Genomic DNA, 112,741 nt, shown 5'->3' with positions numbered 1-112,741 from the left:
ACCGACATCAAGATCCAGGCCGAGCAGATGCTCTACGTCAAGAAGCAGATGGCGCGGCTCATCGCCGAGCACACCGGCCAGACCATCGACCAGATCGAGAAGGACTCCGACCGCGACCGCTGGTTCAGCGCGGAGGAGGCCAAGGAGTACGGCTTCGTCGACCACGTCTTCAGCCGCTCCGACCAGGCGGTCGAGGGCAAGGGTGTCGGCCAGGCCGACGCCAAGGCCGAGAACTGACCGCGGTCTGACCAGGACTTGGAGACACACATGAACATCGAACCCACCAACCGCCTCGCGGTCGCCCAGCCCTCGAGCCGCTACATCCTGCCGCAGTTCGAGGAGCGCACCTCCTACGGCATGAAGCGGTCCGACCCCTACAACAAGCTCTTCGAGGACCGCATCATCTTCCTCGGCGTGCAGGTCGACGACGCGTCGGCCGACGACATCATCGCCCAGCTGCTCGTGCTGGAGTCGCTCGACCCCGACCGCGACATCCTCATGTACATCAACAGCCCGGGTGGCTCGTTCACGGCCATGACGGCGATCTACGACACGATGCAGTTCGTCCGTCCCGACATCCAGACGTTCGTCATCGGCCAGGCGGCCTCGGCCGCCGCGGTGCTCCTCGGCGCCGGTGCGCCGGGCAAGCGCTTCGCGCTGCCGAACGCCCGCATCCTCATCCACCAGCCGGCGCTCTCGGGCGGCGACTACGGCCAGGCGTCGGACATCGAGATCCAGGCCAACGAGGTGCTGCGCATGCGCACGTGGCTCGAGGACACCCTCGCGCACCACACGGGCCGCACGTCCGAGCAGGTCCGCAGCGACATCGAGCGCGACAAGATCCTGTCGTCCGAGGACGCCAAGACCTACGGTCTCATCGACGAGGTCCTCGCCTCGCGCAAGGCCTCGCTCGAGGACTGACCTCCCGCTCGTCACGAGCACGTATGCCGTGGGGCCGGGTTCCGCTGGGACCCGGCCCTCGGCGTACCTGCTTGGATGTCAGGTGAACCTGGTGTCGAGCATGGAGGTCCGGTCATGGCGAGTGCGGAGTTCGAGCAGGCGGTCGAGGCCGTCAAGGCCCTGACGACCGACCCCGGCAACGAGGTGAAGCTTCGGCTCTACGGGCTGTTCAAGCAGGCGACGGCCGGTGACGCGACCGGCTCGCGTCCGGGCTTCACCAACCCCGTCGGGCGTGCCAAGTACGACGCGTGGGCCAAGCTCTCGGGCACGGCTCCCGAGGCGGCCCAGGAGCAGTACGTCGCGATCGTCCGCGACCTCACCTCCGCCTGACGGCCGGACCACGTGGCGGCCGGCCGTGGGCCGTACGCTGCTGGCATGAGGACGTATGCCGGCCTGCTCAGGAGCGCGGCCCCGGACCTCGGTGACGGGATGTCGCTGACGACGATGCTCGTCATCGCCCTCGTCGGGCTGCTCGTCGTCACGTTCGGCGGGCTCGCCCTCGCGGTGGGCCTCGGGTTCCTCACAACCCGCCGACGCGGCGGGGGCGGTGGCCGCGACGGGGGCACTGGGGTCGACGACGGTGACGGCAGCGACGGTGGGACACAGCCCGATTCGGCTGGAACTCCGTTCAAGTGACAGCGTCGTCGTTTGTCCGCCATCAGCGGACAAACGGCGTTGCGCGAGCGAGGGTGGCCCCCTCCGTCGTCTAATAGGAGTCGGCCCCTAGGTTGGGGCCTGCCGGGTGCACCCCAGCGTTCGGCGCCGACGGACCAGGAGCGAATCGGTGGCACGCATCGGAGAAGGCGGAGACCTCCTCAAGTGCTCTTTCTGCGGGAAGAGCCAGAAGCAGGTCAAGAAGCTCATCGCCGGTCCCGGTGTGTACATCTGCGACGAGTGCATCGACCTCTGCAACGAGATCATCGAGGAGGAGCTCGCCGAGAGCAGCGAGCTGGGCCTCGACCACCTGCCGAAGCCGCGCGAGATCTTCGACTTCCTCGAGAACTACGTCATCGGCCAGGACGTCGCCAAGAAGTCGCTCGCCGTCGCCGTCTACAACCACTACAAGCGCATCCAGGCCGGGGAGGGCGTCAAGCGCGACGACGACCACATCGACATCGCGAAGTCCAACATCCTGCTCATCGGCCCCACCGGCTCGGGCAAGACGTACCTCGCGCAGACGCTCGCCAAGATGCTCAACGTCCCCTTCGCCATCGCCGACGCGACGGCCCTGACCGAGGCCGGCTACGTCGGCGAGGACGTCGAGAACATCCTCCTCAAGCTCATCCAGGCCGCCGACTACGACGTCAAGAAGGCCGAGACGGGCATCATCTACATCGACGAGGTCGACAAGATCGCCCGCAAGAGCGAGAACCCGTCGATCACGCGCGACGTGTCCGGCGAGGGCGTGCAGCAGGCGCTGCTCAAGATCCTCGAGGGCACGACGGCGTCGGTGCCTCCGCAGGGTGGCCGCAAGCACCCCCACCAGGAGTTCATCCAGATCGACACGACCAACGTGCTCTTCATCGTCGGCGGCGCGTTCGCCGGCCTCGAGAAGATCATCGAGTCGCGCTCGGGTCGCAAGGGTCTCGGCTTCGGCCAGCCGCTGCACAACCCGAAGGACCTCGGCGACAGCTTCCAGGACGTCATGCCCGAGGACCTGCTGAAGTTCGGCCTCATCCCCGAGTTCATCGGCCGCCTGCCCGTCCTGACGACGCTCGCGCCGCTCGACCAGCAGGCGCTCGTCAACATCCTCACGGTGCCGCGCAACGCGCTCGTCAAGCAGTACCAGAAGATGTTCGAGATCGACGGTGTCGACCTCGAGTTCACCGAGGACGCCATCGCCGCCGTCGCCGACCAGGCGCTGCTGCGCGGCACCGGTGCCCGCGGCCTGCGCGCGATCATGGAGGAGGTCCTCCTCCCCGTCATGTTCGACGTGCCGAGCGACGACGAGATCGCCAAGGTCGTCGTGACCCGCGAGGTCGTCCTCGACAACGTCAACCCGACGATCGTGCGCCGTGAGGCCGAGCCGCGGGCCAAGCGTCCCCGCAAGGAATCCGCCTGACCTTCTTGGTCGCCCGCGCGTCGTCCGCGTGAACGGAGGCTGACCCGTGGCCGCTCCCTTCCGGCTCGTGGCCGGTGACCACGCGCCCGTCCAGCAGACCAGCACGACGTGCGGCTCGGCGTCGTTGACCATCGCCCGCATGCTCGCCAACCCCGCCTTCGCGCAGTGGATCCGGGACGGCATACGCAAGGACGCCCGCGACGGGGACGTGCCCGACGCCGGCACCGAGGCGCAGCGCTTCGCCGCCTACGAGCAGGTCGTCGCGTCGCGCACCAACGCGCTCGTCGGCGCGGGCCGGCACCTGCAGCTGCCGTGGCCCCGTGCCCTCGGCACCCCGCCCTGGGGCGCCATGAACGAGCTCGAGTACGGCGCCACCGACCCCCAGGCCGACTACGACGTCACGTGGTTCCGTCACCGCGGGCGGGTCGGCCTCGAGCACACGTATGCCGCCCTCCGCGCCCGGGTGCGGCCCGGCCGTCCCGCACTGCTCTACGTCGGCAACGCCTGGGCTCCGCGCCACGTCGTGCTCGTCATGCCGCCGACGGGGGAGCAGGAGCTCGACGTCTACGAGCCGTCGGTGGGGCGCGTCGTCGACCTGCCGCAGCACGCGTTCGTCGAGCGCCGCCTGGCCGTCGCCGGCTGGGACGTCCCGTGGGCAGCCGTATGGGCCGACCCCCACCCCTGACACGGCGAGAGACCACCGTTCATGACGAACGGTGGCCTCTCGAGGTGCGGAGCCGGGGGAGCGCTCAGCCCATGTGCGCCGGAGCAGCGCCGTCGGTCGCGAGCTCCTGGTGGCGCACGTGCAGCGCGACCAGCGTGACGATGCCGGCGACCGCGATCATGATCGCCGCGACGAGGTAGGCCCGGCTCGCGCCGTAGGTGAACGCCTCGTCGGCGATCATCTTCTGCGCTGCTGCGACCTGCTCCTGCGTCGGGGCCGGACCGCCCTGCGGCAGCTTCGCCGTCAGCTCGGCGACCTTGTCACCCATGTTGTTGACGAAGATCGTGCTCAGCGTCGCGAGGCCGAGCGTGCCACCGACCTGCTGCATGGTGTTGAGCACGGCCGAGGCGACCGAGGAGTCCTCGTGGGCGACGCCGTGGACGGCCGTGAGCGTGAGCGGGACGAAGATCAGGCCGAGGCCGAAGGCGAGGACGACGATCCACGGCAGCAGGTCCGCGGAGTACGTGCTCTGCGGCGTCAGGTGGGTGAAGCCCCACATGCCGAGCGCCGCGAAGCCAGCGCCGGCGCCGGCGATCCAGCGCGGGTCGACCTTGGCGATGAGGAACGACGCGATCTGGGCGGCGACCACGATGCCGACCGAGAAGGGCAGGAACGCGAGGCCCGTCTTGAGGGGCGAGTAGCCGAGGATCGTCTGGATGTAGATGCCGAGGAAGTAGAACATCGCGAACATGGCGGCGCCGACGATGAGCATCACGAAGTAGGACGTGCCGCGGGTGCGGTCGCCCGGGATGCGCATCGGCAGGAGCGGGTGGGCGACACGCGTCTCGATGACGACGAAGGCCACGAGCAGGACGACGCCGATGGCGAGGTAGGTCACCGTGGTGGCGTCGCTCCAGGAGGTGCTCGCCGCGTGGGTCAGGCCGTAGACGAGCGAGGAGAGGCCGGCGATCGAGGTGATGGCACCGGGGATGTCGAGTGAGCCCCGGCCGTCCTCGGACTCGGTGAGGATGCGCCGGGCGAGGATCGCGACGACGATGCCGATCGGCAGGTTGATGAAGAAGTTCCAGCGCCAGTCGATCTCGGTCAGCGCACCGCCGAGGATGAGGCCGATGGCGGCGCCGGCGCCGGACATGGCCGCGAAGACGCCCATGGCGCGGTTGCGCTCCTTGCCGGCCGGGAAGGTCGTCGTGATGAGCGCGAGCGCGTTGGGGGCGGCGAGAGCGCCACCGAGGCCCTGGACGGCGCGGGCGGCGAGCATCATCGCCTCGTTCTGGGCGATGCCGGCCACGAGCGAGGCGATGGTGAACAGCACGATGCCCCAGAAGAACAGACGGCGCCGGCCGTAGAGGTCACCGAGGCGACCGCCGAGGAGCAGCACGCCACCGAAGGCGAGCGTGTAGATGGTGATGACCCACTGGAGGTTCGCCTGGCTGAAGCCGAGGTCGGCCTCGATGTGGGGGAGCGCGATGGTCACGATGGTGCCGTCGAGCACGATCATGAGCTGGGCGGCGCAGATGACGAAGAGCGCCAGGCCGAGGCGTTTCGGCGGGGTGTCGTGGGAGGTGAACTCGCCCTGGGGCTCGTCCACCTCCAGGGCCGTGTTCGAAGACATGGGTGTTCCTCTCGAAGACATGCAGGTGTGGTGGTGGGGTCGCCCCGACGCGGGCCGGCTCAGCGAGGGCTGGGCGCGGGCGCGAGGGTGGCGGCGCAGGCCGGGAGGACGACGCTGTCCACGAACTCGGCGATGCGGTCCGGCCCGGGTCGACGTCCGGAGAGCAGTGCCTCGTGGATCGACAGGGACGGGAGGATCATCAGCAGGGTGTCGAGGTCGGCGTCGGCGCCGACCTCACCGCGCTCTCTGGCGTGCTCGAAGATGGTGCGGGTGGCCTCGATCTTCGGGGCCAGGAACCGCTCGTGGATCCCGCGGGCCAGCTCCGGCTCGCGGTGGATGACGGGGAGCAGGGCCCCCCACGTGCCGATGACGACCTCGTCGTCGAGGCCCCCGTCGGCGCAGGCCTGGGCGAGCAGGTCGCCGCGCAGGGTCCCGGTGTCGGGATCCTGCTCGGCCGGGCAGTCGATGAAGAGCCCGACGGCGTCGATGACGAGGTCCCGCTTGTGCGGCCAGCGCCGGTAGAGCGTCGCCTTGGACGCCCGCGCGGCCGTGGCGACGGCGTCGAACGTGAGCCGGTCGTAGCCGGACTCGCGCAGGACGTCGATCGCGGCCTCGAGGATCTCGACCTCGCGGTCACCGGCGACGCGCGGACGGCTCGCGTGTGCCGCGTCCGTCGTGCTCGCGCTGGTCGTGCTCATGCTCACCCCGGTCCCACCCCGATGAAACGAAACTGTTTCGTTTCATGAAAGCGTAGGTCGCCCCGACGCGATTCGCAAACGCGGTGTCGACCCTCGACCCCGGCCGGGTCGTCTCGCATCGCGCCGGACGTCTCACACCCGCTCGGCGGGCGGGCTCGTGCGCACGAGCCACAGGCCCCCGGCGACCCCACCGAGCCCGACGACGTATGCCGCCGGGACGAGTCCCAGCGAGCGCCCGGCGAGCAGCCCGGCGAGGACCGCGACGGGCACGGCGGCCCCCAACGCCAGGGCCGTGTGGCGCACCCAGCGCCGGGCGGTGTGCGCGGTGAACGAGCCGGCCGGGGGCGACGACGCGGAGAGCGCCGCCGCCGCGTGCCCGACGACGCACCCCGCGGCAGCCGGGAGCGACCACCAGGAGAAGCTCCCCGCCGGGGTCAGCGTGAACCAGCCGTAGAGCAGCAGGGTCCAGTAGGCGAGCGGTGCCGCCGAGCCGGCCCACGCGATGGTGACGAGCGGCAGCAGGACGAGCGCCCACCAGAGGGCGTCGAAGCCGCCGGCGGCCAGGGAGAGGCTCGCGAGGTAGACGGCGGCGCCGCCCACGGCGGCACCGGTCGCACCCAGCTGGCTCAGCGACCACTCCGGGCCGGCGCCGAACCGGACCGTCCGGCGCAGCCGCACGCGTCGGGCGACCCAGGAGGTCCCGTCGGACGTCAGAGGGCCGTCAGCTGGTCGGGGCACGATCATCGCCTCGCCATCCGGGGCGCCGACGCCCGACGGGCGATGTCGCGGAGCACCTGGTCGAGCGAGCCGGCCCCACGCCAGGGCACGACGGGGACGCCGCGCAGCCGCAGGTTGTGCACCTCGGCGTCGCGCGACAGCAACCGGATCCGCCACGCCAGGGCCTGGTAGACGCTCGACGGGTCGGCGACGAGGTGGTCGGGGAAGGTGTCGACGACGACCACGGTCATGCCGCGCGCCGCGAGGGTGTGGGCCAGGGTCACCATGGTCGGGTCGATGAGCGGTGACAGCACGAGGCACAGGGCGTTGGGGTCGACGCCACGGATCGCGTGCTCCCCGGTGTCGCGGCGCTCGGTGGCCGGCGAGATGGCCGCGAGGGTGTCGAGCACACGCCGCAGGTGGTTGGTGCCCGACCCGACACCGAGCGTCGGGACCTCGGCCGCTCCGACGGTGCGCAGGGTGAGCCGGTCGTTGCTCCGGAGGAAGTGCTCGCTGATCGCGCCGGCGGCCCGCACCGTGACGTCGAGGCTCGTCGGACGTCCGTCGATGCCCTCTCGCGGGCCGAGGTCGCTGAAGCAGTCGACGAGCAGGAAGACATGGGCGTCCTCGTCGGTGAAGGTCGACGTGACGTGCAGGGCCCCGGTGCGCATCGAGACGGGCCAGTGGATCCGCCGCAGGCGGTCGCCGGGGTGGAAGCGGCGGATCGTGTTGAACTCCGACCCGGAGCCGGGCCGGTTCGAGCGGTTCAGCCCGACGATGCCGCGGGGGTGCGGGGTCGGGGCGCTGGCGTCGAACGAGGCAGGCACGGGCAGGGTCGCGGAGTCGAGGTCGGGCAGGTCGACCGGGCCGGCGCGGAACGCTCCCCACGTGCTGACGAGCGCGACGCTGACCGTGCCGACCCGGCGGCGGCCCCAACGCGTCGATCGAAGTCCCAGCGTGGCAGCACCGTCGCGGAGCTCCGCGATCCCGCTCGACGGCTTGCGCTCGACCCATGGCGCCTGCGCCACCGTGACGATGCCGTGGACGTCGGGCAGCGCCGGCTCGGTCGTCACGTAGAGCCCGGTCACCGACCCCTCACGCAGCGTCGTGTCTCCGAGGCGCGCCGTGCCGGTCACCTCGGTGCGCGGGCGCACGAGGTGGCCCCACAGGGCGGCGACGATGAGCGGCGCGACGATGACGAGCAGGTCCGCGCGCCGGCCGACGACCGCGACGATCGCGCCCCCGGCCGCGAGCAGGATCGCCCGCTGGTGGGCAGCGGTCGGCTCCCACCCGCCGAGTCGACGGGTGGCGGTCCGGTGGGGGCGCCAGGGCTGCACGGCCGGTCAGCCGTCCGCCGAGGGGCTGGGGGCCAGGTGCTCGCGCGCCGACGGGGTGGGCACCGTGCGCAGCAGGCTCTCGACGATGCTGCGCCCGGAGGCGTTGCTCATCCACAGCTCGGGCTTGACCGTGATGCGGTGGGCGAGGACCGGCACGGCCACGGCCTTGACGTCCTCGGGGGTCACGTAGTCACGACCGTCGACGACGGCATACGCCCGGGCGCACAGGAGCAGACCGAGGGCGCCACGAGGGGAGGCGCCCATGAGCACGTCGCCGTGGACGCGGCTGGCCGCCGTCAGGGCGACGCAGTAGCGCCCGACCGACTCGTCGACGCCCGTCGCCTCGATGGCAGCCTGCATCGCGAGCAGCTGCTCGGCGTCGACGATGCCGCGCAGCTCCTGCTCCTCGCGCTGGCGCGCCATGCGGTTCGACAGGATCTCCCACTCCTCGTCGAGGGTCGGGTAGCCGAACGAGATCCGCATGAGGAAGCGGTCGAGCTGCGCCTCGGGGAGGGGGTAGGTGCCTTCGTACTCAACGGGATTCGCGGTCGCGAGGACGTGGAAGGGACGCGGCAGCTGGAACGTGCGGCCCTCGACGGTCACCTGCTTCTCCTGCATCGCCTCGAGGAGTGCGGCCTGCGTCTTCGGGGGCGTGCGGTTGATCTCGTCGGCGAGGAGCAGGCCCGCGAAGAGCGGCCCGGCGCGGAACTCGAACTCGCCCGCCCGCTGGTCGTAGATGAACGAGCCGGTGATGTCGCCGGGCAGCAGGTCCGGCGTGAACTGCGCCCGCTTGAAGTCGAGCCCGAGGGTCTGGGCGAAGCTGCGCGCCGCGAGCGTCTTGCCGAGTCCCGGGAAGTCCTCCATGAGGACGTGCCCGCCGGCGAGGATGCCGGAGAGGACGAGGCGCAGAGCCTCGCGCTTGCCGACGACCGCGCGGTCCACCTCGTCGAGGACGGCGCTGCTCAGCTGACTGACCCGGGTCAGGTTCATCTCGGTCATGCGTTACCACTGCTCGATTCGTCGGAGGATGGGGTCGAGGCGCTGGGGACGGTAGAGATCGGGCGGCGGCAGCCCGACGAGCAGGTCCCACAGCTCCGGAGGGGTGACGCCCTGGGCCCACTTCGGCTCCTCCTCGGCGACGATGCCGTGCCGGGCGTAGAGCCGTTCGCGGATGAGCACCTGCAGCTGCAGGTGGAGGTCGTGCACGACGCTCTCGCGTCCTTCCCGGCGGGTGTTGGCCGCCTCGAGCCGGCCGGCGAGGTTGGTGACCCGGAAGTCGTTGCCGCGCGAGTGGCCACGGAGGTCGCCGTCGACGAGCGGCCACACCGTGAGGTGCTGCGGCGCGGTGTGGTCGATGAGGTGCCACACGAGCAGCGCCACGGCGAGGAGGATCGCGAGGAGCACCGGCACGTCGGGCGCGAGACCGAGGCCCGCGGTGAGCGCCGCCAGGGCCACCCAGGTGAGGAACAGGCCGATGAGGCGTCGTCGCCACGGGCGCAGGGCCACCGCGAGCACGCGGGTCCGGGACGGCTCGCGCCGGACCGCGCCGCGGGGGAGAGGGCGGCGCGCCGCCGCCACCGCTGCTGCACGGTCGCGCGCCTCGCGCCGCGTCCGGGGAGGCGTGCCGTCCGGCTGGCTGCTCACGACGCCTCCTCCGGCGCGGCCACCGACGCGCCCCGCTCGGCGGCCTGGCGTCGGGCCACGTGCTCGAGATCGGCGATGAGGACCCGGAGGTCGGTGATCGCCCGGTCGCGGTGGCTCTCGCCGAGGTCGTGCACGGAGAAGCGGGCCTCGCGGTAGAGGGCGGCGAGGTCGCCGAGCCGCGCCGAGTCGACGGGCCAGACACCGATGACGCGCTCGGTGTACTCCGTCGACGTCTCGGCGGGCAGGCGCGGCAGGCCGGTCGCGGCGGCCGACGTCTCGAGACCGAGCCAGGCCGCGACGATGGCGTTGCGGGGCTCGCCGGTCTCGAGGTCCCGCAGCCGGTCCCGGGCCGCCTCGAGCAGCTCGGTCGGCACGAGCGGGATCGCGAAGTCCGGCTCCTCGTGCAGCTCGAGGTGCGGGCGTCGGCGCAGCAGCGACCGGACGAGCTGCGCGAGGACGACGAGGACCACGAGGGCGGCCAGGACGAGGACGATCTGGACGAGGGTGACGAGCACGGGTGAGGGGTCGAAGGGCAGGGCCGTGGCCGTCGACGAGGGCCGCGGCGTCGAGCTCGACGGGGGGAGGGACGTGATGGTCGGCAGCGGCGTGAACGTCTGCGGGTCGACCGGGCGGGAGAGCAGCGGCACGGGTTGGCCCAGCGCGGCCACGACCAGAGCGGCCATGACGACGGCGCCACCCACGATGGTGACCTGAGCCCCCCGCCTCGACATGCGAGTGACCCTATGCCAGCGCGGTCGCCGACAGTCGTGGAGCAGGCCGATCGTTGCCGTCCCGATAGGTCCCGACGGCAACGACCGGGCGTACCCGCGGGGATCAGCCCAGGGCGGGCGGCTTCTCGACGGGGACGAGCTCGGCGTCACGCACCTCGACGACCTCGCCGTCGGCATACGCGAGCTCGCTGATGCGGCCGCTGGCCCGCAGGTCGGACTCGGCCGCCTGCACGTGGGCGACCGACGCGGCGGGGGCGACGAGCGTCATCGTGCGCACCTCGGCGCGCATGCCGACCTTGGCCTCGGACTTGACCTTGCGCACGCCGGCGAGGGCAGCGCCGACCGACGCGAGGAGCGCGGGCTCCCCACCGGACGGCATCTCGTCGCGGGTGGGCCACGACTGGCGGTGCACCGAGCCCTCGCCGAACCACGACCACACCTCGGCCGTGGCGTAGGGGATGAACGGCGCGAGCAGGCGCAGCAGCGTCTCGAGCGCGAGGCGCAGCGCGGCACGGGCGCTCGCGGCCGCCTCGTCGCCCTGACCGCCGTAGGCGCGGTCCTTGACGAGCTCGAGGTAGTCGTCGCAGAACGTCCAGAAGAACGTCTCGGTGGCCTCGAGCGAGCGCGTGTAGTCCCAGCCCTCGAAGCCCTGCGTGGCCTTGTCGACCACGTCGGCGAGGGCCGCGAGCATCGACAGGTCGAGGGGGTGCGTGACGGCGGCACGCAGGTCGCCGTCGACGTCACCGAAGCCGAGGGCGAACTTGCTCGCGTTGAGCACCTTGATCGCGAGCCGGCGCCCGACCTTCATCTGGCCGGTGTCGTAGGCGGCGTCGGTGCCGAGGCGACCGGAGGCCGCCCAGTAGCGCACCGCGTCGGCGCCGTTGGCCTTGACGACGTCCTCGGGCGTCTCGGCGTTGCCCTTGGACTTGCTCATCTTCTTGCGGTCGGGGTCGAGGATCCAGCCGCTGATCGCGGCGTGCTTCCAGGGAGCCACGCCGTGCTCGAAGTACGAGCGCGTCACCGTGGCGAAGAGCCAGGTGCGGATGATGTCGTGCCCCTGCGGGCGCAGGTCGTAGGGGAAGATGCTCGCGAAGAGCGCCTCGTCCGAGCCGAGCCGGTCGCCGTCGGCAGCCCCCTCGCGCACCGGCCAGCCGGCGGCGATCTGCGGCGTCAGCGACGACGTGGCCCACGTGTCCATGATGTCGGGGTCGGCGACGAAGCCACCCGCCCGGCCGCGCTGCGACTCCTCGTAGCCCTCGGGGACGTCGATCTGCGGGTCGACCGGGAGCGCGGAGGCGGGCGGCGTCAGGGGACGCTCGTGGTCGACCTCGCCCTCGGCGTCGACGGGGTACCAGACCGGGAAGGGCACGCCGAAGAAGCGCTGGCGCGAGATGAGCCAGTCGCCGTTGAGTCCCTCGACCCAGTTCTTGTAGCGCGAGCGCATGAAGGCCGGGTGGAAGTCGACCACGTCGCCCATGCCGACGAGCTTGGAGCGCAGCGCCGCCTCGCGGCCGCCGTTGCGGATGTACCACTGGCGCGAGGTGACGATCTCGAGGGGCTTGTCGCCCTTCTCGTAGAAGTTGGCCTTGCGCTGGGTCTTCTGCGGCTCGCCGTCGAGGTCGCCGGACTCGCGCAGCGCGGCCACGACAGCCTCGCGCGCGCTGAAGGTCGTCTTCGTCGCGAGCGACTCGGCGTAGAGCGCCTCGCCGGGACCACCGGCGAGCCACTCGGGCGTCTCGGCCTGGAGGCGGCCGTTGCGGGTGATGAGGGAGCGGATCGGCAGCTGCAGCTCGCGCCACCACATGACGTCGGTGAGGTCGCCGAAGGTGCAGCACATGGCGATGCCGGCACCCTTGTCCATCTCGGCCGCGCGGTGCGCGAGCACCGGCACCTCGACGCCGAAGAGGGGCGAGGTGACCGTCGTGCCGAAGAGCGACTGGTAGCGCTCGTCGTCGGGGTGCGCGATGAGCGCGACGACGGACGGGATGAGCTCGGGGCGCGTCGTCTCGATGAAGATCGGCTCGCCGCCGTGCCCGTGGAAGGCGACCCGGTGGTAGGCGCCGGGGTAGTCGCGCGCCTCGAGCTCGGCCTGCGCCACGGCGGTCTGGAACGTCACGTCCCAGAGGCCGGGGGCCTCGCTCTGGTAGGCCTCGCCGCGCTCGAGGTTGTGCAGGAACGCCTGCTGCGCCACGGCGCGCGAGCGCTCGTCGATGGTGCGGTAGGAGATGTCCCAGTCGAGGCTGAAGCCGAGGCGACGGAAGAGCGACTCGAAGGTCACCTCGTCCTTGACGGTGAGGACGTCGCACAGCTCGATGAAGTTCTTGCGGCTGACCGGACGCTGGTCGGCGGCCTTGATCGCCTTGCCGTTCGCGTCGACGCCCTCCTCGAAGGGGGGCGTGAAGCCCTCCTCGTAGGGCAGGCTCGCGTCGCCGCGCACGCCGTAGTAGTTCTGCACGCGGCGCTCGGTCGGCAGGCCGTTGTCGTCCCAGCCGATGGGGTAGAAGACCTCTAGGCCCTGCATGCGCTTGTAGCGGGCCATGCAGTCGGTGTGCGTGTAGCTGAAGACGTGGCCGACGTGCAGGCTCCCGCTCGCCGTCGGGGGCGGGGTGTCGATGGCGAACACCTGGTCACGGGGCAGCGACAGGGCCTTCTCGCGGTCGAAGGCGTAGGTGCCCTCGTCGGCCCATACCTGCATCCACTTCTCCTCGAGGCCGTCGAGCGTGGGTCGCTCGGGGATCCGCGAGGTCGTGGTGGCAGGCGTGTCAGTCATGCGCCCAATCCTTCCATGCGCGCCGGGGTGCCCTCGACCGGCTTTCCTCCCGCGGCCGGTCCGTGGTCGTATGCCGTCCGGCCCCGGGCCGCGGGCCGTGAGGGCCACGTCCGGCGTGGCGTGCGTCACTGCTGTGCTCGTGCTCGCGGTCAGCCCGTGTTCGTCGGCACGGTCCATCGGCCCATCGGCGTGCCGAAGCGTCGTGCCGCAGGGCAGAGTGTCCCCATGGAGCCCGTCTACTCGTCCGTCATCGGTTTCGCCCGCGGGGTGTTCGCGATGCAGGGGCTGAAGTTCACCGTCCTCGGCGACGACAACGTCCCGCGCACCGGGGGAGCGGTGATGACGATCAACCACACCGGCTACATGGACTTCGCCTACGCCGGGCTCGCAGCCCGGAAGTCCGACCGGCTCGTGCGGTTCATGGCCAAGGACGGCGTCTTCTCGCACGCCGTCAGCGGCCCGCTCATGCGCGGGATGCACCACATCCCCGTCGACCGCACCGCGGGTGCGGCGTCGTACGCCGCAGCGGTCGACGTGCTCCGGGCCGGAGAGATCGTCGGCGTCTTCCCCGAGGCCACGATCTCGCGCTCGTTCGAGCTCAAGGAGTTCAAGACCGGTGCCGCGCGGATGGCCAAGGAGGCCGGCGTGCCGATCCTGCCGGTCGTCATCTGGGGCTCCCAGCGCGTGTGGACCAAGGGCCACCCCAAGCGGCTCGGCCGCACCAACGTGCCGATCCTCATCAACGTGGGTGAGCCGATCGCGGTGGCGCCCGACGCCGACCCCGAGGCCGTCACCCTGCAGTACAAGGCGGTCATGGCCGACCTGCTCGCCGTCGCCCGGGCCGCCTACGAACCCCTCACCGGACCCGACCTCAAGTTCCTGCCGGCGAGCATGGGCGGCACCGCGCCGACGCTGGCCGAGGCGACCCGCCTCGACGAGGCCGAGGCCGTGGAGCGGCGGCGCCGGGCCGACGAGCAGCGCGGCTTCCCCACCGACTGAGCACCGGACCGGACGGTTCGGGGGAGCGCCCCGCCGCCGGTAGCCTTCCGGGCATGGCTCGTCAGGCACGTCAGCGCGTCCCCGAGGGTCCGGCACCGGACCCCGCGGTCCAGAAGCTCCGGATCCGCTACACGAAGCGGGGGCGGCTGCGGTTCACCTCGAGCCGAGACTTCCAGCGCGCTCTCGAGCGGGCCCTGCGCCGCGCCGACGTGCCGATGGCCTTCTCGGCCGGCTTCCACCCGCACCCGAAGATCAGCTACGCCAACGCGGCGGCCACGGGCACGGGCAGCGAGGCGGAGTACTTCGAGATCTCGGTGACGCAGCGGGTCGAGCCCGAGTCGGTCCGGGTCGCGCTCGACGAGGCACTGCCCGAGGGGATCGACATCCTCCAGGTCGTCGAGGCCGCTCCCGGGGCGCTCGCCGACCGTCTCGAGGCGAGCGACTGGCTGCTCGAGTTCGCCGGGGTGCCGGTCGAGCGCCTCGACGCGGCCGTGACCGCCCTCCTGGAGCGCGACATGGCCGAGGTGACCCGCCTGACGAAGGCGGGTCCACGCACCTTCGACGTGCGTGGCGCGATCGTCGCCGCACGCGTGCTGACCCCCGCCGACGCGCTCGACGACACGGTCACGACTCACGTAGTAGGGACCGACTGTGCGATACTGCGCATGGTCGTACGGCACACCACACCTGCTGTACGCCCCGACGACATTCTGACCGCGCTGCGTGAGATCGCCGACCTGCAGCCTCCGCGCCCCCCACTGGTGACGCGACTGGCGCAGGGACCGCTCGACACCGCAAACGTGCGGGTGACCGACCCGCTGGAATGACCTGCCAGGTCATGACGACGAAATGGTTGCCGACCAGGACGCCGACGGCATTCGATCACGGGGCCGCGCCCAGCGCGAACCGTTTTCAGATGTAGCGAGACGACTTCCGTCCCGTCGCAGACGCGGCGCGACGACTGCAACCGCACTCGTGCGGTGTCGACGGCCCCGGCCGCGTGTGGGTCGCACCGCACCTGACGGGAGGCTGCCTGATGGCACCCAACGACACCACCACCGGCGACGACGCCACGCTGTTCCCCTCCGAGCAGGGCGGCCAGCAGGGCAACGAGACCTCGCAGGCCGACGCCACCCCGGCTGCTGAGGCTCCGGCACCGCGTCGCCGCGCCTCGCGCCGCACGACGAAGAAGGCCACGACGATCGTGCCGTCGGCCGAGATCCCGACCGAGGTCCCGACCGAGGCGCCGGCGAGCACGTCCGACGTCGCGGCACCCGAGGCCCTCGCCACAGGCGAGACCACGACCGGCGACGCCACGGACCCCGCCCCGGCCACCGAGGCCAAGCGCCCGGCCCGCAAGCGCGCCACGCGCAAGAAGGCGCAGCCCGCCGAGTCCACCGAGACCGTGACCGAGGCCCCCGAGACCGCGGCCGCGCCCGCCGAGGCCCCCGAGGCGCCTCAGGCCCGGAAGGCTCCGAGGGCCGCCCGGGCCACGAAGCGCGGGTCGCGCGCCAAGGCCGACCGGGCCAGTGCCGCCGTGGAGGAGCTCGTCGCCGGTGCGCTCACTGACACGGACACCGACACCGCTGCACCGGCAGCGTCCGAGGCCGCCGCACCGGCCGACGCCTCGGTGATCGACCTCTCCGCCCTCATCGACGTCGAGGCCCTCGACGAGACCGAGGACACCGGCGAGGCCCCGGCGGCCGGCGACGGTGACGCCGACGACGCTCGCCCGGGCGTCGTCGTCCCCAGCTTCAGCGTGCTCTTCCAGGCGCCCGACGCCAGCCAGGCCGTGCCGACCCGCCGTCGCCGCGGGACCCCGCCGCCCGAGGCCGAGGAGCCGACCCCCGACGTCGAGGACGACGAGGCCCGCGTGGCTGCCGAGGACCAGACCGACGTGGACGAGCAGTCGGACGAGCAGCCCGACGAGGAGAGCAGCCCCCGTCGGTCGCGCCGCCGCCGCGGAGGCAAGGGCCGTCGTGGCCGGGCCACCGACGACGACGACACGCAGGACCAGCCGGCCGACGCCGACGACTCCCGCGAGTCGCGTGGCTCGGGTGACGCCCGCGGTGGGTCCGCCGAGGGTGCGGACGACGCCGGCGACGACACCGAGGTCGACTCCGAGGGCGACTCCGACGACGAGGGCGGCTCGAGCCGTCGTCGCCGTCGTCGCCGTCGTGCGGGCTCCGCCCCGGACTCCGGTGACGACACCCCCAACGTCTCGACCCGGGTGCGCCAGCCACGCACCCAGAGCGACGAGCCGGTGGCCGTCAAGGGCTCGACCCGCCTCGAGGCGAAGAAGCAGCGCCGTCGCGAGGGCCGCGAGGCCGGGCGACGCCGCACGATCATCACGGAGGCCGAGTTCCTCGCCCGCCGTGAGGCCGTCGACCGCGTCATGGTCGTGCGCAACAAGGAGGGGCGCACCCAGATGGGCGTGCTCGAGGACGGCGTCCTCGTCGAGCACTACATCGACCAGGCCACGAACGTGTCCATGGCCGGCAACATCTACCTCGGCCGCGTCCAGAACGTCCTGCCCTCGATGGAGGCCGCCTTCGTCGACATCGGCAAGGGGCGCAACGCCGTGCTCTACGCCGGCGAGGTCAACTGGGACGCCGCCGGCCTCGAGGCCAACCAGCCCAAGCGCATCGAGAACGCCCTCGGCTCCGGCCAGACGGTGCTCGTCCAGGTCACCAAGGACCCCATCGGCCACAAGGGCGCGCGTCTCACCTCGCAGATCTCGCTGCCGGGCCGCTACCTCGTCTACGTCCCCAACAGCTCGATGACCGGGATCAGCCGCAAGCTGCCCGACACCGAGCGCGCCCGCCTCAAGAAGATCCTGCGCGACGTCGTGCCGGACTCCGCCGGCGTCATCGTCCGCACCGCGGCCGAGGGCGCGAGCGAGGAGGAGCTGCGCGCCGACGTCGAGCGCCTGACGCGCACGTGGGAGGACATCCAGGCCAAGGCCGAGGCGGCGTCCATCCCCCGCGCGGGCAAGAGCAAGGGCAAGAAGAAGAACGGCGCGGTCGGCTCCGCGACCGGCGGCCAGGCGCCGATGCTCCTGCACGGCGAGCCGGACCTCACGGTCCGCGTCATCCGCGACGTCTTCAACGAGGACTTCAAGCAGCTCGTCGTCGCCGGCGACCAGGCGTGGAACGAGATCCACCCCTACATCTCCTCGGTCGCGCCCGACCTCGCCGACCGCGTCACGAAGTGGACGGCCGAAGAGGACCTCTTCACCCACCACCGCGTCGACGAGCAGCTCTCGAAGGCCATGGACCGCAAGGTCTGGCTGCCGAGCGGTGGCTCCCTCGTCATCGACCGCACCGAGGCGATGACCGTCGTCGACGTCAACACCGGCAAGTTCGTCGGCTCCGGTGGCAACCTCGAGGAGACCGTCACCAAGAACAACATCGAGGCGGCCGAGGAGATCGTGCGCCAGCTCCGGCTGCGCGACATCGGCGGCATCATCGTCATCGACTTCATCGACATGGTCCTCGAGAGCAACCGCGACCTCGTCGTGCGGCGCCTGCTCGAGTGCCTCGGTCGTGACCGCACCAAGCACCAGGTGGCCGAGGTCACCTCGCTCGGCCTGGTCCAGATGACCCGCAAGCGCGTCGGGTCGGGCCTCATCGAGGTCTTCTCCGAGACGTGCGACCACTGCAACGGCCGCGGCTTCATCATCCACACCGACCCCGTCGACAAGGGTGCCCACCAGCACGAGCAGAGCCAGGGCGAGAGCGGCGGCAGCGGCAGCAGCAACAGCCGCCGTCGCGGCCGCGGCCAGGGCACGAGCCAGGGCGGCACACAGGGCAACGGCAACGGTGGGCAGCAGTCCGGTCAGCAGGCCCAGCAGGCCCAGCAGGCGTCGCCCGCCGAGTCCAAGGGCAACGGCCCCACCGCCGCGCAGATCGCGGCAGCGGCCCACGCGGCCGCGCTCAAGAGCGCGTCCGGTCAGCCCGTGGGCGAGGCGGCGGCCGAGGCGGTCGCGGAGGTCAGCGCCGCTCACGGCTTCCCCGAGGACGAGGGCCCGTGGTCGGGTGACGACGCCCACGACGTCGGTCCCGGCGACGAGCAGGCGACCCAGGGCGGCGCCCACGTCGAGCTGGAGTCCGACGTCACCGACGAGACCGGCAGCGGCCGAGGCGCTGGTGACGCAGGAACCGCCGAGGCGGCACCCACCCCGCCCGAGGTCAGCGCCGAGACCAGCGGCCCCGCCCCGGTCGAGGCGGCCGTCGAGGTGCAGCCCGCCGCCCGTGGCCGGCGTCGTCGCGGCCGCGTCGTCGCTCCGGCGGGCCCGCCCCGGTCGGGCACCACCGGCGAGGCCTGACCTCGGTTTGGATCTGGGCCCTCCCAGCCGGTAATCTTTGTCCTTGGTGCGCCCACCGGGCCCGTGTTGACGGGCCGGTGCCGAAAGCGGCGATACCAACCCTTGATGAGAGAGTGAGTTTCACTGTGTACGCGATTGTTCGCGCTGGCGGTCGCCAGGAGAAGGTGTCGGTGGGCGATGTCCTGCTCGTCGACAAGGTGACGGGTCAGCCCGGCGATGCCATCGAGCTCACGCCGCTGCTCCTCGTGGACGGGACCACGGTCACGTCCGACGCCGACAAGCTGTCCAAGGTGTCGGTGAAGGCCGAGGTCGTCAAGGCCGCCAAGGGCCCCAAGATCGTCATCATGAAGTACAAGAACAAGACCGGCTACCGCAAGCGTCAGGGCCACCGTCAGCCGCTGACCCAGGTCAAGATCACCGCCATCAACGCGTGATCCACCCGGAACCCAGAGACTCACGAGAGAAGGACTGACATGGCACACAAGAAGGGTGCGTCCTCGACCCGCAACGGTCGCGACTCGAACGCACAGTTCCTCGGCGTCAAGCGTTTCGGTGGCCAGAAGGTCAACGCGGGCGAGATCCTCGTCCGTCAGCGCGGCACGCACTTCCACCCGGGCGAGGGTGTCGGTCGCGGTGGCGACGACACGCTGTTCGCCCTCGTCGCCGGAGCCGTGAAGTTCGGCTCCAAGCGCGGCCGCAAGACGGTCAACATCGAGCAGGTCGAGACCGCAGCTGCCGAGTGATCACAGCTGATCACCACTGAGTTTGTACCGGAAGGGCGGGCCCGCGTGGCCCGCCCTTCCGCCTTTCCCGGGCACCCGGCATTCCGGAATGAGGTGGCAGTCGCTCGCACGCTCGCGAGTGCCACCTCCCCAGCTCCAGCCACCTGTGTATGCCGTCCGCCCACCCTGATCTGGAAGAGTGACCCCCATGGCAGTGACCTTCGTCGACCGCGTCGTGCTGCACCTCAGCGCCGGCGCCGGCGGGCACGGCGTCGCCTCCGTCAAGCGCGAGAAGTTCAAGCCGCTCGGCGGGCCTGACGGCGGCAACGGCGGCCACGGCGGCTCCGTCATCCTGCGGGTCGACCCCCAGGCGACGACGCTGCTCGACTACCACCGCCACCCGCACCGCAAGGCGGTCAACGGGCTGCCCGGTGCCGGCGACGAGAAGAACGGCGCCGACGGCGACGACCTCGTCTTGGCGGTGCCCGAGGGCACGGTCGTCAAGGACGCCGACGGCCGGATCGTCATGGACCTCGTCGGCATGGGCACCGAGCACGTCATCGCGCGCGGAGGCCGCGGCGGCCTCGGCAACAAGGCGCTGTCGTCGGCCCGGCGCAAGGCCCCCGGCTTCGCGCTCCTCGGCGAGCCCGGCGAGGAGGTCGACGTCGTGCTCGAGCTCAAGACGCTCGCCGACGTCGCGCTCATCGGCTTCCCGAGCGCCGGCAAGTCCTCGCTCGTCTCGGTGCTGTCGGCGGCCAGGCCGAAGATCGCCGACTACCCCTTCACGACCCTCGTGCCCAACCTCGGCGTCGTCACCGCGGGCTCGGCCCGCTTCACGGTCGCCGACGTGCCCGGGCTCATCCCGGGCGCCCACGAGGGCAAGGGCCTCGGCCTCGAGTTCCTGCGTCACGTCGAGCGATGCTCGGTGCTCGTCCACGTCATCGACTGCGCGACCCTCGAGCCGGGCCGTGACCCGATGAGCGACCTCGACGTCATCGAGAACGAGCTGTCCCTCTACGTGCCCGACGCCGACCTCGGGGGCAAGCCGCTCTCCGAGCGCACCCGCATCGTCGTGCTCAACAAGGCCGACGTGCCTGAGGCGCGCGAGCTCGCCGAGATGGTCAAGCCCGACCTCGAGGCGCGCGGCATCGAGGTCTTCATCGTCTCGGCCGTGGCTCACCAGGGCCTGCGCGAGCTCAGCTTCGCGATGGCCCGGCACGTCGACGCGGCCCGCGCCGAGATCGAGGCCGAGGCCGCCGTCCCGAAGCGCGTCGTGCTGCGCCCCAAGTCGGTCGACGACAAGGGCTTCACGATCGTCAAGGAGAACGGCCCCGACGGGCCGATCTTCCGCGTGGCCGGCGAGCGCCCGTACCGCTGGGTGCGCCAGACCGACTTCTCCAACGACGAGGCCGTCGGCTACCTCGCCGACCGCCTCGGTCGCCTCGGTGTCGAGGAGGAGCTCTACAAGGTCGGCGCCGTCGCCGGCGACACGGTCGTCATCGGCACCGCCGAGGACGCGGTCGTCTTCGACTGGGAGCCGACCCTGCAGGCCGGCGCCGAGCTGCTCGGCTCGCGCGGGACCGACCTTCGCCTGGCGGAGTCCTCGCGACCGACGCGTGACGAGAAGCGCGAGGCGCAGAAGGACCGCTACGCGGCTCGCGCGGCCACGCAGGACGAGCTCGAGGCCGAGCGCCGTTCCGGGCTGTGGCACGTCGCCGCCGACGAGGACGACGACGACTGAGTCGTCCGTACCCCTCCTGCGGCAACACACCGAAGGCAACACACCGAAGGCAACACACCGAAGGCAACACACCGAATAGGTCACAACGCAACGGAATCCGATCTCGGTGAGTTGCGACCTGCACGGTGTGTTGTGCCGGGGGGCTGGGGTTGGTCCCGAGGTCCACGAGGACCGCGCCCCCCGCGAGGGGTGACCGCCTACAGTGTCGGCATGAGCTCGTGGGGCGCGCTGCTGCGTCGCGGTCACCTCGGCACCGAGGCCGACCGCGCGACGTACCGCACCCTGCACACGGCGCTGCTCGCGTCGCCGCCGCTGCGGATGGGCCTGACACCCGCGGCCGCCGAGCGCTCGCTCAGGCACCTGCGCTCGCTCCTCGGGGCGCCGGCCGTGGCGATGACAGACACGAGCGGCCTGCTCGCGTGGGAGGGCGGTCGCTCGCACCATGCCCACCAGCCCGCCGTCATCTCGGCCGGCACGCTCGGCCACGGACGCACGACCGTCGTCGACGGCGCGGACGTCGCGTGCGCCGAGCCCTCGTGCATCGTGCGCCAGGCCATCGTCGCCCCGCTCGACGTCGACGAGAAGGTCGTCGGGACGCTCCAGGTGTTCACCGGCCGCGCCTCAGCGGGACTCGTCCGCGCGACGAACGAGGTGGCGCGCTGGGTCTCCGGCCAGCTCGAGCTGGCCGAGCTGGACGCCTCACGCACGCGCCTCATGGAGGCCGAGGTGCGGGCCCTGCGTGCGCAGATCAGCCCGCACTTCATCTACAACTCGCTGACAGCCATCGCGTCGTTCACGCGCACCGACCCCGAGCGCGCCCGAGAGCTGCTCGTCGACCTCGCCGAGTTCACCCGCTACTCCTTCCGTCGGCACGGCGAGTTCACGACGCTCGCCGAGGAGCTGCGGTCCATCGAGGCCTACCTCGTCATCGAGAAGGCCCGCTTCGGCGACCGCCTCACGGTGACGGTCCGTGTCGCGCCCGAAGTGCTGCCCGTCGTCGTGCCTTTCCTGTGCCTCCAGCCCCTCGTCGAGAACGCCGTGCAGCACGGCATCGAGGGTCGAGAGGGCAGCGGGGAGATCAGCATCCTGGCCCAGGACGCCGACCACGAGTGCGTCGTGACGATCGAGGACAACGGTGTCGGCGAGGACCCCGAACGGGTGCGCCGGGTGCTCGCCGGCGACCCGGGCAGCGACTCCGTGGGTCTGGCCAACGTCGACGAGCGCCTGCGCACCGCCTTCGGCGACGACTACGGCCTCGTCGTCGAGACTGCGCCGGGCGCCGGCACGAAGGTCGTCGTGCGGCTGCCGAAGTTCCGGCCGGGGGTGCACGTGTGACCGGCACACCGGGCACCGAGTCCGCGCCGCTCCTGCGTGTCCTGGCCGTCGACGACGAGGCGCCCGCCCTCGACGAGCTCACCTGGATGCTCGGACGGCACGAGTGCGTGCGGCAGGTCGTCCCGGCCGGTTCGGGGGAGGCGGCGCTGCGCGTGCTCCACGAGGAGCAGGTCGACGCGATCTTCATGGACGTGCAGATGCCGGGACTCAGCGGGCTCGACCTCGCACGCGTGCTCTCGCGCTTCTCGACCCAGACACCCATCGTCTTCGTCACCGCCCACGAGCAGCACGCCGTCGACGCCTTCGAGCTCAACGTCGTCGACTACGTCCTCAAGCCGGTGCGTGACGAGCGGCTCGACCAGGCCGTGCGCCGTGTCGTCCGACAGATCCACGGGCGCGAGCCGGTCACGTCCTCGGCCGACGAGACCATCGTCGTCGAGCTCGCGGGGGTGAGCCGGCTCGTGCCGCGCTCCGACGTGCTCTACGTCGAGGCCCAGGGCGACTACGCCCGGCTCCACACGGCGAGCGAGAGCCACCTCGTGCGCGTCCCCCTGACGACCCTGGCCGACCAGTGGCGTGAGGCGGGGTTCGTGCGGATCCACCGGTCCTCGCTCGTCGCGCTCGGCCACATCACCGAGTGGCGCACCGAGGGTGGCCGGACGACGGTCGTCGTCGGAGGGCACGAGCTCGTCGTGAGCCGCCGCCACACCCGGGCGCTGCGCGACCTGCTCGTCCGACGTGCCCAGCCCCTCGGACGCGCCGGGTCATGACGCCGCCCACGCCCCCGACTCCACCGGCGAGCCCCGAGCCGGCTCGCTCCCGGGTGCGGGTCACGAGCCCCCGGACCTCCGCCGCGCGGACCCGGAACGTCTCGATCGCCTCCGAGATCGACGAGCAGACCCGGCTCGGCGAGGTCTACATCACCTCGCTCATGCGCAGCCAGCTGCGACTGGCGCTCGGCGTGCTCCTCGTGCTCGCATCGACGCTGGGGCTCCTGCCGCTGCTCTTCACGGCCGTGCCGGGCATCTCGGACGTCCACGTGCTCGGGGCGCCCCTGCCGTGGATGCTGCTCACGGTCGTCGCGTTCGCCGAGATCATCGGCCTCGGTTGGTTCTACGTGCGGCGGTCCGAGCGCAACGAGGACACCTTCAGCGACCTGCTCGACGGTCGATGAGCCGGGTGGGCCGCCGGTGAACAACTCCGCGAGCATCGTCGCCGTCATCCTCGTGTCGATCGCGTCGCTCGTCGTCGGCGCCTTCGGGCTGCGCCTCTCGCGGACCATGAGCGACTTCTACGTCGCCTCGCGCGGGGTCAGCCCGGTGCTCAACGCGTCGGCCATCAGCGGCGAGTACCTCTCTGCCGCATCGTTCCTCGGGGTCGCGGGACTCATCCTGGCTCGCGGTGTCGACATGCTGTGGCTGCCGATCGGCTGGACCGCGGGCTACCTCCTGCTGCTCGTCTTCGTCGCGGCGCCGCTGCGTCGGTCGGGGGCCTACACGCTGCCCGACTTCGCCCAGCTGCGCCTCGAGTCCGTCGTGGCCCGCCGCGTGTCGAGCCTGCTCGTCGTCGCGATCGGCCTGCTCTACCTCATCCCTCAGTTCCAGGGCGCGGGCCTGACGCTGCGCACCCTGACCGGTGCACCGTCCTGGGTGGGGCAGCTCGCCGTCGCGGTCGTCGTCTGCCTCAACGTGCTCCCCGGAGGCATGCGGAGCGTCACGCTCGTGCAGGCCTTCCACTACTGGCTCAAGCTGCTCGCCCTGCTGACGCCGCTCTTCCTCCTCCTCGGCGCCGTCGGCGATCGCACCGGCGACCCAGACGTCGGCGCGGTGTTCGTGCGGGACTGGGTCGAGCCGCTGCAGGGTGACCACGCGCTCTACCTGACCTACTCCCTCGTCCTGGCCACCTTCTTCGGGACCATGGGACTGCCCCACGTCGTGGTCCGCTTCTACACCAACCCCGACGGTCGGGCCGCGCGCCGGACGACGCTCTCGGTCCTCGTGCTGCTCTCCGCCTTCTACCTGCTGCCCGTCGTCTACGGCGTCATCGGGCGCTACGTCGCCTCCGACCTCGTCGCCGCCGGGCGGGCGGACTCGGTCGTTCTCGAGCTGCCGAGCCGGCTCTTCGACGGCCCGGTCGCCGAGGGACTCACCGCCGTGCTCGCGGCAGGTGCCTTCGCGGCGTTCCTGTCGACCTCGACCGGCCTCGTCGTGTCGGTCGCCGGGGTCGTCAGCCAGGACCTCGTGCGATGGGGCGCCGGTCACCGTCAGGGCATTCGCACCTTCCGCCTGACGACGGTCGCCGTCGTGGCCGGTGCGCTCCTGCTCACGGTCGTCTCGGCAGGCGTACCCGTGGCGCACGCGGTCGAGCTGACCTTCGCCGTCGCAGCCTCGACGTTCTGCCCGATGCTGCTCCTCGGGATCTGGTGGCGTGGGCTGACGTCGCGTGGGGCGATCGCCGGCATGGTCGTCGGCGGTGGGCTGTCGATGGGGGCCGTCGTCACGACGATCTTCGGCATCGCCGCGGGCGGCTGGTTCGGCGTCGTCCTGACGCAGCCGGCCGCCGTGAGCGTGCCGCTCGCGTTCGCGACGATGGTGCTCGTGTCGCTCGCCACCCGGTCGCGTGCCCCCGAGCACGTCGCGCAGACGATGGTCCGGCTGCACGCCCCCGAGCACATCGACCTCAACCGTGGCTCGTTCCACCCCGAGCGCTGGTACCGCCGCCCGCCGTCCGCGGAGGTCACGGCCGACGGGACGCAGCACCCGGCATACGACCGCGCGGGGGAGACCGCTCGTCGCCCCGGGACGACCGCTCGTCGCGGCTGATCCCACGCACGGCGAGCCGTCGGCGCCACTGGGCGATGCCGGCCTCGCTACGCCTGCCGGAGCGTCACGTGGGCTCCTACCTTGGCAGTCGCCGGCCATGTGCCGGCAGTGCGGAGCGACAGGGGCGTCGACTCACCCACGGAACCGTCCGGGGAGCGTCGGCGGCAGCAGGACCGCGCTGACCGCCAGGACCCCAGGCACGACCCAACCGCCCCGGAGGTGGCCCCAGTGAGCAAAGAGGCTCCAGAGCGCGTGGTGGACGATCCCAACGTCACCATGCAGAACTCACCCGAGTTCGCCCAGCTGCGCAGCAAGTTCCGCAAGTTCGTGTTCCCGCTGACCGCGCTGTTCCTCGCGTGGTACTTCCTCTTCGTCCTGCTGTCCGTCTTCGCGAAGGACTTCATGGGGACGCGGGTGCTCGGCAACATCACGTGGGGCCTGATCCTCGGCCTCCTCCAGTTCGTCTCCACCTTCACGATCACGATGGTCTACGCCCGCTGGGCCGACCGCGTCTTCGACCCCGAGGCCGAAGCCCTCGCCCAGAAGATGGGAGTGAAGCAGTGAGCGCGCTCCTCACCTCGGCCCCGTCCCTCGTCCCCGCGGCGACCACGGTCGGCAACCCGGCGATCAACATCGGCATCTTCGCGCTGTTCGTCGTCGTCACCCTCGCGATCGTCATCCGGGCGTCGCGCAACAACCGCAGCGCTGCCGAGTACTACGCCGGAGGCCGGGCGTTCACCGGCCGCCAGAACGGCATCGCCATCGCCGGTGACTACCTGTCGGCGGCCTCGTTCCTCGGCATCGCCGGCGCCATCGCCATCAACGGCTACGACGGCTTCCTCTACTCCATCGGCTTCCTCGTGGCCTGGCTCGTGGCCCTGCTGCTCGTCGCCGAGCTGCTGCGCAACGTCGGCAAGTACACGATGGCCGACGTGCTCAGTTTCCGGCTGCGCCAGCGTCCCGTCCGCATCGCCGCGGCCATCTCGACGCTCGTCGTGTCGTTCTTCTACCTGCTCGCCCAGATGGCGGGAGCCGGTGGCCTCGTGGCCCTCCTGCTCGGCATCGAAGGGGCGGTCGGTCAGCGGCTCGTCATCGTGGTCGTCGGCATCCTCATGATCTTCTACGTCATCTTCGGCGGCATGAAGGGCACGACCTGGGTGCAGATCATCAAGGCCGTGCTGCTCATCATCGGCGCGGCGATCATGACCTTCTGGGTCCTGGCCAAGTTCGGCCTCAGCCTGTCGAACCTGCTCGGCGAGGCGACGGCCACGTCGCAGGCGGCCGGGGGCAAGGACCTGCTCCAGCCGGGTCTGCAGTACAAGAACCCCGTCGACTTCATCTCCCTGTCGATGGCGCTCGTCCTCGGCACGGCCGGCCTGCCGCACGTCCTCATGCGCTTCTACACGGTGCCGACCTCACGCGAGGCCCGTCGCTCCGTCGTCTGGGCCATCTGGCTCATCGGCATCTTCTACATCTTCACCCTCATCCTCGGGTTCGGCGCAGCCGACCTCGTCGGTGCCGCTGCCATCAAGGCCGCGCCGGGCGGCGTCAACTCCGCGGCCCCGCTGCTCGCCTTCGAGCTCGGCGGCGAGGTCCTGCTCGGCATCATCTCGGCGGTCGCCTTCGCGACGATCCTCGCGGTCGTCGCCGGTCTGACGATCACCGCGAGCGCCTCCCTCTCGCACGACATCTACAACACGGTCGTCAAGAAGGGGAAGGCGACGCCGGAGGAGGAGGTCAAGGTCGCCCGCATCGCGGCACTGGTCCTCGGCGCCATCGCCATCATCGGTGGCATCTTCGCCCTGGGCCAGAACATCGCGTTCCTCGTGGCGCTGGCCTTCGCCATCGCGGCGAGCGCCAACCTGCCGACGATCCTCTACTCGCTCTTCTGGAAGCGGTTCAACACCCGCGGCGCGCTGTGGAGCATCTACGGCGGCCTGATCAGTGCGATCACGCTGATCATCTTCAGCCCGGTGGTCTCGGGCAAGCCGGTCGACCCCGTCACGGGCAAGAGCCCGTCGATGCTCCAGGGAGTCGACTTCCACTGGTTCCCGCTCGACAACCCCGGCATCATCTCGATCCCGCTCGGCTTCGTGCTCGGCTACATCGGCACGGTCACGAGCCGCGAGTACAACGCCGCGAAGTACGCCGAGATGGAGGTGCGCTCGCTCACCGGTCACGGCGCCGAGGTGGCGACCCACCACTGAGGCACCCAAGCCACGTGAGCTGACGTGGACGGCGAGTGGCCGCGCACCCCAGGGGTCTGCGCGGCCACCCGCACGTCCGGGCGCGGGCCGGCACCGTCGGTGGACGGGTGGTCGGAGGTATGCCGTCAGCCGCTCCCTCGCCGGGGGCTGCTGAACCGGCCGCCGGCGGACGAGGTGTCGTTCAGAGGACGACGAGGTCGTCGCGGTGGATGACCTCGCGCTCGTACTCCGGGCCGAGGTCCTGGGCCAGCTCTCTCGTCGAGCGGCCGAGCAGGCTCGGCAGCTCGGCGGAGCTGTAGTTGACGAGGCCACGGGCTATAGCGGTGCCGTCGGGGGAGCACACGTCGACGGGGTCGCCGTCGTGGAAGGTGCCCTCGACGGCCGTGATGCCGGCAGGGAGCAGCGACTTCTTGCGATGGACGAGCGCGGTGACGGCGCCGTCGTCGATGATGAGCCGACCCCGGGCCGTCGTCGCGTGCTCGAGCCACAGGCGTCGCGACCGGCCGCGGACCCCGATGGGGAGGAACACCGTGCCGACGTCCTCGCCGGCGAGCACCTGGACGACACGGTCCGCGGCCGTCACCGTGGTGACGACGCCGGCGGCGGTCGCGATGCGGGCCGCCTCGATCTTCGTCGTCATGCCGCCCGTCCCGACCTTCGAGCCGGTGCCGCCGATCTCGACGTCGACGAGGTCCTGGGGGCCCCGGACGACGGGGATCCGCTGCGCCCCGGGCCGGCTCGGCGGTCCGTCGTAGAGGGCGTCGACGTCGGAGAGGAGCACGAGGGCGTCGGCGTCGATGAGGTGGGCCACGAGGGCGGCGAGCCGGTCGTTGTCGCCGAACCGGATCTCGCTCGTGGCGACGGTGTCGTTCTCGTTGACGATGGGCAGCACGCCGAGGTCGAGCAGCCGCTCGAGGGTGCGGCGGGCGTTCGCGTAGTGCGTGCGCCGGGTGACATCGTCGGCGGTGAGCAGCACCTGACCGACGGTGATGTCGTGCCCGGCGAACGCCTGGGTGTAGGCGGCGAGCAGGGCGCCCTGGCCGACCGAGGCCGCCGCCTGCTGGGTCGCGAGGTCGCGGGGGCGGGCGGCCAGCCCGAGCGGGTGGATGCCGGCCGCGATGGCGCCGGAGCTGACGAGGACGATCTGGGTGCCGTCGAGGTGCTTGCGCGCCAGGGCGTTGGCCAGCGCGACGAGGCGACCGCGGTCGATGCCGCCGTCGACGCCCGTCAGCGAGCTCGAGCCGACCTTGACGACGAGCCGTCGGGCGGTGCTGATGACGGAGTGGGGCGACACACGTCGAACTCTAGTGACGGGCCACTGCGCCCGCAGAGCCGTCCGAGTCGCTGCCCCCGACCGGTCGTGGCGGTCGCACGGTCCAGCCCCCGGGAACCGTCGGCCGGGCGCGGGCAGGACGACCTACGCTGGAGGCATGTCCCACGAGATCGACCCCGCCGTCGTCGAGCACGTCACGGCACTGGCCCAGCGCGCGCGCACCGCGTCGCGTCGGCTCGCCCTGATGTCGCGAGCCGAGAAGGACGCAGCCCTGCTGCTGCTCGCCGACGCCGTGGACGCGGCCTCGCCGACGGTCATCGAGGCGAACGCCGACGACATCGAGCGCGGTCGCGCGAGCGGCATGAGCGAGAGCCTGCAGGACCGGCTCCGCCTCGACGCGGCACGGGTGGCGGCCGTCGCCCAGGCTCTGCGCGACGTCGCGTCCCTGCCCGACCCCGTCGGTGAGATCGTGCGCGGCTCGACCCTCGCCAACGGCCTGCAGATCCGGCAGGTGCGGGTGCCGATGGGTGTCATCGGGATGATCTACGAGGCGCGGCCCAACGTCACCGTCGACGCCGCGGGCCTCGCCCTCAAGTCCGGCAACGCCGTGCTCCTGCGCGGCGGGTCGGCGGCCGCGAGCAGCAACCACGCGCTCGTCGAGGCGATGCGTGGCTCCCTGGCCGCGCAGGGCCTCCCGGTGGACGCCATCACGCTGCTCGAGGAGGGTGGGCGCGACGCCGCCCGGGCCCTCATGACCGCCCGCGGCCACGTCGACCTCGTCATCCCGCGCGGTGGAGCCGACCTCATCCAGACCGTCGTCCGCGAGTCGACCGTCCCCGTCATCGAGACCGGCGTCGGGGTCTGCCACGTCTACGTCGACCGCGCCGCCGACCTCGACAAGGCCCAGGCCATCACCCTCAACGCCAAGACGCACCGGCCCAGCGTCTGCAACGCCGCCGAGTCGCTGCTCGTCCACCGCGACGTCGCCGCCGACTTCCTGCCCAAGGCGCTCACCGACCTCGCGGGCGCCGGTGTGCGACTGCACGTGGCTCCGGAGGTCACCGGGTACGCCGAGGCGGCCGGGGCGGCATACGACCTCGCGAGCGAGGCGGACTTCGGGACGGAGTGGCACGGACTCGAGATGAGCGTGGCCGTCGTCGACGACCTCGACGAGGCCATGGACCGGATCCGGCGCTTCGGCACCGGGCACACCGAGGCGATCGTCACCGAGGACCGAGCAGCAGCCCGTCGCTTCACCGCTGAGGTCGACGCGGCTGCCGTCATGGTCAACGCGAGTACCCGTTTCACCGACGGTGGCGAGTTCGGCTTCGGCGCCGAGATCGGCATCTCGACCCAGAAGCTGCACGCGCGCGGGCCGATGGCCCTGCCCGAGCTCACGACGACGAAGTGGATCGTCGAGGGCGACGGCCACACCCGCTGACGGGCGCTGACGCACCCGGGCACCCCGGGTGGCATGATGTCCGACCATGGAAGGCACCGAGGTCCGCAAGCTTGCTGAGCTGGAGGACGACCACTGGTGGTACCGCGAGCGGCGTCACCTCCTGGGCAAGGCCATCGCGGGTCTGGTGCCCGGCCGTGCCCTCGACATCGGCGCTGCGGGCGGAGGCAACACCCGTGTCCTGCGCGAGCACGGATGGGATGCCGTCGCGCTCGAGTACGGCTCGGACGGTGCCGAGGTCGCGCACGGACGCGGGCTCGCGACGCTGCGCGGCGACGCGACCCGGCTGCCCTTCGCCGACGGCTCGCTCGACCTCGTCATGGCCTTCGACCTGCTCGAGCACCTCGAGGACGACGACGCGGCGGTCGCCGAGGTGCATCGCGTGCTCAAGCCGACCGGCACCTACCTCGTGGCCGTGCCGGCCGACCCGAGGCTGTGGTCCGAGCACGACGAAGCCGTCGACCACGTGCGCCGCTACACCCGTGAGGGACTGCTCGAGCTGCTCGACCGTGGCGGCTTCGACGTGACCGACGTGCGCTCCTGGAACGTGCTCCTGCGGCCGGTCGTGGCGATGCGACGTCGGACGAGCTCGGGCTCGGACCTCGAGAACCTCCACCCGGTCGTCAACTTCGGGCTGCGCACGATCATCACGGCCGAGCGCTACCTGCCCGTGGGCGGCCTGCCCGGCGTCAGCCTGCTCGTGCGGGCTCAGCCACGCAGCTGACTGCTCTCCGGCCGGGCGTCGGCCACCGGGGCGCCATCGGCCGCGGGGCCCGGTGACGTCCCGTCGAGCCCGTCGAGCCCCTCCGGCCCGTTCGGGACCCCAGCGGCCTCCGGCAGGTCGGTCTCCTCGGGCGTCGTGACGATGTTCGCCTCGCTCGGCTGGGCCGGCAGCGGCGTGTCGGTCGGGCCGTGCGTCCCGGTGTCGGTGGTCATGGAGTCGTAGGCGATGAAGTAGGTCGGGCGCCCCTGCATGTGGCCGTACATCCGGCCGATGTACTCGCCGAGGATGCCGACGCAGACGAGCTGCACGGCCCCGACGCCCGCGACGATCGCGACGGTCGAGGTCCAGCCCGCCACGGTGTGGCCCTGCGACCGGGAGATGAGCGTGTAGAGCACGAGGAGCACCGCGAGCACCGCGCCGCCGAACCCGGCGAACGTCGCGAGCCGCAGCGGCGCCGTCGAGAAGCCCGTCAGCGAGTCGAGCGAGAGCTTGATCATCTTGAGCAGCGGGTACTTCGAGTCGCCGGCGGCCCGCTCCTCGCGTTTGTACTCGACCGTGTCGGAGGGGAAGTTGAGGGCCGGCACGATGAACCGCAGGACGCGGTTGTGCTCGGGGAGGCTGTTGATGGCATCGACGGTGGCCCGTGACATGAGGCGGTAGTCGCCGGCGTCGGCGTGCGCCGAGGTCTGCGACATCAGGCCGATGAGCTTGTAGAACGCCTGCGCCGAGGCGCGCTTGAACCACGTGTCGGTGGAGCGGTCGCTGCGCACGCCGTAGACGACGTCGACGCCGTCGTCTTTCGCGGCCGCGAGCATCTGGGGGATGATCTCGGGCGGGTCCTGCAGGTCGGCGTCGATCGTGACGACGTAGTCGCCGAGGGCGCTGACGAGGCCGGCGGAGATCGCGGCCTGGTGGCCGGCGTTGGCGCGCAGGCGCACGACGCGCAGCTGCGTCCACTCGCGGTGGTAGCGCTGGAGCAGGGCGGCCGTCAGGTCCTTGCTGCCGTCGTCGACGGCGACGACCTCGTAGGTGGTGCCCATGCCGTCGAGGAGCGGTCGGAGCCGCTCCACGAGAAGGGGGAGCACCTCCTCCTCGTTGTACATCGGAATGACCACGGACAACTCGGGAACCATGGGTTCTAGGGTACGGCCGCCGATGGGCTGCGCCTGTCACCTCGCTGTGGGCGTGCTGTACCCGGCACGTCCGCCGCACCGCCGGTAGCGTGCCGTCGTGACCTCCGACGCCGACGACCACCCGCCCCGCCGAGGTATGCCGCCGGGTGGCCTCGCGCCGGGCACGCCGGTCGCGGGTCGCTTCACCAAGTGGGGCGGGGGCCGCCACTGGGAGTGGGACGGGCGCTACCTCGGGTCCGACGAGCACGGTCACTGGTGGTACGCGCCGGTCGGCACGCGGTGCGCCCGCCCCGGCGTCGAGTTCGTCGAGGCCAGCGGCTGGGTCTCGCTCGTGCCGCACGAGGGGGCGTATGCCGTGGGCTTCTACCCGGCCCACCGCGAGATCAGCATCTACGTCGACATGACGACCGAGCCGGTCTGGCAGCGGCGCGACACCGGCGACGGGGGCCCCGAATGGGAGGTCACGATGGTCGACCTCGACCTCGACGTCGTGCTGACCCGCGACGGACACCTCTACGTCGACGACGAGGACGAGTTCGCCGAGCACCGGGTGCAGCTCGGCTACCCGGCCGAGGTGGTCGCGCTCGCGGAGCGCTGGCGCGACCTCGTCCTCGCGGACGTGGCCGGCGGCGACGAGCCGTTCGCGACCGTGGGCCACGCGTGGCTGCGGCGCGCCGAAGCGGAGGAGCCGGCGCCCGACGGCGCCGAGGGAGCCGTCGGGCGGTGACCCCGCTCGACGGCATACGCCATCGGGCGGGCACGCGCTGCGTCGGCCGGGACGTGCGGGCGCTAGGCTGGGCGCATGTCTGATCGTGTCCTCGCACTCGTCACCGAGGGGGAGGAAGCCGCACGCGAGCTTCCCATGCCGGTGATCGCCTACTTCTTCATCACCTTCGCGCTCTTCCTCGTGGCGCTCGGCATCACGTGGAGCTTCCGCAACACCGCCTACAAGGTGCAGCCGCGGCGGCGCGGCGAGGGCACGCACGGCAGCACGAGCGGATCCGACGGGGCCCACCACTGACCATGCGCCTCGGCGTCATGGGCGGGACGTTCGACCCGATCCACCACGGCCACCTCGTGGCGGCCAGTGAGGTCCAGTCGCGGTTCGACCTCGACGAGGTCGTCTTCGTCCCGACGGGCCAGCCGTGGCAGAAGGCGGACCGGCACGTCTCGCCGGCCGAGGACCGCTACCTCATGACCGTCATCGCGACGGCCTCCAACCCGCGCTTCACCGTCAGCAGGGTCGACATCGACCGGCCCGGGCCGACGTTCACGATCGACACGTTGCGCGACATCAGGACCGAGCGGCCCGACGACGAGCTGTTCTTCATCACCGGCGCCGACGCCCTGGCCGAGATCCTGTCCTGGAAGGACGCCGACCACCTCTTCGAGCTGGCGCACTTCATCGGCGTCACCCGCCCGGGCCACGAGCTGTCGGACAAGGGCCTGCCCGAGCACCGCGTCACGCTGCAGGAGGTGCCGGCCATGGCGATCAGCTCGACCGACTGCCGGGCGCGGGTCGCCGACGGCCAACCGGTCTGGTACCTCGTGCCCGACGGGGTCGTCCAGTACATCAACAAGTACCACCTGTATGCCGCCGACCTGGCGAGCGCAGGCACCGTGCCGACGCACCTGTCGCCGGCACCGCCCCGAGGAGATTCGTGACCGCAGCAGACCATTCCATCCAGCTCGCGAAGGTGGCCGCCCTGGCCTCCGAGGAGAAGCTCGCCGAGAAGGTGATGGCCATCGACGTGAGCGAGCAGATGCCGCTCACCGACGTGTTCGTCATCGCCTCGGCCCCGTCCGAGCGGCAGGTCGGTGCCATCGTCGACGAGGTCGAGGACCGGCTGCGGGAGCTGGGCAGCAAGCCCATCCGGCGCGAGGGTGAGCGCGAGGGTCGCTGGGTCCTCATCGACTTCGGCGACATCATCGTCCACGTCCAGCACGAGGAGGAGCGCGAGTACTACGCGCTCGAGCGCCTCTGGAAGGACTGCCCCGAGATCGACCTCGAGGCCGTGCAGGCCCCGGCCCGCCCGGGTGCCGACGCCGCGGACGCCGGCGACGAGGCCGTCGAGGTCGACGAGGCGTGACCGCCGCGGGGTCCGTGGCGCCCGTCGGGCCGCGCCGCATCGTCATCGTCCGGCACGCCGAGACCATCGACAACGCCGCCCGGGTCTGGCAGGGACACAAGGACACCGAGCTGTCGGACCGTGGCCACGAGCAGGTCGAGGCCGCGGCCCCGCACCTCGCCGCCTACGCTCCGGCGCTCATCGTCTCGAGCGACCTCCGGCGCGCGGCCTCGACGGCCGACGCCATCTCGGGCCTCACCGGCATCGGGGTGCGCCTCGACCCGCGGCTGCGTGAGGTGCACGTGGGGGAGTGGCAGGGCCTGCACGCCGACGAGGTGCGCGAGCGCTACCCGGAGGTCATCGCGGCCCTCGACCGCGGCGAGGACACGCCGCGCGGGGTCACCGGGGAGACCCGGGCGCAGGTGGCCGAGCGCGCCGGCGCCGCCCTGCGCGACGTCGCGGGCGAGCTGGAGCCCGGCCAGACGGCCGTCGTCGTCGCGCACGGGGTCTCCGCGCGGGTCGCGGCGAGCGCCCTCGTGGGGCTCGACCAGGACGTGTCGGACGCCGTGTTCCGTGGGCTCGACAACTGCCACTGGATCGAGCTCGTCGAGGCCGGCAAGAGCTTCTCCGAGGTGACCCGGTGGCGCATCAGCGGCTGGAACCTCGGGCCCTGGAACGTCTGACCCGAAAGGCCGCCCCCGATTTTGGCTCTCGGCCGGAGACCCGCTATGGTTACGCAGTCGCTTCGACGAGGTGACACCCGCACGGGGCTGTGGCGCAGCTGGTAGCGCACCTGCATGGCATGCAGGGGGTCAGGGGTTCGAGTCCCCTCAGCTCCACCCGACGAAGAAGGACCGGACACCGTGGTGTCTGGTCCTTCTTCGCGTCTGCCGACGGGTGTGGACTCCGTCGCTGCTCAGGCTCGCGGCCGGGACGTGACGACGAAGACGGAGTCGGTGCGCCAGTCGGCCACCGCGGCAGCCGCGACGCTCGGGCCGAGACGCCGGGTCCGGGTGCCCCCGAGCACCCGTTCGAGGTTGGATCGCAGGGCCGGTGGGTCGGCGCTCCTCGTCGTCCCGACCGAAGGGGCAGCGCTCACGTCGAGCTCCTCCTGCTCGAGCGAGCGCGGGTCGAACTCGAGGGTGCTCGTGACGACCATGAGCTGGTCGCGCAACGACACGGTCCCGGCCTCCCACAGCGCGTCGTCGACCTGGCCGACGAGGTCGACGCTCGTCGCCTCGCCGGGTCCCAGCGCGACCGAACCCGCAGGGAACGCGTCGGTGAAGATGCCGTAGGTCTCGGTGAGGTCGAGCAGGGCGGCCCAGAGGGGGGTGGACGAGGCGTTCTCGAGACGGACGGTGAACCGCGGAGGGTCCGTGCCGGCATACGCGATCGGGAGGGTGCCCCCGGCGCCCACGGGGCCCGCGCCCGCGTCGACCTCGACCCGGACGGCACCGTCGGGCAGGTGGGTGGCGGGGTTGGTCAGGGCGGACAGGCGCAGCCAGCGCGCCACGCGCTCGAGGGCGAGGATGGTGCGCTCCTCGCGCCCCTCGCCCGCGACGACGGGCACGAGAGGGCGCGTGACTCCCGGGCGGGTGATGACGAAGCCGTCCGGGGTGGCCTCGACGAGGAGGTCCGCGCCGGCCGGTTCGTCACCCTCGACGAGGTCGACGAGCGTCTCGTCGGCGTTGTCGGCGGCCGTGCGCAGGGCGGCCGTGCCGGTGGCGTCGCCGACGACGCCCACGAGCAGCGGCTTGAGCGGGATGGACGTGACGACGGCGCGGTAGACGTACGCCTCGTCGAGCGGGGGGGTCAGGCGGACCAGACTGCGGTCGGGCAGGACCTTCGTGACGAGCGCCGTCGCGAGCGGGGACCCCGACGTCTCGCCCGTCAAGGGGTAGACGGCCAGCTCGGTCGTGTCGTCACCGATGGGCTCGGGCACGCCGTGCACGGCGCCCGAGTCGATGGACCAGCCGTCCGGCAGCCGGCTCAGGGTGAGGGGGCGCGGGGTGGCCGGGATCGCGCCCCCGAGGAACGGCCGGTCGAGCTCGGTCGCATCCGCGGTCTCGACCTGCGGGTGCTGGTCGGCGACCCGGCTCGTCACGTCGGCCGTCACCATCCGCAGCACGTCCCGGTAGGTGGGCCGTCCGTCGCTGCCGGCCAGAGCGGCCTCGAGCGCCGCCGACAGGGCGCCGCGCTGGCGGCCCAGGACGGTGACCTCCTTCGCCTTCTCCGACGACCGGCACGCGGCGAGCAGGACGTGTCGCCCTGCCGGGGTCCACCGTGCGCTGCGGGTGGTGCCGGTCGTCGTGCCCTCCAGCCCGACGAACGTCGACGCGGGTCGGGGGCGCAGGTCCGGAGGCGCGAGCCGCACCACCTCGTCGGCGTCACGCGTGCCGTCACCCGAGTGGCAGCAGTCGAGCACGACGAGTGTGTGGCAACCCGACGCCGAGATCGTGTCGAGCAGGCCCGCCAGCTCCTTGTCGGCGAGGTCCCAGCTGCCGGGGGATCGGCTGTCGACGCACACGAGGGTCTCGTTGCGGTGGTCCGGCTCGACCGACCAGAGCTCCTCGGGCGTGCTCTGCTGCGAGCCGTGCCCGCTGTAGTAGAAGAGCGCGACGTCCTGGGCGCCGGCCCGGCCGAGGTGCTCGGTGAGGTGGCTCGTCACGGCGGTCCGCGTGGCCTGGGCATCGGTGAGCACGACGAGGTCGAGCGCGTCCTCGCCGACGCGGCCACGGAGGACCTCGGCGAACTCCGTGACGTCGTTGACGCAGCCCGACAGCGGCGGGATCGGCGTCGGGTAGGCGTCGATCCCGACGAGGAGGGCGACGAGGCGTCCGGCCATGTCAGGAGGCCTCGTCGGCGAGGGTGATGGTCTGCCAGCCGTGCGGGAAGCCCTGCGTCTCCGCGGTGCGGGCGGCGTTCGTGCTCTTCATGGTGCGCAGTCTCCACGCGGCCGGGGAGCTCGTCGCATCGCTGAGGTTGACGTTCATCGAGAAGACCGTGCCGCGGGCGGGTGCCTTCTTCAGCTGCAGGGACGACCACGGCACCCGGGCCTCGAGGTCGTAGCCGGTCAGGTTGTCGGCGCGTCCGACGGTGATCTCCGGGTGGCGCGTGCCCGTGGTGAAGGTGCCGCGCCCGGCCGGGTTGATCGAGGCGACGCCGGAGGTGGGGGCGTCGCGTGACAGCCCCACCATGACGTGGACGTCCTGCCCGCGCCGGGTCGTGGCCGCCGGGGCGAGGCTCCGCGCGTCCGGGCCGAACTCGAAGGAGAAGCCGTCCCCGTTGAACCAGGCTGCGGGGGTGGCGAGGTTGACGCTGCGCACGTCCGGGTCGACGACGTGCACCCGCAGGTAGAGCGCACTGCTGTCCCAGACGACCTGCCAGTCGCCCCCGAACTCGCGCTGCGGCGTACCCTGCTGGGCGATGACGTGGGGGATCGAGTGCGAGGGCACGCCGTCCCAGTCGGCGAAGTCCCCGTCGATGGCCGGAGTCGTCGTGGCGCAGCCTGCGACGAACGTCGTCGCCGCGCTGCTCGCGGCCGCGGCCGCCGGCCCGCAGGCGCTCGCGACGTCCGCCGTGGCCCCCTTGAACCACCTCGGCACCTGGGTCATGCCGAGCCAGAAGAGCCCGAAGAGGACGACGAGCCCGATGAGGCTGCGCACGAAGCCGTTGCCCTTGCGGCGCGGGTGCGGGTCGGGCGGCGGGGGCGGGGGAGTGCGGTCGCGCCGGGTGTCCGGCTCGGGCTCGGGGTGTGCTTCCTGTCGGGTCTCCGGTCGGGTCTCCAGCCGGGCCTCCGGCTGGGCCTCGGGCTGGGGGAGCGGCTGGGTGAGCGTCAGCTCGGGCCGTGACCTCGGCGTCGGGCCGTCGTCGCTGGGCGCCGCCTCCGGCCGCACGCGTTCGAGGAGCTGGGTGACGTCCTGGTAGTCGGGGTGCTCGGCCGCGATCTGCTCGAGCATCGGCAGCGCCGTCGCCGGCGCCCGGGCCAGCAGGGCGCCCTTCGCGGCGTCGTAGAGGGACTCGAGCCGGCTCTCGGGCCGCTCGGCCTCGGCGGTCGAGCTCGCGGTGAACGAGAACGGCTGGTCGGCGCCCGACCGCAGCAGCACCGCGGTGCCCCACTCCGAGGCCTCGTCGGAGACGGCCATCGCCTTGCGCACCTCGCAGATTGCGGCGTCGATGCCGAGCCCGCGGGTCAGGAAGTAGTAGAACTCGTGGCTGAAGACGAGCGCCGCCCGGTCGGAGATCTCCGTCTGCATGGCGACGACCGCGGGCAGCCCCTGGCGCACGAGGGCCTGCCCGACCCCCGAGAAGGCGTCGCGCCCTGACGTCCGCGCACCCTCGCACGCGTTGAGCACGGCGAGCTGCATCGTTCGGGCGTCGTGCAGCAGTGTCCCGAGCCGCTCGCCCGAGACCCGGTGCGCCGTGCCGTCGTCGCGCTCGAGGACGAGGACCCCCTCCTGCGCCTGCTGGTCGAAGCCGCCGTGGCCGATGAAGTGGAAGACGTGGAAGTCGTCGAGCAGGGCCCGTTGCAGCGCCGTGAGGGTCGCGTCCTCGAGGACCGTGACCGTGAGCCGGCCGCTCGCGACGAGGTCGCCGGTCGTCGCCGTGAGCAGCTGCCGCTCGCGGTCGACGGCGAGCTCTGGCATGTCGCTCGGGCTCGAGATCATGACGAGGACGCGCAGCGGCGCGTCGACGTGGACGACCGGGGGCCGCTCGAGCGAGTCGAGCAGCCGCACGATCGGGGTCTCCTGCGAGAGCGTGAGGAAGCGGCCGAGCCTCGAGTCGTAGAGGTACTCCCACGGAACCGGGTCGAGGTCGGGCACGGCGTCGAGCCGCAGCCGCAGCCGCAGGTCCTTGCCCTGGCCGGTGGCCGTGGTGAGGCTCTCGCGGAAGGCCCGTCCGACGTCGCCCGACAGCAGCGCGTCGCCGAGCCGGCGGCCGTACTCCTTGACGTCGACGACCCGCGCCTCGGCCGGCACGAGCCGCCTCGAGGACACGCGCGGCGGTCCCACGGCGATCATGAACTGGGCGAGGTCCGTCGCCGCGAAGGGGAGCGTGAAGGGAGCCGACGCCTCGCCCGCGGGCGAGGCGAGGACGTGAGCGGCATACCCCTGGCCCTCACGGGTGACTGCGACGTCGAAGTCGAGATAGTCACGGCTCATGGCGATCCTCTGTTCGCGGGAGCGCGCCTGCACTCGACAGTACGCCGGGGGCGTGCTCCTGATACGCCGTTTCGACCGGGACGCGCCGCTTCGGTAGAATCGTCGCTGAGCGCGCGAGCCGCGCTCGCGGACGAGGGAGCCGTACCCGCACTGCGACAAGACGGCCAGATCGGAACGCCGTGCACTGGCTCGTCCTCATCCTCTCCGGCGCGCTTGAGGCCGTCTGGGCCACCGCGCTCGCCGCGTCCGACGGTTTCCGCCGTCCGCGACCGACCCTCCTCTTCGGCGTCTCGCTCGTGCTGAGCATGGTCGGCCTCGCGTGGGCGATGACCGCCCTCCCCACCGGCACGGCGTATGCCGTGTGGGTCGGGATCGGCGCCGTCGGGACCGTCCTGCTCGCGGTCGCCCGTGGGCAGGAGCGCCTCGGCGCCGCCCGCGCCGCCCTGCTGCTCGTGCTCGTGACCTGCGTCGCCGGGCTCAAGGCGGTGGCGTGATGCCGTGGGTCGTCCTGCTCGCGAGCGCCGTGCTCGAAGCGGTGTGGGCCTCGGCCCTCGCCGCGTCCGAGGGGCTGTCGCGCCCCGTCCCCGCCGCGGTCTTCCTCGTCGCCGGCGCACTCAGCATGGTCGGGCTCGCCCACGCCGTGCGCACCATCCCCATCGGGACGGCGTATGCCGTGTGGACCGGTCTCGGGGCCGCGCTGACCGTGACGTGGGCCATGACGACCGGCGGCGAGGCGTTGTCCGTCGTCAAGGTCGTCCTGCTCACGGGGATCGTCGCTGCCGTCGTGGGCCTCAAGGTCGTCGGGCACGAGCCGGCGAGGACCTCCGTCGCGGACGACCCTCCCGCGGGCTGAGACGCGACGCACGGCTCGCCCGGACATGGGGCGTTTCGGGAGTCGATGTCGCCCCCACTCCCGGTTCGAGGCGGCATCGCCGCGAGCCGGAAGGCCGTGGGCGCTAGGGTCGCGGCCATGGGTACCTGGTGGCTCGAGGCCGTCGGCTGGATCGGATCGGCGATCCTCGTGTGGTCGCTGCTGCAGACGCAGCTGCGGCGGCTCCGGATCATCAACCTCGTCGGCTGCGTCGTCCTCATCGTCTACAACTCGCTCAACCACGTCTGGCCGATGGTCGGGCTCAACGTCGTGCTCGCCGGCATCAACGTCTACTACCTCGCGCAGATGTCCCGTGAGAAGCACGACGCGCGCGTCTACGAGGTGCTCGAGGTCGCCGGCGACGACACGTACCTCCGGCACGTGCTGCGCGTCCACGAGGGCGACATCCGCCGCTACAACCCGCAGTTCGTCCACGACCCGTTCGCCGGCGACCCGTCCTACCTCGTGCTCCGGGGCGACGAGGCCGTCGGCGTCGTCCTCATGCGCGACGCGGGCAAGGACACCGCCCAGCTGCTGCTCGACTGGGTGACCCCGCGCCACCGCGACGTGATGCCGGGCGAGTTCGTCTTCGGTCCGGAGGGGCCGTTCCGCCGGCGTGGGTTCCGACGGGTGCTGACGCCGCCCGGCATGGTGGAGCCCTACTACGAGAGCCTCGGCTTCCACCGCGACGGCGACGCCTACGTGCTGTGACCGCCCGCGGACCGCGGCTGCCACGGGTGCTGTCGTGACGTCCGGCACGCTTCCCGGTCGGCCGCCTGCGGTCGGCCTAGGCTGGAGTCAGGAGCCGCGCAGAGCTCCTGCGCGGCGGCCCGCGAAGGAGCGGTGACCACCATGACCGCGAACCAGCTTCCGGTCGAACCCCACCACGACGTGCCCGACCCGACGGTCGACCGCGCCGTCATCGAGGTGGATCTGCGCGGCAGAGCACTCGGCAGTCTCAAGAAGAAGGCCGACTTCCGCGTCCACCTGCTCATCTACGTGCTCGTCAACGGGATGCTCGTCCTGATCTGGGCCATGACGGGAGCGGGCTTCTTCTGGCCCGTCTTCCCCATCGCCGGCTGGGGCATCGGCGTCGTGGCCAACGCCGTGGATGCCTACGCGGTCGATGAGCCGACCGAGGATCAGATCGAGGACGAGATGGAGCGCCTGAGGCGACGGTGACGGCCGGCCGCGGCAGGGCCCCGGGTCAGGGACGCGGTGACACGGGCTGCGGCGCCGGTGCGGTCGGCGCGCCATCGCTCGGGGCCTGCCCGCCGGCCCGGGGAGCGAGGTCGGCGTGCGTGGGTTCGGCACAACCCGCCAGCGTGATGCAGCCGCCGAGCGTGGCGACGAAGGCCGCTGCCGCCAGCGGACCACGCCCGGGCACGACCTGGTCGCCGAGCAGGAGCGCCCCCACCAGGGCGGGGACGACCGTCTCGGTGGCGAAGGTCAGGGCCGCGACCGTCGTCACCCGGCCTCGGGCCAGGGCCAGGCCGTAGGCGACGGTGGCCAGGACGGCGTGCGCGACGAGGGCCCACGCGACGCCGTCCGTCGCGAGCTGCCAGAACGGTGACGGGATCTCGAGCAGTCGGGCGGCCACCCCGACCCCTCCGAAGCCCAGGCCGGCGGCGACACTGAGCACGACGGCGCCGCGGCGACGGTCATGGTCGATCGTCCCGACCACCAGCAGCAGCGCGACGGCCGCCGCTGCGGCGAGCAGCCACCAGGTCGCTCCCGGCCCTGGCCGCACCGCCGGTCCGGCCGCTGCGGTCAGGGCGATGCCGGTCAGTCCGGCGACGACGACCATGAGGGCGACGACCTCGGCCGTCCCGAGCCGGACCCCGAGCAGGACGACCGACAGGACCGCGGTGACAGCGACCGACGAGGCCACCGCTGACTCGACGAGGAAGAGCGGCAGCGTGCGCAACGCAGCCACGGACGCGAGGAAACCGAGCGCGTCGAGGGCGAGCCCCACGGCATACGGCCATCCCGTCCGCGCCCGGTCGCGCAGCGCGGTGCCGGGCGGCAGTGCCGCGACACGGCGTACGCCCACGGCCTGGAGCACGGTCGCTGCGCCGTAGGCGAGCGCCGCGAGCAGCGCACCGAGAAGTCCGAGCGTCACGCGGCCATGGTCGCAACCGCGGCTGGGAGGTGGCTGCGGGTCAGAGCACCCGCTGGCACTTGCTCATGAAGCGGTCCGGGTCGACGACCGCCCGGTGGAACTCACCCTTGGCGATCTCCTCGCCGTCGGAGTCCTTGACGGTCACGTGGCACACGAGGCGACGTCCGTCGTTGATCGGCTCGGCGCACAGGACCGTGATCTCGGAGCCGACCGCGCTGCCCTTGACGTGCTCGAGCTTGACCATCGTGCCGACCGTCGTGTGGTCGGTGTCGATGTTCGGCTTGCAGACCTGGAAGGCGGCGCTCTCGCACCACGTGATCAGACGCGGTGTCGCGAGGACCTCGAGGTCACCGCTGCCGACCTGCGCGGCCGTGTCATCGGCGGTGACGGTGTGCTTGAACTTGCGCATGGGCATTGGACGAGTCTGGCAGAGAACTGGGCGTACGCCGATTCGTCTCGACAGGTGGGTGGGCGCCTGCCGCGTGTCTGCACGGCCAACCTGAGCCGCGGCTGGGAATCTGGGCTCGTGACCACCCATCTGTGGGTTATCAGCGTGGCGCTCGGGGTGACGGCGCTCATCAACTGGGGCTCCGTCCTGCGCGGCGACCGCGTCGTCGAACGGATCACCAAGCCCCTCGTCGTGCTGCTCCTCATGGGGCTCGCCTGGTCGCTGTACTGGGAGGGCCGGGTGCCGGGCTCACCATCCCTGCTGCCCGTCCTCGTGGCGCTCGCCTTCTGCCTCGTCGGCGACGTCGCGCTGCTGCACGCCACCGAGACGCGCTTCCTCGTCGGGCTCGGCGCCTTCCTCGTCGGCCACGTCGCCTACGTCTGGGCGATCCTCGAGACCGCGGGGGTCGACGGCTTCCCGTGGCCGCTGCTCGTCGCCGTCCCCGCCCTGGTGCTGCTGTACGCGAGGGTCGGGCGGGACATCGTGCGTCACTCGGGGCCGCAGAAGGGGCCGGTGTTCGTCTACCAGCTGGTGCTGTTCGCCCTCGTGCTCACCGCCGCCTGGAAGGGCGACTGGCTGCTGCTGCTCGGGTGCGCGGTCTTCGTGGCCTCCGACACCGTGCTGGGGCACGACCGCTTCGTCCACGAGCGCCGCTGGGCTCCGCTCACGGTCATCGTGACCTACCACGTGGCCCAGACCCTCATCGTCGTCGCCCTCTTCCGCTGAGCCGCGGTGGGGACCCGGTCCTCAGGGGTTCGCGTACCCCAGCATCCACGTGTAGATGTCGTCACCCCGGCTCCCGCTGTACGCCTGGTCCCAACCGTCGTGGTACAGGTCGGGGTAGACGGTGAGCCGAGCTGCTTGCGGGTCGACTCCCGGGCACGCCTGCACGTTCTCCATCGTCACGGTGCTGCCGAGCGGGTTGACGAGATCGTCCAGGCCCCCGTGGAAGGCCCAGAGCGGGACGTCGCCGAGGGCGCACCCGACGGAGGCCCACGCGTACCTGCCGTCCGCCGCGATCGGCACGGCCGCTGCGACCTGGCTGTCGCCGTATGCGGCGAGGTACTCCCACGCACCGAAGCCGCCGCAGGAGAGTCCGGTGAGGTAGACCCGGCTGGGGTCCACGTTGTAGTGCGCCACGGCATACGCGATGAAGTCGTGGATCTCGGCCGGGGTGGTGCAGGCGGCGGGAGAGGCGTGGCCGCGGTCGTGCTGCAGCTGCATCGCACACGACCCACCCCACGGATCGACACCGTCGCAGGGGGAGAAGTCGAACCCGGGCGGGTCCTCCACGTGCTGGGTCGAGAGCACCACGAGGGGTCGGTCGGTGGGCCATCCGCCGACGTCGATGAACCTCGGGACGCCGGTGAAGAGCAGGTTGCTCAGCTGTTCGGCGGAGCCGTCGCCGTTCTCGCCATAGCCGTTGGTGACGACGAGCAGCGGGCTGCCGTCACCGTCGGGGGAGTACGACGGCGGGAGGTACTCGAAGTAGCCCATTGCGGCGTCGGTCGAGCCGAGGGGGCGTGCCGTCTGGTGGTCCGCGGAGGCGGTGCCGAGCAGCGGCGCCACGACCTTGCACGTGTCCTGGTCGAAGAGTGGGTGCGGCCCCGACACGGTGAGCTCGAAGCCGACCTCCTCGCCGGTCGCGACGTCGACGGTGGCCTCGAACCGCAGCACCCCGCTGTCACGGCTGACGACCTTTCCCGACGAGTCACGGATGGTGAACGGCTGGCCGGCCTGCAGGAAGGTGAACGTCCACGTCGACGCGCCCACGCGCCGCGCCGGCACGTTCTTGGAGACGCCGCTGCCGGTGGCGGTGACGGACGCGCCGGCCTCGTTCGTGTACGTCTCCGAGAAGACGTACTGGTCCATGAACAGGAGCTCGCCCTCGAGCCGCGGGTCCTGACGGAGCGTGAACACGTGGGTCAGCACCCCGCTCACCTCGAGGGGGTAGCCGCAGCCCCAGTTCACGAAGTCGTAGGGCTGGCGAACGGTCTGTTCACGCTCAACCGGAGCACCTGTTGCCGGAGCGCCGCTTGCCGGGGCCCCGGCAACGAGGAGACCGACGGCGACGGCGCCGCACACCGCGACGACCCTCACCCACCATGATCGAGCTCGCTTGAACATGCGCACCTCCCGCGTGCAGGTCCCCGAGAGTCACCGTCCATCCTGTCCCTCCCCGAGGCGCTTCGGGTGGCTTTGCGAATGGTCGCCGCCGGGCCTGTCCCGTTTTCGGGCGGCCGCGAGCGCTGTGGGCTCTGCGCTAACCTTGGGCGCATGGCTGGCCTGCTGCTCCTTCCGCAGCCGCGTTGACGAAGGTCGGGACTCCCGACATCAACGCGGCTCCCCTCCTGTGCGAGGGGTTTTCTTTTGCCCAGACCCGAGCAGCGACGAAAGAGAAGACATGAGCGAGCAGAGCAACGACACCCCGTTCCGCTACACCGCGGCGATGGCGCAGCAGATCGAGACCTCCTGGCAGGACCGCTGGGAGGAGGAGGGCACGTTCAATGCGCCCAACCCCGCCGGGCCCTGGGCCGAGCCCGAGAAGGTCGCGGCGCGCGGCGAGAAGCTCATCGTCCTCGACATGTTCCCCTACCCCTCGGGCGTGGGCCTGCACGTCGGGCACCCCCTCGGCTACATCGCGACCGACGTCTACAGCCGCTTCCACCGGATGCTCGGCAAGAACGTCCTGCACGCCCTCGGCTACGACGCGTTCGGCCTGCCCGCGGAGCAGTACGCCGTCCAGACCGGGCAGCACCCTCGGAAGACCACCGAGGAGAACATGACGAACATGAAGCGCCAGCTGCGCCGCCTCGGGCTGGGCTTCGACAACCGCCGCACCTTCGCGACGATCGACGACGAGTACTACCGCTGGACGCAGTGGATCTTCCTGCAGATCTGGGACGCGTGGTACGACGTCGACGCCGTGCGCGAGGACGGCGGCCGCGGGAAGGCCCGCCCCATCAGCGAGCTCGTCGAGGAGTTCGAGTCCGGCCGTCGCGCCGTCGTCGACGCCGAGGGCCGCGGCTGGGGCGACCTGTCCGCGACCGAGCGCGCGAGGGTCCTCGAGGGCCACCGCCTCGCCTACACCTCCGAGGCGCCCGTCAACTGGTGCCCCGGACTCGGCACGGTGCTCTCCAACGAGGAGGTCACCAACGAGGGTCGCTCCGAGCGGGGCAACTACCCCGTCTTCCGTCGCAACCTCAGCCAGTGGAAGATGCGGATCACGGCCTACGCGGACCGCCTGGCCGACGACCTCGACGGTGTCGACTGGCCCGAGAAGGTCAAGCTCATGCAGCGCAACTGGATCGGTCGGTCCAAGGGCGCCCGCGTCACCTTCCCCGTCGTCACCGGCACCGGTGAGGACGACGGCCTCGACGTCTTCACGACGCGCCCCGACACGATCTTCGGCGCGACCTTCATGGTCATCGCGCCCGAGCACCCGCTCGTCGACGCGCTCGTCCCGGCCGGTGCGTGGCCCGAGGGCACCAAGGACGTCTGGAAGGGGGCGGACGCCGACGCGACCGCGACCCCCAAGGAGGCCGTGACGGCATACCAGCTCGCGGCGTCGCGCAAGGGTGACGTCGAGCGACAGACGGAGGGCAAGGACAAGACCGGTGTGTTCACCGGCTCGTGGGCCACGAATCCGTTGACGGGAGAGCGCATCCCGGTCTTCGTCGCCGACTACGTCCTGATGGGCTACGGCACGGGTGCCATCATGGCCGTGCCCGGCCAGGACACCCGCGACTGGGAGTTCGCCGAGAGGTTCGACATCCCGATCATCCGCACGGTCCAGCCCACGGAGGGCCACCCGGACGACGAGCCGTTCCTCGGCGACGGGGTCGCCATCAACTCCGCCAACGACCGCGTCTCGCTCGACGGCCTGCACGTCGCCGAGGCCAAGGCGCGCATCATCGAGCTCCTCGAGGCCGAGGGGCTCGGCGAGGGCACCATCAGCTACCGCATCCGCGACTGGCTCTTCAGCCGCCAGCGCTACTGGGGCGAGCCGTTCCCCATCATGTTCGACGAGGACGGGGTGGCGTATGCCGTCCCGGACGACGAGCTGCCCCTGACCCTCCCGGACGTGCCGGACTACAGCCCCAAGACGTTCGACCCGGACGACTCCCAGAGCAGCCCCGAGCCGCCGCTGTCCCGCGTGCCCGAGTGGGTCGAGGTGGAGCAGGACCTCGGCGACGGCCGCGGCCTGCGGAAGTTCCGCCGCGAGACGAACACCATGCCCAACTGGGCGGGCTCGTGCTGGTACTACCTGCGCTACCTCGACCCGGCCAACCACGACGCGTTCGTCGACCCGGCCAACGAGGCGTACTGGCTGGGCCGCCACGACACGCCGGTCGCGGGCGCCCCGGCGGGCACGCGCGACCCGGGCGGCGTCGACCTCTACGTCGGCGGCGTCGAGCACGCGGTGCTGCACCTGCTCTACGCCCGCTTCTGGCACAAGGCACTCTTCGACCTCGGCCACGTGCGCAGCGAGGAGCCGTTCCGGAAGTACTTCTCGCAGGGCTACATCCAGGCCTACGCCTTCACCGACAGCCGCGGTCAGTACGTCACGGCGTCGGAGGTCGAGGAGCACCCGGGCAGCCACGGCGCCGAGCCGACCTTCACGTGGCAGGGGCAGCCCGTCAACCGGGAGTACGGCAAGATCGGCAAGTCGCTGAAGAACTCCGTGAGTCCCGACGAGATGTACGACGCGTACGGCGCCGACACCTTCCGCGTCTACGAGATGTCGATGGGCCCGCTCGAGCTCTCCAAGCCGTGGGAGATCCGTGCGGTCGTCGGCAGCCAGCGCTTCCTGCAGCGGCTGTGGCGCAACGTGATCGACGAGTCGACCGGTCAGGTGCGGGTCGTCGACGCCCCCCTCGAGCAGGCGCTGACGACGCAGCTGCACCAGACGATCGCCGGCGTCCGGGACGACTTCGAGGCCCTGCGCTTCAACACGGCGATCGCCAAGCTCATCGAGCTCAACAACGCCGTGACGAAGCTCGACGCACCCCCGCGCGAGGTCGTCGAGGCGATGGTGCTCATGCTCGCCCCCGTCGCGCCGCACATCGCGGAGGAGATGTGGCAGCGGCTCGGTCACGAGGGAGGGGTGGCCTACGCCGCCTTCCCCCTCAGCGACCCCGCGAAGATCGTGGAGGAGCAGGTCACCTGCGTCATCCAGATCAAGGGCAAGGTGCGCGACCGCGTCGACGTCAGCCCTGACATCTCCGAGGACGACCTCCGCGAGCTGGTGCTCGGTCGTGACAAGGTGAGGGCGGCGACCGAGGGCGGCATCCGCACCGTCATCGTGAGGGCGCCGAAGCTCGTCAACGTCGTCCCGATGTGACCGGCTGCTGACCGACGACGGAAGGAGAGGGACGTGACCACGAGGATCGTCACCGACTCGACGGCCTACCTCCCGGGAGAGGTCGTCGAGCGGCACGGGATCGAGGTCGTCCCGCTCCACGTCGTCGTCGGGGGCCGGGACCACGTCGAGGGCCAGGACATCTCGGCCGAGCAGGTCGCGGCCGCCCTGCGCGAGTACACGATCGTGACCACCTCGCGCCCCACCCCTCAGGTCTTCGCCGAGACCTACCAGCGCCTGGCCGACGAGGGCGCCACGGCGATCGTGTCGATCCACCTGTCGGCGCAGATGTCCGGCACCGTCGAGGCGGCCCGCCTGGCGGCGGCCGAGGCCCCGGTCCCGGTGGAGGTCGTCGACAGCGAGACCATCGGGATGGCCATGGGGTTCGCCGTCGTCACCGCCGCCGAGTCGGCCGCCGGCGGCGCCGACGTGCAGGCGGTGCTCGACGCCGTGCACTCGCGGCTCGGCCCCTCCGGCGTCCTCTTCTACGTCGACACCCTCGAGCACCTGCGGCGGGGCGGCCGCATCGGGGCGGCCTCGGCGCTGCTCGGGTCGGCGCTCGCCATCAAGCCCATCCTCGCCGTCCGAGGCGGTCGCATCGTGCCGGTCGAGAAGGTGCGCACGTCGGCGCGCGCCGTGGCCCGCATCGAGGCGATGGTCGTCGAGCAGGTCGAGAAGGGCGGTCACGTCGTCGACATCGCCGTGCACCACCTCGACGCGCCGGCGCGGGCGGAGCAGATCGCGGCCGAGCTGCGGTCCCTCGTCCCTGGCTCCCCGAGGGTCTTCGTCGTCGAGCTCGGGGCCGTCGTCGGTGCCCACGTCGGGCCCGGCACCGTCGCCATCGCGGTGTCACCGCACCCCTGCGAGCCGTTGCCCGAGACCACGGCGCCCGGCGAGGTCTCCGGGTCGTGAGCGCCGGCACGCTGCTCGCCTGGGCAGGAGGGGTGGTCGCCGCCTTCCTCGTCGGCTCGCTCAACCCGGCCACCATGATCGCCCGCCTCCTCGGCAAGGACCTCGCCTCCTCCGGATCGGGCAACCCCGGCGCGACGAACGCCGGCCGCGTGCTCGGACGCAAGTGGGGCGTCGTCGTCGGCGTCCTCGACGTCCTCAAGGGACTCGTCCCCACGGTCGTCGCGGGTCACCTCTTCGGGGCGCACGCGGCATACGCCGTCGGCATCGCCGCGGTGCTCGGTCACATCTGGTCGCCCTTCCTCAAGGGGCGCGGCGGCAAGGGGGTGGCGACGACGCTCGGCGCCATCCTCGGGGTGCACCCGTGGGTGGCCCTGGTCGTCGTCGTGGTCTTCGGCGTCGCCGTCGCCCTCACCCGGTGGGTCGCGGCCGGCTCGATTTTCGGCGCGCTCGCGATGCTCGTCATCGCGGTCCTCATCTGGACCGGTCACGCGCCCGGTGATGCGTGGACTGGCCTGTGGCTCATGGCGATCGGGCTGCTCGTCCTCGCCCGTCACAAGAACAACGTCGTCGGCTGGTGGCGCCAGCGGCACCTGCCCTGAGCGGCTTGTCCCACTTCGACCGCTGCGTCCCACGAGTCTGTCGCGAGTCTGGCCTGAACGGCGTACCGCGCCCACTCGACGGGTCTACGTTCGAAGACGTCCACTCGGGGGTCACCATGGCGACCCCCGAAGGGTCGTCGGGCTAGGAGCTGAGATGACCAGGATGATGCGTCATGCACGGCTGTGGGTGGCAGCAGGGATCGCAGGGACCCTGTTGGTCGGGGGACAGGCAGCAGCCGCTCCAGGGGGAAACGGATGGAACTCGGCCGGCGGGGACCGGCAGAACACGCGGTACGCCGCGAGCGAGACGAAGATCTCACCGGCGACGGTGGCCGGGCTCACCAAGAAGTGGGAGGTCACGACGGGCGGCGACGTCTCGGCCACGCCGGCTGTCGACGGCCAGCAGGTGTACGTCCCTGACTGGATGGGCAACCTCTACGCCGTCAACCGGACGACGGGCGCCATCGTGTGGCAGAAGAAGGTCTCCGACCTGACCGGGGTCCCGGGAGACCTGGCGCGCGCGACGCCCGCCTTCAGCGACACCGCGCTCGTGATCGGTGACCAGGGACCGTTCTTCGGTGGTGGCGGCTGGGTCGTCGCGGTCGACAAGGCCACCGGAAACCTTCTGTGGCGTACCCAGATCGAGACACATCCGGCTGCCGTCATCACGCAGTCGGCGACGATCTTCGACGGCGTCGTCTACGTCGGCACGTCCTCGCAGGAGGAGGCTCGAGCGGCGTTCGGCCTCCCGTGCTGCACGTTCCGCGGCAGTGTCGTGGCGCTGGACCTCGCGTCCGGGGCGGTCCTGTGGAAGACCTACATGACCCCGGGCACGAACTACCCCGGCAACGCGGTCTGGGGCAGCTCGCCTGCGGTCGACACCAAGCGCGGGTCGCTGTACGTCGCGACGGGCAACAACTACGACGCGCCTGCCGACGTCCTGCAGTGCATCACGGACCACCCGGGCGATCCGATCGGTCAGCAGGCGTGCCTCCCGGCTGACGACTACTTCGATGCGATCGTCTCGCTCGACCTGCGTACCGGTGCGGTGAAGTGGGCCACCAGGGCCATGCCGTTCGACACGTGGACGGTGGCCTGCATCTTCGGGCTGCCGAGCTGCCCATCGCCCGCGGGCCCGGACTTCGACTTCGGGCAGGCCCCGGCGCTCTACTCGGTCAAGGTCGAGGGCAAGACGCGTGACCTCCTCGGCGCCGGCCAGAAGAGCGGCACCTACTGGGCGCTCGACCCGAGCACGGGCGGCGTCGTGTGGAAGACCGAGACCGGTCCCGGCGGCACGGCGGGCGGGCTCCAGTGGGGCTCGGCGGTCGACGGCAAGCGCGTCTACACCGCCAACGCCAACAGCAACCTCGTGCCCTACCTGGGCTCGACTGACGGCATCTGGTCGGCCCTCGACGCGACGACCGGCAGGATCATCTGGCAGACCCGTCCGACGTACGGTGGCGGGACCTCCGGCCCGGCCACGACGGCGAACGGCGTCGTGTTCGGGTGCTCCCTCGACGCTCTGGGGCACATGTACGCCCTCAACGCGGCAACCGGCGCGGTCCTCTGGAGCTTCGCGAGCGGCGGCTCGTGCCTCTCCGGTGCGGCCATCTCGAACGGCACCGTCTACTGGGGCTCCGGCTACAGCAACTTCGGCTTCGGCACGCCGAACAACAAGCTGTACGCCTTCGGTCTCTGAGCGCGCAGGCTCGTCCCGCTGTGGTGCCCCCACCACGGCGGGCCGAGCCGCGCCGCAGACCGTTTCCGGGGCAGCCAGCGACTTCGGAGACGGCTCAGGAGTCCTCGGCCACGCCCGTGAGGGCGGCGAGGGCCGCTCGCGTCGTCTCGGCCCGAGGCTCGTCGAGCTCCTCGCGGATCGCGAGGCACGCCTCGAAGCACGCGACAGCCTCGTCGGTGCGCCCTGCGTCGACGAGGAACCGGCCCACGTGGTGCAGCGTGTAGTGCTCGAGGACCCGGTCGCCCGACGTGCGCGCGTGGTCGAGCGCCTCGCGGAAGTGCGCCTCGGCAGCGACGGGCTCGTCCGCGTAGTGCTCGGCGGTCGCGAGCACGAGGAGCGCCCAGCGCAGGGTCTCGCCCCGGCCGGTGTCCCTGGCGACGTCGACCGCCGGACGCGCAAGCGCGATGGCCTCCTGCTCCCGTCCTGCGACGGTGAGTGCCTCGGCGACGTCGACGGCCGCGTCGAGCACCGCTCCGCCGGCACCGTCGTCGGGCGGGGCCTCGACGGCGGAGGCAAGCTCGGTGCGAGCGGCATCGAGGGCGGCATCGTTCTCTTCCGGCGTCCTCGTGAACCGTCCGAAGTGCGGCTCCCCGACGACGAATCTCGACCCACTCATGGCAGCACGCTACCGACCGGGCGGGCCCCGTCCGCGGTCCGGCGCCGCGCGCAGCGGTGGGCGGTCAGCGTGCCCCGCCACACGGCATACGCACGCTGTGGTGAAGGCTCAGAAGACGATGGTGCGACGCCCCGAGAGGAAGACGCGGGACTCGGCGTGGTCGCGGACCGCGCGGGAGAGGACCCGTCGCTCGACGTCGCGCCCGATGGCGACGAGCCGCTCCGGCGACTCGGCGTGGGTGACGCGGACGACGTCCTGCTCGATGATCGGCCCCTCGTCGAGGTCGGCCGTGACGTAGTGCGCCGAGGCCCCGATGAGCTTGACACCGCGGTCGTGCGCCTGGTGGTAGGGCTTGGCGCCCTTGAAGCCCGGCAGGAACGAGTGGTGGATGTTGATGGCCCGGCCCTCGAGGGCGCGGCACAGGTCGTCGCTGAGGATCTGCATGTAGCGGGCGAGGACGACGAGGCCGACATCCTCCGCCTCGACGAGACGGAGCAGCTCGGCCTCGGCGTCGGCCTTGGTGTCCTTCGTGACGGGGACGACCGTGAAGGGCAGGCCGTAGTACTCGACCAGCCCGCGGCAGTCCTCGTGGTTGCTGACGACCCCGACGATGTCGATGGGCAGGTCGCCGGACTTCCAGCGGTAGAGCAGGTCGAGGAGGCAGTGGTCGAACTTGCTGACGAGGATGACCGTGCGGCAGTGCTCGGCGTCGGGCCGGGCCGCGAGGTGGTGGTGCGCGATGGCGGGGCTCTCGCGGATCGCGGCCAGGACCTGCTCGACCTCGTGCGCCTCGGCGTCGAAGACGGTGCGCATGAAGAAGAGGTCGGTGTCCTCGTCGGAGTACTGCTGGTTCTCCACGATGTTCGCGTCGACGGCGAGCAGTGCCGCGGACACCGCGGCGACGATGCCGGGCCGGTCGTCGCAGGTGAGGGTCATGATGTGCCGAGCCATTGGAGCAGTCTGGACCAGCCGGGCGCGGCGGCGTGAATCGACGCGCGGGCCGTCTCGGGGCGTGGCCGTCCACACCCCCCTGCGGCGGGAGCGGGTTGTCCCCAGCGGGTGCTCGGGCACGGGCGGGTGGACGACCGGCTCCTAGCGTCGGGGTATGCCGTTCCGACCCGCCCAGAGACCGCCGGACCTCGAGCGTGTGGCCCGGGTCCTGGCGTCGGGGTCGAGCAGGTCGGTCGGCGGCGAGGACGCGGACCCGGCTCCTCGGCCGGCTGAGGGGGCCGGTGGCTGGGTGCCGCTCGCTCCCGGTGCGGGTTCTGCGGGTGGTCCGGTCGGGTCGGCCGTGCGCAGGCTGACGCAGCGGGCCACCGAGGACGACGAGGTGGCTCGCCTCGATGCCGACCTGCGCCGGGCCCGTCGGCCTGGCGTGCTCACGGTCCCGGACGAGCTGCGCAGCGGGCGGCGCGGCGTGAGCAGCGCGGCGGTCGTGTCGTTGCTGGCCCTCGTCGTGGCCGTCGGCTGTGTCTTCGTCCTGCGCGTGCTGTGGGCCGAACGGTCGGCGTCGGCGCCGGACGTCGCTCCCGGACCGTCGAGATCGGTCCAGCTCGTCGGCGGGACGGCGGCTGCGGCGGCGACGGTCCCGGGGCTGGGCGCGGGGACGGGCACGGGCGCGACGGCCGGCCCGGGGGCCTCCGGTTCGCCGGGGTCACCCGCCCCGACCGCCGGCGCCGAGCTGGTCGTGCACGTCGTCGGGCAGGTCGTGCGGCCGGGCCTCGTGCGGCTCCGGCCGGGGGCGCGCGTCGCCGATGCGATCAGCGCAGCCGGTGGCACGCGGGACGGTGCGGACGTCGCAGCCCTCAACCTCGCGCGGCTCGTCGTCGACGGCGAGCAGATCCGGGTGCCCAGGCCGGGGGAGTCGCCTGCCGCGGTCGGCGGAGGGGGGCCCGGCGGCCCGGGCACAGGGAGTAGCGGTGGAGGTTCTGGCTCGTCCGGTGGCTCGGGTGCCCCGGTCAGCCTCAACACGGCGGACGTCGCGGCCCTCGACACCCTGCCCGGTGTCGGCCCGGTGCTCGCGCAACGGATCATCGACTGGCGCACCGAGCACGGCCGCTTCACCTCGGTCGACGAGCTGGGGGAGGTGAGCGGCATCGGCGACAAGCTCATGGCGCAGCTGCGCCCGAAGGTGACGCTGTGACGCCCCGGGCACCTGCTCCGCCGACGGAGCGCGTGCAGGCGCCGCGCGGCCCGTCACTCGTCGTCCTGACCGGTCGGGAGACGGTGCGTCGGGTTCGTCCGCGCACGTCGCGCCGCCTCGACCTGCGTCTGCTCGTGCCCGTGGCAGTCGTCTGGCCCGTCGTCGCCTTCTGGGGGCTCGTCGGCCCCATCTGGCTCGTGGCCACGGTCGCGCTCACGGCGCTCGCGACGGGTGTCCTCTCGGCCGTGGTCGGAACGGCCGGGACCGGCGGGACGGCCGGTCGTCTGGCCCGGGACACGCGGGCGCGCCGGCCGAGCGTGCGCGCCCGAGGGCGCGCCGCAGCTCTTCGCGACCTCGCGGCGCTGTGTGCCGTGCTGGCCCTGCTCCTCGGCGCGGCGGTCGGCCACCGGGCGGTCAGGACCGCGGGCCCGGTCGGCGACCTCGCCACCGACCGCGCCGTGGTCACGGTCCGGGCCACGGTCGCGGGTGATCCCCGGGCGGTTCGCAACGGGTCCGGCGGAACCGCCGGGGGCCAGGACCGTGCGCACGCTCCCTCCGTCAGCGTCGTGCGCCTCGACGTGACCCAGGTCGCGGGCCGGGGCCGGAGCTCGATGGTGACCGCTCCCGTGCTCGTCGTCGGTCGGGGACCGCAGTGGTCCACGCTGCGCTGGCACGACGAGGTCGAGGTCGTCCTCCGGCTCGGACCGGCCGAGCCGGGTGACGACGTCGTCGCGGTCGCGACGCCGAAAGGAGCCGTGCGCGTCGTCGGGGGAGCGGGTGGGGTCTTCGCGGCCGCCGACGCCGTGCGCCAGCGCTTCCGTTCGGCCACCGACGCCCTCTGGCCCGACGCGCGCGGGCTGGTCCCGGCGCTCGTCGTCGGAGACACGTCGCAGACCCCGCCCGACCTCACCGCGGCCATGCTCGCGACGGGTCTCAGTCATCTCAGCGCCGTGTCCGGCAGCAACGTCACCTTCGTGCTCGCCGCGGTCGTCTGGCTCTGCGGGCTCGTCGGCGTCCGTCGGCGCTGGCGACCTCCGGTGGCGGCTCTGGGCCTGCTCGGCTTCGTCATCCTGGCGCGCCCCGAACCCAGCGTCGTGCGAGCAGCCGTCATGGGCCTCGTCGGGCTGCTCGCCCTGTCGACGTCGCGGCGCCGAGCCGGCATCCCGGCCCTGTCGGCGGCGATCGTCGTGCTGCTCGTGTGGGACCCGTGGCTCTCCCGCTCGTTCGGCTTCGCACTGTCGAGCATCGCGACCCTCGGCCTGCTGGTCCTCGCCCGGCCATGGGGTCGCACCATCTCGCGGAGGCTGCCCGACCGCCTCAAGCCGTTGGGACCCGTCCTCGCGATCTCGATCGCAGCCCAGGCCGTCTGTGCCCCCGTCGTCGTGCCCCTGCAGGGGAGCGTGTCGGTCGTCGCGGTGCTCGCCAACCTCCTCGCAGCACCCTTCGTCGCGCCGACGACCGTCGTCGGAGTCGGCGTCGCGCTCGTGTCGGTCGTCTGGGTCCAGGGTGCATCCTGGCTCGCCTGGGTGGCGGCCCTGCCCGCGCAGGCCATCGCAGCGGTGGCCCGCTGGTGCGCGGAGCTGCCCTTCGGGAGCATCGCCTGGGGTGACTCGGCCGAGGCGGCGGTCCTGCTCGCGGTCCTCACCGCCGCCGTGGTCGCCGCGGCGCCGTGGGCGTGGTTCCGCACGCGGCACCGACCGACGGTGGCCGTCGCCGTGGTCGTCCTCGCGGTTGGCTTCGCTGCGCCGACCACCCCGATCGCCTGGCCCCCACCGGGGTGGGCCGTCATCGCCTGCGACGTCGGGCAGGGCGACGGACTGGTGGTCGACAACGGCGGCGGCCACGTCGTCGTCATCGACACCGGGCCCGACCCGGAGCCGATGAGGGCGTGCCTCGACCGCATCGGCGTGACCGCCGTCGACCTCGTCGTGCTGACGCACTACCACGCCGACCACGTCGGCGGCCTGCCCGCCGTGCTCGAGCGGCCGGTCGCCGAGATCAGGGCCTCGCCCGTGCTCGACCCTCCCGCCGAGGCAGCCCGCGTGGCCCGGCTCGCGGCAGCCGGACGCATACCGCTGGGCGAGCTACGCGCGGGGGAGCGCTTCACCGTCGGCGCGGTCAGCGCCGACGTCTGGTGGCCCGCGCGGCGCATCGACGCGGGGTCGGTCCCCAACAACGGCTCGGTCGTGCTGACCATGCACGTGCACGGTCTGACCGTGCTGCTGGCGGGCGACATCGAGCGTGAGGCCGCGGCCCAGGTGCTGCACGAGTCGCAGCTCGACCCGCAGCGCTGGGGCCGCATCGACGTGCTCAAGGTGGCGCACCACGGGTCGAGCAACCGTGACGACCGCATCCTCGACCACGTCGACGGACGCGTGGCGCTCATCAGCGTCGGGAAGGGCAACGACTACGGCCACCCGGCGCCGGCCACGATGAAGGCGCTGCAGGAGCGAGGGTTCGAGGTGCACCGCACCGACCTCGAGGGCGACGTCGCGGTCGTGACCGACGGGGACGAGGTCCGGGCGGTCTCCGGGTGACGCGCTCCCTCAGTCGCCCCGCTCTGAGGCGAGCTCGAAGTCCGCGAAGTCGAAGCCGGGTGACACGAGGCAGCTGACGAGCGCGTCGGCGCCACCCGGCACGGTGCGCTGCCAGACGTGCGCGGGGACGACCGCCTGGGCCAAGTCTCCGGCCGAGGGGTCGGGACCCAGCACGACGGAGTCCACCTCGCCGTCCGACGGTGGCTGCGCCCCCGTCCCGCCGAGCTCGAGCACGACCGAGCCGGTGTGGGCGAGCCACACCTCGTCGGACGCGACCCGGTGCCACGCCGAGGACTCGCCGGCGGGCAGGAGGAAGTGGATGCGAGTGGCGGTCGCGCGCAGACGACCGTCCGGCAGCGTCACGGTCTCGGGGGAGACCCACGTCTGGCGGAACCATCCGCCCTCGGGGTGTGGCTGCAGGTCGAGGACGTCGGCGAGGGGCGGGCGCATGTCGTCCATCATCCGCTCCTCGCGCCGGCCCTTCGCGCCCGCCCCTCGCGCCGGCCGCTCAGCCGCGCTGGGCGGAGGGGTCGGCCGGCTTCGGCGGCCACGGGAAGAACCCACTCGTGCGCCGCACGTAGTCGGCGTAGTCCGGACGGCGGTCGCCGATGTCCTTCTCGAGCAGCTTCTTTCCGGTGCCGCCGTAGAGGTTCCACACCATGACGGCCGGTGACAGGACCGTCAGCACGCCGGGCCAGGCGCTCGCCGCGACGAGGAAGAGCCCGGTCCAGACGCTCGCGTCGCCGAAGTAGTTCGGGTGCCGCGTGTAGCGCCACAGGCCGGTGTCGAGCACCGTGCCTCGGTTGGACGGGTCGTTGCGGAAGCGCGTCAGCTGCAGGTCGCCCACCGACTCGAAGAAGAAGCCGATCGCCCAGACGACGACGCCCAGCCACAGCACCCAGCCGATGCCACCCTCGACGAACATGGCGATCTGCACCGGCAGCGAGACGAACCACATGATGAGGCCCTGCGGCAGGTAGATGTGCAGCAGCGCGTACGTGTTGGGGTTGCCGTCGGTGCGCTTCAGCATCGCCTCGTAGCGCGGGTCCTCACGCTTGCCGCGTGACCGGCTGAAGATGTGCGCCGCGAGACGCAGTCCCCACAGAGCCGTGAGCACGAGCGCGAGCCAGCGGCGTAGCGCGTCGCCTTGGCCGCCGCTCGTGGCGAAGGCCGTGAGGGCGATGGCCACGAAGCCCAGCCCCCAGGTCACGTCGATGACGGCTTGCCTGCCCACGCGCAGGGCCACGGCGAAGGTGATGCCGAGGACGACGACGACCGCGAGCGCGGTGAGCAGCAGCGTGCGCCCGAAGGCGCCGCCGTCGAAGCCGGCGGCATCCGCCGCCGGAGCCACGACGGGGGAGACGGTCGTCCAGACCGACGTCACGGTGGTCACCAGGCCCGGACGGGCGGCATACCGCTACGGCCGTCGGCGGTCGGCCTCACGGCGAGGATCTGGTCGACGCCGATCCGGCCCTCCTCGAAGGCCAGCGCGCCGCCGACGAGGTAGAGGCGCCAGACGCGTCCGACCTCCTCACCGACCATGGCGACGACGCGGTCCCAGTTGGCCTCGAAGGTGTCGTACCAGGCGTGGACGGTCCGCACGTAGTGCTCGCGCAGGGCGTGGACGTCGCGCACCTCGAGACCGGCCTGCTCGATGAGGTCAACCGTCTCGCCGACGGGCCGCATGTGCATGTCCGGGGCGATGAAGGCCTCGATGAACGGGCCGCCGCCGGGTCGCGTCGTGCGCGACATCTGCTGGATCAGCGCACGCCCGCCCGGGCGCAGCAGCCGGTGGATCTGGCCGGTGAAGGTCGGGTAGTTCTTCTGCCCGACGTGCTCGCCCATCTCGATCGAGGAGATCGTGTCGAAGGGGCCGTCGGGCACCTCGCGGTAGTCCTGCAGGCGGATCTCGACCCGGTCCTGCAGCCCGCGCTCGCGGATCCGCTCGTCGATGAACGCCTTCTGCTCGCTCGAGATCGTCACGCCGACGACGTGCGCGCCGAACGTCTCGGCCGCGTGGAGCGAGAGCGAGCCCCAGCCGCAGCCGATGTCGAGGTGGCGTCCGCCGGGCTCGATGCCGAGCTTGCGGCAGACGAGGTCGAGCTTGTCGCGCTGCGAGTCCTCGACGGTGTAGCGGGCGTCGGTGCTCGTCCAGTAGCCGCAGGAATACGCCATGTGCGGGTCGAGGATCAGCGAGTAGAAGTCGTTGGAGAGGTTGTAGTGGTGCTCGATGGCGCTGCGGTCGCGGGTCTTGGTGTGAAGGCGGCCGCGGAGACGGGCCTGCGACACGGGCGGCTCGGGCGGAAGCCCGACGACACCGAGGTCGAACGCCGTCCGGATGCCGTTCTTCGCGACGGCGGCGACGGTGCCGGCCGGGGGGCGGCCGCCGGAGAGCTCGCGTGCCGTCGACCAGACGCGCCGGAAGCCGTCGAGCAGGTCGCCCTCCACGTCGAGCTCGCCCGTGACGTACGCCTGGGCGAGACCGAGCTCGCCGGGGTGGCGCACGAGGCGGCGCAGCGCGGCGGGGTCGCGCAGGACGACGGTCGGGGCGTCGGCGGGTCCGGCGAGGGTGCCGTCCCACGCCTTGAGGCGCACGGGCAGCTGCCCGCCGAAGAGGGGCTCGACGACGGCCGCCAGCCGGGCGGCGATGCCGTTCGGACGGGAGGACGCCGCGGAGGGGGCGGGAGCGTCGGGGCGGTCGTCGGTCATGGTCATCAGGGTGGCCTCTCGTTGGGGTCGACTCGAGATGATTCGGTGCCGGGCGCGGGGCGGATGGGGCGGCGCGGCGCACCGTCATGGAGATACCCGGATCGCGCCCTCGCGTCCCGCGCCTGCCCCCACGAGCCGTCGGGCCACGAGCAGGGCAGAACCTGGAGCTCGGGGCGGACGGTCAGGGGGTGACCTGCACGGGGACGGCGCTGACCGTGGCGCCTCGTGTCGATGTCGCGGTCACCGTGCCCGACGCGTCGGGTCCGGCGGGTGAACCCTTGATGCGCACGGACCATGCGCCCGTGGTGTCGACGGCGGCCGACCCGATGAGGGTGTCGGCTGCCCCGAGGCGCACGGTCACGAGATCCAGCGGCGGGCCGGTCGCCGTCCCGACGACGCGCCACTCGCGGGTCGAGGTGCGATAGGTCGCCTGCGTGACGACGACACGGTCCACGAGCTGGTGACCGTCACCTTCGCCGTGCTCGTGCCGTCCGGCCCAGTCGCGGTGACGGTGAAAGCCAGCGGCGAGGTCATTCTGTGCGGACGGAGCCGCGCCGCTCACCGTGCTCGGTGCTCCCACCGACACGGTGAACGTGCCCGAGACGGCATCCGTGTCGCTCCTCCAGCCGGGCATGAGCCGAGGCAGGTGTCGCGACGGACAGGAGGACGAAGCCGCCCAGCACCCAGCCGAGCAGCCTGCGGAGCAAGCTGGTTCGTCGCCGTCGCTGCATGGCCGTGCCCCCGAGTCTCCGTCGGCCCTCTGACCGTCCGGGTGCGACGAGGATCGCACGACACGCCCACGTCCGCACCGAGTTTGGTGGCGATGGCGACCGCACCGGTCAGGAGGAGACCCCCACCGACCCGTCCCGTCTCGCGTCCCCGGCGGCCACCAGCCCGTCCGGACCCAGCACCGCTGCGCCCACCCCACCGAAGTACATGTGCGGACCTGGGAAGCGGTGCGACGGGAGTCCGCCCGCCTCGACCGCGGCCGCGATGTCGTCCGACGGCTCGTGCTCGACGCGTGGGGACCCATCGTCCATGAACCGCACGTGCAAGCGCGGGGCGTCGATCGAGTGCTGGAGGTCGTCGCCGCGAAGGAGTCCGCGTCCGAGCACCTGCATGAGCGCCGTCGTGATCCGGTCCGCCCCGGGTGAGCCGACGGCGAGCGCGGTGCCCGAGGAGCTGCGGCCGGTGGTCGGGGCCATGTTCGAGGCGAGCCGCGTGCCGGGGGACACGGCGTGGATGCCGAGCCGGTTGAGCTCCGGCTCGCCCAGGGCGTTGTTGAGCAGGATGCCGGTGCCGGGGATCACCATGCCGGCGCCGTACCCGCACGACATCGTGATGGCACATGCGTTCCCGTGCTCGTCCACGGCGGAGACGTGAGCGGTGGACGCCGAGGTGGGAAGCCCCGCCAGCCCGTGTCGCTCCACCGCCTCGAGGAGGGCGTGGCCGTCGGCGTCGAGGTCGCGGGACCTGTCGTGGACGGAGAGGCGGTAGGCGAGGACCCGGCGCTGGATCTCGATGACCTCGGCCCACGTCCAGTCCTCGTGCCGCGCCAGCTGGCCGAGCATGGCCGCGAGCATCGGGCCGCCCACGGAGGGCGGCGGGTTGAGGGCGATGTGCCAGGAGCCGACGGTCCGCATCGTGGGTGCACGCACGACGGCCTCGTATGCCGTGAGGTCGGCCATCGTGATCAACCCACCGTTCGCGGCCATGTCCTCGACGAGAACGCGCCCGACGGCGCCGGTCGTGAAGAGCGACACCCCTTGTGCCGCAAGTAGGTCCAAGATGTCGGCGAGGTCGACGTTGAGGGAGGTCTCGCCGGGCTCGAGCGGTCCGCCGTCGGCTCCTGTCACGAGGGCGTGGGCCTCGGGGTCGTGGCCGAAGAGCGTGTCGCGGACGATACCGAGATAGAGAGCGGCGGCCGCGCCGACCCGGTATCCGTCGCGACAGGTCCGGGCCGACGGCTCCACGAGCCGCCGCCACGGCACCTTCCCGAAGCGGTCCCTGGCGGCTGAGAGTGCCTGCACGGCACCGGAGTTCGCGACCGCAGCGTGTCCCGCACCGATCGTCACCCCGCCGCCGTAGTCGGTGGGGACCTGCCGAACGCCGTGGCCGAAGGCCGACCGGTCCAGTCCCCGGCCGGGCATCTCGACGTTGCCGTCGATGACGACGGGGTCGTCGCCGGCGAGCCACACGTTGACGAAGGCGCCACCCATCAGGCTGACGACCCCGGGCTCGGTGCTCATGGCCGCCAGGGACGCGGCGATTGCCGCATCGACGGCGTTTCCGCCCTCGGCTGCCACCTCGAGCCCGGCCTGCAGAGCCGCCGGACCCGGAGCGGCGAGCGCCACACGGCTCATGAGGTCGCTCTGCCGCTCGAGTGGTACTCCGAGTTCGGCACGAGCCCCAGCGCCGTCGACACCCGGTTGGTGAGGTTGAACATCCCGACGACCTGGACGAGCTCGACCACCTGGTGGTCGTCGAGTCCCGCGGCTCGCAGTGGGCCGAGGTCGGCCTCGGTGACCTCGGCGGGATGGAGAGTCAGCTTCTCGGCGTAGGAGGCCATCGCGTACTCACGGTGGGGAAGCCCTGCCTGCCGCCAGTTCGAGGCGACGAGGTCGGCGGTCACAGGGTCTCCGGTGTGCTCACGGAGGGCTGCGCCGTGGCTCACCTCGCAGTACGTGCACCGGTTGACGCTGCTGACGACGACGGCCAGCAGCTCGCGGTCGGCGTTGCTCAGGTGCCCCTCCTTGTTGACGAGGAGGTTGAAGTAGCCCCACCACGCGAGGAACTGTTCGCCGTTGACCGCCTGGGCGCGAAAGACGTTGGGCACGAAGCCGACGGTCTCCTGTGCCTTGTCCCAGAGGCGGCTCACGCCCTCCGGGACGTCGTCGCGCTCGGGCACGGCCAGGTACGAGATGCGCTCACGGTCACCCATGAGGCCCACCGTATGCCGGGTGGGGGCCGAGCGCCCGTGGCGCGCCCTCACGCGGCGACCCAGCCGTCAGGCCTTGGCGCCGACGAGCTCGGCGGTGGAGGCCTTCGGGTCGGCGCCGGCGGCCTCGCACAGCGCGTCGAGGGCAGCGGCGACGGCGGGCACGCGCTGCAGGTCGGGGGTGGTCACGGCGAGGATCTGGCGGCGCGACGCGGGGGAGAGCGGCAGGGTGGCGACCTCGTCGTGCTTGGCGGCGTTGAGGATCAGGTCGGGCACGAGCGCGACGCCGAGACCAGCGGTGACGAGGCCGAGCTGGGCGACATAGTCCTCGGTCTCGAAGGCGACGTTGGGCCGGAAGCCCGCGGTGTCGGCGAGCGACAGCAGGTGGCCGCGGCATCGGGGGCAGCCGGCGATCCACTCCTCGTCCGAGAAGTCGGCCAGTGACGCGGCCGTGTCGCCGGCGTGCGGGTGGGTGCCCGGGACGACGAGACGCACCTCGTCGTCCATGAGGCGGCGCGTCACGAGCAGCGACAGGTCCTCCTCGAGCTCGCCGAGGTCGCCGCCCTCGTAGGCGAAGGCCACGGCCACGTCGCAGTCGCCGTTGCGCAGGGCCGCGAGCGACTCCGGCGGCTCGGCCTCGGTGAAGGTGACGGTGATGTCGGGGTGACGGGCCTTGAGGATCGCGAGGGTGCGGGGCACGAGCGTGGCCGACGAGCTGGGGAAGGCCTGTAGGCGGACGCGCCCGGCGCGCAGGCCGGCGATCGCGGTGATCTCCTCCTCGGCGGCATCGAGCGCGGCGAGGACGCCGACGGCGTGGCGCGCCAGCACCTGACCGGCTTCGGTGAGGCGGACCTGGCGGCCGTAGCGCTCGACGAGGACGGTCCCGGTGCGCTGCTCGAGGCGCCGGACCATCTGCGAGATGGCCGGCTGGGTGAAGCCGAGTGCGTTGGCGGCGCTCGTGAAGCTTCCCTCGTCGGCAATGGCCTTCATGACCCGCAGGCCGGCAGCATCGATCATGTCCTGATCATAACCGAAGATTATGGAAGACGTGAGATTCTGTGCGCGCAGGCGCGGCTTCGCCCGCGCGGGGGGCCGTCGGCGCCTAGACCGACTCGAGGACGCTGACGTAGTTGGCCACGGCGAGCCCGCCCATGTTGTGCACGGCAGCCCGCTGCGCCCCCTCGAGCTGCATCGGCCCCGCCGTCCCCGAGAGCTGCATCGCCGCGAGCACGTGCTGGGACACCCCGGTCGCACCGACCGGGTGCCCCTTCGACTTGAGCCCACCCGAGAGGTTGACGGGCAGCCGGCCGTTTCGGGCCACCGTGCCGTCGTCGAGCAGCCGGGCGCCCTGACCGCGTGGCGCGAGGCCGATGGCCTCGTAGAGGACGAGCTCGGCGATGGTGAAGCAGTCGTGGAGCTCGACGAGGTCGAGGTCGTCGAGCGACGTGCCGGACATCTCCATGGCGCGCTGCCAGGCGGCCACGGTCCCGGCGAACGCGAGCGGGTCACGCTTGGACGCGGGCAGGAAGTCGTTGGCGTGGCCGAAGCCGGCGAGGCGCACCGGGTCGACACGCCCGCCGGTCGGGACCGTCGAGAGCACGAGGGCCGCCGCGCCGTCGGAGACGGGCGAGCAGTCGGTGCGGCGCAGCGGCTCGGCCACGACGGGGTTGCGGTCCGAGACGGTCCGGCAGAAGTCCTCGCCGAGGTCCTTGCGCAGCTGGGCGTACGGGTTGAGGACGCCGTTCCGGTGGTTCTTCGCGGCGATGGAGCCGAGCGCGTCGCCGACCGGGCCGTACCGCGTCTCGTAGTGCCGGGCGACGTCGGCGAAGAGCCCCGCGAACCCCGTCGTCGAGGCCCGCCCGGCCAGCTCGTAGTCGGCGCCGAGGAGTGCGGCGCCCACGACCTCGGCCGAGGCGTGCGTCATCTTCTCGGCTCCGATGACGAGCACGGTCCGAGCCGTGCCGGCGAGCAGCGACTTCACGCCCTGGTGAACGGCGGCCGATCCCGACGCGCACGCGTTCTCGACACGGGTCGCGGGCACGTGGGCGAGGTGGTCGCTGACCTGGAGCGCGAGCGACGACGCGAAGGCGAGCGGCCACATGCCGGAGTTGAACGTGCCGAGCACGACCTCGTCGACCTGGCCCGGCTCGATGCCGGCGCACTCCAGGGCCTCGCTGGCGGCGCGGACGACGAGACTCTCCAGGGACTCGTCGTCGAGACGGCCGAAGCGGGTGTGCCCCCATCCCGTGAGGAGGACGTCGGTGCCGAAGGTGTCTCGAAGGCTCATGCGGCCACGCTAACGACGGCATCCACGCGGGGCGTGGGGTGAGCGGCCACACGAGGACGCTCGTGGTGTCGCCGCGGCACACGTGGTCGCCGGGACGGAAATGGTTGTCTGGCAGGCATGGTCGATGACGACGTGACGCGCTGGGTGCTGCCCCTCGCGCTCGAGGAGAAGGCCGCCGAGTTCGGGGACCGGGAGCTCGTGCGCGTCATCGGCGAGGGCTCGATGACATATGCCGCCGCGGCCCGCGACGCACGCCGCGTGGCGTCCCGACTCGCGTCCGCCGGGGTGCGTCGCGGAGACGCCGTCGCGGTGCTGCTTCCCAGCGGGCTGGAGTTCCTCCGTGCGTGGCTGGGGCTCGGGCGCCTCGGCGCCGTCATCGTGCCCATCAACACCGCGCTCGAGGGTGCGTTCCTCGCGCACCAGCTGGTCGACTGCGGGGCCCGGTTCGTCGTGGCCGACGACGACGGCGCCCGTTCCGTCCGTGAGGCGCTGGGCCCGGACGCCGGGCTCACGTCCGTCGACCTCTCGGGCTGGCGGTCGGAGCCGGAGTGGGACGGACCGCTGCCCCGCGCCGCTGACACGGCGTGCCTCATGTACACCTCCGGCACCACCGGCCCGTCGAAGGGGGTCGTCATGCCGCACGCGCACTGCGTGCTCTTCGGCGTCGGCAGCATCGAGGGGCTGGGTCTGAGAGACGACGACCGCTACTACGTGACGATGCCGCTCTTCCACGCCAACGGGCTCTTCATGCAGCTCGGGGCCACGATCCTCGCCGGCGCCGGCGCGGTCCTGCGCCCGCGCTTCAGTGCGAGTGCGTGGGCGCGTGACGTCCGCGAGCACCGGTGCACGGTCTCCAACCTGCTCGGCTCGATGTCCGAGTTCGTCATGGCCCAGCCGCGGAGCGACGACGACCACGAGCTGGGTCTGCGCATCGTGTGCCCCGTCCCGAACCCGCCGGCGCACGAGGCGCAGTGGAGAGACCGGTTCGGTGTGCGCGAGGTCGTGTCGGCATACGGCATGACAGAGGTCAACATCCCGCTCTACGGGCGGGTGGGGCGGTCGCGGCCCGGCTCGGCCGGGCTCGTGCTCGACCGGTGGTTCGAGGTCGAGGTGCGCGACCCGGAGACGGACGTGCCCGTGCCGCGCGGGACGGTCGGCGAGATCATGGTCCGCCCACGGGTTCCGTTCGGCTTCATGACCGGCTACCACGGGCTGCCGGAGGCGACGGTCGAGGCCTGGCGCAGCTTCTGGTTCCACACCGGTGACTCAGGCGTCATGGACGGCGACGGGTGGGTGACGTTCGTCGACCGCACCAAGGACTGCATCCGTCGTCGCGGCGAGAACATCTCCTCGTTCGAGGTGGAGGCGGCCGTGGCCGCACTCGAGGGCGTCGCCGAGGTCGCCGCCTACGCGGTGCCGTCCGTGCCTGCCGGCACCGAGGACGAGGTCATGCTCGCGGTCGTCCCCGAGCCGGGAGCCGACCTCGACTGCGCAGAGCTCGTGCACCGCCTCGACGCCGTGCTGCCACGCTTTGCCCGACCCCGCTACATCGAGCTCGTCGAGGGGCTGCCGCGGACGCCCACGGCCAAGGTGCGCAAGGCCGAGCTCCGGCGCCGTGCGGTCACCCCTGCGACGTGGGACCGGGAGGCCCGGTCGACCGACGTAGGCTGACCGGGTGCAGCAGCCGAACGGCATACCCCCGCAGAGCACGCCGACATCCGCGGCCACGGTCACGGCGACGACCCGGCTGTCCACCTCGCGCACCCTGCCGCTGCAGACGCACGACCTCGGCACCTTCGACGACCTCGTCGACCTCGTCAGCGGAGGCGGCGTCGTCGTGCTCTCCGGTGCAGGCCTGTCGACCGAGTCGGGCATCCCCGACTACCGCGGGCCCGACGGGACACGTCGCGTCGAGCCGATGACGTACGGAGAGTTCGCCGGGTCGAGCGAGGCGCGACGGCGCTACTGGGCGCGCAGCTACATCGGCTGGCAGCGGTTCAACGCCGCCGAGCCCAACGACGGCCACCGCGTCGTCACGGACCTCCAGCGGGCGGGATACGTCGGGCCGATCATCACCCAGAACGTCGACGGGCTGCACCAGGCGTCGGGCGCGACGGACGTCGTCGAGCTGCACGGCTCGCTCGAGCGCGCCGTCTGCCTCACCTGTGGTGAGTACACCACTCGAATCGGCTTGCACGAGAGGATGACCGAGGCCAACCCGGGCTTCCGGGAGCGCTTCGCGGAGGCTGCGAAGGCCGTCGGCTCGCAGTGGGGGGAGCAGGTGCGCCCCGACGGTGACATCGTGCTCGCCGACGCTCTCGTCGCGTCCTTCCACGCCCCGCGCTGCCTCGTCTGCGGCAACGACACGGTCAAGCCCGACGTCGTCTTCTTCGGCGAGTCGGTGCCGAAGTCCGTGGTGGAGCGGTGCTTCTCGCTCGTCGACGGGGCCGGTGCGGTCCTCGTGCTCGGCTCGTCGCTGTCGGTCATGAGCGGCTACCGCTTCGTCCGCCGCGCGCACCAGCGTGACGTGCCCGTCGCGATCGTCACGCGCTCGGCCACCCGCGGCGACGCAGAGGCCACCCTGCGCCTGCACGCGCCCCTCGGCCCGACCCTGACGGAGCTGCGTGATGCGCTCGGGCACTGAGCAGCCTTGGTATGCCACCCTGCCCGGGTCCGGGCCCGGCCCGTCCGTCCGCTGGACGTCCCCGGCGTTCGAGGCCGAGCTGCGCGACTGGGTCGGAGGGGTCCTGGGCGGGCTCGGCGTCGATCTCGTCTCGCTCGAGCCCGTGCACCAGCGCCCGTGGTCGACGGTCTGGCGCGCCGGGACCTCCGACGGTGCCACCTTCTGGGCCAAGCAGAACTGCGACCACCAGTCCTTCGAGGCGACGCTGCTGGTCGTGCTGGACCGCCTGGCACCGCACCGGGTCGTCCCGGTCGTCGCGGGCGACCTCGAGCGCGGACTGCACCTCGTGCCCGACCAGGGGCCGGTGCTGGCCCGGACGGTCGCCGACGACGACGTCGACGCCTGGTGCCGGGTCACGGCCGAGGCCATGCACCTCCAGCGCGACCTCGTCGGCCACGAGCCCGACCTCGTCGGTGCGGGCCTCACGACGCTGCGCCCGGACGAGTCGGCGGCCTACGTGGAGGCGCGGGTCGAGTCCCTGGCGGCCCTGCCCCAGGACGACCCGCGTCGGATGGCCGATGACGTCGCCCAGCGGCTACGCGACCTGCTGCCCGACGTGGCGGTCTGGGGTGAGGAGGTCGCCGCGCTCGGCCTCGCCGACACCCTCGTGCACAACGACCTCCACGCCAACAACGTCTTCGCCACGGCGGATGGCATGCGCTTCTTCGACTTCGGCGACGCCGTGCTCGCCCACCCCCTGTCCGCGCTCTTCGTCCCGCTCAACGTGCTGCTCCACCGGTTCGAGGCAGCCCCCGACGACCCCCGGCTGAGACGGGTTGCCGACGCGGCGCTCGAGGTCTGGGGCGACGTCGTCCCCGTCACCTCGCTCCGGTCGGCCCTGCCGGCGGCGCTGCGGCTCGGTCGGCTCGGGCGTGCCGAGTCGTGGCTGCGGGTCACCGCGACGCTGACGCCGCCGGAGGCCGCTGAGTACGGCGACGCCGGGACGTGGTGGCTCGGTGCGCTCGGCGACGAACCGCCCCTGTCCTGAGGGCTACTCGGCCACCGAACGGGCCGATCGTGCCTCGGCACCTTCGGCGTCGCGCAGGTCCCACAGCTCCTTGGTCTGCACGCCCCAGTAGGCGCCGAAGAGCACGATGATGATGACCTCGGCGATGAGGATGAGGTGGTCGAAGCCGCTCACCGTGAGGGCCGCCAGCACGGTCACCCCGAGAGCGAGGGCCAACGCGACCGCGATGGCGATGTAGATGCGCTTGTAGGCGATCCCCCGCGCCGCGCCGCCGCCGGTCGCACCCTCGTGACGCTCCTCGGCGCGCAGCGCGCTGAAGACCATGACGGCGATGACCCCGGCCACCATGGTGCCCGCGGCGATGCCGTGGCTCAGCGCGATGAATCGGTCGCGCAGCGCGAGGAAGAGGGTCAGCTCTGCGAGCAGCACGAGACCGCAGACCACCGAGACGACCACCGAACGGACCGTGGGCCGCTCGGAAGGGTCGCGGGTCAGCGCGCCCCGCTTGAGCCAGGCGGCCACGACCGCCGCGACGACTGCGACGACGACGAGCGACCAGATGTTGTTGCGCACGGCCGCGGCGATCTCGGCCGGGCTCTGGGTGTACGCGTTCGGACCGCACCGGCCGTCCGGCACCGTCGGGACCATGGCGACGACGAAGGCCATGAAGCCCGAGAAGTTGAGCAGCACGTCCTCCTCGGGTGAGTGGCCCTTGTAGGCGATGAGGCTCGCGCCGAGCGCGCACAGCGAGCCGACGAAGACGGTCCTCGCGGGCGTGTAGTAGTAGGCGCTGATCGAGCCGAGCCAGCACGAGTGGTCGGTCTCCCACCACCACTGGTAGCCGACGGAGAGCAGCAGCATGAGGAGCAGCGCGATCATCGCCCCCCGGAGGTAGCGGTAGGTGAAGACGACGTCTCGGGTACGGCCGGGTGCCATGGCGGTCTCCTTCGCAGGACTCACGGGTCAGAGTCTGTCGCCGCCCGGTCCGATACGCCTCCCGGACGCGACGCTGCCGCCGGCGCACAGGGGCGCCGACGGCATACGTGTCGCTGGCTGCGGGGAGGGGTCAGATGCGGCGCAGGACGGCCGTGACCTTGCCGAGGATCGTCGCGTGGTCGCCGTCGATGGGGGAGAAGTCGGCGTTGTGCGGCATGAGCCACACGTGACCGTCGGTGCGCTTGAACGTCTTGACCGTCGCCTCGTTGTCGAGCATTGCGGCCACCACGTCGCCGTTCTCGGCGTGCTGCTGCTGGCGCACGACGACCCAGTCGCCGTCGCAGATGGCTGCCTCGACCATCGAGTCACCGGTCACCTTGAGCAGGAAGAGGTCGCCCTCGCCGACGAGCTGCTTGGGCAGGGGGAAGACGTCCTCGACGACCTCCTCGGCGGTGATCGGCACACCGGCGGCGATCTGGCCGAGCACCGGGACGTAGGACGCTTCGGGCCGGGCGTCACCCGAGTCGGTCTCGGTGTCGTAGTGGTCGCCGCGCGGACGCGGTGTGGTGGCGTCGCCGCCGCGGTAGCCGAGCTCCTCGGCCTTGGCGTCGGGGGAGACGACCTCGAGGGCCCGCGGCCGGTTGGGGTCGCGGCGCAGGTAGCCCTTGGCGACGAGCGCGTTGAGCTGGTGCGAGACGCTCGACGGGCTGGCGAGCCCGACGGCGTCGCCGATCTCGCGCATGCTCGGCGGGTAGCCGCGACGGTCGACGGAGTTGCGGATGACCTCGAGCACCCGCCGCTGGCGGACGGTCAGACCGTCTCCGGTCTCGCGATCGGGAAGCTCGGTCACGCCCATGGTGTCCCCTTCGTCGGCTCGTCAGACCGCTTCGTGACGCCGGGTGTGGGGCCAGTGTCAGTGGTGGCTGGTGAGGTCTGTGGTGTGAGGAAAGACTACGCAGTTCGAACACAGTTGCCAAACACCTGTTCGATGCGTGTCTCGACTTCATCGAACATACGTGCTACAACTCGTACAGACGTTCTATCGAACATGTGTTCGCCGGTTCAGGAGCAAGGGGAGGTCACCATGAGCGCCATCGTCCTCGAGGTCGTTCGTCAGCCGCACACCGAGGAGCCCGCGCGGTCGCAGGCGACCGGTCGACCCCGCCTCGTCCTGGTCCCCACCGGCCCCGACGCAGCATCGGCGGCCCGGACGGCCCGCGCCACCCAGCCGCCGATGCGGTTGACGCGGTTCGGTCGCCTCGTCGTGGCCCTCCTCGTCGCGGCGGTCGTGTCCGTCCTCGGCGTCGGCCTGGCCGGCCAGCTCGCGTCGGCCACGGGGGAGCCGCGCACCATCACGGTCCGCTCGGGACAGACGCTTTCGGGCATCGCCGCCCGCGAGCTCCCTGAGCTGACCACGTCCGAGGGCGTCGTCGAGCTGCAGATCGCCAACGGACTCAGCACCACCGCGATCCACTCCGGCCAACAGCTCGTCATCCCGGGTCGCTGACCCGAGCCCTCCCGGGGCCGGCCGATGACGTATGCCGTGTGCTCGGCTGCGCCCGGCCCGACCCCACCCGATCCGCCGCGTTGGCTCCACCTTCAGCGGCTGGCGGTAGCGGCGCTTCGACCCCGCCGTTCCTGCCCCGGACGCCGCACCCCCTGAGGAGGGGGTGCGGCGTTCTGCTGTGCCCGGTCGTCGTTGTGGGGCAAGGGCGCCCGGGTCGCGCCGCGTGCCCGCACCCCTGTGGATGATGCGCTCGCGGTCCCACGGGCCCGACCTAGCGTGGTGCCCTCGGGAAGGGAGCACGGGATGCGCTACGACGTCGACACCGCCGCACTGCGCGACGACGCCACCTCGATCGCTGAGGTGCTGGAGCGGGTGCGGCGGCTCGGGATCGCTGAGGAGCTGCGGCCCCTGGGCGGGGCGATTCCCGGCGGCCGCGTCGCCGCGGGGCTGGCGCAGGTGGCAGCCGCCTGGGACGTCCGTCTGGCCGGGTCGCGCTGGGAGCTGCAGGAGCTGGGTCGCTTCCTCGCCGCAGCGGCCGACACCTACGACGCGGTCGAGCGGGCTGCGCTGCAGGTCGTCCCGCCGCCTGCCGGTGGACCCCGATGAGCCCGGCGGGCTCCGGTGCGAGCGGACCCGGCACGTTCACGGTCGCCGACCTCCGGGCGTGCCGGCCGGAGTCGCTGCTCGCGGTGGGTCGCCGGCTCGAGGACCGCCGCCGCCGGGTCCTCGGCCTGGCCGAGCTCGTGCTGTGGCGTCGCGCGGCCGCTCCCCGGTGGTCCGGGGCCGCCTCCTCGGCTGCGGCCGACCGCTACGGGTTCGTCGTCGCCGGGCTGGGGCGGCTCGCGAGCAGCATCGCCGCGACCGCACACGCCGTCGGGCACGCCGCCGCACGTCTGCAGTCGGCGCTCGACCTCCTCGGCCGGGCCGACCGGCGGGCTGCCGACGAGGGGGCGTGGCTCGACGGCGAGGGTCGCCTCTTCCTTCCCGTGCGGGCGTCCCTCGGTGACCCGGCTGGGGAGGCCCACCGCGCCCGGCTCGACGAGCTGCTGCGGGCCGAGGTGCACGCCTGCCTCAGACAGGCCCGGTGCGCAGCCTCCGAGACCGACGAGGAGCTGTGGCGGGCCCTGCTGTGTTCAGCCCGTGGCGCGACCGGACCGATCGGGACCGGGGTGCAGACGCCGTCCCCGTCGGCGCCCCCGCCACCCCCGCCATCCCCGCCACCCCCGCCACCTCCGCCCGCGGCGGCCGGCGGTGTCGGTGCGCAGGTGTTCGCCTCGGCCGCCTGGTGGCGATCCCTCACGGACGAGGAGAGGCGTCGGGTCCTCCGCGAGCGTCCCGAGTGGGTGGGACCTCGCGACGGGGTGCCGGCGGCCGCACGCCACGAGGCGAACCTCGCCCTCCTCGCTCGTGCGGAGCGGGTCGCGTCGGCCCGGGCGCGCGAGGCCCAGCGCTCGGCGTCGCCGGGCAACGCCGCCCAGCGGACGCGCGCTGCCGAGCACCTCGCGGCCCTGCAGGCGGTGCGCGACGTCCTCGGGCGGGGCGACGGAGGTCCGCGACGCCTCCTGCTGGTCGACGCGACGGGCCTCGACGTCAAGGCGGTCGTGGCGGTCGGAGACGTCGACCGTGCCGATCACGTCGTGACCTTCGTCGGTGGGCTGTCGACCATGGTGGGCGCAGACCTGCGCCGCTACGACGACACGTTCGTGTGGATGCGGTCCGAGGCGAGGGCCCTCGCGCCCGGTGAGGACGTCGCGGTCGTGACGTGGATGGGCTACGACGCGCCACAGGTCCACGAGATCGTCAGCTCGGTGGACCGGAACGTCCTGAACGCCAAGCTGGCCCGTGACAATGCCGGCGCGCTGGCCGACTTCGTCACCGGCGTGGAGGCGGCGCGCGAGCGGGCCGCCCACCAGACGGTCTGGGCCCACTCCTACGGCGGGACGCTGGCGGGCTTCGCCTCCCTGCGCACGAGCGCCGTCGACGACGTCGCGGTCTTCGGCGCGCCGGGCCTGCCGTTCTCCGACGTGGCCCGCACGACACTCAAGCCCGGGTCCCTCAACGTCCTGGGAGCCGTGGGTGACGACGTCTTCGGCTACGGCTGGATGGTGCACGGCACGTCCCCGGCCGACGTCACCGGGGCGAGCAGGCTGTCGACCTTCGCCCTGAAGCAGTCCGGGACCGGGTGCAACCACTGGCTGCACCCGCGCTCCGACTTCGTCGACCTCGGCCGTACCTCGGCCGGCCACTCCGACTACCTCCGCGCCGGCACCGACAGCGCCCGCAACCTCGTCGCGATCGCGGCGGGGCGTCCTGACCTGCGGGTCTTCCAGGGCGCCGACGAACGCGCGTGCACCACGACCGGGCCGAGCCTCGGGACCGACCCGATGCGCTGGCCGAGGCTCGTCCCGTGAGCGCCGACATCGGCTGGTTCGGCTCCGGCCCGGACCCGCCCGGCCCTGACGTCGGCCGCGGGACGGCCGCCGCCCGGCGTGACCGTCTCGTGGCCTGGGCGTGCGGGTGGCTGACGTTGCTGCAGACGCTGCCCTACGTCGTGGTCGGCTGGATCACCGACGGCGGGAGCGCCGCCGGTGACGGGGCACTGTCCGCCCTGTCGCCCGCGTCGCTGCTCGGGGTCGTGGGGTTCGGGGTCGTGCTCGCGGTGGCGCTGTCCCGACCCGGTCTGCAACCGCCCGTCGAGGAGGGTGTGGCCGTGGGTGTCGCCGACACCGGCCACCTCCTGCCGACCCGCCCGCCGCGTGTCGCGTCGTCGGCTCGGTCGGGCCTGCGGAGATTGCGCTGGGGGGCTCTCGCGTCGCTGGCGGAGGTCGGGGTCCTCGCGGGAGCGGTCCTGCTCGACAGTGCCGCTCGCTCGGGCGCGGTGGCCGTCGGCGACTCGCTCGACGACGGATCGGCGCTCGGGGCCTACGTCGCCATCGCGCTCCAGGTGCTCGTGACGGACCCGCGGGCTCCCATCGCCGTCGTCGTCGCGCTCGTCGCGCTCACCCTGGCGCGGCGTCCCGTCAGGCAGCGCCGTCGAGCCCGTCAGGGCCTGGCAGGGCCGCCGGCAGCTCGAACCACACGTCGGTCCCCGGGCCGTCCGCCGAGCGGATGCCGATCGAGCCGCCGTGGGCCTCGATGATGCGTTTGACGGTGGCCAGGCCGATGCAGCTGCCGTCGACGGACGTCTCGACCCGGTTGAAGAGGCCGAAGACCCGGTCGCGGTCGGCGACGGAGATGCCGATCCCGTGGTCCCGGACCTAGATGTGCCAACGGTCCCGGACAGGCACCGACGTGATCTCGATGCGGGGCGCGACCCCGGGACGGGCGTACTTCACGGCGTTGGAGACGAGGTTGAGCAGCACCGAGTAGAGCTGCTGACCGTCGGCGGGCAGGGTCGGCAGCGGGCCCGCCGTGACGGTGGCCGGCCGGACGGTGAGCGTCGGTGCGAGGTCCTCGAGCACCGAGGCGAGGACGGCGCCCAGGTCGGTGTCGGTGCGGTGCAGCTCGGCGCCGACCCGGGCGTGGGCGAGGATCTGCTCGATCATCCCCGCCATCCGCGTCGCCGAGCGGAAGGCCGTGGCGACGAGACGTTCGGACCGCTCGTCGGCAGCGACGGCCGGCTGCTGCCCGAGCATCTCGGTGCTCGCCATGATCGCCGTCAAGGGGGTGCGCAGGTCGTGGCTCACCTGGCCGGCGAAGACCGACATCGCCTCGTTGGAGCGGTGGAGCTCGTCCCTCGTCTCGGTGAGAGCGGCGAGCGAGTCCTCCAGCTCGCGGGTCCGCAGGCGCAGCTCGAGGACGTCGACGACACGCTCGGCGATGGCGACGAGGACCTCCTCCTGTGCCCCGTCGAGCTCGCGCGGCTCAGAGTCGAAGACGCAGAGGCGGCCGATGATGACACCCTCAGGGGTGGTCAGCGGCGCCGACGCGTAGAAGCGGACGGTGCCGAGGATGCCTGTCACGAAGGGGTTCTCGCGGAACCTGGCGTCGAGGCTCGCGTCGGGCACGACGACGCGGTCGGTGTGCTCGAGCACGGCCGCGCACATCGAGTCCTCGCGGGCACAGATCGAGGCGGCGAAGCCGGTGGTGGCGATCTGCTGCTGCTGCGTCGCGGTGATGAGGTTGATCGCCGCTCGGGGGACCGCACAGACCTGGGCGGCGATGTCGACCAGCGCCTGGAGCTCGCGTTCGGGCGCGTTGCCCAGGACGTCGTAGCCGGCCAACGCCTCCTCGCGTCGCTGGGCACGGTCGAGGACGTCTGGGGCTGATGTCCGGTTTATCACGATAGGAGGACTCTGTCATGGGCCCGCCGAGGGCAAGGACCCGGCCCGAGATGTCACGTTGCGATGGTGGGTCCGCGAGTTATACAAGGGGTCTTGTGGAAGTTCCCGCCGACCCGCGAGGGTGGGCGACATGCCGCGACGCCCCGCCTCCGAACGCCACACCACCACCAGTCCCGCCTCCGACGAGCTCGGCAGCGAGACCGGCAACGCCCTGCTCGACGTCCTCACGGCCTTCCACCACCCGACCCGTCGCTGGCTGTGCGAGCTGCTGGCCGTCGAGGGTCCGGCCCCCGTCGGCCTGCTGGCGCGGCGAACGGGCCTCGCGGTCGGCTCGGTGAGCCACCACCTGGGGACGCTGCTCCGCTACGGCTTCGTCGAGCCCGCGCCGGAGCTGGCCAGGGACACCCGCGAGAGCTGGTGGCGCAGCCGTCCCCGTCAGCTCTCGTGGGACGCCACCGACTACGACCAGGGGACCGTGGCGCGGCGGATCGCGTCGACCGCCGAGGCCGAGAACTTCCGCCACCACGTCCGGGCCGTCCAGCGGTGGCTCGCCGAGGGAGAGTCAGCACCCGCAGAGGTGCGCCACGCGTCGGTGGCGACCGACACCCTCGTCGCCGCCACCGTCGACCAGATGGGCGAGCTGAGCCGCAGGCTCACCGAGCTCGTCGTCGAGTGGAGCGAGGAGTGCCGTGCCGACGCCCGGACCCGCCCCGACGCAGCCCGCCTCCCGGTGCGGGTGTCGGCACGCGTCTTCCCCAGTGGGCCGGTGAAGCCGTGAGCGCCCGCACCCGAGCCGCGACCAGCCTGCAGACGGGCGCGCGCCTTCCCGCGCTCCCGGCCGAGCCGACTCTCATCGGCGCCCCGCCGCCGCCGGTCGCCCGCGACCGGATGGTGCACACCTGGGTGGCCTCAATGGCGCTGTCGTGGTTCGGCGACGCCGTGTGGACGGTGGCGCTGGCCTGGACGGCCGTGCACACCCTGTCGCCCGCGATGGCCGGCGTGGTCCTGGGAGCCGAGACGCTGCCGCAGGCGGTCTTCGTCCTTCTCGGCGGGGTCATCGCCGACCGGTGGGACACGCGTCGCATCCTCGTCACCGGTCGCCTCGCCCAGGGGGCGGTCCTGCTCGCCGGAGCCGCTGCGTGGGCGGCCGGGGTCCGGGGCGCGCCGTTCCTCATCACGATGGGCGTCCTGCTCGGCACTGCCACCGGGCTCACCCTGCCGGCCGGGGCGACCCTGGGCCGCCAGCTGGTGCGACCCGCGGACCTCGCGACCGTGAGCGGCTGGAACCAGATCGGCGCCCGCGTCGCGCGCCTGCTGGGCGCTCCGGCCGGTGGCGTGGCGGTGGCCGTCGTGGGCCCCGCCGGGGCCATGCTCGCGAATGCCGTCACCTTCGTGGCGGTCGCCGCCGTCCTCGCGTTCGTGGTGCGTCCGCGCTACCTGATGCCCAGGATGCCCCACGCGTCCTGGACGGCGAGCCTGAGGGACGGGGCGGCATACCTGCGCGGTGACGAGTCGGCGCGCCTGCTCGTGCTGGGGCTGGCGGCCCTCAACGTCTTCGTCTCCCCGGTCATCGCCCTCGGGATCGCCCTGCGCGTCAGCGGCTCCGGTTGGGGCTCGGCCTGGCTCGGTGCCGCGGAGGCGGCCTTCGCGCTGGGTGCCATCGCCGGCAGCGTCGTGGGCATCCGCTGGAAGGTGGCCCGGCCGGCCCGGGCCGGCTTCGCCGTGCTCGTCGGGCAGGGGGTGTGCATCGTGGGGACCGGGGTCGGTTCGCGCGCCGTCCTGCTGGCGTCGATGCTCCTCATCGGCCTCGCGGCCGGGGCGGCCTCCGTCTGGCTCTCCGGCACCTACCAGCGCACCATCGCGCCGAGCCATCTCGGACGCGTCTCCTCCGTCTCCAGCTTGGGTGACATGGCGCTCGTGCCGCTCGCCATCCCGGCCTTCGGCGCGCTCGCGGCCGTCACGTCCGTGCTGACCGCCGCCGCTGTCTACGGCACGGCGATGTCGCTGCTCTGCCTGTGGTTCGCGACGCGTCCGGGCATCGCGCGACTGCGCTGACCGTCCGGGTCGCGGTGGCCGGCCGGTCTTCACCGAATTGCGCCCGGGCCCGCCCCGGAGGACTACCGTCGAAGGGCTGGCCCCTGTGGCGGGCCCGGGTGTGGGAGGCAAGCATGAGCCTGAAGGACTCTCTGTGCGCGGTCGAGCTCTTCTGTGAGCTGCCCGACGACCTCGTCGAAGAGGTGATCGCGCGCGGCTCCACGGTGGAGGTGGGCCCCCGAGTGCCGGTCGTCAAACAAGGCGACCGCGGCGCCGGCATGGTGATGCTGCTCAAGGGATCGGCCGACGTCGACGTCGACGGCCGCGCCGTGGGTTCGCTGTCGAAGGGCGACTACTTCGGTGAGATGTCGCTGATCGACGGGTCGGGGCGCACGGCCACCGTCACGAGCGGCCCAGACGGCCTCACCGCCTTCCGGCTCTCACCGGCCGCGTTCACCGACCTCATCGACCAGCACCCGCACACCGCCGTGCTGCTCCTCAAGGGGCTCGTCACCCGCGTGCGCCAGCTCGAGGAGCTGGTCAGCGAGGGCGCAGCAAGCTAGTCGGCCCAGACGCGTCACCGCACCGCCCGCGGTGGGGCCGCCGGAGCGCCCCGGAAGGCCCGGTGACCGCGGGCCCGGCCGGACGGCATACGCTCGTGGACCCGCAGATGGGGGAGTGGGCGGCACGGTCCACCCCTAGATGTTGGGATGGGGCTCGCGCGACACGCCGGGACTCCTGGGACTGGAGTGACGTTTGTGCAGGTCAGCGGCGCGACGCGCCGGGCCGGGATCACGTGCTTGCGATCGGGGTCACACCGTGCCTAGAGTTACCCCTACATCTAGTAGTTACACAGATGTAAGACGTCCACATGTAGTCCCCAGGCAAACGGGGGTTACACACAGGTCATCCCCATGTCGTCCCCAGACCCATCCCCAGCCCGACCGGTCCCACGAACACCGGGCGGGTCCCCGGAACGGGTGCGAGACGGCATACGGGATGGCTCGTCAACGTTGAACGACTGGGTCTCGGGGAAGGAAAGGTGACCAGACGTGCACTGTCCGTTCTGTCGCCACACCGACTCGCGGGTCATCGACTCGCGCACCACCGACGACGGCGCCTGCATCAGGCGTCGGCGCCAGTGCCCCGAGTGCAACCGCCGCTTCACGACGCTCGAGACCTCGAGCCTCAACGTCATCAAGCGGTCGGGGGCCTCCGAGCCGTTCAGCCGGGCCAAGGTCCTCTCGGGTGTGCGCAAGGCATGCCAGGGACGGCCCGTCAGCGAGGACGACCTGGCCCTCCTCGCCCAGAAGGTCGAGGAGGCGATCCGGTCGCAGGGAAACGCCGAGATCGAGGCGCACGAGGTCGGCATGGCCGTCCTCGAACCGCTCCGCGAGCTCGACGAGGTCGCGTACCTCAGGTTCGCCAGCGTCTACCAGGCGTGGGAGAGCCTCGAGGACTTCGAGGGAGCCATCGCGCTCCTTCGGGCCGAGCACGACGCGCTGGGGGAGGAGCCCACGGCTCCGTCCCGGCTCGGCGTCCAGCGGTAACCACCCTCCACAGCACGTCCGGAGCACCCGCACTGTCGGTGCCCCACGCAACACTTAAACCAGCAGCAGATTCGGTCAGGGAGGCCGCACGACATGACGGAGATCGGTAACCGCAGCTCACGCTCGAAGGCAGGCGCCAAGGGCGTCAAGATCGAGCGCATCTACACCACGCCCGGCGTGCACCCGTACGACGAGGTCACGTGGGAGAAGCGCGACGTCGTCCAGCAGAACTGGAAGACCGGCGAGACGATCTTCGAGCAGCGCGGGGTCGAGTTCCCCGACTTCTGGTCGGTCAACGCCAGCACCATCGTCACCACCAAGTACTTCCGCGGCGCCGTCGGCACGGCCGCCCGCGAAGTCTCGCTCAAGCAGCTCATCGACCGCGTCGTGCTGACCTACGTCGCCGCCGGCAAGAGCAACGGCTACTTCGCCGCGGCCGACGACGCCGAGATCTTCGAGCACGAGCTGACGCACGCCCTGCTGCACCAGGTCTTCTCGTTCAACTCGCCCGTGTGGTTCAACGTCGGCACCAAGAGCCCGCAGCAGGTGTCCGCCTGCTTCATCCTCGCCGTCGACGACTCGATGGACTCGATCCTCAACTGGTACAAGGAGGAGGGGAAGATCTTCCAGGGCGGCTCCGGCGCCGGCCTCAACCTCTCCCGCATCCGCTCCTCCAAGGAGCTGCTCTCCTCCGGTGGCACGGCCTCCGGCCCCGTCTCCTTCATGCGTGGCGCCGACGCGTCCGCCGGCACCATCAAGTCGGGCGGCGCGACGCGTCGTGCGGCCAAGATGGTCGTGCTCGACGTCGACCACCCCGACATCGAGGAGTTCGTCGAGACGAAGGCGCGCGAGGAGGACAAGATCCGCGCCCTGCGCGACGCCGGCTTCGACATGGACCTCGGCGGCAAGGACATCGTCTCGGTCCAGTACCAGAACGCCAACAACTCGGTCCGCGTCAACGACGAGTTCATGAAGGCCGTCGAGGACGGCACGGAGTTCGGCCTGCGCTCGCGCGGCGACGGCTCCGTCATCGACACCGTCGACGCCCGTGAGCTCTTCGGCAAGATCGCCAAGGCCGCGTGGGAGTGCGCCGACCCGGGCATCCAGTACGACGACACGATCAACGCCTGGCACACCAACCCCGAGACCGGCCGGATCACCGCGTCCAACCCGTGCTCGGAGTACATGTCGCTCGACAACTCATCGTGCAACCTCGCCTCGCTCAACCTGCTGAAGTTCCTGCGCGACGACGACACGTTCGACGCCGTCACCTTCCAGAAGGTCGTCGAGCTCGTCATCACGGCGATGGACATCTCGATCTGCTTCGCGGACTTCCCGACCGAGCCCATCGGCGAGACGACCCGCAACTACCGCCAGCTCGGCATCGGCTACGCCAACCTCGGCGCGCTGCTCATGGCGACCGGCCACGGCTACGACTCCGAGGGTGGCCGCGCGCTCGCCGCCTCGATCACCTCGCTGCTCACCGGCGCCGCCTACAAGCGTTCCGCCGAGATGGCCTCGGTCGTCGGCGCCTACGCCGGCTACGCCCGCAACGCGGACGCCCACAAGCGGGTCATGCGCAAGCACCAGGCCGCCAACGACAACATCAAGACGCTCGACGCGATGGACTCCGACGTCCACAAGCTCGCGACGAAGGCGTGGGACGACGTCGTCAAGCTCGGTGAGAAGCACGGCTACCGCAACGCCCAGGCGTCGGTGCTGGCTCCGACCGGCACGATCGGCTTCATGATGGACTGCGACACGACCGGCATCGAGCCGGACTTCTCGCTCGTGAAGTTCAAGAAGCTCGTCGGTGGCGGCTCGATGCAGATCGTCAACCTGACGATCCCGCGGGCGCTGCGCAAGATGGGCTACACCGGCGAGACCGTCGAGGCGATCGTCGAGTACATCGCCGACAAGGGTCACGTCATCGACGCCCCCGGCCTCAAGCCCGAGCACTACGAGGTCTTCGACACCGCGATGGGCGCCCGCTCGATCTCGGCCATGGGCCACGTGCGCATGATGGCCGCGACGCAGCCATTCCTCTCCGGTGCCATCTCCAAGACGGTCAACCTGCCCGAGACGGCCACGGTCGAGGAGATCCAGGACGTCTACATGCAGGGCTGGAAGCTCGGCATCAAGGCGCTCGCGATCTACCGCGACAACTGCAAGGTCGGCCAGCCGCTGTCCGACGGTGGCTCGACGGCCAAGGACAACAAGGCTGCTGCCGACGCCGCTGCCGCCGAGGTCAAGGTCGAGAAGGTCATCGAGTACCGCCCGGTCCGTCGCCGCCTGCCCAAGCGCCGCACCTCCCAGACGACGTCGTTCGCCGTCGGTGGCGCCGAGGGCTACCTCACGGCCGGTACCTACGACGACCAGCAGCTCGGCGAGATCTTCCTCAAGTTCGGCAAGCAGGGCTCGACGCTGGCCGGCGTGATGGACGCCTTCTCGATCGCCGTGTCGATCGGTCTGCAGTACGGCGTGCCGCTCGAGACGTTCGTGGAGAAGTTCACGAACCTCCGCTTCGAGCCGGCCGGTCTCACGGACGACCCGGACGTGCGCATGGCGCAGTCGATCATGGACTACGTCTTCCGCCGCCTGGCGCTCGACTACCTCGACTTCGACACCCGCTCCTTCATGGGCATCCACACGGCGTCGGAGCGCGCCCGCCAGGTCGAGACCGGCTCCTACGAGGACATCGAGTCCGACGAGTCCGACGAGGACCTCGAGGACGAGCTCGAGTCGCTCCAGCAGTCGGCTCCGGTCTCGAAGAGGGCCGAGCACAAGGCCGAGGAAGCCCATGCCGAGTCCCCGGCCGCTGCCGCCGAGGTCAAGTCGGGTGCGGGCGCTGCCTCCGCTCGCGAGATCTCCAGCGACGTCCACAGCTCGGCCGAGCTGCTCGAGAAGTTCGGCGGCATCACGGCCGACGCACCGATCTGCATGACCTGCGGCACGAAGATGCGCCCCGCCGGCTCCTGCTACGTCTGCGAGGGCTGCGGAAGCACCAGCGGCTGCAGCTGACCGCCAACGGTCAGGAAATGTCACCAACGGCTTGAGCCGAGTGACATCCAGTTGGTCAGCAGTGTCACTGGTTTCATCACGATGACATTCCGGTAGTCCGAACGGGCCCGGCTCCCAAAGGGGAGCCGGGCCGTTGCCGTGCATGCAGTGGTTGGTGGCACCAACCCCTCTGCGGGTGCCCGTCGCAGTCGACGAGATCAAGCAGCGCATCCTGGGACTCCTCGAGTCTCTTGACGTCGAGCCTGTGCGCGTCTGATGACTCCAGGACAGACAGCGAATGAGCAACCAGGTCGAAAACCCGACGTCCGCAACGTCATAGCCATCCGGGAGGCCGCCACCCAGTCCGATGCAGTGCACGCTGCCGGTGGGCTCTCCGCGTCCTACGGCACAGCGAAGCCACACACCGGACCTGACGGTGCAGACGAACACTGGCGGGTGACGAGGATGGCCGCTGCCGTGGCCGTCACGATCAAGGCCAGCTCCCGCTGACGCGCTGGGCTGAGCAGATCGGCGCAGGCGGGTCGTGCGGCCGCCTCGGATCACGTGCGCGCCAGGCGGCGCTCGAGCTCGAGATGCCGGTTCTGGTGCAGTCCGGTGAGCACCTCGCGGCGGGGATGGTGACTCCGCATGCGGTGCACGTGAACCCGTCGCCGACATGTCCTGAAAGCCAAGAGGGCGGATGCAGTGACGGGCTGGACGAGTCGGGCTCCTCCTCCGGGAACGGGCGGTCCATGGCACCACGACGCCACCTGAGGGTGAATGCGTGCCCCGATGGATCACCTGGCTGCATGTCCGTCGTGGGCGCTCGCCGGGTTCGCCGAGGCGGACTACCGTTACAGGAGCGAGTTATCCGTCCTTGGGGGTTCCCGCAAGCGCAGCAGTCACTCGCGAAGGGTCGCGGAGGAGGCCATGGCGCGCCAAGAGAACTGGGCCACGCTGAGTGCGGGCCAACACCTCTCATCCGAGGACGGCGTGTGCCTCATGGAGCTGGTCTCGATCGCCGCCCACGAGCGATGGAGCGACCATCCGTGCTGCACCCACCCGTTGCTTGCTCACCTCGCCCGCCGCGCCAACGATGCCACGTCGGACCTCAAGCGGGCCGCGTTGGCAGGCCTCGTGCCGACTCTGGTCTGGGCCGATACGGACGACCCTCAGGCGTACGCCCGCATCGCCGCGGAATGCACACGCGTCGCCCTCGCACACAGACCCACCCTCGTGCTGCGCGGACTGCATGACGCCGCTGTTCGACGTAGCCGTCCCGGTGACTCCAGACGACACCTGCTGTACAGGCGGGGCGCGGCCTTCCGCAGTGTCGACCTCGCGGTCCTCGCGGTCCAGCAGTGCCCACAGGACGTCGCCGACGCAGCCCTCCGACGGATGCTGAGCAGCGCCGTGCACTGCCTCGGCGCTGCCGAACCCTCCCCCGTTGTGCAGTCAGGCATGACCTGGGGACGCGGCGCGGTCGTTGGTGATCGAACGCGCGAGAGGTGACGCCCGAGACGGGGGCTGCACACGCCTCTGCAGGCCGGCGCGTCGCGGGTCAGGGCCCGGATCGTCGCCCCCGCTCGAAGAGCGCGGCCCCCGCGCCGAGCGTCGCCGCACTGCCGTCGTCCTGGCTGCTGTTGGCATCGTCGACATGTCGTGCACGGCGAGCACCTCGACGAGCAACTGGCCTCGAGAAGCAGCCTCTCCGAGCCGCCAGGGCGAACACGCGCGAGGACAGTGGGTCCACTGTGGGCCAGCAATGAGGAGCTTCGCCCAGGGCCCCGACGACGCGCGAGTCAGCTGTCCCGGACGGTGAACGCCAGACGTTCACGCGCGGCACGCTCGACCAGAACAGGGACAAAGGCACGGACCGGGCCGTTCAGCTCTGCATGCGCCAATCGCACGGCCGCCTCAACGACCCCCGGGTCCAACTCCGGAAAGCGAGCCTGCAGGCGCTCCTGCACTTCCGCGAGCGCCCGCATCTCTGCCGTGCCGTCCATTGGCCAATGATGCCGCAAACTCGCTCGCTGACCATGCACTCTGCTGGTTTGCGGCCGCGCGCGAACGCGCAGTCTTGGTGATTCTCCAGAGAGCACCGCACGGGTCCCGGGCCAGTGGCCGGCTAGAGCTCGACGTGGGCGCCCATGACGATGGTGCGCTCGGGTGGCAGGTGGAAGACCTCCGTCCGGTTCGCGGCGTTGTGGTACATCCACGCATAGAGCCGCTTGCGCCACGTGCGCAGCCCACGGTGGCCCGTCGCCTGAACGGTCAGCACCGACAGGAAGTAGTGGGCCTGATCGAGGTCGACGTCGAGCTCAGGCGATGTGCCGACCGCCAGCGCCAGTCCCTTGGGGATGTCCTGGCTGTCGGTGAAGCCCACGTGCACCTTGACGTGCACGAACCCGTCGGTGGCGTCGCCCAGGTCGTCGACCTCGACGCGGTCGACATGGCGGATGTGGGGCACGTTCTCGTTGACGATCTGCACGAGGATGACCCGTTCGTGGACCACCCGGTTGAAGTCGGCGTTGGCGCGTAGCGCGAGCGGCGTCGTCGTCGCGTTGGGGTGCGGGAAAACGGCCACCCCGGGAACGCGCCGGACGAGCTCAGGGTGGTCGTGAAGCACCTTGAGGAAGAGCCGGAGCGGGCCCTCCAGGTCTCGTTCCTCGGCATGCAGCGCATCGGCACCGCGCCTGAACGTCGTCATGATCGCGACGACAAGGGCCGCGATGACGAGCGGCAGCCAGCCGCCGTTGACGATCTTCGTGAGGTTGGCGCCGAGGAAGGTCAGCTCGAGGGTGACGACGAGCACGATGTACACGACGAGCTTCCACGTCTGGACCTGCCACACGTACCTCGCGAGCAGCAGGAAGAGCGCGCTCGTCAGCAGCAGGGTGCCCGTGACCGCCAGCCCGTATGCCGCCGCGAGCCGGCTCGAGCTGCGGAACGTCGCGGTCAGCACGAGCACCCCGACGAAGAGGATCCAGTTGATGACGGGCACGTAGATCTGGCCGCCCTCCTCCCGGGACGTGTGCCGCACCGCGAGCCGGGGCAGCATCCCCAGGCGCACGGCCTGGCGCGACACCGAGAAGGCGCCGGAGATGACTGCCTGCGAGGCGATGACGGTGGCCACCGTGGCGAGCAGCACGAGGGGCAGGGTCGCCCACGACGGGGCCAGCAGGAAGAAGGGGTTCGACACGGCGGACGGGTCAGCGAGGATCATCGCACCCTGCCCGAGGTAGTTGACGGCGAGCGCGGGGAAGACGACGAAGTACCAGGAGAGGCGGATCGAGCGGGCGCCGAAGTGACCCATGTCGGCATACAGCGCCTCGGCACCGGTGATGGTCAGCACCACCCCACCCATGGCGACGAACGCGATGAACGGGTGCTGGGCGACGAACATGAACGCGAACGTCGGCGAGATGGCTTGGAGGATCTCGGGGTTCGCGACGATGTGGGGGAGGCCGAGCACGAAGAGCACCGTGAACCAGAGCACCATCACCGGACCGAAGGCCTTGCCCACGACGCCCGTGCCCCAACGCTGGATGACGAACAGCCCGGACAGCACGACGAGGGCCATGGGCAGCACGAGGTCGGCAAGGGTGGGGTTGGCGACCTCGAGTCCCTCGATCGCCGACAGGACCGAGATGGCGGGCGTGATCACCGCGTCCCCGTAGAACAAGGCAGCGCCGAGCACGCCCATCGCCATCACCACTGCGAGCCGACGGGTGCCCTGCAGGTAACGGCGCAAGAGCGCCACGAGAGCGAGGATGCCACCCTCCCCGTCGTTGTCGGCCCGCATGGCGAGCGACACGTACTTCATCGACACGACGAGGGTGATCGACCACAGGACCATCGAGATCACGCCGAGCACATCACCTCGGGTGGCCCGCACCGTGTTGTGCTCGATGCTGAAGACCGTCTGCATCGCATAGAGCGGGCTCGTGCCGATGTCGCCGAAGACGATGCCCAGGGCGCCGAGCGCCAGCGGGAGCGTCCTGCCGCTGCGGTGATGGTGGGCGTGGGTGCCACCCGGGCGCACCGCATCCGGTCCGGCGGTTTCTGGTTGCCGCGCGGCCGGCGGTGTCGCTTCGCCCGCGGAAGTCACAACGTCATCGTGGCACGGGTGCCGGCGTCCGCGCGACGAGCTCATTCACATCCCGACACGGCCGACGGACCGGGCTGCACCTCGTGATGGACAACGAGGCCGCCCACAAAGGCGAGGTCCGTGACCGGCTCGCGGCGAACCCGCGCATCCACATCCACTCCACCCGCGCCGCAGCGGCACGGCTGAACCTTGTCGAGCCCTGGTTCGGGATCATCGAACGCCAGGCCATCCACTGCGGGTCCTGATGCGAGCATCGTCCAGATCGAGCTCCCGCACACCAGTGACGTCATCGGTCAGCAGTTCCGCGCGTCGCCCAACACCTGGGCCATGCGGGCTGGGTTCGTGACGCCGAAGAGCAGGGGAACGGTGAAGCTCCGCTCTGCCAACCGCGGATCGTCCCGTCATCGGCATGCAGTTCCTCAGCGACGAAGCCCTTCGTCGCCGATCATGCCTCGGATCGTCTCTGTCCCGACCATGCCGGCCTGCGTGCTCATCGGCCTTCGGCTGGCCGAGCTCCTCGCCTCCTAATGTCATCGTGACCATCGATCGGACATCCTCTGACCGATGACAGCTGACCGCCAACGGTCAGGAAATGTCACGAACGGCTTGAGTGCGAGTGACATCCAGTTGGTCAGCAATGTCACCAGATACGTCAGGGGACGTTGGCTGAGCGGCAAGAGACGCCGGCCCGGCCCCTCTGCAGGAGGCCGGGCCGGCGTCGTCGCATCGGAGGAATCGGAAACGTCGATCTCGGCCCTTGACGGGGTCGTCAGAGCCGCTGCTTGCGGAGACGGAGGGCGTTGCTGATGACGCTGACGGAGGACAGGGCCATGGCGGCTGCCGCGATCATCGGGGAGAGCAGGATCCCGAAGGTCGGGTAGAGCACTCCGGCGGCGAGGGGGATGCCGGCAGCGTTGTAGATGAAGGCGAACACGAGGTTCTGGCGGATGTTCGACATCGTGGCCTTGGACAGCGCCCGGGAGCGGACGATGCCGGTGAGGTCGCCCTTGAGAAGGGTCACGCCGGCGCTCTCGATGGCGACGTCGGTGCCGGTGCTCATGGCGATGCCGACATCGGCGGCGGTCAGGGCAGGTGCGTCATTGACGCCGTCACCGGCCATGGCGACGACGCGCCCTTCGGCGCGCAGGGCCTTGACGACGTCGCTCTTGTGGTCGGGAAGGACCTCCGCCTCGACGCGGTCGATGCCGAGGCTGCGGGCGACGGCGTCCGCGGTGACCTGGTTGTCGCCGGTGAGCATGACGACGTCGATGCCGTCCGCGCGCAGCGCCTGCAGAGCGGCGGCGGTGGTGTCCTTGACCGGGTCGGCGATGGCGAGGACACCGGCGGCGCGACTGTCGAGCGCGACGTAGACAACGCTTGCTCCGTCGGCTCGTAACCGGTCGGCCTCGGCGTCCAGGCCGGCGGTGTCGACGTCGTGCTCGGCCAGGAAGCGCTGGCTGCCCACGAGAACCCGTCGCCCGTCGGCCGTACCGGTGACGCCCTTGCCGACGGGCGCGTCGAAGTCTGCGACGTCAGGAACGTTGAGTCCGGCCTCGGTGGCGGCCCGGACGACCGCCAGCCCGAGAGGGTGCTCGCTGGCGCGTTCGACGCCCGCGGCGAGCCGCAGGACCTCGTTCTCGTCCACGCCGTCGGCGGCCGTGACGTGGGTGACGGAGGGGCGGCCCTGGGTCAGGGTGCCGGTCTTGTCGACGACGAGGGTGTCGACCTTCTCCATCCGCTCCAGTGCTTCGGCGTTCTTGATGAGGACGCCGAGGGAGGCGCCGCGCCCGACGCCGACCATGATCGAGACCGGCGTGGCGAGCCCCAGAGCGCAGGGGCAGGCGATGATCAGGACGCTGACCGCGACCACGAGGGCGTGTGCCAGTTGCGGGTCGGGTCCGACGGTGGCCCAGACGGTGAACGCCACCAGGGCGGCGACGATCACGACGGGCACGAACACGGCCGAGACCTTGTCGGCGAGCCGCTGGATGGGGGCGCGGGAGCGTTGCGCGTCGGCGACCATCTGCACGATGCGGGCGAGCATCGTGTCCCGGCCGACCTTGTCGGCGCGCATGACGATCGACCCGGTCTGGTTCACGGTGCCGCCGATGACGGAGTCGCCCGCCTGCTTGGTGACGGGCATCGACTCGCCGGTCACCATGGACTCGTCGAGGGTCGAGCGACCGTCCTGGACGGCCCCGTCGACGGGGACGGACTCGCCGGGCCGGACGCGCAGGAAGTCGCCGACCTGGACCTGGTCGAGGGTGACGTCGGCTTCGTTGCCGTCCGGGCTGATGCGGTGTGCGGTCTTGGGGGTGAGGTCGAGGAGGGCGCGGATGGCGCCGGACGTGCTCTCTCGGGCGCGTAGCTCGAGGACCTGCCCGAGCAGGACGAGCGTGGTGATGACGGCGGCGGCCTCGAAGTAGACGTCGACCGTCCCGTCCATCCGGAAGGCCTCGGGAAAGACCTGCGGCACGACGGTGGCGACGACACTGAACAACCAGGCGACGCCGGTGCCCATCGCGATGAGGGTGAACATGTTGAGCTTCATCGTCCGGACGGAGGTCCATCCGCGCTCGAAGAACGGCCACCCGGCCCACAGCACGACTGGGGTCGCCAGGACGAGCTGCCCCCAGGTGGCCACGGAGGCGGGGATGGCGTCGTGCAGGGCGGGGACGAGGTCGCGACCCATGGACAGGACGAGCACGGGGATGGTGAGGGCGACCGCGACCTTGAACCGGCGGGTCATGTCGGCCAGCACGGGGTTGGGGCCGCTGTCCGCGGTCACGGTGACCGGCTCGAGGGCCATGCCGCAGATGGGGCAGGTGCCGGGACCGGGCCGCCGGATCTCGGGGTGCATCGGGCACGTCCACTCCGCGACGTCCCCTGCGGCCACCGCTGCGCCAGAGGCGTGCTCATGGTGTGGATCGCCAGTGTGCGCGTTCCCTGCGTGGTCGTGACCTGCGTGGTCGTGAACGGTGCCCGCAGGTCCTTCCGGGCTGTTCCGGTACGCGTCCGGCTGCGTCTCGAACGTCGCGCGGCAGCCGGCGGAGCAGAAGTAGTAGTCGTGGCCGTCTCGCTCGAGGTGGTGCTCGCTGGTGGCGGGGTCGACGTCCATGCCACAGACGGGGTCCTGCACCAACGAGCCCGTCGGGGAGATCGAGTGTTCGCTGTGCGTGTCCATGCCTTCAGCATACCCCCATGGGGTATGTGCGCAAGGGGACCGGTGAGCTGCCACGCGCCCGTGGGTCGCGTCCCTGCCTGGACCGCCGGGGTATCGCGGCTGCGACACGAGCCAGACATGGGGAGCCTGCGACGGTCGAGTCTCCTACCGGGCCCGGAGGCCATGACGCCCCTGCTGGGCGTGGCGTCTCCGTAGTGACATACCCGGGTGGGCTGTGGGTAGAGGATGGGCTCGTCGGGCAAACGATGCTCTGCGCGAGAGGACTGTCATGGCCATCCCGAGTCCTGGGTACTCGATCACCGTCCGGGTCGAGGTGCCGGCCGCCGCCAACGCGACCTCGGCCCTCACCACCGCCGTCTCGTCCACCGGGGGAGCACTCACGGCGCTCGACGTCGCAGAGAGCCGCACCGACCGGCTCGTCGTCGACGTCACGTGCGACACCAAGGACGAGGCCCACGGGCACCTCATCACCGAGGCGATCTCCGCGATCCCGGGCGCGGTCGTGCGCAAGGTCAGCGACCAGACGTTCCTGCTCCACCTCGGCGGCAAGATCGAGGTGAACCCCAAGGTGCCGCTCAAGCACCGCGACGACCTCTCGCGCGCCTACACGCCGGGTGTCGCCCGCATCTGCCAGGCCATCGTCGAGCATCCCGAGGACGCTCGCCGCCTGACGATCAAGCGCAACACCGTCGCTGTCGTGACCGACGGGTCGGCGGTGCTGGGCCTGGGCAACATCGGCCCGCTCGCAGCCCTTCCCGTCATGGAGGGCAAGGCCGCGCTCTTCAAGCAGTTCGGGGGAGTCGACGCCTGGCCGGTCTGCCTCGACACCCAGGACCCCGACGCGATCGTCGAGATCGTGCGCGCCATCGCCCCCGTCTATGGCGGCATCAACCTCGAGGACATCTCTGCTCCAAGGTGTTTCGAGATCGAGGCACGCCTTCGTGGCCTGCTCGACATCCCCGTCTTCCACGACGACCAGCACGGCACGGCGATCGTCGTCCTCGCGGCGCTCAAGAACGCCCTGAGGGTCGTCAACAAGTCCATCGACGACGTGCACATCGTCGTCTCCGGTGTGGGCGCGGCGGGCCACGCGATCATCCGCCTACTGCTCTCCCAGGGCGCCCGTGACATCGTCGCGTGCGGCCGCACGGGTGCAGTCCACAACGGCAACGAGGGCATGGAGCCCTTCCGCCAGTGGATCGCCGACCACACGAACACCGGTCACCAGAGCGGCACCCTCAAGGAGGTCCTCGTCGGTGCGGACGTCTTCATCGGAGTGTCGGCTCCGGACCTGCTGACGGGTGACGACATCGCGACCATGGCTCCCGACGCCATCGTCTTCGCCCTCGCCAACCCCGTGCCCGAGGTCGACCCGATCGCCGCGAGCGAGCACGCCGCCGTCGTCGCCACGGGCCGCTCGGACCACCCGAACCAGATCAACAACGTCCTCGTCTTCCCCGGCTTCTTCCGGGGACTCCTCGATGCGGGCGTCTCCGACATCACCGACGCGATGATGGTCGCCGCTGCCAGCGCCATCGCCGACTCGGTCGAGCCGGGCGAACTCAACGCGAGCTTCATCATCCCCAGCGTCTTCGACGCGAGCGTCGCGCCAGCCGTCGCTGCGGCCGTACGCGCTGCCGCCGGCGCTGGCGTCGAAGCTAGTTCCGCGTCGGGCGAGTCGAAGGCGGGGTTCTAGAACGCCTCTCGGTCCTTGACGGACGCGCCTCCGAAAGTCGCGTCGGAGGCGCGTCGGGTCAGGACTCGGAGACTTCGGTGAACGCCGTCGCGCCTGGGCTGTCGCACGACGACGAGGTCGGGACTCCGGTGCAGTCAGGCGGCGCGGCGGCGCTGCGAGCCGCTGCGGACGACGGAGCCCTCGGCGATGACGTCGTCGCTGTCGACGCGGACGCCGTCCCAGACGTGGGCGTTCGCGCCGACCTTGGCACGTGCGCCGATGCGCGCGTCGCGTCCGATGACGGCACCTGCCGCGACGTGCGCGGTCGTGCCGATGCTGGCGCCGGCGTGGACGACGGCGCCGCGGTCGATCCAGGCGCCCGTCGCGATGCGGGCTCCAGCGCCGACTCCCGCGCCGCGGTCGACGTAGGCGTTCTCGGCGACGTAGGCCGCCGGGTCGACGTGGGCGTGCGACTCGACGAAACCGCCACCGTTGTCGTGACGGGCGTAGCGCAGCACGGTTCCGTTGTCCTCTTCGAACTCCTCGTACTTCCTTCGCCTCACGGTGCACCCCCTCCGGGTCGGGCGTGGACACTTTGTCCACGCGTTCCTCATGGGCTTCAACGTTCACGTGAACGTGAAGATTCCGCTCCAACCGGCTGACCGGTCGTCGGTGACTGAGCAACGTTCGTACCCGCCGCGACAGTTCCGCGTGCACTCGTCGTGGACCGTCTCACCAGTCGACCGGGCGCCTCTGGCGGAGTCAGCGGGGCGGCATACGGTGGACGGATGAACTTCCGATACCTCGGCAACAGCGGACTCAAGATCTCCGAGATCACCTACGGCAACTGGCTGACCCACGGGTCGCAGGTCGAGAACGACGTCGCCACCCAGTGCGTCCAGGCCGCACTCGACGCCGGCATCAGCACCTTCGACACGGCCGACGTCTACGCCAACACCAAGGCCGAGAGCGTCCTCGGCGACGCCCTCAAGGGAGAGCGGCGCGAGAGCCTTGAGATCTTCACGAAGGTCTACTGGCCCACGGGCCCCGGCGGCAAGAACGACACCGGCCTCTCCCGCAAGCACATCCTGGAGTCGATCAACGGCTCGCTCGAGCGGCTCCAGACCGACTACGTCGACCTCTACCAGGCCCATCGCTACGACACCGAGACGCCGCTCGAGGAGACGATGCAGGCCTTCGCCGACGTCGTCCGTCAGGGCAAGGCGCTCTACATCGGCGTCAGCGAGTGGACCGCCGACCAGATCCGCGAGGGCGTCGCGCTCTCCAAGGAGCTCGGCTTCCAGCTCATCTCGAGCCAGCCGCAGTACTCGATGCTGTGGCGCGTCATCGAGGGCGAGGTCGTCCCGACGTGCGAGGAGCTCGGCGTGAGCCAGATCGTGTGGAGCCCCATCGCGCAGGGCGTGCTCACGGGCAAGTACCAGCCCGGCCAGCAGCCGCCCGAGGGCTCGCGTGCCGCTGACGAGAAGGGCGGCGCCGACATGATCAAGCGCTTCATGAACGACGACGTGCTGACCCGCGTGCAGAACCTCAAGCCGATCGCCGACGAGGCCGGCCTGACGATGGCGCAGCTCGCCGTGGCCTGGGTGCTCCAGAACCCGAACGTTGCCGCTGCGCTCGTCGGCGCCTCGCGCCCGGAGCAGGTCGCCGAGAACGTCAAGGCGGCTGGCGTGACGCTCGAGCCCGAGCTCATGACGAAGATCGACGACGTCCTCGGCGACATCGTCGAGAGGGACCCGGGCAAGACCAAGGAGACGGCACCGCAGCAGCGCGTCGCCTGACACACGCGCATAAGGGGGCACGACCACCGAGGGCGTATGCCGGCCCGCCGTGTTCCGTGGGACGCGCCGGGCGGCATACGCCCTCGGTGGCACCCGGGCCGTTACCGTCGCGGAATGGTCAGGGTGGTGGGGGAGACGCCGCGCTTCGCGCACGAGTCTGAGCGGTTGGTCTGGGAGAGGCTGTGTCGGACCGCGGGTGACGACACGGTCCTGATCCCGAACGTGCGGCTCGCCTCGGCACTGAAGGACCACGAGCTCGACGTCGTGGTCATCATGCCTCGGGTCGGCATCGTCGTCGTCGAGGTCAAGGGTGGCAGCGTCTCGGTCGACGAGCAGGGGCAGTGGTGGTCTGGTGGTGGCACCCGACGCAGCCGAGTACGGCCGGTCGACCAGTGCCGGGACGGCAAGTACGTCCTGCGCACGTTCGTCGAGGACGACCCCCGATGGAAGGGCAGGCACAGCCGGGTGCGCTGGGGGCACGCCATCGTGGTGCCCTTCACGGATGTCGCCGACGACTTCGCCACCCCCGACTGCCCTCGCTGGATGATCAGCGGACGTGGTGACCTCGCCGACCTCGCCGGGCGGCTGCACGACGTCTGCGAGCTGCAGGAGAACTCCCAACGCGTGCCCAACGCGGACGACGTCGAGCTCATCCTCGAGATCCTCACGGGACGCAGCTTCCCGGTTCACGACATCACGGGCGATGCCGACGAGCGCGAGGCTGCCGCTGACCGGCTCACCCAGGAGCAGGCCACCCTGCTGTCGGTGACGAGACTGATCAGGCGCATGGAGATCCGGGGCGGGGCCGGCAGCGGCAAGACGATCCTCGCCCTGACCCAGGCCAAGGACCTGACCCGCGGTCAGGGAGATCGCAAGGCGCAGCGCGTGGCGCTCGTCTGCTACTCGATCGGGCTCTCGCAGTACTTCACGCGGCAGCTAGCCGGGGTGTCGCGGCACCACCGGCCGGCCTTTGTCGGGTCGTTCGAGGACCTCGCGAACGAGTGGGGCATTGACACGGCCTCGCACGACCGCAACGACGCCGCCTTCTGGGAGCGAGACCTCGCCGCCCGGATGACCGAGATCGCCGCGGCACTACCGGAGGGCAAGAAGTTCGACGCCGTGATCGTCGACGAGGCCCAGGACTTCGCCGACCACTGGTGGTACCCCCTCATGAAGGCGCTGCGCGACGAGGACGAGGGCGGTCTCTACGTCTACTCCGACGAGAACCAGCGGATCTTTGCGCGCTTCGGCCAGCCCCCGGTGCCGCTCGTCCCGCTCGTGCTCGACCACAACCTGCGCAACACCCAGCAGATCGCGCGCGCCTTCGGCCCGCTCGCGCCGATGCGGATGCACCTCCGTGGCGGCGCCGGCGCCGACGTCCGCTTCGTACCCTGCAGCCGGGACGAGGCGATCGGCAGCGCCGACGACCAGGTCGACCTGCTTCTCGAGGAGGGATGGCAGCCGCAGCACGTCGCTCTCCTGACGATGGGGTCGCGGCACCCGGCACAGGTCGAGCGTCAGGAGGCGGACGGTCACGTCGGCTACTGGCGGTCCTTCTGGGACAACGACGACGTCTTCTACGGTCACGTGCTGGGCTGCAAAGGGCTCGAGCGTCGCGCGGTCGTCCTCTGCGTCAACGCGAAGAACACCGACCGCGCCCGCGAGATGCTCTACGTCGGCATGTCGCGCGCCACCGATGAGCTCGTCGTCGTCGGGGACCCCGACTTCATCCGCGAGATCGGCGGCGACCAGGTCGCCCACCGCCTCGGGATCACCTGACCCCTGCGAGGTGGGCAGCGAGCTGGGGACAACTCTGACGCGATGCCGTGCGTCCGGATGACGATGGCGGGCATGACCTTCGAAGACCTGCCCCCTCGGGCCAGTGAGATCCCCCTGACCAACCGCCGCGTCGCGGCGGACGTCATCGACGTGATCATCGGCGACACCGACCGCGTCACCGGATGCGTCGCCCTGGTGATCTGTGACGCCGAGGATCGTGGCATCCAGCCGATCCTGCTTCACGACGTGCCCCCGGATGCCGACGCGAGCGGGTTGGGCCAGCTGCTCAGCATGCTGTTGCCGCTCGTCGCCGACAACGACGGCTCGGTCCTCATCGGTCGCGGCCGACCGCGTGGCACCCTGCCGGACGACGTCGACCGGGCCTGGCACCAGCTGGCGATCGACCGCTGTGCGACCCATGACGTCGATCTCCTCGGCTTCTACCTCGCGACGGGTGACGGAGTCTTCCGGCTTCCGGAGCCGCTCTCGGCCGCGTCCTGATCGGGCCGTCGCGCAATGCCGATCAGCACGGCGCGCTGAGCCGCACGCTCAGAAGGGCGGCGGTTCGGGATCGATCGAGTCCCGCGCGGCGAGCGGCTTCGTGGATGGTCGTGACGGAGGCGCGTTGCGCACGCCATCGAGCCAGTCCTTCGGATGCGTGTCGTAGAGGCGGCCGGCCTTGGTGCGCCAGCGAACCCGATCACCATCACGGCGCACGGGCCAGTGCCCGTGGGTGTGGAGGTTGTGGTGTGGCCGGTGCTTGCTGGTGAGGTTGGTGACCTCGGTCGGACCGTGCGGCCACGGCGTGTCGTGGTCGAGGTCGCACCGGGCTGCCGGCACGGTGCATCCCGGAGCACGACACGTCCCGTCGACGGCCTCGACGTGGGCTCGCATCGCAGGAGTCGGCTGGTAGGCGCGCGTCTCGAGGTGCAGGGCGGCGCCGGTGTCGGCATCGACAGCCAGGCGTCGCCAGGCGGAGCCGTCGTTGAGCATGATCTGGCGGGCGTGCTCGGCCGTCACCCAGCCGCGGCCCGGGACCTCGCACGGGGCGTCGGTGAGACCGACCGCCGTCGTGAACGGCACCACGATGGTCACAACCGCTGCCGGCCGTCGACCGAGTCGGGTGAACCACTCACTGCCCGAACGGCATACGTCATCAACCGGCGCCGCCACGTCGGACGCCGAGCGCCCGATGTCGGTGCTCTCGGGCCAGCCGAACATCAGGGTGTCGGTGATGACGTCGGCGCGCAGCGAGTCGAGGTCGCGCGGGTCACCCTGCGCCCGGGCGGCGCGGGCCACGGCATCCGCGCGCTCCATGGCAGCGACGATCTTGTCCGCGTCGTTGACGACGGTGAGCACCCCGAGACCGTCGCGGTCGATGCGGGCGTGGGCACCACGCCGCCGCCGGGCCGCGCGCCGGCGCTCAGCGGCCTCGCGGTCGGCGGCCAGGCAGGCGCGCGTGAGTCGCTGGCGGAAGAGCGTGGGGGACGGTGGGGCATCGTCCTTGGACCGGAGCGCCGCCTCGACGATCCCCGGCCCGCACTCGGGCGGCAAGGCGGCGAGCTCGCTCTGGATCGTGCACGCGCGGTAGAGCGTGACCGCGCCCCTCTGCAGGCGACGGCGCAGGTCGGCCGCGCCGGACGTGCCCGCGGTGGCCAGGTCGAGCCGAGCCCGCACCTCCTGGGTGCCGAGCCCCGTCGCCGTGGAGACCTCCATCGCCGTCAGCTCGTCGGCGTCGACCCAGCCGGGAGGTCGCGGTCGTCCGAGATCGGCGAAGCGCTCCAGCTCACTCGACTCGATGGTCGAGCGCAACCGAGCCAGCGACTCCAGGCCGATGGCGTCGAGCACTGACTTGCAGCGCTCGACCGACTCGACCACCCTGAGCTCCGCGTCGGCCAGCGCCTCGAGGTCCGACCTCGCCTCGTCGGGCTGCGCCGGTGACAGGTCGTCCCCAACGGCCTCGAGCAGCTCGCTGACGAGCGCCGGCACGACATGGGCCAGCAGCGACTCGGCGACGTGCTTGCGCAGGGTCCTCTCGAGGAGCGACAGGTCTCGCTGCAGGAGCGGCATCCGACTCGATGCTCGCGACCGATAGAGGCCGGCCAGGTGGTCGAGGTCGACGACGGCATCAGCCTCGGGGGCGCGGTCAGGCCACGAGTGTGACCTCACTGCCAGTGCCCCGTCCATACTCCAGTAGAACAGGTGTTCGACTAAGTGTCAAGCCCCGAAACGCGGATTGCCTTTGTGCCACAGTGTAATTGCCTCATGCCGAGACCTGCACGAGTCGGCTCGAGACGTCCTCACGCCACGGTCCCGTCGGTCGGTTCGGACCGCCCCTTGCGCTTCCGCGTCCCGGCGGAGGAGCGTGCGGGGATGGACGTCGACCTCGACCAGCTCTTCGCGCGCGCAGCCGCCGAGGGCGCCCGTCACCGCTCCTCCGTCGCCGACCGGCCGGTACAGCCCACGGCCGATCGTGTCGCCCTGGCGGCGGCCTTCGGCGGTCCGCTCCCGGTGCACCCCACGGACGCGGATCAGGTCGTCGACGACCTGGTCGCAGCCGCCGGCCCCGGAATCGTCGGCACCGTCGGTCCCCGCTTCTTCGGCTTCGTCATCGGGGGTGCGTCACCAGCGGCGACTGCCGCGGACCTGCTCGCCGCCGGCTGGGACCAGTGCGCCTACAACGAGGTCCTCTCGCCGGCCGCCGCAGCCGCCGAACGATCGGCCGGCGGCTGGGCCAAGCAGCTGTTGGGGCTTCCCGCGACCGCCTCGGTCGGGTTCGTCACCGGCGCGCAGGCGGCGAACACCGTCGGCCTCGCGATCGGGCGGCAGCGCGTGCTGGCTGACCTGGGTTGGGACGTCGCGCGCGACGGTCTCTTCGGGGCGCCGCACGTCGCCATCGTCGCGAGCGAGGAACGCCACGCCACGATCGACCGGGCGGCGCGCCTGCTCGGTTTCGGCACGCGCAGCATCGAGCCCGTCGCGGCGACCACGGAGGGCGCCATCGACGTCGACCGGCTTCACACCACCCTCGACGCGCTCGGGGACCGGCCCGTGATCGTCTGTCTCCAGGCGGGCAACGTCAACACCGGGGCGTGCGACGACCTCAGGACAGCGACGGCCGCCGCGCACGAGCACCGCGCATGGGTCCACGTCGACGGTGCCTTCGGGCTCTGGGCGGCGGCGAGCCCCCGGACCGCCCACCTCGTCGACGGTGTCGAGCTCGCCGACTCGTGGGGGACGGACGCCCACAAGTGGCTCAACGTCCCCTATGACTGCGGCCTCGCGTTCTGCGCCGACGCGACACTGCACGCTGCCACGATGTCGTACTCCGCGGCATACCTCACGGGGTCAGGAGTGGAATCCGACTATGTGCTTGGCGACCTGACTCCCGAATCGTCCCGGCGTGCACGGGGATTCGTGGTGTGGGCAGCGCTCCGCGAACTCGGCAGCCAGGGCGTCGCCGACCTCGTCGACCGCTCGTGCGCCCTGGCCCGGCGCATGGCCGAGCGCCTCGCCTCAGGCGGGGCGACGATCCACAACGACGTCGTCCTCAACCAGGTCCTCGTGAGCATCGGCGACCCGAGCAGCACCGACGCCATCGTCGACACCGTCCAGCGCGAGGGCACGTGCTGGGTCGGGGGCACGACGTGGCACGGACAGCGCCTCCTCCGCATCTCGGTGTCCAACGCGACGACCACCGAGCGCGACATCGACCTCTCCGCCGACGCGATCCTCCGAGCTGCCGCGTCGTCGTGAGCCGGGACTGCTGCGGTGCCCATGCGGTCTGCGCGGTCGGTGGACCTGTCTGCGCTGTCACAACTCGCTGCCGACGCGCCCCCGAAGCGGGACGATGGGAGTGGCCGGAGCATGCGGCCCCGACCGCCGTAGAAGGGGAGAGCGATGAGCGCCGCAGTCAGCTCGCCGAACGAGTCGACGCACGAGTCGACCGACGAGACCATGGACCCCGGCATCGTCGTCGGCTACGACGGGTCTCCGGGCTCACGACTGGCCCTCGACTGGGCCATCGAGACCGCCAAGCGTGACGACCGCCAGCTGACGCTGCTGCACTGCGTCGGCCTGACGATGACGCCGACCTTCCGCGCGTACGACCCCGGGGTCCAGGCCCACGCCTACGAGGAGATGTCCCGGGGTGTCCTCGCGGAGGCCGTCGACATCGCCGCAAAGACCTTGGACCGCAAGGACGTCCACCCCCTGAGCGTCATCGGCGGCGCGGCTGCCGAGCTCGTCGGCATCTCGTCCCAGGCCGATCTCGTCGTCACGGGGTCTCGGGGTCATGGCGCGGTCTCAGGGGGTCTGCTGGGCTCGACGTCGTATGCCGTCACCGCCCACGCGCACTGCCCCGCGGTCGTCGTGCGCGGTACCTCGGTGATCCACGCGGGCCCGTCCCACCCGGTCGTGGTCGCCTTCGACGACTCGAAGAACTCCCAGAAGGCGCTCGAGACCGCCGTCCAGATCGCCACGGCCGCGGAGGCGCCGCTCCACGTCGTGGCGGTCGACAACGTGGGTGGCCTCGAGGCCTGGCCCGAGACCGACACGATCCTCGGGCGCGAGGAGATGATCGACCAGATGCACCTCCACGTCGGCCAGGCGCTGCGTGACGTCGCCGAGGACGCACGGCGCGCCCACCCGGGGCTCGACGTCCAGACGAGCGTCCTCGGCGGCGGTGCCGGTGCGGCGATCGCCGCCTACGCCGTGGACGTCAGGGCCGGGCTCGTCGTCATGGGGTCCCGCGGTCACGGCGGCTTCACCGGGATGCTCCTCGGCTCGGTCAGCCACCGGGTCGTCCACGACTCGCCCTGTCCCGTCATGGTGATCCACTGACGCGACCGTTGACTCGACTCCACTGGTGGTCAAGGGAACTCACCTCTTCGGTCCCGGGTCGACCGGTGGCCAGATCGTGGTGGGCTACAACGGGTCACCCGCTGCCCAGCGGGCGCTCGTGTGGGCTGCGGCCATCTCGTCCGCCCTCGAGGACACCCTGAAGATCGTGCACGCCGTCGAGCTCGACCTCGTGCCGAGCCGACGGGGCTACGCCCTGCGTCCCCTGAGCCCGCCGCTCGAGATGGTGGCGGAGACGCTCGTCGGGGGCCCGTCGACGTGGCCCGGCCGCCCACTCGCCCGGTCCCGAGTGCGTGCCGTGCACGCCTTCGGCGGGCCGGCAGCAGGGCTGGTGGACGCGTCGATGTCAGCCGAGCTGGTGGTCCTCGGCACGCGCGGTCGCGGGCGGGCGCGCAGCGCGCTCATCGGCTCCGTCTCCTACGCCGTCGTCGCGCACGCGTACTGCCCCGTGGTCGTCCTGCACGACGTCGGCCGTCCGGCGCGCGGCGCGCATGACGACCTGCGCATTCGCGGGACGGATCGAGAGGTCGTCTGCGCGCTGCGCCATGGCGATGGCGAGGCGCATGCCGCTCGTGCAGGACGGATCGTGTCGGCCGCAGCGCGGATCGCGGACGCCTGCGCGGCCCCGCTGCGCCTCGTCACCGTCGGGGGTGGCGGCGTCAGCGACGTCGCTGCGCAGAGGCTTCCGTATGCCGTCGCGTCCCTCGCGTCCCGTCACCCCGGGCTCGTGGTCACTGTCGACAGGCTCGACGGCGATCCGGTTTCGACCCTCGCGGAGACCTCCAGCCGCTCGGGCCTGCTCGTCGTCGGCGCCCCACACAGAAGCGGCGTCACGGCCGTGCTGGCCGGAGACCCGTCGTACCGGCTCATCCACGACGCGACCTGCCCCGTCATGCTCGTGCCCTGACGTTCGGCAGTGCTCTGCTGGTCAGGTCAGGTGCTCCGCCGAGCGGCAAGGGCCTTGGCGAGCTCCTCGGCCAAGCGCGTCACCCTCTTCTCGGCCTCAGCCTCGACCGACCGGGCCTTGTCGTCGCTCGCCCCGTCGGGATAGCTGAACCGAAGCCAGATGATGAACGGCTGCGGCGCCCGGGCGCCGGTCTTCCAGCCGGGCAGTGTGGTGTTCTGGGGCAGCCATGCGGAGACCTCACCGGGCTGCTGGTCCGTTCGGGGCCCCGCCGTGCCGGATGCAGCGAAGCGCACCTCGACCATCCGGCCCATCTCAACCGTGATGTCCGCACTGTCCGACGAAGAACGAGGTTTGGACAACCACCACGTGCAGACGTCGTCACTGGCTGTGGGCTTCTCGATGGCGGCCTTGGCGCCGGTCAGCTTTCGGATGGTGGGGCCGGCCAGCGACAGGCAGGGCTTGGAAGGTCCTGGTGGCGGTGCAGTCCCGACCGACGCCGAGGGCGAGGCCCCTTTCCGAGCGTCAAGCAGAGCGGGTATGACGTGTGGACCGATCTGGCTGAAGGCCCACAGGGCCGCCACGGCGATGAGACCGGAGACCACCGAGCCCCGACGGCGTCCAGTGCGGCGGCGCGCGGGTCGGCGCGGCGGTCCAGGGCTCGAGGACGTCGCGACTGGCGACGCGGTGCGGGCAGGCGGCGTCCGTTCGGCGCCGAGGACGTCGACGACCGTGAGCACGTCACGATCCGCGCCGGGAGACGTGTCGGCCGACGCCGGCGGATAGGTGTGAGCGACCCGTCGGGACAGGAGCTCCACGCCCTGACCGTCGGGCGCCGGGGGTTGATCCAGCAGCCAGCTGACGAGGTCGTCGGCGGGGATGATCTCGACCCCACGCACGCGCTGTCGCGGGAAGGATGCGGAGCGTCCACCCGCCAGGGCGATGACCGGGACGACAGGCAGACCGAGCGTCTTCTCCATCTCACCGGCGAAGCGCGCCACGTTGTCGAGCTCTCGTCCCTTGGGCGAGCTGCTGCTGGTGTGTTGCCAGAGGTTCCCGTCGTGGACGCTGGTGCCACCGGCCCAGTTCTTCGTGTCGACGAGGTAGACGCCCGATGGACCGATGACGACGTGGTCGAGGTTCGTGAGCGTGCGCCCTGGGCGCAGGAGTCTGTCGTGGTGGACGTGCCACCCGACCGGGAGGAGTCCCAGCACGCCGGCCACGCGCCTCTCGCCATCGGCGCCGGCAGCCCAGGCGCCGGCCTCGGCCTCCAGTGCGTCCGCCCGGGCACGCGCCTGCGCGGCCTCTGCCCTGAGTTTCTCGGCGCGTGACTGCGCCGACCCGCCTGCTGCCATACCGAGCCCCCTGTGCCCCTGTCGCCGGAGACTCTAGGCACGGGTCGGCCCGTCCCGGGTCCGAATCGGTGCAACTCGCAGAGGATTCGGGTCCCCGGGACCGGGCCACGCGGCATACGACCGCGTGAGGCGGCGAGCGCGAGAGGCGGCGTGTTCAGCCCGAGGGCGGGCGCTGAAAGCCGGGCCGGCCGGCAGTCCCGGCGGCGCGTTCGACCGAGCGACCCAACCGGCCGGCGGTCACGCCGAGGGCACTGGGGCCGCGGCCGCCGAGCGCCGGTGGCACGACGACGACGGGGCACCTCGAGGCGCGCACCAGCCGACTTCCGAGCCAGCGGGCGCCGACCTCGGTGGAGTGGCCGGCGTCGATGACGACGAGGTCGGCGTGGCGGCCCTCCTCCGCGAGCACGGCCCGCCGCTTGCCCGCGACGACCCGCGTCTCGACAAGGTGGTCGCGGCCGAGGACGTGGGCGACGTCCTCGGCCAGGCGCGACTGCTCCGCAGCCAGGGCGCTGTCGTCCGAGACGACCGACGGCACCCGGCCGCCGGTCGCCGTCTCGGGTGCGTGCGGGCGCCAGGCCCGCACCGCCACGACGCGGCCACCGCGCACCGCGGCCTGCTCGACCGCCCACCGAAGGGCCCCGGGGGAGCCGCTCGTCGGGCTCACCCCGACGACGATGGTGTGCTCGCGCCCAAGATCAGCGAGGTTCATGCCCTCGCCCCTGACTCCTCGGAGATCTTGCTCAGGGGGTCGGCGACGTCCTCGAGCGACTTCTGCTCCGCGTCGATCCCGATCGCGAGGGCCACGGCTCCGCCGATGATCATGATCACCCCGCCGGCGACGTAGCCCCAGGTGAGCGGGCCGCGGTCCGTGCCTTCGCCGATGAGCGCGCCGTAGAGCACGGGTGCGACGGCGCCGGCGCACTGGGCGACGACGAAGAAGTAGCTGATCGCCTGGCCGCGCACCTCGAGCGGGAAGATCTCGCTCACGGTGAGGTAGGCCGCCGACGCCCCGGCCGACGCGAAGAAGAACGAGACGCACCAGAAGATCGTGTGCGTCGTCGCCGTGAGGATCTCGGCGTGGAAGGCCCAGGCCGACACGAGCAGGACGAGACCAGCGATCGTGTAGGTGCTGAAGATCATCTTGCGACGCCCGATGGTGTCGAAGAGGTGACCCAGCAGCAGCGGGCCGAGCAGGTTGCCCGCCGCGAAGGGCAGGAAGTAGAGCGAGGTGTCGGCCTTGCTGATGCCGTAGAAGTTCGTCAGGACCAACGCATACGTGAAGAAGATCGCGTTGTAGAGGAAGGACTGCGTCACCATCATGGTCAGGCCGAGTACCGTCCGGCGACCGTAGCGCCGGACGAAGACGTCCCACAGCACCTTGGGGCCCATGGACTCCTCGGGCTTGACGAGGATCGCCTTGCTGTCGTCGACCTCGGGGATCTCGCCGCCCTCACGGCGCACCCGCTCCTCGATCTCGTCCACCGTGCGGTCGGCCTCGTCGGCACGACCGTGCGTCAGCAGCCAGCGCGGGCTCTCCGGGATGTGTCGGCGCAGCCAGATGATCGACAGGCCGAGGATCGGACCGATGAAGAACGCGAGCCGCCAGCCGACGTTCTCGGCGACGTTGTCGGGGTTGAGCAGGTAGAGGTTCGCGAGCGCCCCGAAGAACGCGCCGAACCAGTACGTCCCGTTGATCGCGATGTCGACGCGACCACGGAACCGGGACGGGATCAGCTCGTCGATGGCCGAGTTGATCGCGGTGTACTCACCACCGATGCCCATGCCGGCGATGAACCGGCAGACCCACAGGAACCACATGTTCGGCGAGAGGCCGGCGAGGCCCGACCCGATCAGGTAGATGACCAGGGTCATGATGAACAGTCGGCGGCGCCCGAGCCGGTCGGTCAGACGACCGAACGTCAGCGCCCCGACGACCTGGCCGACGAGGTAGACGGTGCCCGTCAGGCCCACCTGTGCGGCCGACATGCCGAGCGTCTTCTGGAAGCCCGACTCGGACACGATCTGGATCTCGAGTCCGTCGAGGATCCAGGACACCCCGAGTCCGAAGACGACCGACCAGTGGAACTTCGTCCACGGAAGCCGGTCCATGCGGGCCGGTACCAGACTCCTGACGGCACCGTCCGTGCGTTGTGCGACAGCCTCGCTCATCCCATCTCCTTCGATCCGAATCGCTGTGAACCGTCGGGTCAGGGCGCGCGGCGCCGCGTCCTCACCGCCGCAGTCCGTAGCCCCTGCGCGTGCCCGACGAACGTGCTTCGTGACGGTTTGCCCCCTGCCGCAGCCGGGTGCGTATGCCGTCGGGTGGTCGCGGGCGGTCCGGCTGGGTACGTGGCCGGTGCGGGGCACGGCGAGCCCTGCTTCGACAGCGCAGGAGGACGACATGCCGGCCAGGAAGCGAACGAGCGGCGCAACGGACCTGCCCTCGACCCTCGAGCGGTCGCCCCGGAAGGCGCAGGAGACGTGGCTCGCCACGCACGCTGCCGCGGTCGAGCAGTACGGCGAGGGGGAGCGCGCGCACCGCACCGCGTTCGCGTCGCTCAAGCACTCCTTCGAGAAGGTGGGCGACCACTGGGAGGAGAAGGCCGAGAAGGGGCCGAGCGACCGCCAGGCCGAACGCCGGGGCGCCGACGCCAGAGCCCACCTGGATGACGGGGACTCGGCGGGAGGCGTCGACGCCAACGCCTCGAAGCAGCACCTCTACGACATCGCCCGGCGGCTCCGGGTGCCGGGCCGGTCCAGCATGACCAAGGCCGAGCTCGTCGAGGCGATCCAGCGCGCCAACGACCGCGCCACGGCTGCTGCCCGGGGGCGGGACTGACGGACGAGTCCTCCACCCGCAAGGCAGAATTCGCTCGCCGGCGCCCGTAAGGCCCGAATCGGTCCCAGCATTCTCCGAGCGGACTGTCAGGATGCGGCGAAGGCCGGTGCCGAGGACTCGGCGGGCCCTAGCGTGGACAACTGGGCCGCCACAGGAGTCGGTCCGGAGCGGCGGGACGCACACGCCGCCGCCGCGGAGGAGAGAGCCATGTCCGTTTCACGAAGGGGTGGATCTCGGGGGACTGCAGTACTCGGGGCGGTCGCGGTCGTCGCGGCCGCAGCACTCGCAACCGGGGTGGCGTCGGCCGACGCCTCCACGACGGGCGCCAGCTCGACCTATCTGGTCGTGTACAAGGAGAAGACCTCCACGAGCGGCGCCGGGAGCGCCGTCGCCGCAGCGGGCGGTCAGGTCGTCGCGACCTACGCCCCCATCAGCGTCGTCGTCGCGCGGTCGGCCAGTCCCGACTTCGCCGCGAAGATGCGCAAGGTCAAGGGCGTCGAGGGCGCCGTGGCCACGACGAGGTTTGCCAGCGCGATCGACGGCGGAGCGGTCTCGGCCGACACCGCGGACACGTCGACGACGACGCAGACCGGGACGAACGGCAATGGTGTCGCCGGCCTGAACGACTCTCTGTCGGGCCTCCAGTGGGACATGACCCAGATCAAGGTCGGCGAGGCCCACGCGATCAGCACCGGTGACCCCTCGGTCCTCGTGGGCGACATCGACACCGGCCTCGACTACACGCACCCCGACCTCGCGCCGAACGTCGACTCGGGGGCCAGCGCGAACTGTGTCAGCGGACTGGCGGTCCCGGGCGCGGCAGCCGCGGCCGACGACAACGGCCACGGCACCCACACCGCCGGCACCATCGCGGCGGCCGCCAACGGCCTCGGCATCGTTGGCGTGGCGCCGAGCATCAAGATCGCGGGTATCAAGGCCGGAAACGCCGACGGGTACTTCTTCCCCGAGGCCGTCGTCTGCGCCTTCATGTGGGCCGGGTCCCACGGTGTCGACGTCACGAACAACAGCTACTTCGCCGACCCGTGGCTCTTCAACTGCCGCAACGATGCAGATCAGCGCGCCATCTGGACCGCCGAACGTCGCGCGATCAAGTACGCCCAGAACAACGGCGTGCTCGTCGTCGCGGCCGAGGGCAACCAGGCCGACGACCTGTCGCACCCGACCCAGGATGCGACGAGCCCCGACGACACGACCCCGGTGCTCCGGGACATCAGCAATGCGTGTGCCGTCGTCCCGACCGAGGTGCCGGGCGTCGTCGGCGTCAGCGCCACGGGCAACAAGCAGATGAAGTCGTTCTACTCGTCCTACGGCATCTCGGCGGTCGACGTCGCGGCACCGGGCGGCGACTCCATCCTGCAGACGACGGCGGCCGCCCCCAACGGGCGCGTCCTGTCGACGTGGCCGGCGTCGCTCCTCACCACGACGTGCCTAGCGGCACGCCGCGTCGTCGACGCGAGCGGGGCGACCTACTGCTACCAGCAGGGCACGTCGATGGCGTCGCCGCACGCAGCAGGCGTGGCAGCGCTCATCGCCAGCGTCACCGGCAAGTCCGGCGGCGCCCTGTCTGCCGCGCTCCAGAATGCCGTCAACCCGATGCCGTGCCCGACGGACGTCTCGATGTACGCCTTCTTCCCGGCGCTCGACAACGGTGCGCCGCAGACCTGCGAGGGCACGCTGGCGCAGAACAGCTGGTTCGGGGCAGGTGAGATCGACGCGCTGAAGGCCGTCGGCTGACCCGCCACTTATGCCGTTCGGCCGGGTCGCGCGACCCGGCCGAACGGCATACGCCCTCCCTGGGCTGGTGCCTGTCTGTGTGGTCACAAAGCCCTCCACGGCCACACGCCGGGCGGGACGATGGAGGTGGCCGGAGCAGTGGCCCGGCCACGCGAACCGACAGAAGGGGTCACCATGAACGGCCAGGTGCGGACCACATACGGGATCGTCGTCGCCTACGACGGTTCGGCATCATCACAGCTCGCCCTCGAGTGGGCCGCGGAGACGGCTCGCCAGCAGGGGAAGCACCTGACCCTGGTGCACAGCGTCAACCTCGCCTCGACGCCCGCGTTCCCCGCGATGGACCTGTCCGAGATCGAGCCATCGCTCGAGCACGCCGCCAAGGCGCTCGTCGACGAGGGCGCGACGCGGGCCGGTGCCACGCTCGACGCATCACAGATCACGACGCAGTACTGGCTCGGCAGCCCTGCCGCCCAGCTCGTCGAGATGTCCAGCGACGCCGATCTCGTCGTCGTCGGAAGCCGCGGCCGCGGACGTCTGCTCGCCGGCCTGCTCGGCTCGACGTCGTATGCCGTCGCGGCCCACGCACACTGCCCCGTCGTCGTCTTCCGCGGCCCCGAGGGCAAGACCCCCGACGACGTCCCGTCACCGCCGAGGCCCGGCCGCGGCCATGACGTCGTCGTGGGCATCGACGACTCGGACGCCGCGATGCGCGCCGTCGACGCGGCGGTCGAGGTCGCCGCGCGGGAGAACGCCGTGCTCCACATCGTCCGCGTCGCCCACTCGCGCTCCATGGAGGCGTGGACGTATGCCGAGACCGCCAAGGGCGGCACGGAGGAGACCCACGCGATCCGCGACAACGCCGAGCAGTCGGTCCTGCGCGCGGCCGATCGCGTGCGGGCGCTGCACCCGAAGGTCATCGTAACGACCGAGGTGCTCTACGGCGACCCTGGTCAGTCGCTCGCCGACCTCGGTGCGACGGCTGGGATGATCGTCGTCGGCTCACGCGGGCACGGCGGCTTCGCGGGCATGCTCCTCGGGTCGGTCAGCCACCGCGCCATCCACGACGCGGCCTGCCCCGTCATGGTCGTCCGCTGAGGGTCAGCGCTCTGAGGTCAGGCGCCCGGGCCAGCGTCCGGGTCAGGCGTCCAGGGCCTGGGCGAACCGGCCCAGGGCGTCGTCCCAGCGCGACTTGTCGCCGGCGCCGTCCTCGGCGATGCCCTGGCCCTCGTGGTAGAGGTCGACCCGCGTGCCGTCTCCGTCCGGCTTGAGCTGGAGGTCGACGATGCTGAGGGGGCCGTCCTCGTGCGGGTGCCACGACACGCGGACCTGCTCCATCGGGTGGTAGCTGCGCACGACGCCGTGGGGGCCGTCGGTGCTGTGCCACGACTCGCCCTTGTTGCCGAGCGTGACTCCCGGGCCGAGTAGGGCCTCGGTGCCGCGGGCGCTGATGAGGTGCTGCCACACCCGGTCGACGGGCGCCCCGACGGTCAGCGTCGAGTGCACGCCCGCGGGAGATCCCTCGAGCTCGGCATCCTCTGCGTTCTCGGGGATCGACTGCGTTGAACTGCTCATGGGCACCTCCGGGTCGTTCGGACCGGCCCCTGATGGGCCGGACCCACCACAGACAGTCGACCAAAGACTGGCCCGGATGACAATGGGTCGTGGGCACCTCTTCGGACCCTGTTGGGGCCTAGCCTCGGGACATGATCGACCACTACGGCATCAACTGCTCGGACCTCGACGCCAGCGCCCGCTTCTACGACGAGGTCCTCGGCGTCCTCGGCTACGGCCGGCAGATGGACGTCGGGGTGGCCATCGGCTACGGCACCGAGGGCCACCCCGACTTCTGGATCACTCGCTGGCAGGGCACCGAGCCCAACCGCGAGATGCACTGTGCGTTTCAGGCCGACAGCGTAGACGCCGTGCGGGCCTTCCACGCGAAGGCACTCGAGCTCGGCGCCGAGTCGCTCCACGAGCCGCGCCTGTGGCCGGAGTACCACCCTGGCTACTTCGGCGCCTTCGTGCGCGACCCCGACGGCAACAACGTCGAGGCGGTCTTCCACCGCGCCGCCCCCGACGCCTGACGGCTGACGGCTGGCGGTTGACGCCGACGCCTGGCGCTGGCGCCGCAGCTCAGCCGGTGAAGCCGGCCCGGCGCAGGGCGTCGGCCATGGCACTGTCGGCAGGTGCCTCGTCCCGGCGGGGGCGGTTGCCCTGGCCCGCGGGTCCTTGCCCACCGCGGCCCTGCCCACCGCGACCCTGGTTGCCACGCGGACCGCCGCGCTCCTTGGGGGCGCCGGGCGTCACCTCGTCGTCGAGGCGCAGCGTGAGCGCGATCCGCTTGTGGGGCACGTCGACGTCGAGCACCTTGACCATGACGACGTCGCCCGACTTCACGACGTCGTGCGGGTCGCGGACGAAGCTCTTCGACAGCGCCGACACGTGGGCGAGGCCGTCCTGGTGGACGCCGATGTCGATGAAGGCGCCGAAGGCGGCGACGTTGGTCACGACACCCTCGAGCGTCATCCCCGGCTTGAGGTGCTTGATCTCCTCGACACCGTCCTTGAAGGTGGCCGTCTTGAAGGTCGGCCTCGGGTCGCGCCCGGGCTTGTCGAGCTCGCTCAGGATGTCGGTGACCGTCGGCAGGCCGAACGTGTCGTCGACGTAGTCGGCGGGCCGGATCGCCTGCAGCGCAGCGGTGTTGCCGATGAGTGACGTGAGCTGCTGCCCGGTCGACTCGAGCATCCGCCGCACGACGGGGTAGGCCTCGGGGTGCACGGCAGACGCGTCGAGCGGGTCGTCCCCGCCCGGGATCCGGAGGAAGCCGGCCGCCTGCTCGAACGCCTTGGGGCCGAGGCGCGGCACGTCCTTGAGCGCCGTCCGCGTACGGAACGGGCCCGTCGCGTCGCGGTGGGCGACGATGCTCTCGGCCAGGCCGGGCGTGATGCCCGAGACGCGCGTCAGGAGGGGAGCGGACGCAGTGTTGACGTCGACCCCGACGGCGTTGACGCAGTCCTCGACGACGGCACCGAGTGAGCGCGACAGCGCGGTCTGGCTGATGTCGTGCTGGTACTGCCCGACGCCGATCGACTTCGGGTCGATCTTGACGAGCTCCGCCAGCGGGTCCTGGAGGCGCCGGGCGATGGAGACGGCGCCGCGCAGCGACACGTCCATGCCGGGCAGCTCCTGCGACGCGAACGCGGAGGCGGAGTAGACCGAGGCACCCGCCTCGGAGACGACGGCCGACGTCAGCTTCAGCTCCGGGTGGGCCTTGATGAGGTCGGCGGCCAGACGGTCGGTCTCGCGCGAGGCGGTGCCGTTGCCGATGGCGATGAGGTCGACCGCGTGCTCCTTGGCGAGCCGCGCCAGCGTGGCGAGCGAGCGGTCCCACTGGTGCTGCGGGACGTGGGGGTAGATGACGTCGGTCGCGACGACGCGGCCCGTCCCGTCGACCACGGCGACCTTGACGCCCGTCCTGAAGCCCGGGTCGAGGCCCATCGTGGCGCGCGCGCCCGCAGGGGCCGCGAGCAGCAGGTCGCGCAAGTTGGCGGCGAACACGCGTACGGCCTCCTCCTCGGCGGCGCGACGCAGCTGCATCCGCGCGTCGATGCCGAGGTGGACGAGGATCTTCGGGCGCCAGGCCCACCGCACGGTGTCGGCGAGCCACTGGTCGGCCGGGCGCCCGTTGTTCTCGATGCCGAAGCGGTGCGCGATGGCGCGCTCGTATGCCGTCGGGCCGGGTTGCGCCTCGACGGTGGGGTCGTCGGGGCTGATCTCCAGGGAGAGCACGTCCTCCTTCTCGCCGCGGAAGAGCGCGAGGATGCGGTGGGACGGGAGCTTCGAGAGCGGCTCGGAGAAGTCGAAGTAGTCCGAGAACTTGGCGCCCTCCTCCTCCTTGCCGGAACGGACGCGCGAGCCGAGCCGGCCCTGCTTCCAGACCCGCTCGCGGAGGTCGCCGATGAGGTCGGCGTCCTCGGCGAAGCGCTCGACGAGGATGGCGCGCGCGCCGTCGAGAGCGGCGGCGGCGTCGGCGACCTCCCGGTCGGCGTCGACGAAACCTGCCGCGGCAGCGGCCGGGTCGGTGTCGGGGGAGCCGAACAGGAGGTCGGCGAGCGGTTCGAGGCCGGCCTCGCGGGCGATCTGCGCCTTGGTGCGGCGCTTCGGCTTGAACGGCAGGTAGATGTCCTCGAGCCGCGCCTTCGTCTCGGCGGCGAGGATCTGCGCGCGGAGCCCGTCGTCGAGCTTGCCCTGCTCCTCGACGGAGGCGAGCACCGCAGCGCGCCGCTCCTCGAGCTCGCGGAGGTAGCCGAGCCGCTCCTCGAGCGTGCGCAGCTGGGTGTCGTCGAGGCCGCCCGTGACCTCCTTGCGGTAGCGAGCCACGAAGGGGACCGTCGAGCCGCCGTCGAGCAGACCGACGGCAGCGGTCACCTGTCCGTCGCGGACGCCGAGCTCCTCTGCGATGCGTCGTTCGATGGACGGCACCTTCACCTGCACGCTCACGGGGGCTCTTCTCCTTGACGTCGTCGACACACCGGGCCCCGCATTCTGCCGTGCTCGGTCCGGGCGTCGTCGGGCAGGGCCTGACGGCAGACGTCCGTCGTCAGGAGTGGATGGGCCAGCGGGGACGCATCCGGTCAGGGCAGTGGTCCTCGAACCATGCGAGGGCGGCCAGGACCGTCGAGTCGTCGAACCGCTGGCCCGAGACCTGGACGCCGATCCAGCGCCCGTCGGGCGTGCCGCCACAGTTCGTCGTGCCCGCTGGCTGGCCGGACATGTTGTAGGGCGCCGTGAAGGCGATGTGCGGCATCGCCTCGTCGCCGTCACCCCACGGCATCGGCCACTCGGCCGGGAAGGCCGGCATCGGCGCGACCGGCGAGAGCACGAGGTCGACCGCACTCGTCGCGGCGACGGTGGCCTGCTGCATCGCCATGATGCTCGCGTAGTCGCGCAGGACGGCCATCCCGTCGACACCGCGGGCCCCCTCGGCCCAGCGTCGGACGAAGGGCAGCACGCGGTCCCGTCCCGCCGGGTCGAGGGACTCGAGCTCTGTGAGGGAGCGCACGCGCCAGAACTGGTCGAGGTCGGCGAGCCAGGCGGGGCGCAGGAACGGCTCGAGCGTGACGATGGTCGCGCCGGCGCTCGCGAAGACGCTCGCAGCCTCTTCGACGGCACCGCGCACGGCAGGGTCGACGTCGAAGCCACATCCGGCGTCGAGGTGAAGGCCGATGCGCCGGCCTGCCGGGTCGAAGGGCCGCGGACGCGGGTCGAAGAGCTCGGGTGGCAGGCTGGTCCAGTCGCGTGGGTCCGGGCGACTGATGACCGAGAGGAGCAGAGCCGCGTCGGCTGCTGTTCGGGTGATCGGGCCGGCGACCCTCCCGAGATAGGGCGCGTCCAGCGGCACCCGTCCCGCGCTCGGCTTGAGCGTCGTCAGCCCGAGCCACGTCCCCGGCAACCGGATCGAGCCACCGATGTCGGTGCCGACGTGCAGCGGCCCGTAGCCCGCGGCCGCTGCGGCGCCGGCCCCAGAGCTCGAACCGCCCGTCGTCAGGGACTGGTCCCACGGCGAACGGGTGATGCCGTGGAGGCTGGACACCCCGGAGCTCAGCATGCCCCAGTCGGGCATCACGGTCGACCCGATCAGAATCGCTCCGGCCTCCTCGAGGCGCTCGACCACGGGACTGCTCCGCTGCGGCACGATCGGCGTGACGCCGGCGCTTCCGGACGGTAGCGGGATGCCTGCACGTCCGAGGTTCTCCTTGACCGTCACGGGGACGCCGTCCAGAGCACCCTGCGGTAGGCCGTGTCGGTGGCGACGCTCGCTGGCCGCCGCCTGCTCGAGGGCAACGGGGAGGCCGTGGACGAACAACGCGTTGAGGGTGGGTTCTCGGGCCGCCACGACCTCGGCCACGTCGCGGACGACCTCGACGGGCGAGAGGGTGCCGGCGGCATACGCCGACATGAGCTCGACCGCGGTCAGGGCGGCGGGCCTGCGTTCCACGTGCTGCGCCTCCCTCTCCATGCCCCGAGCGTGCACCCACGCTAACCATTGTGGACAACGTTCACCCACTGTCACCGGTCAACGGCACCCTCGTCCCATGCGCTTCGACGAGCTCCCCCGGGACTGGGCCCAACGACCGATCACCGACCCCGACGTCTTCGAGGGGGTGGTCGACCTCATCGTCACCGAGCAGACACGGTCCGACGGGGCGACCTACCTCCTGCTCTGCCACCCCAACGGGCGACTGCTCCAGCCGATCTGCCTGCCGGACGAGCCGCGCCGGGTGGATGTCGGCCAGGTGCTCGAGGGCGTGCGCCTGCTGCTCACCGAGGTGTCGCGCCACGACGTGCACGACGTCGTCATGGTGATCGCGCGGCCAGGTCGGGCCGCCCCCACCCCGCGGGACCGCGACCTGCGGGCGGCCTTCGAGGGTGCTTGCCGCACCACAGGATTCACGCTCCACGCGGTCGCCATCGCGGCACCGGACGCCGTGGCCGTGCTGCCCGCGGAGGGCGACTGCGCCGCAGCCTGAGCCGGGCAGGGGAGCAGGACACGGCATGGGGAAGATGCCGTGGCGTTCCCTGTCTCTCCGGGGACCGGCGGGGTAGCGTCCAAGCCGTGGTCGCGACCACGCGACGCCTGACCCGTGGAGGACCGATGGCCCAGCAGGCCCACACCAGTGGGAAGACCGTGACGCGCTCGTACCGGACCGGCATCGGTGGTGCCTGGTGGGCGGCCCTGGTCGTCGTGACCGTGCTGCTCGGCTTCCTCGGTCGTAGCGACAGCGGCTTCTGGAGCGGCTTCCTGTGGAGCATCGTCGGCTTCGTCGTGGGGTCGCTCGTCGCCATCGCGGTGACCGGACGGCTCGTGCCGGCGCGCTCCGAGGACGAGGCGTTCGCCGATCTCGGCGCCGCGAGCGGTTCGGTGGTCACGCGATGAAGTGGCTGCTCCTCGTGCTGGCGTTCGTCCTCGGTGCTGCGGTCACGTGGTTCCTCACCGTCAGGCGCGCGAGCCGGACGGTCCAGGCAGGCCCGGGCGCGGGTGCATC

103 protein-coding genes, 1 tRNA gene and 1 riboswitch (2 of these 105 cut by a window edge) are annotated in these 112,741 nt (G+C 71.5%); of the genes, 64 read left to right on the top strand and 40 right to left on the bottom strand.

The window, feature by feature from the left end; translation table 11 throughout:
* The 6 genes from ASD90_RS17400 to ASD90_RS17375 all read left to right on the top strand — a co-directional run.
* Positions 1 to 237, top strand: the 3' end of a protein-coding gene (locus ASD90_RS17400; protein WP_056759627.1) for an ATP-dependent Clp protease proteolytic subunit. The gene continues 366 nt to the left of window position 1, outside the view; the window shows 237 of its 603 coding nt (coding positions 367–603); its start codon lies beyond the left edge, outside the window; the stop codon is at positions 235 to 237.
* Between the two features lie 30 nt (positions 238 to 267).
* Entirely contained in the window at positions 268 to 921 is a 654-nt protein-coding gene (locus tag ASD90_RS17395; protein ID WP_056759361.1) for an ATP-dependent Clp protease proteolytic subunit, read from the top strand.
* A gap of 114 nt (positions 922 to 1,035) precedes the next feature.
* On the top strand, positions 1,036 to 1,290 hold the full coding sequence (locus ASD90_RS17390; protein ID WP_056759357.1) for an acyl-CoA-binding protein: 255 nt from the start codon (positions 1,036 to 1,038) through the stop codon (positions 1,288 to 1,290).
* Between the two features lie 45 nt (positions 1,291 to 1,335).
* Positions 1,336 to 1,596: a hypothetical protein gene (locus ASD90_RS17385; protein ID WP_056759354.1), complete on the top strand. Its 261-nt coding sequence runs from the start codon at positions 1,336 to 1,338 to the stop codon at positions 1,594 to 1,596.
* 148 nt (positions 1,597 to 1,744) lie between these two features.
* Positions 1,745 to 3,022, top strand: a complete 1,278-nt coding sequence (clpX, locus tag ASD90_RS17380; protein ID WP_056759351.1) for an ATP-dependent Clp protease ATP-binding subunit ClpX — start codon at positions 1,745 to 1,747, stop codon at positions 3,020 to 3,022.
* A 46-nt stretch (positions 3,023 to 3,068) separates the two neighbouring features.
* Positions 3,069 to 3,707 (top strand): hypothetical protein, encoded by a 639-nt coding sequence (locus ASD90_RS17375; protein WP_056759349.1) that lies wholly within the window; start codon positions 3,069 to 3,071, stop codon positions 3,705 to 3,707.
* Positions 3,708 to 3,771: 64 nt separating this feature from the next.
* On the opposite strand, the gene ASD90_RS17370 is transcribed toward ASD90_RS17375, so the two are convergent.
* The 8 genes from ASD90_RS17370 to valS form a co-directional block, all read right to left on the bottom strand.
* Complete coding sequence (locus ASD90_RS17370) at positions 3,772 to 5,319, bottom strand: DHA2 family efflux MFS transporter permease subunit (protein ID WP_056759348.1); 1,548 nt, start codon at positions 5,317 to 5,319, stop codon at positions 3,772 to 3,774.
* 59 nt (positions 5,320 to 5,378) lie between these two features.
* Complete coding sequence (locus tag ASD90_RS17365; protein ID WP_235506740.1) at positions 5,379 to 6,017, bottom strand: TetR/AcrR family transcriptional regulator; 639 nt, start codon at positions 6,015 to 6,017, stop codon at positions 5,379 to 5,381.
* A 132-nt stretch (positions 6,018 to 6,149) separates the two neighbouring features.
* Positions 6,150 to 6,761 carry a hypothetical protein gene (locus tag ASD90_RS17360; RefSeq protein WP_056759344.1) on the bottom strand — a complete coding sequence of 204 codons (612 nt, stop codon included), beginning with the start codon at positions 6,759 to 6,761 and terminating at the stop codon, positions 6,150 to 6,152.
* Positions 6,758 to 8,071, bottom strand: a complete 1,314-nt coding sequence (locus ASD90_RS17355; protein ID WP_056759342.1) for a DUF58 domain-containing protein — start codon at positions 8,069 to 8,071, stop codon at positions 6,758 to 6,760. Before ASD90_RS17355 ends, ASD90_RS17360 begins: the two co-directional genes overlap by 4 nt.
* Positions 8,072 to 8,077: 6 nt before the next feature.
* Positions 8,078 to 9,070, bottom strand: coding sequence for a MoxR family ATPase (locus ASD90_RS17350; RefSeq protein ID WP_056759340.1), 993 nt, complete (start codon positions 9,068 to 9,070; stop codon positions 8,078 to 8,080).
* Between the two features lie 3 nt (positions 9,071 to 9,073).
* A complete protein-coding gene (locus tag ASD90_RS17345; protein ID WP_056759338.1) occupies positions 9,074 to 9,715 on the bottom strand; it encodes a hypothetical protein in 642 nt (213 codons plus the stop codon).
* A complete protein-coding gene (locus ASD90_RS17340; RefSeq protein WP_056759336.1) occupies positions 9,712 to 10,446 on the bottom strand; it encodes a DUF4129 domain-containing protein in 735 nt (244 codons plus the stop codon). Before ASD90_RS17340 ends, ASD90_RS17345 begins: the two co-directional genes overlap by 4 nt.
* 103 nt (positions 10,447 to 10,549) lie before the next feature.
* Positions 10,550 to 13,216, bottom strand: coding sequence for a valine--tRNA ligase (gene valS, locus ASD90_RS17335; RefSeq protein ID WP_056759335.1), 2,667 nt, complete (start codon positions 13,214 to 13,216; stop codon positions 10,550 to 10,552).
* A 225-nt stretch (positions 13,217 to 13,441) separates the two neighbouring features.
* On the opposite strand from valS, the gene ASD90_RS17330 reads away from it, so the two are divergent.
* The 12 genes from ASD90_RS17330 (at position 13,442) to ASD90_RS17275 (ending at position 27,369) form a co-directional block, all read left to right on the top strand.
* Positions 13,442 to 14,215 carry a 1-acyl-sn-glycerol-3-phosphate acyltransferase gene (locus ASD90_RS17330; RefSeq protein WP_056759625.1) on the top strand — a complete coding sequence of 258 codons (774 nt, stop codon included), beginning with the start codon at positions 13,442 to 13,444 and terminating at the stop codon, positions 14,213 to 14,215.
* A gap of 53 nt (positions 14,216 to 14,268) precedes the next feature.
* Positions 14,269 to 15,042, top strand: a complete 774-nt coding sequence (locus ASD90_RS17325; RefSeq protein ID WP_056759333.1) for a TIGR03936 family radical SAM-associated protein — start codon at positions 14,269 to 14,271, stop codon at positions 15,040 to 15,042.
* A 209-nt stretch (positions 15,043 to 15,251) separates the two neighbouring features.
* Positions 15,252 to 18,542: an Rne/Rng family ribonuclease gene (locus tag ASD90_RS17320; protein ID WP_056759623.1), complete on the top strand. Its 3,291-nt coding sequence runs from the start codon at positions 15,252 to 15,254 to the stop codon at positions 18,540 to 18,542.
* A gap of 125 nt (positions 18,543 to 18,667) precedes the next feature.
* Entirely contained in the window at positions 18,668 to 18,976 is a 309-nt protein-coding gene (gene rplU, locus ASD90_RS17315) for a 50S ribosomal protein L21 (RefSeq protein WP_028785644.1), read from the top strand.
* 39 nt (positions 18,977 to 19,015) lie between these two features.
* A complete protein-coding gene (gene rpmA / locus ASD90_RS17310; RefSeq protein ID WP_020144532.1) occupies positions 19,016 to 19,285 on the top strand; it encodes a 50S ribosomal protein L27 in 270 nt (89 codons plus the stop codon).
* Positions 19,286 to 19,472: 187 nt separating this feature from the next.
* Entirely contained in the window at positions 19,473 to 21,005 is a 1,533-nt protein-coding gene (obgE, locus tag ASD90_RS17305; protein WP_056759331.1) for a GTPase ObgE, read from the top strand.
* Between the two features lie 210 nt (positions 21,006 to 21,215).
* Positions 21,216 to 22,340 carry a sensor histidine kinase gene (locus tag ASD90_RS17300; RefSeq protein ID WP_056759621.1) on the top strand — a complete coding sequence of 375 codons (1,125 nt, stop codon included), beginning with the start codon at positions 21,216 to 21,218 and terminating at the stop codon, positions 22,338 to 22,340.
* Positions 22,337 to 23,110 carry a LytTR family DNA-binding domain-containing protein gene (locus ASD90_RS17295; RefSeq protein ID WP_056759330.1) on the top strand — a complete coding sequence of 258 codons (774 nt, stop codon included), beginning with the start codon at positions 22,337 to 22,339 and terminating at the stop codon, positions 23,108 to 23,110. The genes ASD90_RS17300 and ASD90_RS17295 overlap by 4 nt, the downstream gene beginning before the upstream one ends.
* Positions 23,107 to 23,514 carry a hypothetical protein gene (locus ASD90_RS17290; protein ID WP_056759328.1) on the top strand — a complete coding sequence of 136 codons (408 nt, stop codon included), beginning with the start codon at positions 23,107 to 23,109 and terminating at the stop codon, positions 23,512 to 23,514. Before ASD90_RS17295 ends, ASD90_RS17290 begins: the two co-directional genes overlap by 4 nt.
* A gap of 16 nt (positions 23,515 to 23,530) precedes the next feature.
* Complete coding sequence (locus ASD90_RS17285; protein WP_056759326.1) at positions 23,531 to 25,162, top strand: cation acetate symporter; 1,632 nt, start codon at positions 23,531 to 23,533, stop codon at positions 25,160 to 25,162.
* Positions 25,163 to 25,438: 276 nt separating this feature from the next.
* On the top strand, positions 25,439 to 25,726 hold the full coding sequence (locus ASD90_RS17280) for a DUF485 domain-containing protein (RefSeq protein WP_200958647.1): 288 nt from the start codon (positions 25,439 to 25,441) through the stop codon (positions 25,724 to 25,726).
* Positions 25,723 to 27,369 carry a cation acetate symporter gene (locus tag ASD90_RS17275; protein ID WP_056759321.1) on the top strand — a complete coding sequence of 549 codons (1,647 nt, stop codon included), beginning with the start codon at positions 25,723 to 25,725 and terminating at the stop codon, positions 27,367 to 27,369. The genes ASD90_RS17280 and ASD90_RS17275 overlap by 4 nt, the downstream gene beginning before the upstream one ends.
* A 181-nt stretch (positions 27,370 to 27,550) precedes the next feature.
* Here the strand turns inward: ASD90_RS17275 and proB are convergent, their stop codons facing one another.
* On the bottom strand, positions 27,551 to 28,663 hold the full coding sequence (gene proB, locus ASD90_RS17270; protein ID WP_056759319.1) for a glutamate 5-kinase: 1,113 nt from the start codon (positions 28,661 to 28,663) through the stop codon (positions 27,551 to 27,553).
* A 136-nt stretch (positions 28,664 to 28,799) separates the two neighbouring features.
* On the opposite strand from proB, the gene ASD90_RS17265 reads away from it, so the two are divergent.
* Together ASD90_RS17265 and ASD90_RS17260 are read left to right on the top strand one after the other, a co-directional pair.
* Positions 28,800 to 30,083: a glutamate-5-semialdehyde dehydrogenase gene (locus ASD90_RS17265; RefSeq protein ID WP_056759316.1), complete on the top strand. Its 1,284-nt coding sequence runs from the start codon at positions 28,800 to 28,802 to the stop codon at positions 30,081 to 30,083.
* A gap of 46 nt (positions 30,084 to 30,129) precedes the next feature.
* Positions 30,130 to 30,825 (top strand): bifunctional 2-polyprenyl-6-hydroxyphenol methylase/3-demethylubiquinol 3-O-methyltransferase UbiG, encoded by a 696-nt coding sequence (locus ASD90_RS17260; protein ID WP_056759314.1) that lies wholly within the window; start codon positions 30,130 to 30,132, stop codon positions 30,823 to 30,825.
* On the opposite strand, the gene ASD90_RS17255 is transcribed toward ASD90_RS17260, so the two are convergent.
* On the bottom strand, positions 30,810 to 31,958 hold the full coding sequence (locus ASD90_RS17255) for a glycosyltransferase family 2 protein (protein WP_056759312.1): 1,149 nt from the start codon (positions 31,956 to 31,958) through the stop codon (positions 30,810 to 30,812). The two genes, ASD90_RS17260 and ASD90_RS17255, sit on opposite strands and share 16 nt — an antisense overlap.
* A gap of 97 nt (positions 31,959 to 32,055) precedes the next feature.
* Between ASD90_RS17255 and ASD90_RS17250 the strand changes: the two genes are divergently transcribed.
* The 6 genes from ASD90_RS17250 to ASD90_RS17225 all read left to right on the top strand — a co-directional run bounded on the left by ASD90_RS17250 (position 32,056) and on the right by ASD90_RS17225 (position 34,866).
* Positions 32,056 to 32,685, top strand: a complete 630-nt coding sequence (locus tag ASD90_RS17250) for a DUF402 domain-containing protein (RefSeq protein WP_157623220.1) — start codon at positions 32,056 to 32,058, stop codon at positions 32,683 to 32,685.
* A 75-nt stretch (positions 32,686 to 32,760) separates the two neighbouring features.
* Positions 32,761 to 32,979, top strand: coding sequence for a hypothetical protein (locus tag ASD90_RS17245; RefSeq protein ID WP_056759309.1), 219 nt, complete (start codon positions 32,761 to 32,763; stop codon positions 32,977 to 32,979).
* 17 nt (positions 32,980 to 32,996) lie between these two features.
* Complete coding sequence (gene nadD / locus ASD90_RS17240; RefSeq protein WP_235506770.1) at positions 32,997 to 33,623, top strand: nicotinate-nucleotide adenylyltransferase; 627 nt, start codon at positions 32,997 to 32,999, stop codon at positions 33,621 to 33,623.
* Positions 33,620 to 34,048, top strand: coding sequence for a ribosome silencing factor (gene rsfS / locus ASD90_RS17235; protein ID WP_056759305.1), 429 nt, complete (start codon positions 33,620 to 33,622; stop codon positions 34,046 to 34,048). The genes nadD and rsfS overlap by 4 nt, the downstream gene beginning before the upstream one ends.
* Positions 34,045 to 34,710 carry a histidine phosphatase family protein gene (locus ASD90_RS17230; RefSeq protein WP_056759303.1) on the top strand — a complete coding sequence of 222 codons (666 nt, stop codon included), beginning with the start codon at positions 34,045 to 34,047 and terminating at the stop codon, positions 34,708 to 34,710. Before rsfS ends, ASD90_RS17230 begins: the two co-directional genes overlap by 4 nt.
* Positions 34,711 to 34,793: 83 nt before the next feature.
* Positions 34,794 to 34,866, top strand: a tRNA-Ala gene (locus ASD90_RS17225).
* A gap of 77 nt (positions 34,867 to 34,943) precedes the next feature.
* On the opposite strand, the gene ASD90_RS17220 is transcribed toward ASD90_RS17225, so the two are convergent.
* Both ASD90_RS17220 and ASD90_RS17215 read right to left on the bottom strand, forming a co-directional pair.
* Positions 34,944 to 36,872, bottom strand: a complete 1,929-nt coding sequence (locus ASD90_RS17220; RefSeq protein ID WP_056759301.1) for a caspase family protein — start codon at positions 36,870 to 36,872, stop codon at positions 34,944 to 34,946.
* Between the two features lies 1 nt (position 36,873).
* A complete protein-coding gene (locus ASD90_RS17215) occupies positions 36,874 to 39,189 on the bottom strand; it encodes a CHAT domain-containing protein (RefSeq protein WP_056759299.1) in 2,316 nt (771 codons plus the stop codon).
* 104 nt (positions 39,190 to 39,293) lie between these two features.
* Positions 39,294 to 39,358, top strand: a riboswitch (guanidine-III (ykkC-III) riboswitch).
* A gap of 10 nt (positions 39,359 to 39,368) precedes the next feature.
* Between ASD90_RS17215 and ASD90_RS17210 the strand changes: the two genes are divergently transcribed.
* From ASD90_RS17210 to ASD90_RS17195, 4 genes are all read left to right on the top strand, one after another.
* Complete coding sequence (locus ASD90_RS17210) at positions 39,369 to 39,683, top strand: multidrug efflux SMR transporter (protein ID WP_056759298.1); 315 nt, start codon at positions 39,369 to 39,371, stop codon at positions 39,681 to 39,683.
* Positions 39,683 to 40,042 (top strand): multidrug efflux SMR transporter, encoded by a 360-nt coding sequence (locus ASD90_RS17205; RefSeq protein ID WP_056759296.1) that lies wholly within the window; start codon positions 39,683 to 39,685, stop codon positions 40,040 to 40,042. Before ASD90_RS17210 ends, ASD90_RS17205 begins: the two co-directional genes overlap by 1 nt.
* 117 nt (positions 40,043 to 40,159) lie before the next feature.
* Complete coding sequence (locus ASD90_RS17200; RefSeq protein WP_056759295.1) at positions 40,160 to 40,771, top strand: YgjV family protein; 612 nt, start codon at positions 40,160 to 40,162, stop codon at positions 40,769 to 40,771.
* A 141-nt stretch (positions 40,772 to 40,912) separates the two neighbouring features.
* The gene (locus ASD90_RS17195) at positions 40,913 to 41,242 is read left to right on the top strand and encodes a 2TM domain-containing protein (RefSeq protein ID WP_235506737.1); all 330 of its coding nucleotides are present in this window, start codon (positions 40,913 to 40,915) and stop codon (positions 41,240 to 41,242) included.
* A gap of 25 nt (positions 41,243 to 41,267) precedes the next feature.
* Here ASD90_RS17195 and ASD90_RS17190 read toward each other — a convergent pair whose 3' ends face one another.
* Together ASD90_RS17190 and ASD90_RS17185 are read right to left on the bottom strand one after the other, a co-directional pair.
* On the bottom strand, positions 41,268 to 42,182 hold the full coding sequence (locus ASD90_RS17190; RefSeq protein ID WP_056759291.1) for a hypothetical protein: 915 nt from the start codon (positions 42,180 to 42,182) through the stop codon (positions 41,268 to 41,270).
* A gap of 40 nt (positions 42,183 to 42,222) precedes the next feature.
* The gene (locus tag ASD90_RS17185; protein WP_056759289.1) at positions 42,223 to 42,597 is read right to left on the bottom strand and encodes a thioesterase family protein; all 375 of its coding nucleotides are present in this window, start codon (positions 42,595 to 42,597) and stop codon (positions 42,223 to 42,225) included.
* A 111-nt stretch (positions 42,598 to 42,708) separates the two neighbouring features.
* On the opposite strand from ASD90_RS17185, the gene ASD90_RS17180 reads away from it, so the two are divergent.
* On the top strand, positions 42,709 to 43,356 hold the full coding sequence (locus ASD90_RS17180) for a lysoplasmalogenase (protein WP_157623219.1): 648 nt from the start codon (positions 42,709 to 42,711) through the stop codon (positions 43,354 to 43,356).
* A gap of 21 nt (positions 43,357 to 43,377) precedes the next feature.
* On the opposite strand, the gene ASD90_RS17175 is transcribed toward ASD90_RS17180, so the two are convergent.
* Entirely contained in the window at positions 43,378 to 44,562 is a 1,185-nt protein-coding gene (locus ASD90_RS17175) for a hypothetical protein (RefSeq protein WP_162260217.1), read from the bottom strand.
* Between the two features lie 472 nt (positions 44,563 to 45,034).
* Here ASD90_RS17175 and leuS point away from each other — a divergent pair, with 472 nt between their 5' ends.
* The 4 genes from leuS (at position 45,035) to ASD90_RS17155 (ending at position 51,202) form a co-directional block, all read left to right on the top strand.
* Positions 45,035 to 47,974: a leucine--tRNA ligase gene (gene leuS, locus ASD90_RS17170; protein ID WP_056759281.1), complete on the top strand. Its 2,940-nt coding sequence runs from the start codon at positions 45,035 to 45,037 to the stop codon at positions 47,972 to 47,974.
* 33 nt (positions 47,975 to 48,007) lie between these two features.
* The gene (locus tag ASD90_RS17165) at positions 48,008 to 48,904 is read left to right on the top strand and encodes a DegV family protein (protein ID WP_056759279.1); all 897 of its coding nucleotides are present in this window, start codon (positions 48,008 to 48,010) and stop codon (positions 48,902 to 48,904) included.
* On the top strand, positions 48,901 to 49,503 hold the full coding sequence (gene plsY, locus ASD90_RS17160) for a glycerol-3-phosphate 1-O-acyltransferase PlsY (RefSeq protein ID WP_056759276.1): 603 nt from the start codon (positions 48,901 to 48,903) through the stop codon (positions 49,501 to 49,503). The genes ASD90_RS17165 and plsY overlap by 4 nt, the downstream gene beginning before the upstream one ends.
* A 163-nt stretch (positions 49,504 to 49,666) precedes the next feature.
* Positions 49,667 to 51,202, top strand: a complete 1,536-nt coding sequence (locus ASD90_RS17155; protein WP_082588818.1) for a PQQ-binding-like beta-propeller repeat protein — start codon at positions 49,667 to 49,669, stop codon at positions 51,200 to 51,202.
* A gap of 94 nt (positions 51,203 to 51,296) precedes the next feature.
* On the opposite strand, the gene ASD90_RS17150 is transcribed toward ASD90_RS17155, so the two are convergent.
* Positions 51,297 to 51,857 (bottom strand): tetratricopeptide repeat protein, encoded by a 561-nt coding sequence (locus tag ASD90_RS17150; protein ID WP_056759272.1) that lies wholly within the window; start codon positions 51,855 to 51,857, stop codon positions 51,297 to 51,299.
* A 108-nt stretch (positions 51,858 to 51,965) separates the two neighbouring features.
* On the bottom strand, positions 51,966 to 52,808 hold the full coding sequence (gene purU / locus ASD90_RS17145) for a formyltetrahydrofolate deformylase (RefSeq protein WP_056759270.1): 843 nt from the start codon (positions 52,806 to 52,808) through the stop codon (positions 51,966 to 51,968).
* A 154-nt stretch (positions 52,809 to 52,962) separates the two neighbouring features.
* On the opposite strand from purU, the gene ASD90_RS24025 reads away from it, so the two are divergent.
* The gene (locus tag ASD90_RS24025) at positions 52,963 to 54,000 is read left to right on the top strand and encodes a ComEA family DNA-binding protein (protein WP_082591823.1); all 1,038 of its coding nucleotides are present in this window, start codon (positions 52,963 to 52,965) and stop codon (positions 53,998 to 54,000) included.
* Complete coding sequence (locus ASD90_RS17135; RefSeq protein ID WP_235506735.1) at positions 53,997 to 56,537, top strand: ComEC/Rec2 family competence protein; 2,541 nt, start codon at positions 53,997 to 53,999, stop codon at positions 56,535 to 56,537. Before ASD90_RS24025 ends, ASD90_RS17135 begins: the two co-directional genes overlap by 4 nt.
* Positions 56,538 to 56,546: 9 nt before the next feature.
* On the opposite strand, the gene ASD90_RS17130 is transcribed toward ASD90_RS17135, so the two are convergent.
* From ASD90_RS17130 to ASD90_RS17095, 8 genes are all read right to left on the bottom strand, one after another.
* Positions 56,547 to 56,996: a cupin domain-containing protein gene (locus tag ASD90_RS17130; RefSeq protein WP_235506733.1), complete on the bottom strand. Its 450-nt coding sequence runs from the start codon at positions 56,994 to 56,996 to the stop codon at positions 56,547 to 56,549.
* 49 nt (positions 56,997 to 57,045) lie between these two features.
* Positions 57,046 to 57,921 carry a DUF1295 domain-containing protein gene (locus ASD90_RS17125; RefSeq protein WP_369793623.1) on the bottom strand — a complete coding sequence of 292 codons (876 nt, stop codon included), beginning with the start codon at positions 57,919 to 57,921 and terminating at the stop codon, positions 57,046 to 57,048.
* A gap of 5 nt (positions 57,922 to 57,926) precedes the next feature.
* Positions 57,927 to 59,252 carry a class I SAM-dependent methyltransferase gene (locus tag ASD90_RS17120; protein WP_369793622.1) on the bottom strand — a complete coding sequence of 442 codons (1,326 nt, stop codon included), beginning with the start codon at positions 59,250 to 59,252 and terminating at the stop codon, positions 57,927 to 57,929.
* 175 nt (positions 59,253 to 59,427) lie between these two features.
* The gene (locus ASD90_RS17115) at positions 59,428 to 59,880 is read right to left on the bottom strand and encodes a hypothetical protein (RefSeq protein ID WP_056759268.1); all 453 of its coding nucleotides are present in this window, start codon (positions 59,878 to 59,880) and stop codon (positions 59,428 to 59,430) included.
* 205 nt (positions 59,881 to 60,085) lie between these two features.
* Positions 60,086 to 61,609: a gamma-glutamyltransferase gene (locus tag ASD90_RS17110; protein WP_056759266.1), complete on the bottom strand. Its 1,524-nt coding sequence runs from the start codon at positions 61,607 to 61,609 to the stop codon at positions 60,086 to 60,088.
* Positions 61,606 to 62,187 (bottom strand): peroxidase-related enzyme, encoded by a 582-nt coding sequence (locus tag ASD90_RS17105; RefSeq protein ID WP_056759264.1) that lies wholly within the window; start codon positions 62,185 to 62,187, stop codon positions 61,606 to 61,608. Before ASD90_RS17105 ends, ASD90_RS17110 begins: the two co-directional genes overlap by 4 nt.
* Positions 62,188 to 62,253: 66 nt before the next feature.
* A complete protein-coding gene (locus tag ASD90_RS17100; RefSeq protein ID WP_056759262.1) occupies positions 62,254 to 63,201 on the bottom strand; it encodes a LysR family transcriptional regulator in 948 nt (315 codons plus the stop codon).
* Between the two features lie 85 nt (positions 63,202 to 63,286).
* Complete coding sequence (locus ASD90_RS17095) at positions 63,287 to 64,471, bottom strand: acetyl-CoA acetyltransferase (protein ID WP_056759260.1); 1,185 nt, start codon at positions 64,469 to 64,471, stop codon at positions 63,287 to 63,289.
* Positions 64,472 to 64,588: 117 nt separating this feature from the next.
* On the opposite strand from ASD90_RS17095, the gene ASD90_RS17090 reads away from it, so the two are divergent.
* From ASD90_RS17090 to ASD90_RS17080, 3 genes are read left to right on the top strand one after another with little or no spacing between them, the layout of a single operon-like run.
* Positions 64,589 to 66,142 carry an AMP-binding protein gene (locus tag ASD90_RS17090; RefSeq protein WP_056759258.1) on the top strand — a complete coding sequence of 518 codons (1,554 nt, stop codon included), beginning with the start codon at positions 64,589 to 64,591 and terminating at the stop codon, positions 66,140 to 66,142.
* A gap of 4 nt (positions 66,143 to 66,146) precedes the next feature.
* Positions 66,147 to 67,115, top strand: a complete 969-nt coding sequence (locus tag ASD90_RS17085) for a Sir2 family NAD-dependent protein deacetylase (RefSeq protein ID WP_200958646.1) — start codon at positions 66,147 to 66,149, stop codon at positions 67,113 to 67,115.
* A complete protein-coding gene (locus tag ASD90_RS17080; RefSeq protein ID WP_056759256.1) occupies positions 67,099 to 68,142 on the top strand; it encodes an aminoglycoside phosphotransferase family protein in 1,044 nt (347 codons plus the stop codon). Before ASD90_RS17085 ends, ASD90_RS17080 begins: the two co-directional genes overlap by 17 nt.
* 3 nt (positions 68,143 to 68,145) lie before the next feature.
* Here ASD90_RS17080 and ASD90_RS17075 read toward each other — a convergent pair whose 3' ends face one another.
* Complete coding sequence (locus ASD90_RS17075; protein WP_056759254.1) at positions 68,146 to 69,057, bottom strand: hypothetical protein; 912 nt, start codon at positions 69,055 to 69,057, stop codon at positions 68,146 to 68,148.
* Positions 69,058 to 69,187: 130 nt separating this feature from the next.
* Positions 69,188 to 69,913: a transcriptional repressor LexA gene (gene lexA / locus ASD90_RS17070; RefSeq protein WP_056759249.1), complete on the bottom strand. Its 726-nt coding sequence runs from the start codon at positions 69,911 to 69,913 to the stop codon at positions 69,188 to 69,190.
* 228 nt (positions 69,914 to 70,141) lie between these two features.
* On the opposite strand from lexA, the gene ASD90_RS17065 reads away from it, so the two are divergent.
* The 3 genes from ASD90_RS17065 to ASD90_RS17055 all read left to right on the top strand — a co-directional run bounded on the left by ASD90_RS17065 (position 70,142) and on the right by ASD90_RS17055 (position 72,975).
* Positions 70,142 to 70,564: a LysM peptidoglycan-binding domain-containing protein gene (locus ASD90_RS17065; protein WP_056759246.1), complete on the top strand. Its 423-nt coding sequence runs from the start codon at positions 70,142 to 70,144 to the stop codon at positions 70,562 to 70,564.
* 303 nt (positions 70,565 to 70,867) lie between these two features.
* On the top strand, positions 70,868 to 71,170 hold the full coding sequence (locus ASD90_RS17060; RefSeq protein WP_056759245.1) for a hypothetical protein: 303 nt from the start codon (positions 70,868 to 70,870) through the stop codon (positions 71,168 to 71,170).
* The gene (locus ASD90_RS17055) at positions 71,167 to 72,975 is read left to right on the top strand and encodes an alpha/beta hydrolase (RefSeq protein WP_056759243.1); all 1,809 of its coding nucleotides are present in this window, start codon (positions 71,167 to 71,169) and stop codon (positions 72,973 to 72,975) included. The genes ASD90_RS17060 and ASD90_RS17055 overlap by 4 nt, the downstream gene beginning before the upstream one ends.
* A gap of 609 nt (positions 72,976 to 73,584) precedes the next feature.
* Here the strand turns inward: ASD90_RS17055 and ASD90_RS24765 are convergent.
* The gene (locus tag ASD90_RS24765; RefSeq protein WP_369793630.1) at positions 73,585 to 73,800 is read right to left on the bottom strand and encodes an ATP-binding protein; all 216 of its coding nucleotides are present in this window, start codon (positions 73,798 to 73,800) and stop codon (positions 73,585 to 73,587) included.
* Positions 73,801 to 73,821: 21 nt separating this feature from the next.
* Positions 73,822 to 74,847, bottom strand: coding sequence for a histidine kinase dimerization/phospho-acceptor domain-containing protein (locus ASD90_RS17045; RefSeq protein WP_082588816.1), 1,026 nt, complete (start codon positions 74,845 to 74,847; stop codon positions 73,822 to 73,824).
* A gap of 130 nt (positions 74,848 to 74,977) precedes the next feature.
* On the opposite strand from ASD90_RS17045, the gene ASD90_RS17040 reads away from it, so the two are divergent.
* From ASD90_RS17040 to ASD90_RS17015, 6 genes are all read left to right on the top strand, one after another.
* Positions 74,978 to 75,625, top strand: coding sequence for a helix-turn-helix transcriptional regulator (locus ASD90_RS17040; protein WP_157623218.1), 648 nt, complete (start codon positions 74,978 to 74,980; stop codon positions 75,623 to 75,625).
* Positions 75,622 to 76,902, top strand: coding sequence for an MFS transporter (locus ASD90_RS17035; RefSeq protein WP_056759235.1), 1,281 nt, complete (start codon positions 75,622 to 75,624; stop codon positions 76,900 to 76,902). Before ASD90_RS17040 ends, ASD90_RS17035 begins: the two co-directional genes overlap by 4 nt.
* A gap of 113 nt (positions 76,903 to 77,015) precedes the next feature.
* On the top strand, positions 77,016 to 77,444 hold the full coding sequence (locus tag ASD90_RS17030) for a Crp/Fnr family transcriptional regulator (RefSeq protein ID WP_056759233.1): 429 nt from the start codon (positions 77,016 to 77,018) through the stop codon (positions 77,442 to 77,444).
* Positions 77,445 to 77,933: 489 nt separating this feature from the next.
* On the top strand, positions 77,934 to 78,431 hold the full coding sequence (gene nrdR, locus ASD90_RS17025) for a transcriptional regulator NrdR (protein ID WP_056759230.1): 498 nt from the start codon (positions 77,934 to 77,936) through the stop codon (positions 78,429 to 78,431).
* Between the two features lie 93 nt (positions 78,432 to 78,524).
* A complete protein-coding gene (locus tag ASD90_RS17020; RefSeq protein WP_056759228.1) occupies positions 78,525 to 81,452 on the top strand; it encodes a vitamin B12-dependent ribonucleotide reductase in 2,928 nt (975 codons plus the stop codon).
* A 909-nt stretch (positions 81,453 to 82,361) separates the two neighbouring features.
* Entirely contained in the window at positions 82,362 to 82,943 is a 582-nt protein-coding gene (locus tag ASD90_RS17015) for a hypothetical protein (RefSeq protein WP_057588591.1), read from the top strand.
* Between the two features lie 290 nt (positions 82,944 to 83,233).
* Here the strand turns inward: ASD90_RS17015 and ASD90_RS17010 are convergent, their stop codons facing one another.
* Together ASD90_RS17010 and ASD90_RS17005 are read right to left on the bottom strand one after the other, a co-directional pair.
* Complete coding sequence (locus tag ASD90_RS17010; RefSeq protein ID WP_056759222.1) at positions 83,234 to 83,437, bottom strand: three-helix bundle dimerization domain-containing protein; 204 nt, start codon at positions 83,435 to 83,437, stop codon at positions 83,234 to 83,236.
* A gap of 122 nt (positions 83,438 to 83,559) precedes the next feature.
* Entirely contained in the window at positions 83,560 to 85,476 is a 1,917-nt protein-coding gene (locus tag ASD90_RS17005; protein WP_235506729.1) for a potassium transporter Kup, read from the bottom strand.
* A 149-nt stretch (positions 85,477 to 85,625) separates the two neighbouring features.
* Between ASD90_RS17005 and ASD90_RS23625 the strand changes: the two genes are divergently transcribed.
* Positions 85,626 to 85,787, top strand: coding sequence for a hypothetical protein (locus ASD90_RS23625; RefSeq protein WP_157623217.1), 162 nt, complete (start codon positions 85,626 to 85,628; stop codon positions 85,785 to 85,787).
* Positions 85,788 to 86,311: 524 nt separating this feature from the next.
* Here the strand turns inward: ASD90_RS23625 and ASD90_RS17000 are convergent.
* A complete protein-coding gene (locus ASD90_RS17000; protein ID WP_082588814.1) occupies positions 86,312 to 88,726 on the bottom strand; it encodes a heavy metal translocating P-type ATPase in 2,415 nt (804 codons plus the stop codon).
* 268 nt (positions 88,727 to 88,994) lie between these two features.
* Between ASD90_RS17000 and ASD90_RS16995 the strand changes: the two genes are divergently transcribed.
* On the top strand, positions 88,995 to 90,422 hold the full coding sequence (locus tag ASD90_RS16995; RefSeq protein WP_056759218.1) for an NAD-dependent malic enzyme: 1,428 nt from the start codon (positions 88,995 to 88,997) through the stop codon (positions 90,420 to 90,422).
* A 134-nt stretch (positions 90,423 to 90,556) separates the two neighbouring features.
* Here the strand turns inward: ASD90_RS16995 and ASD90_RS16990 are convergent, their stop codons facing one another.
* Positions 90,557 to 90,964 (bottom strand): hypothetical protein, encoded by a 408-nt coding sequence (locus tag ASD90_RS16990; RefSeq protein ID WP_056759216.1) that lies wholly within the window; start codon positions 90,962 to 90,964, stop codon positions 90,557 to 90,559.
* Positions 90,965 to 91,189: 225 nt separating this feature from the next.
* Here ASD90_RS16990 and ASD90_RS16985 point away from each other — a divergent pair, with 225 nt between their 5' ends.
* From ASD90_RS16985 to ASD90_RS16975, 3 genes are all read left to right on the top strand, one after another.
* Positions 91,190 to 92,200, top strand: a complete 1,011-nt coding sequence (locus ASD90_RS16985; RefSeq protein WP_056759214.1) for an aldo/keto reductase family protein — start codon at positions 91,190 to 91,192, stop codon at positions 92,198 to 92,200.
* 114 nt (positions 92,201 to 92,314) lie between these two features.
* On the top strand, positions 92,315 to 93,979 hold the full coding sequence (locus ASD90_RS16980) for a nuclease-related domain-containing DEAD/DEAH box helicase (RefSeq protein WP_056759212.1): 1,665 nt from the start codon (positions 92,315 to 92,317) through the stop codon (positions 93,977 to 93,979).
* Between the two features lie 72 nt (positions 93,980 to 94,051).
* Positions 94,052 to 94,480 (top strand): hypothetical protein, encoded by a 429-nt coding sequence (locus tag ASD90_RS16975; RefSeq protein ID WP_157610927.1) that lies wholly within the window; start codon positions 94,052 to 94,054, stop codon positions 94,478 to 94,480.
* Between the two features lie 48 nt (positions 94,481 to 94,528).
* Here the strand turns inward: ASD90_RS16975 and ASD90_RS16970 are convergent, their stop codons facing one another.
* On the bottom strand, positions 94,529 to 96,049 hold the full coding sequence (locus tag ASD90_RS16970; RefSeq protein WP_157623216.1) for an HNH endonuclease signature motif containing protein: 1,521 nt from the start codon (positions 96,047 to 96,049) through the stop codon (positions 94,529 to 94,531).
* A gap of 303 nt (positions 96,050 to 96,352) precedes the next feature.
* Here ASD90_RS16970 and ASD90_RS16965 point away from each other — a divergent pair, with 303 nt between their 5' ends.
* The 3 genes from ASD90_RS16965 (at position 96,353) to ASD90_RS16955 (ending at position 99,746) form a co-directional block, all read left to right on the top strand.
* Positions 96,353 to 97,735, top strand: coding sequence for an aminotransferase class V-fold PLP-dependent enzyme (locus tag ASD90_RS16965; protein WP_056759207.1), 1,383 nt, complete (start codon positions 96,353 to 96,355; stop codon positions 97,733 to 97,735).
* Between the two features lie 144 nt (positions 97,736 to 97,879).
* Positions 97,880 to 98,821, top strand: a complete 942-nt coding sequence (locus tag ASD90_RS16960; RefSeq protein ID WP_056759205.1) for a universal stress protein — start codon at positions 97,880 to 97,882, stop codon at positions 98,819 to 98,821.
* Between the two features lie 25 nt (positions 98,822 to 98,846).
* Entirely contained in the window at positions 98,847 to 99,746 is a 900-nt protein-coding gene (locus tag ASD90_RS16955) for a universal stress protein (protein WP_056759203.1), read from the top strand.
* Between the two features lie 26 nt (positions 99,747 to 99,772).
* Here ASD90_RS16955 and ASD90_RS16950 read toward each other — a convergent pair whose 3' ends face one another.
* The 3 genes from ASD90_RS16950 to ASD90_RS16940 all read right to left on the bottom strand — a co-directional run bounded on the left by ASD90_RS16950 (position 99,773) and on the right by ASD90_RS16940 (position 103,267).
* A complete protein-coding gene (locus ASD90_RS16950; protein ID WP_082588812.1) occupies positions 99,773 to 101,098 on the bottom strand; it encodes a nuclease-related domain-containing protein in 1,326 nt (441 codons plus the stop codon).
* Between the two features lie 154 nt (positions 101,099 to 101,252).
* Complete coding sequence (locus tag ASD90_RS16945) at positions 101,253 to 101,807, bottom strand: universal stress protein (protein ID WP_056759198.1); 555 nt, start codon at positions 101,805 to 101,807, stop codon at positions 101,253 to 101,255.
* Positions 101,804 to 103,267, bottom strand: coding sequence for an MFS transporter (locus ASD90_RS16940; RefSeq protein WP_056759197.1), 1,464 nt, complete (start codon positions 103,265 to 103,267; stop codon positions 101,804 to 101,806). Before ASD90_RS16940 ends, ASD90_RS16945 begins: the two co-directional genes overlap by 4 nt.
* A gap of 232 nt (positions 103,268 to 103,499) precedes the next feature.
* Between ASD90_RS16940 and ASD90_RS16935 the strand changes: the two genes are divergently transcribed.
* From ASD90_RS16935 to ASD90_RS16925, 3 genes are all read left to right on the top strand, one after another.
* Positions 103,500 to 103,937: a ChaB family protein gene (locus ASD90_RS16935; RefSeq protein ID WP_056759195.1), complete on the top strand. Its 438-nt coding sequence runs from the start codon at positions 103,500 to 103,502 to the stop codon at positions 103,935 to 103,937.
* 207 nt (positions 103,938 to 104,144) lie between these two features.
* Entirely contained in the window at positions 104,145 to 105,692 is a 1,548-nt protein-coding gene (locus tag ASD90_RS16930) for a S8 family serine peptidase (protein ID WP_082588810.1), read from the top strand.
* Between the two features lie 174 nt (positions 105,693 to 105,866).
* Positions 105,867 to 106,790 (top strand): universal stress protein, encoded by a 924-nt coding sequence (locus ASD90_RS16925; protein ID WP_056759190.1) that lies wholly within the window; start codon positions 105,867 to 105,869, stop codon positions 106,788 to 106,790.
* A 42-nt stretch (positions 106,791 to 106,832) separates the two neighbouring features.
* Here ASD90_RS16925 and ASD90_RS16920 read toward each other — a convergent pair whose 3' ends face one another.
* Complete coding sequence (locus ASD90_RS16920; RefSeq protein ID WP_235506728.1) at positions 106,833 to 107,267, bottom strand: SRPBCC domain-containing protein; 435 nt, start codon at positions 107,265 to 107,267, stop codon at positions 106,833 to 106,835.
* A 131-nt stretch (positions 107,268 to 107,398) separates the two neighbouring features.
* Here ASD90_RS16920 and ASD90_RS16915 point away from each other — a divergent pair, with 131 nt between their 5' ends.
* On the top strand, positions 107,399 to 107,779 hold the full coding sequence (locus ASD90_RS16915) for a VOC family protein (protein WP_056759188.1): 381 nt from the start codon (positions 107,399 to 107,401) through the stop codon (positions 107,777 to 107,779).
* A gap of 49 nt (positions 107,780 to 107,828) precedes the next feature.
* Here ASD90_RS16915 and ASD90_RS16910 read toward each other — a convergent pair whose 3' ends face one another.
* Together ASD90_RS16910 and ASD90_RS16905 are read right to left on the bottom strand one after the other, a co-directional pair.
* Positions 107,829 to 110,195 carry a Tex family protein gene (locus ASD90_RS16910; RefSeq protein ID WP_056759186.1) on the bottom strand — a complete coding sequence of 789 codons (2,367 nt, stop codon included), beginning with the start codon at positions 110,193 to 110,195 and terminating at the stop codon, positions 107,829 to 107,831.
* Positions 110,196 to 110,295: 100 nt separating this feature from the next.
* Positions 110,296 to 111,693, bottom strand: a complete 1,398-nt coding sequence (locus tag ASD90_RS16905) for an amidase (RefSeq protein WP_255358582.1) — start codon at positions 111,691 to 111,693, stop codon at positions 110,296 to 110,298.
* 97 nt (positions 111,694 to 111,790) lie between these two features.
* On the opposite strand from ASD90_RS16905, the gene ASD90_RS16900 reads away from it, so the two are divergent.
* The 3 genes from ASD90_RS16900 to ASD90_RS16890 all read left to right on the top strand — a co-directional run.
* Positions 111,791 to 112,225, top strand: coding sequence for a hypothetical protein (locus tag ASD90_RS16900; protein ID WP_056759183.1), 435 nt, complete (start codon positions 111,791 to 111,793; stop codon positions 112,223 to 112,225).
* Positions 112,226 to 112,311: 86 nt separating this feature from the next.
* A complete protein-coding gene (locus tag ASD90_RS16895) occupies positions 112,312 to 112,632 on the top strand; it encodes a hypothetical protein (protein ID WP_157623215.1) in 321 nt (106 codons plus the stop codon).
* On the top strand, positions 112,629 to 112,741 hold the beginning of the coding sequence (locus ASD90_RS16890; protein WP_056759180.1) for a hypothetical protein. Its footprint extends 715 nt past the window's final position; the window shows 113 of its 828 coding nt (coding positions 1–113); the start codon lies at positions 112,629 to 112,631; its stop codon lies beyond the right edge, outside the window. The genes ASD90_RS16895 and ASD90_RS16890 overlap by 4 nt, the downstream gene beginning before the upstream one ends.

The organism is Terrabacter sp. Root181 (genome assembly GCF_001428505.1).
GTDB lineage: Bacteria > Actinomycetota > Actinomycetes > Actinomycetales > Dermatophilaceae > Terrabacter.
Note: the sequence above shows the minus strand (reverse complement) of the source record. Positions and strands in the feature narration are given on the sequence as shown.

What these genes read in the sequence shown, in the direction of transcription:
- ASD90_RS17030 (WP_056759233.1), top strand. Translation starts at nt 77,016, where the DNA reads ATGAGCCTGAAGGACTCTCTGTGCGCGGTCGAGCTCTTCTGTGAGCTG.
- ASD90_RS16975 (WP_157610927.1), top strand. Translation starts at nt 94,052, where the DNA reads ATGACCTTCGAAGACCTGCCCCCTCGGGCCAGTGAGATCCCCCTGACC.
- ASD90_RS17105 (WP_056759264.1), bottom strand. Translation starts at nt 62,187, where the DNA reads ATGGGTGACCGTGAGCGCATCTCGTACCTGGCCGTGCCCGAGCGCGAC.
- ASD90_RS17115 (WP_056759268.1), bottom strand. Translation starts at nt 59,880, where the DNA reads ATGCCCGGCTGGAGGAGCGACACGGATGCCGTCTCGGGCACGTTCACC.
- obgE (WP_056759331.1), top strand. Translation starts at nt 19,473, where the DNA reads ATGGCAGTGACCTTCGTCGACCGCGTCGTGCTGCACCTCAGCGCCGGC.
- ASD90_RS17245 (WP_056759309.1), top strand. Translation starts at nt 32,761, where the DNA reads ATGTCTGATCGTGTCCTCGCACTCGTCACCGAGGGGGAGGAAGCCGCA.
- ASD90_RS17120 (WP_369793622.1), bottom strand. Translation starts at nt 59,252, where the DNA reads ATGACCATGACCGACGACCGCCCCGACGCTCCCGCCCCCTCCGCGGCG.
- leuS (WP_056759281.1), top strand. Translation starts at nt 45,035, where the DNA reads ATGAGCGAGCAGAGCAACGACACCCCGTTCCGCTACACCGCGGCGATG.
- ASD90_RS16950 (WP_082588812.1), bottom strand. Translation starts at nt 101,098, where the DNA reads ATGGCAGCAGGCGGGTCGGCGCAGTCACGCGCCGAGAAACTCAGGGCA.
- ASD90_RS16940 (WP_056759197.1), bottom strand. Translation starts at nt 103,267, where the DNA reads ATGAGCGAGGCTGTCGCACAACGCACGGACGGTGCCGTCAGGAGTCTG.
- ASD90_RS24025 (WP_082591823.1), top strand. Translation starts at nt 52,963, where the DNA reads ATGCCGTTCCGACCCGCCCAGAGACCGCCGGACCTCGAGCGTGTGGCC.
- ASD90_RS17255 (WP_056759312.1), bottom strand. Translation starts at nt 31,958, where the DNA reads ATGGTTCCCGAGTTGTCCGTGGTCATTCCGATGTACAACGAGGAGGAG.
- ASD90_RS17265 (WP_056759316.1), top strand. Translation starts at nt 28,800, where the DNA reads ATGTCCCACGAGATCGACCCCGCCGTCGTCGAGCACGTCACGGCACTG.
- ASD90_RS17055 (WP_056759243.1), top strand. Translation starts at nt 71,167, where the DNA reads ATGAGCCCGGCGGGCTCCGGTGCGAGCGGACCCGGCACGTTCACGGTC.
- ASD90_RS17350 (WP_056759340.1), bottom strand. Translation starts at nt 9,070, where the DNA reads ATGACCGAGATGAACCTGACCCGGGTCAGTCAGCTGAGCAGCGCCGTC.
- ASD90_RS16900 (WP_056759183.1), top strand. Translation starts at nt 111,791, where the DNA reads ATGCGCTTCGACGAGCTCCCCCGGGACTGGGCCCAACGACCGATCACC.
- ASD90_RS17130 (WP_235506733.1), bottom strand. Translation starts at nt 56,996, where the DNA reads ATGGACGACATGCGCCCGCCCCTCGCCGACGTCCTCGACCTGCAGCCA.
- ASD90_RS17110 (WP_056759266.1), bottom strand. Translation starts at nt 61,609, where the DNA reads ATGAGCCGTGTGGCGCTCGCCGCTCCGGGTCCGGCGGCTCTGCAGGCC.
- ASD90_RS17360 (WP_056759344.1), bottom strand. Translation starts at nt 6,761, where the DNA reads ATGATCGTGCCCCGACCAGCTGACGGCCCTCTGACGTCCGACGGGACC.
- ASD90_RS17065 (WP_056759246.1), top strand. Translation starts at nt 70,142, where the DNA reads ATGAGCGCCATCGTCCTCGAGGTCGTTCGTCAGCCGCACACCGAGGAG.
- ASD90_RS17195 (WP_235506737.1), top strand. Translation starts at nt 40,913, where the DNA reads ATGACCGCGAACCAGCTTCCGGTCGAACCCCACCACGACGTGCCCGAC.
- ASD90_RS16995 (WP_056759218.1), top strand. Translation starts at nt 88,995, where the DNA reads ATGGCCATCCCGAGTCCTGGGTACTCGATCACCGTCCGGGTCGAGGTG.
- ASD90_RS17215 (WP_056759299.1), bottom strand. Translation starts at nt 39,189, where the DNA reads ATGAGCCGTGACTATCTCGACTTCGACGTCGCAGTCACCCGTGAGGGC.
- ASD90_RS17330 (WP_056759625.1), top strand. Translation starts at nt 13,442, where the DNA reads ATGGAGCCCGTCTACTCGTCCGTCATCGGTTTCGCCCGCGGGGTGTTC.
- rpmA (WP_020144532.1), top strand. Translation starts at nt 19,016, where the DNA reads ATGGCACACAAGAAGGGTGCGTCCTCGACCCGCAACGGTCGCGACTCG.
- ASD90_RS17390 (WP_056759357.1), top strand. Translation starts at nt 1,036, where the DNA reads ATGGCGAGTGCGGAGTTCGAGCAGGCGGTCGAGGCCGTCAAGGCCCTG.
- ASD90_RS17260 (WP_056759314.1), top strand. Translation starts at nt 30,130, where the DNA reads ATGGAAGGCACCGAGGTCCGCAAGCTTGCTGAGCTGGAGGACGACCAC.
- ASD90_RS16945 (WP_056759198.1), bottom strand. Translation starts at nt 101,807, where the DNA reads ATGAACCTCGCTGATCTTGGGCGCGAGCACACCATCGTCGTCGGGGTG.
- ASD90_RS17200 (WP_056759295.1), top strand. Translation starts at nt 40,160, where the DNA reads ATGGGTACCTGGTGGCTCGAGGCCGTCGGCTGGATCGGATCGGCGATC.
- ASD90_RS16935 (WP_056759195.1), top strand. Translation starts at nt 103,500, where the DNA reads ATGCCGGCCAGGAAGCGAACGAGCGGCGCAACGGACCTGCCCTCGACC.
- ASD90_RS17300 (WP_056759621.1), top strand. Translation starts at nt 21,216, where the DNA reads ATGAGCTCGTGGGGCGCGCTGCTGCGTCGCGGTCACCTCGGCACCGAG.
- valS (WP_056759335.1), bottom strand. Translation starts at nt 13,216, where the DNA reads ATGACTGACACGCCTGCCACCACGACCTCGCGGATCCCCGAGCGACCC.
- ASD90_RS16970 (WP_157623216.1), bottom strand. Translation starts at nt 96,049, where the DNA reads ATGCCGCTCCTGCAGCGAGACCTGTCGCTCCTCGAGAGGACCCTGCGC.
- ASD90_RS17150 (WP_056759272.1), bottom strand. Translation starts at nt 51,857, where the DNA reads ATGAGTGGGTCGAGATTCGTCGTCGGGGAGCCGCACTTCGGACGGTTC.
- ASD90_RS16920 (WP_235506728.1), bottom strand. Translation starts at nt 107,267, where the DNA reads ATGAGCAGTTCAACGCAGTCGATCCCCGAGAACGCAGAGGATGCCGAG.
- ASD90_RS17075 (WP_056759254.1), bottom strand. Translation starts at nt 69,057, where the DNA reads ATGGCACCCGGCCGTACCCGAGACGTCGTCTTCACCTACCGCTACCTC.
- ASD90_RS17080 (WP_056759256.1), top strand. Translation starts at nt 67,099, where the DNA reads ATGCGCTCGGGCACTGAGCAGCCTTGGTATGCCACCCTGCCCGGGTCC.
- ASD90_RS17155 (WP_082588818.1), top strand. Translation starts at nt 49,667, where the DNA reads ATGATGCGTCATGCACGGCTGTGGGTGGCAGCAGGGATCGCAGGGACC.
- ASD90_RS17095 (WP_056759260.1), bottom strand. Translation starts at nt 64,471, where the DNA reads ATGAGCCTTCGAGACACCTTCGGCACCGACGTCCTCCTCACGGGATGG.
- ASD90_RS16930 (WP_082588810.1), top strand. Translation starts at nt 104,145, where the DNA reads ATGTCCGTTTCACGAAGGGGTGGATCTCGGGGGACTGCAGTACTCGGG.
- ASD90_RS16925 (WP_056759190.1), top strand. Translation starts at nt 105,867, where the DNA reads ATGAACGGCCAGGTGCGGACCACATACGGGATCGTCGTCGCCTACGAC.
- ASD90_RS17290 (WP_056759328.1), top strand. Translation starts at nt 23,107, where the DNA reads ATGACGCCGCCCACGCCCCCGACTCCACCGGCGAGCCCCGAGCCGGCT.
- ASD90_RS17015 (WP_057588591.1), top strand. Translation starts at nt 82,362, where the DNA reads ATGGCGCGCCAAGAGAACTGGGCCACGCTGAGTGCGGGCCAACACCTC.
- purU (WP_056759270.1), bottom strand. Translation starts at nt 52,808, where the DNA reads ATGGCTCGGCACATCATGACCCTCACCTGCGACGACCGGCCCGGCATC.
- ASD90_RS17205 (WP_056759296.1), top strand. Translation starts at nt 39,683, where the DNA reads ATGCCGTGGGTCGTCCTGCTCGCGAGCGCCGTGCTCGAAGCGGTGTGG.
- ASD90_RS17365 (WP_235506740.1), bottom strand. Translation starts at nt 6,017, where the DNA reads ATGAGCACGACCAGCGCGAGCACGACGGACGCGGCACACGCGAGCCGT.
- ASD90_RS17010 (WP_056759222.1), bottom strand. Translation starts at nt 83,437, where the DNA reads ATGGACGGCACGGCAGAGATGCGGGCGCTCGCGGAAGTGCAGGAGCGC.
- ASD90_RS17000 (WP_082588814.1), bottom strand. Translation starts at nt 88,726, where the DNA reads ATGGACACGCACAGCGAACACTCGATCTCCCCGACGGGCTCGTTGGTG.
- ASD90_RS16915 (WP_056759188.1), top strand. Translation starts at nt 107,399, where the DNA reads ATGATCGACCACTACGGCATCAACTGCTCGGACCTCGACGCCAGCGCC.
- ASD90_RS16980 (WP_056759212.1), top strand. Translation starts at nt 92,315, where the DNA reads ATGGTCAGGGTGGTGGGGGAGACGCCGCGCTTCGCGCACGAGTCTGAG.
- ASD90_RS17325 (WP_056759333.1), top strand. Translation starts at nt 14,269, where the DNA reads ATGGCTCGTCAGGCACGTCAGCGCGTCCCCGAGGGTCCGGCACCGGAC.
- ASD90_RS17060 (WP_056759245.1), top strand. Translation starts at nt 70,868, where the DNA reads ATGCGCTACGACGTCGACACCGCCGCACTGCGCGACGACGCCACCTCG.
- ASD90_RS17020 (WP_056759228.1), top strand. Translation starts at nt 78,525, where the DNA reads ATGACGGAGATCGGTAACCGCAGCTCACGCTCGAAGGCAGGCGCCAAG.
- ASD90_RS16985 (WP_056759214.1), top strand. Translation starts at nt 91,190, where the DNA reads ATGAACTTCCGATACCTCGGCAACAGCGGACTCAAGATCTCCGAGATC.
- ASD90_RS17340 (WP_056759336.1), bottom strand. Translation starts at nt 10,446, where the DNA reads ATGTCGAGGCGGGGGGCTCAGGTCACCATCGTGGGTGGCGCCGTCGTC.
- ASD90_RS17040 (WP_157623218.1), top strand. Translation starts at nt 74,978, where the DNA reads ATGCCGCGACGCCCCGCCTCCGAACGCCACACCACCACCAGTCCCGCC.
- ASD90_RS16960 (WP_056759205.1), top strand. Translation starts at nt 97,880, where the DNA reads ATGAGCGCCGCAGTCAGCTCGCCGAACGAGTCGACGCACGAGTCGACC.
- lexA (WP_056759249.1), bottom strand. Translation starts at nt 69,913, where the DNA reads ATGGGCGTGACCGAGCTTCCCGATCGCGAGACCGGAGACGGTCTGACC.
- ASD90_RS16965 (WP_056759207.1), top strand. Translation starts at nt 96,353, where the DNA reads ATGGACGTCGACCTCGACCAGCTCTTCGCGCGCGCAGCCGCCGAGGGC.
- ASD90_RS17100 (WP_056759262.1), bottom strand. Translation starts at nt 63,201, where the DNA reads ATGATCGATGCTGCCGGCCTGCGGGTCATGAAGGCCATTGCCGACGAG.
- ASD90_RS17220 (WP_056759301.1), bottom strand. Translation starts at nt 36,872, where the DNA reads ATGGCCGGACGCCTCGTCGCCCTCCTCGTCGGGATCGACGCCTACCCG.
- ASD90_RS17320 (WP_056759623.1), top strand. Translation starts at nt 15,252, where the DNA reads ATGGCACCCAACGACACCACCACCGGCGACGACGCCACGCTGTTCCCC.
- ASD90_RS17185 (WP_056759289.1), bottom strand. Translation starts at nt 42,597, where the DNA reads ATGCCCATGCGCAAGTTCAAGCACACCGTCACCGCCGATGACACGGCC.
- ASD90_RS17090 (WP_056759258.1), top strand. Translation starts at nt 64,589, where the DNA reads ATGGTCGATGACGACGTGACGCGCTGGGTGCTGCCCCTCGCGCTCGAG.
- ASD90_RS17395 (WP_056759361.1), top strand. Translation starts at nt 268, where the DNA reads ATGAACATCGAACCCACCAACCGCCTCGCGGTCGCCCAGCCCTCGAGC.
- nadD (WP_235506770.1), top strand. Translation starts at nt 32,997, where the DNA reads ATGGGCGGGACGTTCGACCCGATCCACCACGGCCACCTCGTGGCGGCC.
- ASD90_RS17385 (WP_056759354.1), top strand. Translation starts at nt 1,336, where the DNA reads ATGAGGACGTATGCCGGCCTGCTCAGGAGCGCGGCCCCGGACCTCGGT.
- ASD90_RS17370 (WP_056759348.1), bottom strand. Translation starts at nt 5,319, where the DNA reads ATGTCTTCGAACACGGCCCTGGAGGTGGACGAGCCCCAGGGCGAGTTC.
- ASD90_RS17280 (WP_200958647.1), top strand. Translation starts at nt 25,439, where the DNA reads ATGCAGAACTCACCCGAGTTCGCCCAGCTGCGCAGCAAGTTCCGCAAG.